Source organism: Lentzea kristufekii (genome assembly GCF_033949925.1).
Lineage (GTDB): Bacteria > Actinomycetota > Actinomycetes > Mycobacteriales > Pseudonocardiaceae > Lentzea > Lentzea kristufekii.
Genome location: NZ_JAXAVV010000012.1, coordinates 1 through 111902 on the forward strand (window position 1 = coordinate 1; position 111902 = coordinate 111902).

At 69.3% G+C, this 111902-nt stretch carries 118 protein-coding genes, 1 tRNA gene and 1 pseudogene (1 of these 120 running past the window's edge); 58 read left to right on the forward strand and 62 right to left on the reverse strand.

The window, feature by feature from the left end:
• Nucleotides 1-300: pseudogene (locus SK571_RS23920) on the reverse strand (fasciclin domain-containing protein); the annotation flags it as partial.
• A gap of 243 nt (nt 301-543) precedes the next feature.
• On the opposite strand from SK571_RS23920, the gene sigK reads away from it, so the two are divergent.
• The 6 genes from sigK (at nt 544) to SK571_RS23950 (ending at nt 6049) form a co-directional block, all read left to right on the forward strand.
• Entirely contained in the window at nt 544-1143 is a 600-nt protein-coding gene (gene sigK / locus SK571_RS23925) for an ECF RNA polymerase sigma factor SigK (protein ID WP_319986330.1), read from the forward strand.
• Nucleotides 1140-1862 (forward strand): anti-sigma factor, encoded by a 723-nt coding sequence (locus SK571_RS23930; RefSeq protein ID WP_319986331.1) that lies wholly within the window; start codon nt 1140-1142, stop codon nt 1860-1862. The genes sigK and SK571_RS23930 overlap by 4 nt, the downstream gene beginning before the upstream one ends.
• Before the next feature lie 43 nt (nt 1863-1905).
• On the forward strand, nt 1906-2256 hold the full coding sequence (locus SK571_RS23935) for a VOC family protein (RefSeq protein ID WP_319986332.1): 351 nt from the start codon (nt 1906-1908) through the stop codon (nt 2254-2256).
• Between the two features lie 89 nt (nt 2257-2345).
• Nucleotides 2346-3329 (forward strand): fatty acid desaturase family protein, encoded by a 984-nt coding sequence (locus SK571_RS23940; RefSeq protein ID WP_319986333.1) that lies wholly within the window; start codon nt 2346-2348, stop codon nt 3327-3329.
• 101 nt (nt 3330-3430) lie between these two features.
• On the forward strand, nt 3431-5296 hold the full coding sequence (locus SK571_RS23945) for a hypothetical protein (RefSeq protein WP_319986334.1): 1866 nt from the start codon (nt 3431-3433) through the stop codon (nt 5294-5296).
• Nucleotides 5297-5347: 51 nt separating this feature from the next.
• Nucleotides 5348-6049: an SDR family NAD(P)-dependent oxidoreductase gene (locus SK571_RS23950; protein ID WP_319986335.1), complete on the forward strand. Its 702-nt coding sequence runs from the start codon at nt 5348-5350 to the stop codon at nt 6047-6049.
• A 7-nt stretch (nt 6050-6056) separates the two neighbouring features.
• Here the strand turns inward: SK571_RS23950 and SK571_RS23955 are convergent, their stop codons facing one another.
• The 5 genes from SK571_RS23955 to SK571_RS23975 all read right to left on the reverse strand — a co-directional run bounded on the left by SK571_RS23955 (nt 6057) and on the right by SK571_RS23975 (nt 10429).
• Nucleotides 6057-7253: a cytochrome P450 gene (locus SK571_RS23955; RefSeq protein WP_319986336.1), complete on the reverse strand. Its 1197-nt coding sequence runs from the start codon at nt 7251-7253 to the stop codon at nt 6057-6059.
• 14 nt (nt 7254-7267) lie between these two features.
• Nucleotides 7268-8050 carry an ABC transporter permease gene (locus tag SK571_RS23960; RefSeq protein ID WP_319986337.1) on the reverse strand — a complete coding sequence of 261 codons (783 nt, stop codon included), beginning with the start codon at nt 8048-8050 and terminating at the stop codon, nt 7268-7270.
• Entirely contained in the window at nt 8047-8982 is a 936-nt protein-coding gene (locus SK571_RS23965) for an ATP-binding cassette domain-containing protein (RefSeq protein WP_319986338.1), read from the reverse strand. Before SK571_RS23965 ends, SK571_RS23960 begins: the two co-directional genes overlap by 4 nt.
• Nucleotides 8983-8993: 11 nt before the next feature.
• Nucleotides 8994-9836: a DUF4097 family beta strand repeat-containing protein gene (locus tag SK571_RS23970; protein WP_319986339.1), complete on the reverse strand. Its 843-nt coding sequence runs from the start codon at nt 9834-9836 to the stop codon at nt 8994-8996.
• A 68-nt stretch (nt 9837-9904) separates the two neighbouring features.
• Nucleotides 9905-10429 (reverse strand): ribbon-helix-helix protein, CopG family, encoded by a 525-nt coding sequence (locus SK571_RS23975; RefSeq protein ID WP_319986340.1) that lies wholly within the window; start codon nt 10427-10429, stop codon nt 9905-9907.
• A gap of 54 nt (nt 10430-10483) precedes the next feature.
• Between SK571_RS23975 and SK571_RS23980 the strand changes: the two genes are divergently transcribed.
• Together SK571_RS23980 and SK571_RS23985 are read left to right on the forward strand one after the other, a co-directional pair.
• Entirely contained in the window at nt 10484-11110 is a 627-nt protein-coding gene (locus SK571_RS23980) for a SigE family RNA polymerase sigma factor (RefSeq protein ID WP_319986607.1), read from the forward strand.
• Entirely contained in the window at nt 11100-11879 is a 780-nt protein-coding gene (locus SK571_RS23985; RefSeq protein WP_319986341.1) for a hypothetical protein, read from the forward strand. Before SK571_RS23980 ends, SK571_RS23985 begins: the two co-directional genes overlap by 11 nt.
• On the opposite strand, the gene SK571_RS23990 is transcribed toward SK571_RS23985, so the two are convergent.
• From SK571_RS23990 to SK571_RS24015, 6 genes are read right to left on the reverse strand one after another with little or no spacing between them, the layout of a single operon-like run.
• Entirely contained in the window at nt 11863-12657 is a 795-nt protein-coding gene (locus SK571_RS23990) for a TIGR02452 family protein (protein WP_319986342.1), read from the reverse strand. The two genes, SK571_RS23985 and SK571_RS23990, sit on opposite strands and share 17 nt — an antisense overlap.
• A gap of 42 nt (nt 12658-12699) precedes the next feature.
• Nucleotides 12700-13677: a hypothetical protein gene (locus SK571_RS23995; protein ID WP_319986343.1), complete on the reverse strand. Its 978-nt coding sequence runs from the start codon at nt 13675-13677 to the stop codon at nt 12700-12702.
• A gap of 53 nt (nt 13678-13730) precedes the next feature.
• On the reverse strand, nt 13731-14165 hold the full coding sequence (locus SK571_RS24000) for a universal stress protein (protein ID WP_319986344.1): 435 nt from the start codon (nt 14163-14165) through the stop codon (nt 13731-13733).
• Between the two features lie 2 nt (nt 14166-14167).
• Entirely contained in the window at nt 14168-15409 is a 1242-nt protein-coding gene (locus tag SK571_RS24005; RefSeq protein WP_319986345.1) for an SLC13 family permease, read from the reverse strand.
• A 36-nt stretch (nt 15410-15445) separates the two neighbouring features.
• On the reverse strand, nt 15446-15901 hold the full coding sequence (locus SK571_RS24010) for a (2Fe-2S)-binding protein (RefSeq protein WP_319986346.1): 456 nt from the start codon (nt 15899-15901) through the stop codon (nt 15446-15448).
• A gap of 13 nt (nt 15902-15914) precedes the next feature.
• Nucleotides 15915-18128: a xanthine dehydrogenase family protein molybdopterin-binding subunit gene (locus SK571_RS24015; protein WP_319986347.1), complete on the reverse strand. Its 2214-nt coding sequence runs from the start codon at nt 18126-18128 to the stop codon at nt 15915-15917.
• A 111-nt stretch (nt 18129-18239) separates the two neighbouring features.
• Between SK571_RS24015 and SK571_RS24020 the strand changes: the two genes are divergently transcribed.
• The gene (locus SK571_RS24020; RefSeq protein WP_319986348.1) at nt 18240-19067 is read left to right on the forward strand and encodes a DUF4082 domain-containing protein; all 828 of its coding nucleotides are present in this window, start codon (nt 18240-18242) and stop codon (nt 19065-19067) included.
• Here the strand turns inward: SK571_RS24020 and SK571_RS24025 are convergent.
• Nucleotides 19064-19525 carry a MarR family winged helix-turn-helix transcriptional regulator gene (locus SK571_RS24025; RefSeq protein WP_319986349.1) on the reverse strand — a complete coding sequence of 154 codons (462 nt, stop codon included), beginning with the start codon at nt 19523-19525 and terminating at the stop codon, nt 19064-19066. The two genes, SK571_RS24020 and SK571_RS24025, sit on opposite strands and share 4 nt — an antisense overlap.
• Nucleotides 19526-19561: 36 nt before the next feature.
• Between SK571_RS24025 and SK571_RS24030 the strand changes: the two genes are divergently transcribed.
• Nucleotides 19562-19933 carry a nuclear transport factor 2 family protein gene (locus tag SK571_RS24030; RefSeq protein ID WP_319986350.1) on the forward strand — a complete coding sequence of 124 codons (372 nt, stop codon included), beginning with the start codon at nt 19562-19564 and terminating at the stop codon, nt 19931-19933.
• On the opposite strand, the gene SK571_RS24035 is transcribed toward SK571_RS24030, so the two are convergent.
• Entirely contained in the window at nt 19893-21425 is a 1533-nt protein-coding gene (locus SK571_RS24035; protein WP_319986351.1) for an ABC-F family ATP-binding cassette domain-containing protein, read from the reverse strand. The two genes, SK571_RS24030 and SK571_RS24035, sit on opposite strands and share 41 nt — an antisense overlap.
• A gap of 157 nt (nt 21426-21582) precedes the next feature.
• Here SK571_RS24035 and SK571_RS24040 point away from each other — a divergent pair, with 157 nt between their 5' ends.
• The 3 genes from SK571_RS24040 (at nt 21583) to SK571_RS24050 (ending at nt 24168) form a co-directional block, all read left to right on the forward strand.
• Complete coding sequence (locus tag SK571_RS24040) at nt 21583-22539, forward strand: glycoside hydrolase family protein (RefSeq protein WP_319986352.1); 957 nt, start codon at nt 21583-21585, stop codon at nt 22537-22539.
• A gap of 58 nt (nt 22540-22597) precedes the next feature.
• Nucleotides 22598-23275, forward strand: coding sequence for a class I SAM-dependent methyltransferase (locus SK571_RS24045; protein ID WP_319986353.1), 678 nt, complete (start codon nt 22598-22600; stop codon nt 23273-23275).
• Nucleotides 23276-23391: 116 nt separating this feature from the next.
• Complete coding sequence (locus SK571_RS24050) at nt 23392-24168, forward strand: sensor histidine kinase (protein ID WP_319986354.1); 777 nt, start codon at nt 23392-23394, stop codon at nt 24166-24168.
• Nucleotides 24169-24171: 3 nt separating this feature from the next.
• On the opposite strand, the gene SK571_RS24055 is transcribed toward SK571_RS24050, so the two are convergent.
• The 6 genes from SK571_RS24055 to SK571_RS24080 all read right to left on the reverse strand — a co-directional run bounded on the left by SK571_RS24055 (nt 24172) and on the right by SK571_RS24080 (nt 30583).
• The gene (locus SK571_RS24055) at nt 24172-25701 is read right to left on the reverse strand and encodes a helix-turn-helix domain-containing protein (protein WP_319986355.1); all 1530 of its coding nucleotides are present in this window, start codon (nt 25699-25701) and stop codon (nt 24172-24174) included.
• Nucleotides 25698-26759 carry a DUF917 domain-containing protein gene (locus tag SK571_RS24060; protein ID WP_319986356.1) on the reverse strand — a complete coding sequence of 354 codons (1062 nt, stop codon included), beginning with the start codon at nt 26757-26759 and terminating at the stop codon, nt 25698-25700. Before SK571_RS24060 ends, SK571_RS24055 begins: the two co-directional genes overlap by 4 nt.
• A 10-nt stretch (nt 26760-26769) precedes the next feature.
• Nucleotides 26770-28311, reverse strand: a complete 1542-nt coding sequence (locus SK571_RS24065; protein WP_319986357.1) for a hydantoinase/oxoprolinase family protein — start codon at nt 28309-28311, stop codon at nt 26770-26772.
• A gap of 9 nt (nt 28312-28320) precedes the next feature.
• Nucleotides 28321-29640, reverse strand: coding sequence for a purine-cytosine permease family protein (locus SK571_RS24070; protein WP_319986358.1), 1320 nt, complete (start codon nt 29638-29640; stop codon nt 28321-28323).
• 113 nt (nt 29641-29753) lie between these two features.
• Entirely contained in the window at nt 29754-30365 is a 612-nt protein-coding gene (locus SK571_RS24075) for a hypothetical protein (protein WP_319986359.1), read from the reverse strand.
• 83 nt (nt 30366-30448) lie between these two features.
• A complete protein-coding gene (locus tag SK571_RS24080; RefSeq protein ID WP_319986360.1) occupies nt 30449-30583 on the reverse strand; it encodes a hypothetical protein in 135 nt (44 codons plus the stop codon).
• Between the two features lie 338 nt (nt 30584-30921).
• Here SK571_RS24080 and SK571_RS24085 point away from each other — a divergent pair, with 338 nt between their 5' ends.
• The 5 genes from SK571_RS24085 to SK571_RS24105 all read left to right on the forward strand — a co-directional run bounded on the left by SK571_RS24085 (nt 30922) and on the right by SK571_RS24105 (nt 40955).
• Entirely contained in the window at nt 30922-34254 is a 3333-nt protein-coding gene (locus SK571_RS24085; RefSeq protein WP_319986361.1) for a type ISP restriction/modification enzyme, read from the forward strand.
• Nucleotides 34255-34480: 226 nt separating this feature from the next.
• Nucleotides 34481-34663 (forward strand): DUF2399 domain-containing protein, encoded by a 183-nt coding sequence (locus SK571_RS24090; RefSeq protein WP_319986362.1) that lies wholly within the window; start codon nt 34481-34483, stop codon nt 34661-34663.
• A gap of 55 nt (nt 34664-34718) precedes the next feature.
• The gene (locus SK571_RS24095) at nt 34719-36119 is read left to right on the forward strand and encodes a TIGR02677 family protein (RefSeq protein WP_319986363.1); all 1401 of its coding nucleotides are present in this window, start codon (nt 34719-34721) and stop codon (nt 36117-36119) included.
• Nucleotides 36116-37189 carry a TIGR02678 family protein gene (locus SK571_RS24100; protein ID WP_319986364.1) on the forward strand — a complete coding sequence of 358 codons (1074 nt, stop codon included), beginning with the start codon at nt 36116-36118 and terminating at the stop codon, nt 37187-37189. The genes SK571_RS24095 and SK571_RS24100 overlap by 4 nt, the downstream gene beginning before the upstream one ends.
• Nucleotides 37182-40955 carry an SbcC/MukB-like Walker B domain-containing protein gene (locus SK571_RS24105; RefSeq protein WP_319986365.1) on the forward strand — a complete coding sequence of 1258 codons (3774 nt, stop codon included), beginning with the start codon at nt 37182-37184 and terminating at the stop codon, nt 40953-40955. The genes SK571_RS24100 and SK571_RS24105 overlap by 8 nt, the downstream gene beginning before the upstream one ends.
• On the opposite strand, the gene SK571_RS24110 is transcribed toward SK571_RS24105, so the two are convergent.
• Genes SK571_RS24110 through SK571_RS24120 form a run of 3 tightly spaced genes read right to left on the reverse strand, consistent with a single transcriptional unit; the run spans nt 40952 to nt 42833 of the window.
• Entirely contained in the window at nt 40952-41458 is a 507-nt protein-coding gene (locus SK571_RS24110; RefSeq protein WP_319986366.1) for a hypothetical protein, read from the reverse strand. The genes SK571_RS24105 and SK571_RS24110 overlap by 4 nt on opposite strands.
• Entirely contained in the window at nt 41455-42603 is a 1149-nt protein-coding gene (locus tag SK571_RS24115) for an exonuclease domain-containing protein (RefSeq protein ID WP_319986367.1), read from the reverse strand. Before SK571_RS24115 ends, SK571_RS24110 begins: the two co-directional genes overlap by 4 nt.
• A 32-nt stretch (nt 42604-42635) precedes the next feature.
• The gene (locus SK571_RS24120) at nt 42636-42833 is read right to left on the reverse strand and encodes a helix-turn-helix domain-containing protein (protein WP_319986368.1); all 198 of its coding nucleotides are present in this window, start codon (nt 42831-42833) and stop codon (nt 42636-42638) included.
• 75 nt (nt 42834-42908) lie between these two features.
• Between SK571_RS24120 and SK571_RS24125 the strand changes: the two genes are divergently transcribed.
• Both SK571_RS24125 and SK571_RS46420 read left to right on the forward strand, forming a co-directional pair.
• Nucleotides 42909-43307: a cytochrome P450 family protein gene (locus SK571_RS24125; RefSeq protein ID WP_319986369.1), complete on the forward strand. Its 399-nt coding sequence runs from the start codon at nt 42909-42911 to the stop codon at nt 43305-43307.
• Nucleotides 43307-43717: a cytochrome P450 gene (locus SK571_RS46420; RefSeq protein WP_406602024.1), complete on the forward strand. Its 411-nt coding sequence runs from the start codon at nt 43307-43309 to the stop codon at nt 43715-43717. Before SK571_RS24125 ends, SK571_RS46420 begins: the two co-directional genes overlap by 1 nt.
• Here SK571_RS46420 and SK571_RS24130 read toward each other — a convergent pair.
• The 3 genes from SK571_RS24130 to folP are packed head-to-tail and all read right to left on the reverse strand — an operon-like array spanning nt 43674 to nt 45784.
• Nucleotides 43674-43958: a hypothetical protein gene (locus SK571_RS24130; protein WP_266037982.1), complete on the reverse strand. Its 285-nt coding sequence runs from the start codon at nt 43956-43958 to the stop codon at nt 43674-43676. The two genes, SK571_RS46420 and SK571_RS24130, sit on opposite strands and share 44 nt — an antisense overlap.
• A 48-nt stretch (nt 43959-44006) precedes the next feature.
• Complete coding sequence (locus SK571_RS24135) at nt 44007-44945, reverse strand: hypothetical protein (protein WP_319986370.1); 939 nt, start codon at nt 44943-44945, stop codon at nt 44007-44009.
• Nucleotides 44946-44959: 14 nt separating this feature from the next.
• Nucleotides 44960-45784, reverse strand: a complete 825-nt coding sequence (gene folP, locus SK571_RS24140) for a dihydropteroate synthase (protein ID WP_319986371.1) — start codon at nt 45782-45784, stop codon at nt 44960-44962.
• Nucleotides 45785-45846: 62 nt separating this feature from the next.
• Between folP and SK571_RS24145 the strand changes: the two genes are divergently transcribed.
• The 3 genes from SK571_RS24145 to SK571_RS24155 all read left to right on the forward strand — a co-directional run bounded on the left by SK571_RS24145 (nt 45847) and on the right by SK571_RS24155 (nt 47825).
• Complete coding sequence (locus SK571_RS24145; protein ID WP_319986372.1) at nt 45847-46911, forward strand: DUF2786 domain-containing protein; 1065 nt, start codon at nt 45847-45849, stop codon at nt 46909-46911.
• A 94-nt stretch (nt 46912-47005) separates the two neighbouring features.
• The gene (locus SK571_RS24150; protein ID WP_319986373.1) at nt 47006-47488 is read left to right on the forward strand and encodes a hypothetical protein; all 483 of its coding nucleotides are present in this window, start codon (nt 47006-47008) and stop codon (nt 47486-47488) included.
• Nucleotides 47489-47552: 64 nt separating this feature from the next.
• Entirely contained in the window at nt 47553-47825 is a 273-nt protein-coding gene (locus SK571_RS24155) for a GlsB/YeaQ/YmgE family stress response membrane protein (protein WP_319986374.1), read from the forward strand.
• 358 nt (nt 47826-48183) lie between these two features.
• Here the strand turns inward: SK571_RS24155 and SK571_RS24160 are convergent, their stop codons facing one another.
• Nucleotides 48184-49011, reverse strand: coding sequence for an SWIM zinc finger family protein (locus SK571_RS24160; protein WP_319986375.1), 828 nt, complete (start codon nt 49009-49011; stop codon nt 48184-48186).
• Entirely contained in the window at nt 49004-51979 is a 2976-nt protein-coding gene (locus SK571_RS24165) for a DEAD/DEAH box helicase (protein WP_319986376.1), read from the reverse strand. Before SK571_RS24165 ends, SK571_RS24160 begins: the two co-directional genes overlap by 8 nt.
• Before the next feature lie 30 nt (nt 51980-52009).
• Here SK571_RS24165 and SK571_RS24170 point away from each other — a divergent pair, with 30 nt between their 5' ends.
• Complete coding sequence (locus tag SK571_RS24170) at nt 52010-53476, forward strand: aromatic amino acid ammonia-lyase (RefSeq protein ID WP_319986377.1); 1467 nt, start codon at nt 52010-52012, stop codon at nt 53474-53476.
• Nucleotides 53477-53556: 80 nt separating this feature from the next.
• Nucleotides 53557-54516, forward strand: a complete 960-nt coding sequence (locus SK571_RS24175) for a zinc-binding dehydrogenase (RefSeq protein ID WP_319986378.1) — start codon at nt 53557-53559, stop codon at nt 54514-54516.
• Nucleotides 54517-55253: 737 nt separating this feature from the next.
• Here the strand turns inward: SK571_RS24175 and SK571_RS24180 are convergent.
• Both SK571_RS24180 and SK571_RS24185 read right to left on the reverse strand, forming a co-directional pair.
• Nucleotides 55254-55538, reverse strand: a complete 285-nt coding sequence (locus SK571_RS24180; RefSeq protein ID WP_258948935.1) for a MoaD/ThiS family protein — start codon at nt 55536-55538, stop codon at nt 55254-55256.
• Nucleotides 55535-56614 (reverse strand): WD40/YVTN/BNR-like repeat-containing protein, encoded by a 1080-nt coding sequence (locus tag SK571_RS24185; RefSeq protein ID WP_319986379.1) that lies wholly within the window; start codon nt 56612-56614, stop codon nt 55535-55537. Before SK571_RS24185 ends, SK571_RS24180 begins: the two co-directional genes overlap by 4 nt.
• Nucleotides 56615-56759: 145 nt before the next feature.
• Here SK571_RS24185 and SK571_RS24190 point away from each other — a divergent pair, with 145 nt between their 5' ends.
• Complete coding sequence (locus SK571_RS24190) at nt 56760-58448, forward strand: acyl-CoA dehydrogenase family protein (protein WP_319986380.1); 1689 nt, start codon at nt 56760-56762, stop codon at nt 58446-58448.
• Here SK571_RS24190 and SK571_RS24195 read toward each other — a convergent pair.
• Complete coding sequence (locus SK571_RS24195) at nt 58445-59089, reverse strand: TetR/AcrR family transcriptional regulator C-terminal domain-containing protein (protein ID WP_319986381.1); 645 nt, start codon at nt 59087-59089, stop codon at nt 58445-58447. The genes SK571_RS24190 and SK571_RS24195 overlap by 4 nt on opposite strands.
• A 53-nt stretch (nt 59090-59142) precedes the next feature.
• Here SK571_RS24195 and SK571_RS24200 point away from each other — a divergent pair, with 53 nt between their 5' ends.
• Nucleotides 59143-59583: an ester cyclase gene (locus SK571_RS24200; RefSeq protein ID WP_319986382.1), complete on the forward strand. Its 441-nt coding sequence runs from the start codon at nt 59143-59145 to the stop codon at nt 59581-59583.
• On the opposite strand, the gene SK571_RS24205 is transcribed toward SK571_RS24200, so the two are convergent.
• From SK571_RS24205 to SK571_RS24225, 5 genes are all read right to left on the reverse strand, one after another.
• Nucleotides 59580-60479: an asparaginase gene (locus SK571_RS24205; protein WP_319986383.1), complete on the reverse strand. Its 900-nt coding sequence runs from the start codon at nt 60477-60479 to the stop codon at nt 59580-59582. The genes SK571_RS24200 and SK571_RS24205 overlap by 4 nt on opposite strands.
• Complete coding sequence (locus SK571_RS24210) at nt 60460-61227, reverse strand: amino acid ABC transporter permease (RefSeq protein ID WP_319986384.1); 768 nt, start codon at nt 61225-61227, stop codon at nt 60460-60462. Before SK571_RS24210 ends, SK571_RS24205 begins: the two co-directional genes overlap by 20 nt.
• Nucleotides 61227-61841, reverse strand: coding sequence for an amino acid ABC transporter permease (locus SK571_RS24215; protein WP_319986385.1), 615 nt, complete (start codon nt 61839-61841; stop codon nt 61227-61229). The genes SK571_RS24210 and SK571_RS24215 overlap by 1 nt, the downstream gene beginning before the upstream one ends.
• Complete coding sequence (locus tag SK571_RS24220) at nt 61838-62716, reverse strand: glutamate ABC transporter substrate-binding protein (RefSeq protein WP_319986386.1); 879 nt, start codon at nt 62714-62716, stop codon at nt 61838-61840. The genes SK571_RS24215 and SK571_RS24220 overlap by 4 nt, the downstream gene beginning before the upstream one ends.
• Nucleotides 62717-62823: 107 nt before the next feature.
• Entirely contained in the window at nt 62824-63030 is a 207-nt protein-coding gene (locus SK571_RS24225; RefSeq protein WP_030468404.1) for a cold-shock protein, read from the reverse strand.
• Between the two features lie 210 nt (nt 63031-63240).
• Here SK571_RS24225 and SK571_RS24230 point away from each other — a divergent pair, with 210 nt between their 5' ends.
• Both SK571_RS24230 and SK571_RS24235 read left to right on the forward strand, forming a co-directional pair.
• Nucleotides 63241-63495, forward strand: a complete 255-nt coding sequence (locus SK571_RS24230; RefSeq protein WP_319986387.1) for a hypothetical protein — start codon at nt 63241-63243, stop codon at nt 63493-63495.
• A 74-nt stretch (nt 63496-63569) separates the two neighbouring features.
• Nucleotides 63570-64274 carry a hypothetical protein gene (locus SK571_RS24235; protein WP_319986388.1) on the forward strand — a complete coding sequence of 235 codons (705 nt, stop codon included), beginning with the start codon at nt 63570-63572 and terminating at the stop codon, nt 64272-64274.
• Between the two features lie 52 nt (nt 64275-64326).
• Here SK571_RS24235 and SK571_RS24240 read toward each other — a convergent pair whose 3' ends face one another.
• On the reverse strand, nt 64327-65439 hold the full coding sequence (locus SK571_RS24240) for a sugar ABC transporter substrate-binding protein (protein WP_319986389.1): 1113 nt from the start codon (nt 65437-65439) through the stop codon (nt 64327-64329).
• A 214-nt stretch (nt 65440-65653) separates the two neighbouring features.
• Here SK571_RS24240 and SK571_RS24245 point away from each other — a divergent pair, with 214 nt between their 5' ends.
• The 5 genes from SK571_RS24245 to SK571_RS24265 all read left to right on the forward strand — a co-directional run bounded on the left by SK571_RS24245 (nt 65654) and on the right by SK571_RS24265 (nt 71684).
• On the forward strand, nt 65654-67354 hold the full coding sequence (locus SK571_RS24245; RefSeq protein WP_319986608.1) for a S8 family serine peptidase: 1701 nt from the start codon (nt 65654-65656) through the stop codon (nt 67352-67354).
• Between the two features lie 168 nt (nt 67355-67522).
• Complete coding sequence (locus SK571_RS24250; protein ID WP_319986390.1) at nt 67523-68239, forward strand: MerR family transcriptional regulator; 717 nt, start codon at nt 67523-67525, stop codon at nt 68237-68239.
• A gap of 64 nt (nt 68240-68303) precedes the next feature.
• Nucleotides 68304-69752, forward strand: a complete 1449-nt coding sequence (locus SK571_RS24255) for an alpha/beta hydrolase (RefSeq protein ID WP_319986391.1) — start codon at nt 68304-68306, stop codon at nt 69750-69752.
• Between the two features lie 209 nt (nt 69753-69961).
• Nucleotides 69962-70750 carry a chitosanase gene (locus tag SK571_RS24260; RefSeq protein ID WP_319986392.1) on the forward strand — a complete coding sequence of 263 codons (789 nt, stop codon included), beginning with the start codon at nt 69962-69964 and terminating at the stop codon, nt 70748-70750.
• 145 nt (nt 70751-70895) lie between these two features.
• Nucleotides 70896-71684 (forward strand): chitosanase, encoded by a 789-nt coding sequence (locus SK571_RS24265; RefSeq protein WP_319986393.1) that lies wholly within the window; start codon nt 70896-70898, stop codon nt 71682-71684.
• Nucleotides 71685-71744: 60 nt separating this feature from the next.
• Here SK571_RS24265 and SK571_RS24270 read toward each other — a convergent pair whose 3' ends face one another.
• Nucleotides 71745-74675, reverse strand: a complete 2931-nt coding sequence (locus SK571_RS24270; protein WP_319986609.1) for a glycine--tRNA ligase — start codon at nt 74673-74675, stop codon at nt 71745-71747.
• A gap of 152 nt (nt 74676-74827) precedes the next feature.
• On the opposite strand from SK571_RS24270, the gene SK571_RS24275 reads away from it, so the two are divergent.
• From SK571_RS24275 to SK571_RS24290, 4 genes are all read left to right on the forward strand, one after another.
• Complete coding sequence (locus SK571_RS24275; protein WP_319986394.1) at nt 74828-76786, forward strand: LCP family protein; 1959 nt, start codon at nt 74828-74830, stop codon at nt 76784-76786.
• 136 nt (nt 76787-76922) lie between these two features.
• Nucleotides 76923-77387 carry a helix-turn-helix domain-containing protein gene (locus tag SK571_RS24280; RefSeq protein WP_319986610.1) on the forward strand — a complete coding sequence of 155 codons (465 nt, stop codon included), beginning with the start codon at nt 76923-76925 and terminating at the stop codon, nt 77385-77387.
• A 76-nt stretch (nt 77388-77463) separates the two neighbouring features.
• Nucleotides 77464-78711, forward strand: coding sequence for a MurT ligase domain-containing protein (locus tag SK571_RS24285; RefSeq protein WP_319986395.1), 1248 nt, complete (start codon nt 77464-77466; stop codon nt 78709-78711).
• On the forward strand, nt 78704-79411 hold the full coding sequence (locus SK571_RS24290) for a type 1 glutamine amidotransferase (protein ID WP_266039781.1): 708 nt from the start codon (nt 78704-78706) through the stop codon (nt 79409-79411). Before SK571_RS24285 ends, SK571_RS24290 begins: the two co-directional genes overlap by 8 nt.
• Here SK571_RS24290 and SK571_RS24295 read toward each other — a convergent pair.
• Entirely contained in the window at nt 79377-79970 is a 594-nt protein-coding gene (locus tag SK571_RS24295; protein WP_319986611.1) for a TetR/AcrR family transcriptional regulator, read from the reverse strand. The two genes, SK571_RS24290 and SK571_RS24295, sit on opposite strands and share 35 nt — an antisense overlap.
• A 115-nt stretch (nt 79971-80085) precedes the next feature.
• Here SK571_RS24295 and SK571_RS24300 point away from each other — a divergent pair, with 115 nt between their 5' ends.
• On the forward strand, nt 80086-81558 hold the full coding sequence (locus SK571_RS24300) for a flavin-containing monooxygenase (RefSeq protein ID WP_319986396.1): 1473 nt from the start codon (nt 80086-80088) through the stop codon (nt 81556-81558).
• Here SK571_RS24300 and SK571_RS24305 read toward each other — a convergent pair.
• The gene (locus SK571_RS24305) at nt 81539-82576 is read right to left on the reverse strand and encodes a zinc-dependent alcohol dehydrogenase family protein (protein ID WP_319986397.1); all 1038 of its coding nucleotides are present in this window, start codon (nt 82574-82576) and stop codon (nt 81539-81541) included. The two genes, SK571_RS24300 and SK571_RS24305, sit on opposite strands and share 20 nt — an antisense overlap.
• Before the next feature lie 109 nt (nt 82577-82685).
• Here SK571_RS24305 and SK571_RS24310 point away from each other — a divergent pair, with 109 nt between their 5' ends.
• Nucleotides 82686-83822, forward strand: a complete 1137-nt coding sequence (locus tag SK571_RS24310) for a carboxylesterase family protein (RefSeq protein WP_319986398.1) — start codon at nt 82686-82688, stop codon at nt 83820-83822.
• Complete coding sequence (locus SK571_RS24315) at nt 83819-84574, forward strand: class I SAM-dependent methyltransferase (protein WP_319986399.1); 756 nt, start codon at nt 83819-83821, stop codon at nt 84572-84574. The genes SK571_RS24310 and SK571_RS24315 overlap by 4 nt, the downstream gene beginning before the upstream one ends.
• Here SK571_RS24315 and SK571_RS24320 read toward each other — a convergent pair.
• Nucleotides 84546-85208, reverse strand: a complete 663-nt coding sequence (locus SK571_RS24320) for a hypothetical protein (protein ID WP_319986400.1) — start codon at nt 85206-85208, stop codon at nt 84546-84548. The genes SK571_RS24315 and SK571_RS24320 overlap by 29 nt on opposite strands.
• Nucleotides 85209-85293: 85 nt before the next feature.
• Nucleotides 85294-86490 (reverse strand): glycoside hydrolase family 27 protein, encoded by a 1197-nt coding sequence (locus tag SK571_RS24325; protein WP_319986401.1) that lies wholly within the window; start codon nt 86488-86490, stop codon nt 85294-85296.
• A gap of 461 nt (nt 86491-86951) precedes the next feature.
• On the opposite strand from SK571_RS24325, the gene SK571_RS24330 reads away from it, so the two are divergent.
• Complete coding sequence (locus SK571_RS24330; RefSeq protein ID WP_245816491.1) at nt 86952-87566, forward strand: TetR/AcrR family transcriptional regulator; 615 nt, start codon at nt 86952-86954, stop codon at nt 87564-87566.
• Here the strand turns inward: SK571_RS24330 and SK571_RS24335 are convergent.
• The gene (locus SK571_RS24335) at nt 87563-87784 is read right to left on the reverse strand and encodes a DUF3618 domain-containing protein (RefSeq protein WP_030469566.1); all 222 of its coding nucleotides are present in this window, start codon (nt 87782-87784) and stop codon (nt 87563-87565) included. The genes SK571_RS24330 and SK571_RS24335 overlap by 4 nt on opposite strands.
• A gap of 109 nt (nt 87785-87893) precedes the next feature.
• Here SK571_RS24335 and SK571_RS24340 point away from each other — a divergent pair.
• A tRNA-Leu gene (locus SK571_RS24340) sits at nt 87894-87970 on the forward strand.
• 91 nt (nt 87971-88061) lie between these two features.
• Here SK571_RS24340 and SK571_RS24345 read toward each other — a convergent pair.
• Nucleotides 88062-89171: an ATP-binding protein gene (locus SK571_RS24345; protein ID WP_319986402.1), complete on the reverse strand. Its 1110-nt coding sequence runs from the start codon at nt 89169-89171 to the stop codon at nt 88062-88064.
• A 341-nt stretch (nt 89172-89512) separates the two neighbouring features.
• On the opposite strand from SK571_RS24345, the gene SK571_RS24350 reads away from it, so the two are divergent.
• On the forward strand, nt 89513-90127 hold the full coding sequence (locus tag SK571_RS24350; protein ID WP_319986403.1) for a DedA family protein: 615 nt from the start codon (nt 89513-89515) through the stop codon (nt 90125-90127).
• Here SK571_RS24350 and SK571_RS24355 read toward each other — a convergent pair.
• Nucleotides 90111-91157 (reverse strand): NAD(P)-binding domain-containing protein, encoded by a 1047-nt coding sequence (locus tag SK571_RS24355; protein ID WP_319986404.1) that lies wholly within the window; start codon nt 91155-91157, stop codon nt 90111-90113. The two genes, SK571_RS24350 and SK571_RS24355, sit on opposite strands and share 17 nt — an antisense overlap.
• A gap of 94 nt (nt 91158-91251) precedes the next feature.
• Between SK571_RS24355 and SK571_RS24360 the strand changes: the two genes are divergently transcribed.
• The 5 genes from SK571_RS24360 to SK571_RS24380 all read left to right on the forward strand — a co-directional run bounded on the left by SK571_RS24360 (nt 91252) and on the right by SK571_RS24380 (nt 95008).
• Nucleotides 91252-92004: a hypothetical protein gene (locus SK571_RS24360; protein WP_319986405.1), complete on the forward strand. Its 753-nt coding sequence runs from the start codon at nt 91252-91254 to the stop codon at nt 92002-92004.
• A 7-nt stretch (nt 92005-92011) separates the two neighbouring features.
• Entirely contained in the window at nt 92012-93040 is a 1029-nt protein-coding gene (locus SK571_RS24365; RefSeq protein ID WP_319986406.1) for an LLM class flavin-dependent oxidoreductase, read from the forward strand.
• A gap of 337 nt (nt 93041-93377) precedes the next feature.
• Entirely contained in the window at nt 93378-93905 is a 528-nt protein-coding gene (locus tag SK571_RS24370) for a hypothetical protein (protein ID WP_319986407.1), read from the forward strand.
• Nucleotides 93906-93915: 10 nt separating this feature from the next.
• On the forward strand, nt 93916-94383 hold the full coding sequence (bcp, locus tag SK571_RS24375; protein WP_319986408.1) for a thioredoxin-dependent thiol peroxidase: 468 nt from the start codon (nt 93916-93918) through the stop codon (nt 94381-94383).
• A 283-nt stretch (nt 94384-94666) separates the two neighbouring features.
• Nucleotides 94667-95008: a DMT family transporter gene (locus SK571_RS24380; RefSeq protein WP_319986409.1), complete on the forward strand. Its 342-nt coding sequence runs from the start codon at nt 94667-94669 to the stop codon at nt 95006-95008.
• A 14-nt stretch (nt 95009-95022) separates the two neighbouring features.
• Here SK571_RS24380 and rdgB read toward each other — a convergent pair whose 3' ends face one another.
• Together rdgB and rph are read right to left on the reverse strand one after the other, a co-directional pair.
• Nucleotides 95023-95622, reverse strand: coding sequence for an RdgB/HAM1 family non-canonical purine NTP pyrophosphatase (rdgB, locus tag SK571_RS24385; RefSeq protein WP_319986410.1), 600 nt, complete (start codon nt 95620-95622; stop codon nt 95023-95025).
• On the reverse strand, nt 95619-96383 hold the full coding sequence (gene rph / locus SK571_RS24390; RefSeq protein ID WP_319986411.1) for a ribonuclease PH: 765 nt from the start codon (nt 96381-96383) through the stop codon (nt 95619-95621). Before rph ends, rdgB begins: the two co-directional genes overlap by 4 nt.
• Before the next feature lie 49 nt (nt 96384-96432).
• Between rph and SK571_RS24395 the strand changes: the two genes are divergently transcribed.
• Nucleotides 96433-96927, forward strand: a complete 495-nt coding sequence (locus SK571_RS24395) for a DUF2231 domain-containing protein (protein WP_319986412.1) — start codon at nt 96433-96435, stop codon at nt 96925-96927.
• Here SK571_RS24395 and SK571_RS24400 read toward each other — a convergent pair.
• From SK571_RS24400 to SK571_RS24415, 4 genes are read right to left on the reverse strand one after another with little or no spacing between them, the layout of a single operon-like run.
• Nucleotides 96885-97301 (reverse strand): OsmC family protein, encoded by a 417-nt coding sequence (locus SK571_RS24400; protein ID WP_090068409.1) that lies wholly within the window; start codon nt 97299-97301, stop codon nt 96885-96887. The two genes, SK571_RS24395 and SK571_RS24400, sit on opposite strands and share 43 nt — an antisense overlap.
• Nucleotides 97298-98065 carry an MBL fold metallo-hydrolase gene (locus SK571_RS24405; protein ID WP_319986413.1) on the reverse strand — a complete coding sequence of 256 codons (768 nt, stop codon included), beginning with the start codon at nt 98063-98065 and terminating at the stop codon, nt 97298-97300. Before SK571_RS24405 ends, SK571_RS24400 begins: the two co-directional genes overlap by 4 nt.
• Before the next feature lies 1 nt (nt 98066).
• Complete coding sequence (murI, locus tag SK571_RS24410) at nt 98067-98819, reverse strand: glutamate racemase (protein ID WP_319986612.1); 753 nt, start codon at nt 98817-98819, stop codon at nt 98067-98069.
• Between the two features lie 11 nt (nt 98820-98830).
• On the reverse strand, nt 98831-99442 hold the full coding sequence (locus tag SK571_RS24415) for a rhomboid family intramembrane serine protease (RefSeq protein ID WP_319986414.1): 612 nt from the start codon (nt 99440-99442) through the stop codon (nt 98831-98833).
• 33 nt (nt 99443-99475) lie between these two features.
• Between SK571_RS24415 and SK571_RS24420 the strand changes: the two genes are divergently transcribed.
• Complete coding sequence (locus SK571_RS24420; RefSeq protein WP_319986415.1) at nt 99476-100336, forward strand: SMP-30/gluconolactonase/LRE family protein; 861 nt, start codon at nt 99476-99478, stop codon at nt 100334-100336.
• 84 nt (nt 100337-100420) lie between these two features.
• Here SK571_RS24420 and SK571_RS24425 read toward each other — a convergent pair whose 3' ends face one another.
• Genes SK571_RS24425 through SK571_RS24435 form a run of 3 tightly spaced genes read right to left on the reverse strand, consistent with a single transcriptional unit; the run spans nt 100421 to nt 102094 of the window.
• Nucleotides 100421-101371 carry a PLP-dependent cysteine synthase family protein gene (locus SK571_RS24425; protein WP_319986416.1) on the reverse strand — a complete coding sequence of 317 codons (951 nt, stop codon included), beginning with the start codon at nt 101369-101371 and terminating at the stop codon, nt 100421-100423.
• Nucleotides 101372-101379: 8 nt separating this feature from the next.
• Nucleotides 101380-101652, reverse strand: coding sequence for a MoaD/ThiS family protein (locus SK571_RS24430; protein ID WP_030479225.1), 273 nt, complete (start codon nt 101650-101652; stop codon nt 101380-101382).
• A gap of 31 nt (nt 101653-101683) precedes the next feature.
• The gene (locus tag SK571_RS24435; protein ID WP_319986417.1) at nt 101684-102094 is read right to left on the reverse strand and encodes a M67 family metallopeptidase; all 411 of its coding nucleotides are present in this window, start codon (nt 102092-102094) and stop codon (nt 101684-101686) included.
• Between the two features lie 110 nt (nt 102095-102204).
• On the opposite strand from SK571_RS24435, the gene SK571_RS24440 reads away from it, so the two are divergent.
• From SK571_RS24440 to SK571_RS24450, 3 genes are read left to right on the forward strand one after another with little or no spacing between them, the layout of a single operon-like run.
• Nucleotides 102205-102549 (forward strand): ArsR/SmtB family transcription factor, encoded by a 345-nt coding sequence (locus SK571_RS24440; protein ID WP_266039736.1) that lies wholly within the window; start codon nt 102205-102207, stop codon nt 102547-102549.
• Entirely contained in the window at nt 102542-103063 is a 522-nt protein-coding gene (locus tag SK571_RS24445; RefSeq protein WP_319986418.1) for an SRPBCC family protein, read from the forward strand. The genes SK571_RS24440 and SK571_RS24445 overlap by 8 nt, the downstream gene beginning before the upstream one ends.
• Nucleotides 103060-103479 (forward strand): SRPBCC family protein, encoded by a 420-nt coding sequence (locus SK571_RS24450; protein ID WP_319986419.1) that lies wholly within the window; start codon nt 103060-103062, stop codon nt 103477-103479. Before SK571_RS24445 ends, SK571_RS24450 begins: the two co-directional genes overlap by 4 nt.
• Here the strand turns inward: SK571_RS24450 and SK571_RS24455 are convergent.
• The 4 genes from SK571_RS24455 to clpS are packed head-to-tail and all read right to left on the reverse strand — an operon-like array spanning nt 103463 to nt 105539.
• Nucleotides 103463-103759 (reverse strand): hypothetical protein, encoded by a 297-nt coding sequence (locus tag SK571_RS24455; RefSeq protein WP_319986420.1) that lies wholly within the window; start codon nt 103757-103759, stop codon nt 103463-103465. The two genes, SK571_RS24450 and SK571_RS24455, sit on opposite strands and share 17 nt — an antisense overlap.
• A gap of 18 nt (nt 103760-103777) precedes the next feature.
• Nucleotides 103778-104689, reverse strand: coding sequence for a P1 family peptidase (locus tag SK571_RS24460; RefSeq protein ID WP_319986421.1), 912 nt, complete (start codon nt 104687-104689; stop codon nt 103778-103780).
• Nucleotides 104686-105243 carry a DUF2017 domain-containing protein gene (locus tag SK571_RS24465; RefSeq protein WP_319986422.1) on the reverse strand — a complete coding sequence of 186 codons (558 nt, stop codon included), beginning with the start codon at nt 105241-105243 and terminating at the stop codon, nt 104686-104688. The genes SK571_RS24460 and SK571_RS24465 overlap by 4 nt, the downstream gene beginning before the upstream one ends.
• Nucleotides 105240-105539 carry an ATP-dependent Clp protease adapter ClpS gene (clpS, locus tag SK571_RS24470; RefSeq protein ID WP_030479230.1) on the reverse strand — a complete coding sequence of 100 codons (300 nt, stop codon included), beginning with the start codon at nt 105537-105539 and terminating at the stop codon, nt 105240-105242. The genes SK571_RS24465 and clpS overlap by 4 nt, the downstream gene beginning before the upstream one ends.
• 79 nt (nt 105540-105618) lie before the next feature.
• On the opposite strand from clpS, the gene SK571_RS24475 reads away from it, so the two are divergent.
• Nucleotides 105619-106902, forward strand: a complete 1284-nt coding sequence (locus SK571_RS24475) for a nicotinate phosphoribosyltransferase (protein ID WP_319986613.1) — start codon at nt 105619-105621, stop codon at nt 106900-106902.
• Between the two features lies 1 nt (nt 106903).
• A complete protein-coding gene (locus SK571_RS24480; RefSeq protein ID WP_319986423.1) occupies nt 106904-107443 on the forward strand; it encodes an isochorismatase family protein in 540 nt (179 codons plus the stop codon).
• On the opposite strand, the gene SK571_RS24485 is transcribed toward SK571_RS24480, so the two are convergent.
• The 4 genes from SK571_RS24485 to SK571_RS24500 form a co-directional block, all read right to left on the reverse strand.
• Nucleotides 107440-108108: a hypothetical protein gene (locus SK571_RS24485; RefSeq protein WP_319986424.1), complete on the reverse strand. Its 669-nt coding sequence runs from the start codon at nt 108106-108108 to the stop codon at nt 107440-107442. The genes SK571_RS24480 and SK571_RS24485 overlap by 4 nt on opposite strands.
• A 125-nt stretch (nt 108109-108233) precedes the next feature.
• On the reverse strand, nt 108234-109406 hold the full coding sequence (gene wecB / locus SK571_RS24490) for a non-hydrolyzing UDP-N-acetylglucosamine 2-epimerase (protein WP_319986425.1): 1173 nt from the start codon (nt 109404-109406) through the stop codon (nt 108234-108236).
• Nucleotides 109407-109475: 69 nt separating this feature from the next.
• Nucleotides 109476-109667: an LPXTG cell wall anchor domain-containing protein gene (locus SK571_RS24495; RefSeq protein ID WP_319986426.1), complete on the reverse strand. Its 192-nt coding sequence runs from the start codon at nt 109665-109667 to the stop codon at nt 109476-109478.
• Nucleotides 109668-109681: 14 nt separating this feature from the next.
• Nucleotides 109682-110446, reverse strand: coding sequence for a choice-of-anchor P family protein (locus SK571_RS24500; RefSeq protein ID WP_319986427.1), 765 nt, complete (start codon nt 110444-110446; stop codon nt 109682-109684).
• Nucleotides 110447-110741: 295 nt separating this feature from the next.
• Here SK571_RS24500 and xrtP point away from each other — a divergent pair, with 295 nt between their 5' ends.
• Together xrtP and SK571_RS24510 are read left to right on the forward strand one after the other, a co-directional pair.
• On the forward strand, nt 110742-111260 hold the full coding sequence (gene xrtP / locus SK571_RS24505; protein ID WP_319986428.1) for an exosortase P: 519 nt from the start codon (nt 110742-110744) through the stop codon (nt 111258-111260).
• A gap of 44 nt (nt 111261-111304) precedes the next feature.
• On the forward strand, nt 111305-111902 hold the start of the coding sequence (locus SK571_RS24510) for a glycosyltransferase (RefSeq protein ID WP_319986614.1). Its footprint extends 725 nt past the window's final position; the window shows 598 of its 1323 coding nt (coding positions 1-598); it begins with the start codon at nt 111305-111307; its stop codon lies beyond the right edge, outside the window.

A 111902-nucleotide genomic window follows, 5' to 3' on the forward strand; every position in this document is an offset into this window, starting at 1 on the left:
CGCGCTGACGAGCGTGGTCAGCAGCGGGTTGTTGCTGGCGGCGACGGCGACCGGGTCAGCGGCCATGCCCGAAACCGAACCGGCACCGGACGGCACCTGCTTCGCGTAGTCGGCACAACCAGGACCGACGAGGTCCTTCGCCGGGTCGGCCATCGCAGCCGAGGACTGGGTGGTCGTGGTGGGCGCGGCACTCGAAGTGCCACCGCTGCTGGCCATGTCACCCGAGCCGCACGCCGCGCCGAACAAGGCGAGCGAGACGGCGCCGACGGCCAGGACGGTGTTGCGGACGGTCATGTTCATGACGAGACATCTCCAAAGGGTGATCGAGCAGTTGCTGCTCGTGATTCGCCGCCCCTCGGGAAGCGGATGGGTGTGGTTATGAATCCGTTACCAACCGCAGTGTCCACAACGGACTGACATGCGGCTTTCCACGGCAGCTGGAAGACGATCGACCGCGCTCCGACGTGATGACGCATTCCGGACCGATCCATCGGCGCCTCTGCTGCGAACAACAGAGGACAACAGCCGAGGAGAGGACCAGGGATGCCAGAGCGTGAGCGGGCGCTGCAAAGCCTGCAGAGCACCCCTCGTGACGTCGGCCCGACCGCCGACGACCTGCTCGCGCTGGTCGCACGGGGCGACGAGGCGGCGTTCGAACGGCTCTACGACGTCGTGGCCGGCTCGGTGTTCGGGCTGATCAGGCGCGTCGTGCGGGACCAGGCGCAGTCGGAGGAGGTGTTCCAGGAGGTGATGCTCGAAGTGTGGCGGACCGCGACCAGGTTCGACCCGGACCGGGGCAGCGCCAACACCTGGATCCTCACGCTGACGCACCGCCGGGCCGTCGACCGCGTCCGGTCCGCCCAGGCCGCCACGCACCGCGAGGACCGCGCCGCCCGCCTCGACCCGGCCAGGCCGTTCGACGAGGTGAGCGAGCAGGTCGACGGCCGGCTCGAGCAACGCCAGGTGCGGCGCTGCCTGAGCTTCCTGACCGAGCTGCAGCGCGAGTCCGTGCTGCTGGCCTACTACCAGGGCTATTCGTATCCGGAGGTCTCGAGCCTGCTGGGCATTCCGCTCGGCACGGTCAAGACCCGCATGCGCGACGGCCTGATCCGACTGCGGGACTGCATGGGGGTGACCGGATGAGGACCACATCCGCTGATCTGCACACGCTCACCGGCGCCTACGCCGTGAACGCGCTGTCGGAAATCGAACGAGCCGCCTTCGAGGCGCATCTGACCCGTTGCGAGAGCTGCGCGGTCGAGGTCACCGAACTCGCGGCCACGGCCGCGCGGCTGGGCGGCGCGGTCGAGTACCCGCCACCTCCCCAGCTCCGTGCCCGCGTGCTCGCGGCGGCGGCCGAGACCCGCCAGCTGTCCCCCCACACGGCACGCGTGCCGGACCCGCGCCGCAAGCGCTGGGCGGGAGGACTGCTCGCGGCCGCCTGCCTCGTCGCCGCGGTGTTCGTGACGGTGCAGTACTCGCAGTCCGGCCAGGAACGGCAGCTGGCGCAGCTCTCCAGCGAGTACAGCCGGTTCTCCGACTTCCTGTCCACGCCGGACGCGAAGCTGATCAACGGCAAGGCACCGAACGGCGCCACCGGCACCGCTGTCGTGTCGGCCAGCCGCGACGAGGCGCTGTTCCTCGCCAAGGACCTGCCGCAGGCACCCGACGGTCACACCTACCAGCTCTGGCTGATCGGCGCCGACGGTGACCCGCACTCGGCCGGGCTGCTCGACTCGCGGTCGTCACCGGTCGTCGTCAGCGGGCTGGCCGGAGCGCAGGAGGTCGCGCTGACCGTGGAACCGACGGGCGGTTCGCCGGCGCCGACCACACCGGCGGTGATGGCGATGCCGCTCGTGTGATTCAGGGCGATGGTCGTCCTGGATCCGTGTCAGCATCCCGCGCATGATCGGACGCTGGCACGGCCTGGTGGTGGACTGCCCTGATCCGCAGGGCCTCGCGGAGTTCTACGAGAAGCTGCTCGGGATGGTCCGGGTGCAGGACGACGGGAAGTTCGTCGTCATCGGTGACGCCCCGGATCGGCCCGGCGTGGCGTTCGCACGGGTCGAGGGCTGGCAACCGCCGAAGTGGCCGGACGAGACCGCGCACATGCACTTCGACGTGCGGGTGGACGATCTCGCGGCGGCGGGCGAGAAGGTGCTGGCCCTCGGTGCGCGCAGGCTCGAAGGCGGTGGCGAGCGGTTCCACGTCTACGCGGATCCCGCCGGCCACCCCTTCTGCCTCGTGAGCTGGTAGGTCTGCCGACGCCGGTGTGACCCACGTGGTTGGTAACGACTTCATGGGCCGTGCATGACTTAGTCGCCGCGATCAGGCATTCTGCGCGAATGGCACTCCGGCAGGCGAGCGACTTCGCCCAGTTGTCCACCGAGATAAAGCAGGCTGGCCTGCTTGCTCGGCGGCGCGGTTACTACTTCACCCGGATCGGCGTGAACCTCGTGGTCTACGCGGCGGCCTGGGTGGCGTTCGCGCTGCTGGGCGACTCGTGGTGGCAGCTCGCGGTAGCGGTCGTGCTGGCCGTGATGTCCACGCAGCTCGCGTTCATCGGGCACGACGCGGGCCACAAGCAGATCTTCGCTTCGAAGAAGTGGAACGAGATCACCGGCTACGCCCACAGCGGACTGGTCGGCGTCAGCTACGAGTGGTGGGTGGGCAAGCACAGCCGCCACCACGCCAACCCGAACCACGAGGACGAGGACCCGGACGTCGACATCTCGGTGCTGGCGTTCACGCAACGGCAGGGAGCGGCGAAGCGCGGCCCGCTGCGGTGGATCGCCTCGCACCAGGCGGTGTTGTTCTTCCCGTTGCTGTTGCTGGAAGGCTTCGCACTGCACTGGCACTCGATCCGGTACGCGGGCCGCGAGCGGACCGTGATGATCGCGAACGTCGTGGTGTACCTCGCGGTCGTGTTCTGGGTCCTCTCCCCCGTGTACGCGGTCACGTTCATCCTGGTGCACCAGGCCTTGTGGGGCCTCTACATGGGATGTTCGTTCGCCCCCAACCACAAGGGCATGCCGGTGCTGTCGGCCGGGCACTCGCTCGACTTCCTGCGCAAGCAGGTGCTGACCTCGCGCAACATCCGCGGCGGCTGGTTCGTGGACATCCTGCTCGGCGGGTTGAACTACCAGATCGAGCACCACCTGTTCCCGAGCATGCCGCGGCCGAACCTGAAGCACGCGCAGGCGATCGTGCACAAGTTCTGCGAGCAGCACGGGATCTCCTACGCCCAGTGCGGCCTGTTCCGTTCCTACGGATACGTGCTGCAGCACCTGCACGAGGTCGCGCAGCCGATGCGCAAGGCCACGGTCTGATCCACGAATGTCCTGAAGTGGACAAAGGCTGACCAAAACGCTCGTCCCGCCCGCACGGCGCTGGTTTCCTCGGTGAAAGGACCGAACTGGGGGAACTGACCATGCGAAAGCATCTGTTCGGCGTGCTCACAGCAGGTATGGCACTGGCTCTGGTCGCCGGCGGGCAGTCGGCGGCCGAGCCCGCGGCACCGCTCTTCCAGCCCGACCCGATGCTGGCGTTCCTGCCGGCGGAGGCGAAGGTCGACTGGGCCGCGGTGCAGCGGAACCGCGAGGCCCGCAAGCAGTCGCGCGTGGCCGCGAAGAGCGCGGGCCAGCCGCTGACGTACACCGAGAAGGAGACCGGGCAGGGCGCCAACGACGCGCCCTCGAAGGCCGAGCACGTGGCCGGGTTCGGGACCGGCCGGGGCAAGAACCCGAAGCTCACGCTCACCGGTGACCTCGCGGGTGACCCCACGATCCCGGTGGTGGCGCCGTTCGCCGAGACCAACGACGCCATCCCGCTCGCGAGCGACCCCGGCGTGCCCGCCCGCGACAGGGCAGTGCGCACCAGCGGCAAGATCGGCGACGGCCCGTACGGCAGCGGCGGCGACGGCACCGGCGACCACGACTTCTACAAGCTGTCCGGCGGCGCCGAGGCGCGCATCGTCCTCGTCGAGACGGACACGCCGGCCGGCGACCTGGACACCTTGCTCGCCACGTTCGACGCGACCGGGCAGCTCCTGGACCAGCACGACAACCTCGCGGGCAGCACGGACAGCAGGCTGCGGGTTCCCGTGGCCGCCGGACAGGACGTCTACTTGATGGTCGCAGCGGCCGGACCCGGCGGGATCCCGGCCGACCCGATGACACCCGGCACCGGCAAGCGCGTCCTCACCGAGGGCGCGTACGACCTGACCATCGCGACGGGCGGCGGCCCCGCGGACAGGGACTACTTCTCGGTGGACCTGAAGGCGGGCGACGTGCTGGGCGCGTCGGCGGCGGGCAAGGCGACCAGGGTCGTCGTCCACGACCCCGCCGGCCGCGAGGTCTTCGGTTCGTCGCAGGACTTCAGCTTCCTGTACGCCGAGAACTCCCCGATGCCCGCCGGTGGCAACGCCGTCGCGGACTTCGTGGCACCGAAGGACGGCCGCTACACCGTCGGCGCCGAGAACGGTGACGGCCGCTACGACGTCACGGTCGAGGCCTACCGCCCCGGATCGGAGCTCAACCAGCGGCCCGAGGTGCTGACGGTCTTCCTCGACTTCGACGGAGCGCGGGTCAACACCCGGATCTTCGGCGCCGACCCCTCGGCCGGCAACAAGGACCTCTCGCCGTTGAGGAAGTTCCTGCCCGGCTGGGGTCTCACCGACGCCGACGAGAACGCCGTGATCGACGGCGTGGTCGCGACCGTGCGCGAGAACATCGAGCACGACCTGGCCGCGAAGGGCACCAACAGGCGGTTCGCCGTGCGGATCCTGAACAGCCGCGACCACGCCGACCCGTGGGGCCAGAAGAACGTCAGCCGAGTGGTCGTCGGCGGCTCGATCGCCGAGTCCGGCATCCAGACCGTCGGCATCGCGCAGTCGATCGACGCGGGCAACTTCGGCAAGGAGGAGACCTCGCTGGTGCTGCTCGACATCCTCAGCGCGCCGGCCGCCCAGACGCGCACGTCGCTGAACGGCTACATCACGCCGGCCAGTGACAAGATCGCGTTCATCGGCCGGGCGATCGGCAACATCACCGCGCACGAGGCAGGGCACATGTCGGGTAGCTGGCACCAGGACCAGTTCAACGCGCTCGACGCGATCATGGACCAGGGCGGCAACCCGAAGGGCATGTTCGGCGTGGGCCCGGACGGCATCGGTGGCACGGCGGACGACGTCGACGTCGACTTCCACGAGGACGTGCTCAACCCCAACGAGGGCTTCACGGGGATCGAGGACTCCCTCAACCGCACCGCGTGGGCGTACACCCGAGGCGCCAACTGACGGTCCGATTCCCGCCAGAATCCTGACCGCGGTTCCAGCAGGCTGATCGACATGGGATCACTTGAGGGGAAAGCGGCTCTCGTCACCGGCGGGAGCCGCGGCATCGGGGCCGCGGTGGCCGAGAAGCTCACCGCGCTCGGCGCGCGCGTCGCGGTCACGTACCAGAACACCAAGCCGGACAACGGTTTCGCGATCCGGGCGGACAGCGCCGACCCGGACGCCGTCGTGGCCGCGGTCGAGGAGACCGCGGTCCACTTCGGACGGCTCGACGTGCTCGTGAACAACGCGGCGGTCTTCCAGGTCGGACCGCTGGAGGAGCTCGGCCGGGAGGAGTTCGACCACACGATGGCCGTGAACGTGCGCGCGCCGTACCTGGCGGCGCGTGCGGCGGCACGGCACATGCGTGAAGGTGGCCGGATCATCAGCATCGGCAGCAATGTCGCCGTGTACGCGCCGTTTCCGGGCTTCGCCCTGTACTCGGCCAGCAAGACCGCGCTGATCGGGATGACGAAGGGCCTGGCGCGCGAACTGGGTCCGTCGGGCATCACGGCGAACGTCGTGAATCCCGGCCCCACGAACACCGACATGAACCCGGCGGACGGGCCGATGGCGGACACGATCCGCGGTCTGACCGCGTTGGGGCGCTACGGAGAACCAGCGGAGATCGCCGCTGTCGTCGCGGCTCTGGCTGGTGAGGCCGGTGCGTACGTCACCGGCGCCAGCATCAACGCAGACGGTGGTTTCACCGTCTGACGGGCGGTCATGCCCAGGTGACCGGCAGGGCGTGCACGCCGTAGATGTTCATGTCGGTCCTGAGTTTGACCTCACGGGCCGGCACGGCGAGTTCCAGTGACGGGAAGCGGCGCAGCAGTCCCTCGAACCCGGCGCGCATCTCGATGCGGGCCAGCTGCTGACCGAGGCACTGGTGCACACCGTGCCCGAACGAGAGGTGGCCACGGGCGTTGCGGTGCACGTCGAGCGTGTCGGCGTGCTCGTAGCGCTCCGGGTCGTGGTTTCCCGCCAGCAGCGACAGGATGACCGACGAACCCTTGGGGATCGTCTCCCCGAAGAACTCGATGTCCTCGGTGGCGTACCGGAAGAAGACGTCGGCGACGGCGAGGTAGCGCAGCAGCTCCTCGACGGCGTCGGGGATCAGCGCCGGGTCCGACCGCAGCGCGGCCAGCTGGTCCGGGTGCTCCAGCAACGCGAAAGTGCCCAGCGCCAGCATGTTCGCGGTCGTCTCGTGGCCCGCGAGCAGCAGCAGGAACGACATCCCGCAGAGTTCCTCGATGCTGAGGTCCTCGTCCCGGGCGAGGTCGGACAGCAGGTCGTCACCCGGTTCGGCGCGCTTGCTGGTGACCAGTTCCGCCAGGTACGTGTTCATCGCCATGTACGCGGCCATCTTGTCTTCGAGGTCGACCTCCCGCTCCATGAACTTGGAGGAGTTGGTCTGGAACGTGTCGCGGTCCGCGTAGGGAACGCCGAGGATCTCGCAGATCACCAGTGACGGCACCGGAAGCGCGAACTCCTTGACGAGGTCGACCGGCGGCGTGAGCTGTGCCAGCTCGTCCAGCTGCCGTTCGGTGATCTCGATGATGCCCTCTTCGAGAGCCTTCATCCGCTTGACGGTGAACGCTCCGGTGAGCTTGCGCCGCAACCGGGTGTGGTCCGGCGGGTCCATGCTGATGAACAGGCCGGGCGTCTGCGGGGACGGCTCGGTCTGCTCCGGCATGCCGGGCGTCGGGAACGGCACGTGGATGATGCCGAGGTCCTGGCGGTTGCTGAACCTGGTGTCCGCCAGCGCTTGCCGGACGGCTTCGTAGCCGGTGATGAACCAGCCCTCGTGGCCGTCGGGGAAGAGCATCGGGCTGACCGGGCGGGTCTCGCGCACCAGGGAGATCTGGCTGGGCGGGACGAACGGACTGACGTCGCGGTCCATGGGAAGGCCGTGCAGCATGATCGGTGTCTCCTTCAGCGGGTGGATTCGCGGTTGAAGAGCTTCTTGGACCAGAGGTAGCCGCCGATCCCGATGACGGCGCACCAGGTGAAGGCGATGTAGCCGCTGTTGCCGATCGGTGTACCCGTCAGCAGACCACGCAGGGCGCTGATGAACGGGGTGAACGGCTGGTACTCGGCGAACCAGCGCAACACGGTCGGCATCGAATCGGTGGGCACGAAACCGTTGCCGAAGAACGGGAGCAGGATCAGCGGCAGGCCGACGTTGCTCGACGACTCGACGGACTTGCTGGCGAGTCCCAGCGCGGCGGACAGCCAGATCATCGCGAACGACATGGCGATCAGCAGACCGGCCACGGTGAGCCAGCCGAGAGCGCTCGCCTGCGGCCGGAACCCGATCGCGACCGCGACGCCGAAGACGACCGACATGGCGAGGACCGTCTGGACCAGGCTGCCGACGACGTGTCCGGTGAGGACGGACACCCTGGCGATCTTCATGGTGCGGAACCGGTCCACGATTCCCTCGGTCATGTCCATCGCGATCGAGATGCTGGTGCCCTGCACCGCGGCCGTGATCGACATCAGGATGATCGTCGGCGTGACGTAGTCGAGGTACTCCGCACGGCCACCGGAAGGTCCGCCGAGCCCGGCGCCCAGCGTGCCGCCGAAGACGTAGACGAACAGCAGCAGGAACACGACCGGCATGATCAGGAGCTGGAACGTCAGCGACGGGTAGCGGATCATCCGCGTGAGGTTGCGGCGCACCATCGTCGCCGAGTCGGTCAGGACGTAGCTCATGACTGGACCACCTTGTCGGGGCTGCCGGTGAGGGCGAGGAAGACGTCGTCGAGGTCGGGCGTGTGGGTGCTGAGCGAGTCGACCAGGACCGCGTTGTCGTCGAGCCGGTCGAGCAATGCCTTGAGCGAGCGGACGCTGCCGTCGCTGGGCACGCGCAGGGCGAGCGCCTCACCGTCGCGGGAGGAGTCGCCCACGATCCGGATGGCGGCTTCGAGGTGCCGGGGATCGGTGAACTGCAACAGGACGTGGCCGCCGGGGATGCGGCGCTTGAGCTCGTCCGCGGTCCCCTCGGCGACGATCTTCCCGTGGTCCAGCACCGCGATCCGGTCGGCGAGCTCGTCGGCCTCCTCCAGGTACTGGGTGGTGAGGAAGATCGTGACGCCGCTCGCCACCAGCTCCCGCACGATCTGCCACATCGTGCGGCGGCTGCGCGGGTCGAGGCCCGTGGTGGGCTCGTCCAGGAAGATCACCTGCGGTGACCCGACCAGCGTCATCGCGAGGTCGAGCCGGCGCCGCATGCCGCCGGAGTAGGTCGACGCGGACTTGTCGGCCGCGTCCACCAGGTCGAACTGCTCCAGCAACTGCTCGGTCCTGTGCTTGCCGTCCACCTTGCCGAGGTGGTGCAGGTCGGCCATGAGCTTCAGGTTCTCGCGGCCGGTCATGAGGTTGTCGACGGCGGAGAACTGGCCGGTGACACCGATGGCGCCGCGGACGGCGTCGGGGTCGCTCGCCACGTCGTGGCCGGCGACGGACGCGCTGCCGCCGTCCGCGCGGATGAGCGTCGAGAGGATCTTGACGGTGGTGGTCTTGCCGGCGCCGTTCGCGCCGAGCAGCGAGAAGACGGTGCCGCGCTGGACGTTCAGGTCGACGCCCTTGAGCACCTCGTTGTCGCCGTAGGAGCGGCGCAGGCCGGTTGCCTTGATCGCGTTCATGGTGTTCCCCCTCAGCTGCGGCGGACGGTGATGTCGCCGAAGGACGTGTGGGCGGTGACCCTGACGGTCTCCGCGGAGTTGCCGGGGCCGTCGCTGCCCTCGAGCGCGTTGGTGACGCGGCCGAACGAGGTCTTGGCGTCGATCCACGCCGCGGTGCCCGGGGCGATCCCGATCTCGATGCCGCCCATCGCGGTGTTGAGCGTGACGGTGTCGCGGACGACCTCGCCGACGTTGATGGATCCCATGGCGGTCCGGGCCTCCGCGGGGCCACCGGCGCGTTCGACGGTGATGTCGCCGTTGGCGGAACGCGCCTTCAGCTCGCCCTCGACCGTGCCGGCGTCGATGTGGCCGTTGGAGTTCTTGGCGATCAGCGCGCCGTGGACCGTGCCGATGCGGATGTGGCCGCTGCCGGTCTTGACGTCGGCGTTGCCCTCGACCGCGCCGATGTTGACCACCCCGGCGCCGGTGTCGGCCTTCAGCGGCCCGGTCCGGTCGAGGTGGATGTTGCCCGCGGACATGTCGACCTCGGTCACGCCGAGCACCCCGGAGGTGCGGACGCTGCCCGCCGACACGTCGGCGTCCACTTTGGACCCGGTCGGCAGCTCGATCACGACGTCGACCGCCCTGGTCTTCTTGGAGAAGTCGAACGTCCGCTTCGGCCCGCGCACCGTCAGCGTGCCGTCGGCGTAGTCGACCTTGGTCTTCTGCGCGGCCTCGACGTCCGAGGAGTCGGACGGGTCGGAGGGCCGCACCTCGACGGTCGTGTCGGTGCGGTCGCTCGCGACGATCTGGACGTACCCCGCGTAGACGTCCAGCAGTACGGAAATCGGTTCTGGCGTTTCGTAAGAAGGCATGGCTGTCCCCTCAGAAGGTGTCGGTGGAACATCCCCGCAGGTCGGGGCGAAGTGGAGAAAGTGCTGGGCTAGCGGACCCAGCCGACGAAACGCTGGGTGGCGGGGATGCCGCCCGTCAGCGTTTCGGCAGTGGTGTCGCGCTTCGGGTTCAGCTGCGCCGACGCGGCACGCACGAGCCACGCGTTGACCGAGCGGCCCTCCTTGGCCGCGGCCTCGTCGATAGCGGCCTTGAGCGGTTCGGGCAGCCGGACGTTGATGCGCACGGTGGTGCCGTCGTCGAAGCCCGCTGCCACGTCCTCGGCGGGCGCGGCGGCGACCGGTTCGGGAGTGACGGCGGCGGGCTGCTCCGGCGTCCGGCGCGTCACGACGAACTTCGGGTCACGGCCTCGCAGCAGCACCTGCACCGAGTCCGGTGCCAGGTCCGCGGTGATCTCGTCGGCGGCAGCGGACAGCGCCTCCAGCAGCGCCAGCCGGATCGCCGACTCCATCGTCACGGTCAACCGCTCGACCAGCGCGCTCGCTTCGTCGCCGCCTGTTTCGACGGCGGTCAGCAGCTCGCGGCCGAGGGAAGCCACATACGGGGTCAGATCCATGGCGCCACTATGGCACACGATGGTGCCACCCACAAGCATTTCTGGCTCAGAGTGATGCCATTTTGGCTCACTGCAGGTCGGAGGCTTGATCACGCACGCAACGGTCTCCGCGAGGGATGCCTCACCCATGTCAACCGAGGCCGGGAGATCGTCGTCTACCTCTGCGTGCAACTTGAATCGAGCGCAGACTTCGAACGGTTCGTGTTGGACCGTTCGACCGCGCTGCTGCGCACAGCCGTGCTTCTGGTGGGGGACGTCGGTCATGCCGAGGACATCCTGCAGACAGCGCTGATGCGGCTGGCCACGCGCTGGACGTCGGTCCACACGGCACCGGAGGCGTTCATCCGCCAGGTGCTGGTCAACCTGGCGCGAGACCGGTGGCGCCGCGCCCGCAGGCGGGTGCCCGAACAGGAGCTGACCAACGCCGGCCACGTGTCGTCGGGCCGGGACCCCGCCGACACGGTGGTCGACCGCGACGTGTTGCGGCGGGCGCTGGCCAAGCTGCCGGCACGACAGCGTGAGGCGGTGGTGCTGCGCTACTTCGCCGGGATGTCGGTGGCGGAGACGGCGGAGGCGCTGCGCACGTCCGAGGGAACCGTCAAAGCACACACGAGCCGGGCCGTCGCACGACTGCGTGAGCTGCTCGGGGAACAGATCACGGAGAACGCTCATGGTGTCTGACAACGAACTGCTCGACGACGTGCGCACCGTGCTGCGTGCCGAGGTCGCCGGCGTGACCGCGAACCCCGCCGCACTGCTGGCCTCGGTGCGCCGCGGGCGGTCCCGCAGGCGCTGGACGTGGCTCGCGGTTCCGCTGATCACCGCCGCCGCCGCGGCCGCCGCCGTCGTGCTGGTGCCGGCTCCGCAACCGGCGGTGCCGGTCGAGGTCGCACTGGAACGCACCAACAGCGCGCTGGAAGGCGTGCGGGGCATGGTGATCCACGAACAGGCTCCGGCGGACGACCGCGAGAAGTACTTCGGGCCAGGCGAGAAGGGGCTGGTGGAACGGTGGCACGCCGCGGACGGCAGTGCGTTCCGGTACCGGGCGTCCGTGGACGGCAGGACGATCGTGGACCTGAGCCGCTCGGCCGCCGGGAACGTCTTCACCGACCACCGGGCCCGCACCTTCCGCGACGAACCCGGTGAGAGCCCGGACGACGAGGTGTGGACGCCGGAGAAGATCCAGCAGGCGATCCGGGACGGCCGCATCACCGTCGCCGGACCCGGTGAGCCGATCGGCGGGGTTCAGACGGTGCGCCTGACCATCGCCGGGCACAAGGCGGAGCCCACCACGCAGATGTGGGTGGACGCCTCCACCTACCTGCCGATGCGCTGGCTTTGGGAGCAGGACGGGGCGACGGCGTTCGACGTCACGTGGCTGCCGCCCACACCGGAGAACCTCGCGCAGCTCAAGACCTCGATCCCCGACGGGTTCACCGAGCACGAGTGAGGGCGTCGGCGAACGCGGCGAACGTCGGCGTCCCCTTCTGCCGGTCCAGCACCGCGAAGACGACGTGGTCGAAGAAGCGGTTGTCCCGCAACGCGATCCGGAAGACCTGGGCGACGGTGGCGGAGTCGTTGCCGAAGACCCCGCACCCCCAGGCGCCGAGCACGAGCCGGCGGTGCCCGTGCGCCGCCGCGACGTGCAGCACGCGGATGGCCCGCCGCAGCAACGCGAGCGGGATGTCGTCGGCGCGTTCGGGCTGGTTGCGCACGATCGCCGACCGGTTCGGCGCGGCGGCGGTGAGGAACGAGACCTCGTACGGCTGGGGCAGCAGGGTTCCCTTGTCGTCCTTGAACACCGGTACGCGCGGCGAGTAGATCACGCGGTCGCTGTAGGTGAGGTCGTCGTGGGCGCGGTGGTACGCGTAGAACTCACCCGCGGCACGCAGGCACGGGTAGATCGCTGAGGCACGGGCAATGCTCTCTTCCTGAGCCTGCGCGCCGTTGAGGAACCCGCCTCCGGCGTTGCGCGCGGAGGCGAAGTTCAGCGCCGCGACGTCACCGCCGAGGCGTCGTGTCGCCTCCAAAGTGGACTCGTTGGTGACGTCGATCCGGATGCCGCCGGTCTCCGGGGGCAGCGACAGCACCTCGTCCGGCAGGTGGAGCCGGGTTCCCGCGACGGCGGGAGCGACGGCGATCGGGACCTCGCCCGCGGCGGTGGAGTAGGAGCCCCGCTCAGAGATCTCGACTGTGTCGTGGGCGATCGCTCGCAATCTGCTGCTCATGGTGCCCCGAGTCTGGCTGGCGGCACCGCGCGCGCCAAACGGTTAAATCCGGGCGTAGACCTCGGCGACCGCACCGAACGCGGCCTTGGGCTCCCAGGACAGGTCCTCGAAGACCTTCACGATGCCGGGGCTCGCCATGTCGAGGTCACGGCTCGGATCGTCCGGCCGGTGCGTGTAGTTGCTGAGCGCGAACATGTAGACGAACGCACCGTCGACCCCCTCGGCCTCGAAGGTCTCCAGCACCTCGCGCAGGTACGTGGCCTGCTCGGCCTCGTCGCGGACGTAGCCGTCCTTCACCCTCACCGGCACCCCGGCCTCGTCGTGCTCGACGATCTCCATGCTGCGCGGTGCCACGGCGCCGGAACCGCGCCAGGCCGCCGTGCCGAAGCCCGTGATGGCGACCGGCTTTCCCTGCGCCACCACGTTCCTGATGCTCTCGGCGTACACGTCGGCGGACCGGATCAGCTCGAACGACTTGACGTCGAACAGGTCCCAGTCGGGGTTCTCGAACGGGATGCAGGCGTAGGTGAGCCTGCCCCCGAAGTGTCGCCGCACCAGCGCGACGGCCTCGGCGAGGAACCCGTTGAGCCTCGCACCCGCCTCCTGCATCCGTTGCGGTTGCCCCAAAAGCCGGCTCAGGCGCTGCATCACGTCGTCGCCGGGCAGGAAGCCGGAGTTCATGATGCTGAGCTCGACGCCGGTCACGAACACGACCTCGGCACCCGTGAGCCGGACCTTCTCGGCCCGCCGCGCGCAGTCCGCGAACAGGTCGAGGATCTCGGCCGGCGTCAGCTCCAGCGGGTAGGGCGAGAACCAGATCTCCAGGCCCAGCCCGGCGGCGATCTCCGCGGCTCGTTCGAGCCGTTCCGGATCACCGCCGACCAGGTGGACGGCGTTGCAGTGCAGGTCGTCCCTGATGACGGTCAGGTCCCGCCTGACCGCGTCCAGGTCGAACTTCTCCTGCGAGATCTCTCCGTGGCGCACGAAACCGGTGTCGTACGCGATGCCTTTGGCGCGCATGTCAGTGAGACTAGGCGCCAAAAGTGCGTGCGCGCAAGTTTGCGTCTACGAAGTTATGACGGCCAGACGAGCAGCACCGGACAGGGCGCGTGGTCGACGACGAACCGGGTGGCCGGACCGAGGCTGCGCGGACCCGCGTGGCTCACGTCGCCGTCGCGGCAGAGGATCAGCAGGGAAGCTTGCTGAGCGGCCGCAACGACTTCGTGCTCAACGCGACCGATGCGCGCTTCCTTCGCACAGGGAAGCCCCAGCCGTTCCGCGGCTGCTTCGAGGAGCTGCGAGGCGTGGTCCGCGGCGAGGTCGTCGAGGCGGGTACCGGGGTCGCGTGAGGGATGACCGCGGCCGAACAGCCCGGCGAACGCGCCGTGTGCCGCGCCGGGCACGTCGTGGTCGCTGACGTGCAGCAACAGGAAGTCCCCCGAGTAGGCGCGGGCCGCGTCGACGCAGTCCTGCCAGGTGTCGTCGGCGATCCACACGACCACCGTCATGGTCATCCTCCGATCACGTGCAGGGACGCCCACAGTGCCACGACGGCGCCGATCAGGGTGGCAGGCACGGCGAGCAGGCCGAGCTTCGTGAACTCCGGCAGGTTCACCTCGGTGTCGTGGTCGTGCACGATCCGCCGCCACAGCAACGTGGCGAGCGACCCGGCGTAGGTGAGGTTCGGGCCGAGGTTCACGCCCAGCAGCACCGCCAGCACCACCCCCGGCCCCATCGGCGCGACCAGGGGCAGCAGCACCAGCACCGCGGGCAGGTTGTTGATCACGTTGGCGAGCACGGCGGCGACCGCGGCCACTCCGAGCAGCGCGAGCAGGCCGGTACCACCCGGGATCGCGAGCCGCAGGACGTCGTCCAGCCCGTTGTCGACCACCGCCCGCACGACGACGCCGAGGCCCAGCACGAAGGCGAGGAACGGCAGCGACGCCGCCCGTACGACCTTGGCCACCGTGGTGCGGCGCCGGACCAACGCGCGCACCGCCATGACGAGCGCACCCGCGAAGGCCGCCCACGCCGGGTCGACGCCGGTCGCCGACGCAACCACGAACCCCGCCAGCGTGAGGCCGACCGTGGCCAGCGCGAACACCGGCAGCTCCTGTTGCGGCTGTTCCCTGGGCGCGTGCACGGGCGCGTCGAGATCGGTGCGGAAGAACCGCCGGAACACCACGTACTCGGCCACGATCGCCACCACCCACGGCAACGCCATCAGCGCCGCGAACCGCGTGAAGCTCAGCCCGCTCGACGCGAACGCCAGCAGGTTCGTCAGGTTCGACACGGGCAGCAGCAACGACGCGCTGTTGGACAGGTGCGTGCACGCGTAGACGTGCGGCTTCGGCCGGACGCCGAGCTGCGCGGCCGTCACGAACACCACCGGCGTCAGCAGCACGACCGTCGCATCGAGACTCAGCACGGCCGTCGTCACCGAGGCCGTGACGAACACCCCGCCCAGCAACGTCTTCGGCCTGCCGCCGGACGCTCGGGCCATCCAGGCGCCACAGGCGTGGAAGAGTCCCTCGTCGTCGCAGAGCTGCGCGAGCACGAGGATCGCGGCCAGGAACCCGATCACGGGCCCCAGCCGCACCGCCTCGTCCACCACGTGGTCGAGGGGCAACGCCCCGGCCAGCACGACGATCACCGCCGCCGGTACCGCGACCGCCGCCTCGGGCCAGCCCCACGGCCTGACGACCGCGCACACCAACACGGCGACCAGCAGCAAAACGGACAGCGCCAGCACGGGATCCTCCTGCGCCGGCACCCATCCGGCTGACTTCTACATCTTGGCCGCCGCCGACTTTATGGCCTGCCGGATGCGGAAGTAGGTACCGCAACGGCAGACGTTCGCGATCCGGTCGACGTCCTCGTCCGAAATCTCCTTCTTCGTCCGGAGCAACGCCGCCGCGGCCATGATCTGCCCCGGCTGGCAGTAGCCGCACTGCGCGACGTCCTGCTCCAGCCACGCCTCCTGGACCGGGTGCAGGTCGTCACCCGATGCCAGTCCCTCGATCGTGGTCACCGACTGCCCGGCGCACTCGGCCACCGGCGTCACGCACGGCTGGATCTCCGCACCGTTCAGGTGGGACGTGCAGGCGCGGCACACGCCGATGCCGCACCCGAACTTCGGGCCGCGCACGCCGAGCTTGTCGCGCAGCACCCAGAGCAGCGCCAGGTTCGCGGGAGCGTCGACGGTGACCGGCTTCCCGTTGACGACGAACGTGTAGGTAGGCACAGGGGACGCTCCTTCAGCGCGGGAACGGCTCGAAGTCGACCGGGAAGATGATCGGGAAGCTGCGCGGCACCACGCCGGTCGCCCGCGCGTAGGCGTTGGCGATCGCGCCGACCGCGGCCGGCACGCCCAGTTCGCCCGCGCCACCCGGTTCACCCGTCGCCGGCATCACGAAGATCCGCACGTCCTTCGGGGTGTCCTTCTGGCGCGCGTAGTGGAACTGCGAGTACGAGCCCTCCAGCGGCAGGCCCCTGTCGATGTGCAGACCGGCGCGCAACGTGGTGGAGATGGCGTCGGTCAGGCCGCCGAGCATCTGCGCCTCGAGGCCGCGCGGGTTGATCGGGCGGCCGACGTCGACCGCGATCACCGCCTTGACCACGCGCGGGTTCCGCGGGTCGCGGGCGTCGATCTCGACCAGGCACGCCGTGCACGACTTGTACTCGTCGTGGAAAGCGATGCCCTGCGCGAAGCCCTTGGGCATCGCACGGCCCCAATCGCCCTCCGCCACGACCTTGTTGAGCACGGCGCGTTGCCGGGCGGTCTTGAGGTGCTCGCGGCGGAACGCGACGGGGTCCTTGCCCATCTTCGCCGCGAGCTGGTCGACGAGGACCTCTTCCGCACCACGGGTGTTCGCCGAGTAGACCGACCGCCACGACCCGGTGTGCATGCGCAGCGGCACCTCGTTGAGCAGCGAGGTCACCACGCCGAAGTTGTACGGCACCTTGCACGTCGTGAGGAACACCGTCTGCGCGAACGACAGGTTGCCCGCGACCGACAGCGACGCGGCGGTGGCGGTGAGCACTTCGCCCAGGCCGTGCCGGAAGTCGGTCTCGACGGACGCGACGCGGTGCTCGAACGTCAGCACGTTGCCGAGCGCGAACGTCGCGCGCAGCTTGTGGTGGCTGGCGGCGCGAGCCCGGCCGTGCCGCATGTCGTCGGTGCGGCTCCACATGAGTTTCACCGGTCGCCGCAAGGTTTTGGAGATCTGCGCGGCCTCGATCGCGGCGTCGAAGAAGAGCCTGCGTCCGAACGAACCGCCGCCCTGCGTCACGTGCACGGTCACCGCGGACTCGGGCAGGCCGATGGCCGCCGCGATGGTCTGCCGCGCCACGATCGGCGACTTCAACCCGGCCCAGATCTCGGCCCGGTCGTCACGAACGTCCGCGATCGCCGAGTTCGTCTCCATCGGCGCGTGGCTGACGAACGCGAAGTCGAACTCCATGTCCAGGTGCTGGGTCAGCAGCGGCGGCACCGCGAACGGCAGTGTGGCGGCGCGCAGCTCGGCGCGGATCTCCTTGTCCGACAACGCGTCGATCGTGCCGGGGTTCCAGGTGACCTTCAGCGCGTCCCGGGCGGCCATGGCCTGCCCGAACGTCTCCGCGACGACCGCGACGCCCGTCGGCACGACCCCGATCGCGAGCACACCGGGCATGGCCCTGGCCGCCGCCGAGTCGACCGACCTCACCGAGCCGTTGATCGTCGGCGGCCTGCGCACGACCGTCGGCATCGCGCCCGGCACGTCGCGGTCGAGCGTGTACTGGAACTGACCGGTGACCATCGCACGGGCGTCGATGCGCGACTGCGGCGTGCCGACGAGCCGGTGTTCCGAGGCCGGTTTCGGTTGCGCCGCAAAAACTCCGGTGAGCTGCGCGGCGGCGGACGTCAGCAGTCCGTACAGGACGGGGCGTCCGTCCGGGAGGATCACCGCGCCGTCGCGGGTGGACAGGCCGGAGACGTCCGCGCCGTACTGCTCCGCCGCCGCCGCGAGCAGCCTGGCCCGCGCGGCCGCCGCCGCCTGCCGGATCGGTCCGTACACCGACCGCATCGTGTTGGAACCACCCGTGAGCTGGTTCATCAGCAACTCGGGCCGCGCGTCGGCGAGCGTGACGCGGACCTGGCCGAGGGGCAGGTCGAGCTCCTCCGCGACGAGCATCGCGCAGGCCGTGGTGATGCCCTGACCGACCTCGGCGCGGGGCAGGTCGAGGGTCACGACGCCGTCCTCACCGACGCTGAGCACGGCGAGCGCGCCCGCGGTCGGAGTACCGGCGAGAATCAGGATGTCGCCGAGATCGAGGATCTCGGCCGGTTGCGGCAGCGTCGGGATGACGGCCTCGGCCGTGCCGGGAACCGCGACGGTGAGCACCGGCGCGGCCACGAGGAACGTGAGGAACTGCCGACGACGAACCGGGGCCCCGGCTGCGGGGACCGGGACTTCGTTGTCACAGGTCATGTACTCGTCAACGACATCTGGTGGACACGGGTACGACCGTCAGCCGAACGGGTGCACGACCGAACAGCGGGCCGCCGTAACTGCGCCTGTACCGGGGACGATTCGCCGTACATGAGACGAATAGCAGTACTGCTGCTGGCACTTGTCCTGGTCTCTCCCACTCCCGCCCTCGCGGCGGACAACCCGGTGGCGATGATCTTCTCGCCCACCGCCGAGGTCTCCGTTCCGGTGAACCAGCCGCTGCTCGTGATCGGCGGCGCCGTCAACGGCGAGTCGGGCGGCATCACCGGGGTCGACTTCTCCACCGACCACGGCACCAACTGGACCCCCGCCGACACGCGCGGCGAGCGGTGGACGGTCCTGCTGTTCCCGTCCGTCTCCGGCCCGATGACGATCCACGCGCGCGCCCGCACCGCGTCCACGACCGGCCCGACCACCGTGTCCCGCACCATCCACGTCGGCGGCACGACGGTTCCCGCGCTCGCGCACGAGACCTCGCTCTTCCTGCACGACACGCACAACCCGACGATCAACGACCCCGACGAGCAGGCCGTCGAGATCGGCATGCGCGTCGCGGTCGACCGTCCTGGCTCGATCACGGCCCTGATCATCAGGCGCGGCGACTACACCGGGCCCGTGACCGCGCGGGTCTGGTCGAACGGCACGCTGCTGGCCGAGCAGGAGGCTCCCGGCGCGGCGCACAGCCAGCGGATCACCTTCGGCACACCGGTTCCCGTGGTCGCGGGCACCGAGTACGTCGTCTCGTACTACACGCCCGCAGGTGGCTACAAGGCGACGGAGAACTACTTCGTCGGCAACCTCGCGCAGACGCCGTTCAAGATCCCGGTGAACGCCGGTGTGCACAGCTACAGCGGTGGTTTCCCGGCCGACACCTGGTTCGGCAGCAACTACGGGATCGAGCCGGTCTTCCGCCCTTAAGCGTCGGGCACGACCTGGCGCTTCAGCACCTTCTCGGCGCCGCCCGTCGCGACCAGGAGTCTGATCAACGCGCGCTTGACCTCGTCATCGCCGTGCACGTCCAGCTCACGCCGGAGCCGGCGGCTGTCCTCGACCAGCCGCCGGCCCCGGTCGGTCAGCTGAGCGCGCCGGATCCGGCCGTCCACGCGGTCCGGCACGCGCCGGACGTAGCCGAGGCGTTCCAGCTCCAGCAACTGCTTCGAGGCGGCCTGCTGCGTGACGCCGAGCAGCTCGCCCAGCTCACCCACCTTCGGCTCGTTCTCGACGAGGTGCTGGATCAGGTACCCGTGCGACACGCGGACACCCTCGTGCCCGATCTCGCGCAGTCTCTTGAGGATCGCGTCGTTCGCGGAGCTGCCGGTGAGGTAGGCGAGAGTCGCCAGGTCGATGTCCATCAGGTCCACGACACGAATCCTCACATTGACAACCAAGGTTGTACAACTATGGTTGTGAGTATGGATCCAATCGGTCTCGCCACCTCGCTGCACCGCGCGCTCGAAGCCGGGGAGTCCGGTCCCGCGCTGCGCCGGTACTTCACCGCCGACGCGATCACCGTCGAGCGCCCGAACCTGATCAAGCCCCACGGAGCCCGGTCGTCCCTCGAAGAGATGATCGCGAACTCGGAGAAGGGCGCCGGGCTGCTGTCGAGCCAGAAGTACGACCTCCACTCGGCGTTGGTGTCCGGCAACACCGCGATCCTGCGCCTGACCTGGACCGGTGTGCTCCGCGACGGCAAGCAGCTCGTCGCGCACATCGCACAGTTCGTGGACACGCGCGACGGGCTGATCAGCTCCATCGAGACGTTCGACTGCTACGAGCCATTCTGAGTTCCTCTCCCTTCCACCGTTGCCGCAGCAACCGGTCGTGCGACGCCACTACGACCGCGCCGGGGTAGTCGGCGAGCGCTGCTTCCAGTTCCTCCACCAGCGCGAGCGACAGGTGGTTCGTGGGCTCGTCCAGCAGCAGCACGTCGGATTCCCTGCTGAGCAACCGGGCGAGCGCGAGCCGCCGCCGTTGCCCGATCGACAACGCGCCCACCGGGATCGCGAAGTCGGCCCTGTGCAACAAACCCAGCGCTTCGAGCTGGTCAGCACTCCCGCCGAAGGCTTGCAGGACCGTCTGCTTCGGCTCGCGCACAACGGTTTCCTGCGGCAGGTAGCCGATGACACCGTTCCGGACGACGGTGCCGCGGCCCGGTTCGAGCACACCCGCCAGCACGTCGAGCAACGTCGACTTGCCGGCGCCGTTCGGTCCGGTCACCAGCAACCGCTGCCCCGCCTCGACTTTCACCTCCCCGAACCCGAGAAGCGTGCCCTCGCGCACCGCCCCGTCGAGCGGGGCGTTGAGGCGCAACGGTTCCAGCGGTTTCGGCACCGGATCGGCGCGCAGCCGTTCCAGCCGTTCGGACGCGCTGCGCACCCGCGTCCTGATCGACGCCTGCACGCGGCGGCCGTCGCCGTTGTACTTGCACTTGTTGTGGTCGGGGATCGGGCGTCCGGGCGCCACGCGCTGCGCCGTCGTGCCGCGCCACTGCGTCCAGTGCCCGATCTCGCCGGCCCATTCCGCGTAGGCCTGCTCCCACCGCCGCCGCGCCGCCCACTTCTCGGCGATGTAGCCGGCGTAACCGTTGCCGTAGCGCGTGATCGTCTGGTTCTCGACCTCGACGACCGCCGTCGTCACCCTCTCCAGGAGCAGCCGGTCGTGCGTCACCACGACCAGAGTGCCCCGATGCCCGCGCAACCTGGTCTCCAGCCACGACAGCGCCTCGTCGTCCAGGTGGTTGGTGGGTTCGTCGAGCAGCAGCAGTTCCGGTTCGGCCGACAGCACGCCGGCGAGCGCGAGCCTGGCCCGTTCCCCGCCCGACAAAGTGCCGAGCGCGCGTTCGCGGCCGGCGCTCACACCGAGTGCGGACATCGCGGCCTCGACCCGCGCGTCGGCCGAGTAGCCGTCGCGCAACTCGAAAGCCGTCAACAACTCCCCGAGCTCGTCGAGCCTCTCCTGCCGCGCCGCGACCGCGATCTGCTGCTCCAGCAAGCGGATCTCGACGAGAGCGGCGTCGATCGCGTCGCCGACGGTCGCGTCGGCCGGCAGGCCGAGCACCTGCCCGAGATGGCCGATGCCCTGCGCCACCACGGTGATCTCACCGTCGTCCGGCACGTCCTGCCCGGCGATCAGCCGCAGCAGCGTCGACTTGCCCGAGCCGTTCTCGCCGACCACACCGAGCTTCTCGCCCGGCCGGACCGTCAGGGACACGTCGTCGAGCACGCGCTTGAACGCGAAGTTCCTGGTGACTTTCTTGATCGTCAACTGAGCTGACACGAGCGACCCCTACCGCCGAAGGAACGGATGCCGGAAGCGGGGTCAGAAGATCACCTAACCGATGTTGCCATACACCGTACGAGGGCGCAACCGCATACCGCCCGCATACCCGTCCCCGTTTGCATCTCCCCTGATCACCGACGAAGGGAGACCGGAGATGTCCGGCGAAAGGCAGTACAGCCGCCGCGCGATCGGCAAGCTGGCGGCAGGCGCCGTCGCGGCGGCGGGCATGGCGTCGTTGCCGGGCCGGGCGTCGGCCGCGCCGCACTACCGCGCGCACGGCCCGTTGCTCACCGACGGCTACCAGACGTGGATCGACGCGATCAACAACCAGGGCGCGAACCTCGCCAAGGTCGTGACGGGCTGGGGCATGCCGGGCTCCGGCCCGTGGCAGAACTTCCCCGACCACATCTGGACCGCGGCGGGCGCCACGAACTTCCTCATCGTCCGCACCGTCACCGGCGACACCGACCGGATGATCGACCCCAACCAGGCCGTGGCCGAGATCCGCGACTCGCGCTTCTTCGAGTTCAAGAGGATCCGTTCGGGCGCCGACAAGTGCATCATCGAACTCGGCAACGAGCCGAACATCCGCGTCGCCGACCCGTGGGCGTACGGCTACAACCTGAGCGTGACGATCGACCGGATCCGGGAGACGTTCCCCGGAGCCAAGATCTGCGGCACCGCGCTCTCGCCGAACAAGACCACGAACCCGGACACCTGGTACGCCAACCCGAACTTCGTCGACGCCATCAAGAAGTGCGACTTCGTGGGCGTCCACTTCTACAGCAACGCCGACGACGGCGACTTCGGCGCGCAGGGCGGCTGGAACGAGCTCACCTACTCGGAGACCCTGTCGCGGTGCGCGCAGAAGTGGCCCGGCAAGCCCGTGATCGCGACCGAGTACTCGATGCGGACGACCAAGCTCACCCCGTACCAGAAGGGCTACAAGTACGGGAACTTCCTGCACTTCGACGACTCGGTCGCGTCGAGCCTGTGGGGCGCCTGCTACTACCACGTGCAGACCAACCCCGGCGGCATCGACTTCCACGAGAACGTCGGCTCCGAAGGTGCCCGCGGGTACCGCAAGAGGTTGAGCGAAGGCGGCCTGTGAACCCCTCCCCCAGGTAGACTTGCAGGGCGTCTACCTGGGGGTTTGAGTGCATCGCACCGTGCGCACGATCGAGGACGTCATGGCGTTGCTGGACGAGTTGTCCGCACCCTGCGGCGGTGACTGGTGGGACCGCTTCTACGCGGACCGCTCGCGCGAGGTCCCGTTCTTCGTGACCAAGCCGGACGAGAACCTCGCCGGCCACGTGGAGCGCGGCACGCTCACGCCGGGCCGTGTGCTCGACGTCGGCTGCGGCCCCGGTCGCAACGCCGTCTTCCTGGCGCGCAACGGGTTCCAGGTCGACGCCGTGGACATCTCGGCCACCGCCATCAGGTGGGCCGGGGAACGCGCCGAAGGCCTGGACGTCCGCTTCCGGCACGGCGACGCGTTCGCGACCGAGGGCTCGTACGACCTGATCTACGACTCCGGCTGCTTCCACCACCTGCCACCGCACCGCCGCGTCGGCTATCTCGCCCTGCTCGACCGCGCCCTCGTCCCCGGCGGCCACTTCGCGCTCACCTGCTTCACCGCCGAGGAAGGTACCTTCACACCGGACGCGGACCTGTACCAGCGGTCCGGGCTGTCCGGCGGCGTCGGCTACACCCCGGACGAGTTGCGGTGGATCTTCCAGGACCTCACGGAGATCGACCTGCGCCGGATGACGGAGGAGCCCCCGGACTCCCCGCGGTTCGGCAAGTCGTTCCTGTGGACGGCCCTGTTCCGCAAGGACGTGCAGTGAACGGACGCACGTGTCCGGCAGGCGGAACAGTCGGGTGTCGCCACCTGCGAAAGTAGGGACAACCCCCTGCTCCAGTAGGTGATCCAAGGCACAAAACCGGCAGTATCGTCACCGGCGTGACGCCGGCCTACGCGTCGATGGCGTCCGTCGGCGTCATCGGTCCCAGCGTGATCGTGATCGTCGTGCTCGCGCGCCTCTACGTCGGCACGCGGCGCAGGCTCGCGCGGGCATCGGCCGAGCTCGCCGAGCGGGAACGCGAACTGCTGGCCGAGCAGGCCCGCGCCGACGAACGCACCAGGCTCGCCGCCGAGATGCGCGACGTCGTGACGCACCGGCTGAACCTGATGGTGCTGCACGCCGGCGCGTTGCGGATGGCCGCGAGGGACGACGGCGTGCGCCAGGCGGCCGAGGAACTGCGCACCGCCGGCTGCGAGTCGCTGGCCGAACTGCGCGACCTCGTCGGCGTGCTGCGCTCCGGCCGCGGCGCCCTCATCCCGGACGTGCTGCCGGACCGGCTCTCCCGGCTCGTCGCCGACTCCGCCGCCTCCGGCCTGGAGATCACCCTGACCGAGCACGGCGACGCGGACACCATCTCCCCCGCCGTGCGCCGCACGATGTACCGGGTCGTCCAGGAGTCGCTGACGAACGTGCACAAGCACGCGCCGGGCGCCCTCACCGAGATCACCATCCACTGTGGACCGAGCAGTGTTCGTGCGGTCATCCGCAACACCAGGCCGCCGGCCGCACCGGGTCTCGTGCTGTCAGGTTCCGGCGGCGGCCTGCTGGGCCTGCGCGGCCGCGTCGAGATGGTCGGCGGCACCCTCACGGCGGGCCCGACGGACGACGGCGGGTTCGAGGTGGACGCCGTGCTGCCCGCGTTCGTGCCGACCTGACGCTCACTCGTCGGAGGCGCGGACCGCCCGGCAGGCCAGGTGAACCGCGAGCCGCTCGTCCGGGTTCAGCAGGCTGACCCCGAGCAGCTGCTCGACCCGGTTGATCCGCTGCGACACCGTGTTCCGGTGCACCTTCAGCCGCACGGCCGCGGACGAGGTCACCGACTCCTCGTCCAGGTAGACGGCGAGGGTGCGCAGCAGCTGCCCGTCCTCCACGCCCGCCAGCGGTGCCAGCAGCCGCGCGGCCTGGTCGACCAGCGCCGGGGTCTCGGCCGCCATCGACAGCAGCCGCCGCACGCCCAGTTCGTCGACGTGCACGACCTTCGCCGATCCGGTCATCGCGGCCGCCTCGCGGGCCTCGGCCAGCGTCCGGCCCACGCCGGTGACGCCGGGGTGGGGCCGTCCGATGCCGGCGACGAGCGTGCAGCCGCCGAGCACCTGGGCGATCTTCGCGGTCAGCTCGCGGTGCTGCGACTGCGGTGGCTCGGAGTCGTTGGTGAGCCAGAACGACCAGCCCTCCGCGCCCTCGACCAGCTGGCCGTGCAGGCCGCGCCGGGACAGCTCGACGCGCAGCCGTTCGGTGCCCGCGGTGTCGAGCACGCCCGGTGCGGCAGGCATGACGTAGACGCCCGTGTGCCAGCCGTCGAGGCGCCATCCGGCCAGCACGGCCTGCTGCACCAGCTGTGGCGGCACGTCGTCGCCGGAGGCGAGCAGTTCGGACAGCAGCGAGCCGCGCGAACGGGCCTGGCGCTCGGCTTCCAGCCGTTCGGCGGCGACCCAGCTGCCCAGCGCCCACGACGCGACCTGGCTGATCTGCAGGACCGTCTCGGCCCATCGCTTGTTGCGGCCGCGGGCGTGCGAGACGAGCCACAGGTGCACGTGCCCGGTCCGGTCGGTCTCCACCGGCACGGCCACGGCGAAGCCCTCGGGCATCTCGGCGGTGGCGGCGACGGAGCCGGCCAGCAGCTCCGGTGGCAGGCCGGGCGGCGACACCCCCTCGATCGCGGTGCCGTCCGCGCTGATCACGGCGCACGTCACGTGCAGCTCGCCGGACAGGATCGTGATCACCGAACGCGGGTCGGGCCTGCTGCGTCCCAGCCGCGCGGTGACGGCGTTGAGCAGCCGGGCCGCCGCGACCTCGGGACGCCGCACGGCCGTGCGCAACGCGTCCGCGACCAGCAGCGGGTCGTCCGCGTCGGCCTGCAGCAGGGGTACGCCAAGCCGGTTCGCGAACGAGATCGTCGCGGCGGAGGGAGCCTGGTACGCGCCGGTCGACGGCCGCACCAGCACGACGGCCCGCACGTCCGCGCTGTACGCCCGGCGCAGCGCCACCTCGACGAGGTACGGCTGGTGCCCGGTCAGGATCACGAGATCTCCGGCCGAGCACGCCTCGACGGCCGTCATGTCCGCCGCCAGCCGCACGTCCGCGACCTCGGTGCCGACACCGCGTTCACCCGCCAGCAGGGTCGCGTCGCCGAAGACGCCGATCTCCAGCAGATCGCGCACGGTCAGGGAGTCGGCGTCGTCGATCACTCGGCGTCCCGGAACGGCACGTAGCCGAGGTCGTAGCCGAACGCCCGCGGGTCGACCCTGCCGAGCATCTCCGCGGGCAGCCACTGGGCCGGCGCTGGGAGCGCTACCACGTCCACGACCGCGCCGAACCCGAGCCGTTCGGCCGACAGCGGGTGGCCGGTCTCGGCGTCCAGGCAGCACAGCAGATCAGGCGTCGTCACGAGCGCCTCGCCGTCCGCGAGCGCGACCAGGTACTCCCCTTGCATCTCCAGGCGCACGTACGCATCGTCGGCGTCCAGCCGTCGCAGCGCCACCGTTCCGCGCGGAAAGTCGCCGACCGACTCGCGCCACACCTCGACGACTTTTCCCCGCGCCACAAGGAAACCACCGGAGGCCTTGGCCCGTTCGCCCACGGAGTCCGAGTGCCGCGACCAGATCTCGCCCAGTTCCAGGGCACGGGCGAGCGAGCCCGTTATGCCCGCTGCGACCGCGTCCGAGAGCTTCAACGGCTTCGCGACCATCATCGCCCAGCCGCCGAAGTCGACCATCACCGTGCGGGCGAGCTTCTCGATGCCGGTCGAGTCGAGCACCGCCCGGTTGCCGCTGGGTTCGGTGATGGCCAGCGGGGTCGTGGGCAGCCCGGCCGCGTCGTAGGTCGTCTGGTCGATCCGCGGGAACGCTCGTCCCATCCCGTCGACGTCGACGTACGGCAGGCCCAGCCGTGCGGCCAGGAGCAGCGGCAACAGGCCGTTGCACCCGCCGATCTCCCACCCGATGACGGCCGTCGCGGCCGTGGAGTCGTGCGCCTGCAACGCCTTCAGGGCTTCCTCTGCCTCCAGGCCGGAGGGCAGCTTCTCGATCATCACGGTCGGTGCGCCGAGCAGCCCGACCCGCGCGCCGTAGCCGTCCGGGTCGGCCTCTCCCGGCTCGAGGATCGTGACCGGTCCGCTCTGCCGCATCTCGTGCCGCATCATCGCCGCGAACGCGTGGGTCTCCTGCTCGCCGCCCCCGCCACCGCTGCCGAGCATGACCACACCCAGGGCGAGCCGGTCCACCTCGTCGGGCTGCAGCAGGTGCATGGGCGGGACTTTAGTGGCCGAGCAGCAGATCACCCACCGCACGCGCGCGCACGCGGCTCGCGTTTCCCGGCAGGTACGCGAGCGGGATCTCCTCGATCTCGACGATCCGCACGGTGCCGGCGTCCGCACCCGCCGCCACCGCCCTGTCCACGGCCTCCTGCCGGGCCGCGTCGAGCACCTCGTCCCGCCGTGCCGGCTCCATCGTGAACACCCGGTCGACCTCGCCGCCGACCTGCGCGATCGCGGCCCCGATGGCGTTGGCGAACGCGTGGTGCTCCGGCCTGACGATGCTGCTGACACCCTCGATCCCGTCCCGCACGAGCACGCTGCCACCGCCGACCAGCACGACGGGCAACGGCGCCGGGCTCGTGCGCATGCGGTCGACCTGCGCGGCGATCCGGTCGCCGACGTGGTCGAGCACCGATCGCACGAGCGTGCGGTCGAGGTGCCGCACCAGGCTCGCGTCGCCGATGTCGGCGAGGCCCGCCGCGACCGCGACGTCCGTCGCCGTCAGCGTGTCGCCGCCGAACACCAGGGCCTGCCGGGACAACCGGAACCCGACGCTGTCCGGGCCCACCTCGACCTTCGGCCGCTGCCGCACGACGCTGCCGCCCCCGAGGCCGACCGAGCGGACGTCGGGCATCCGGAAGTTCGTGCGCACACCGCTGATGAGCACCTCGGACGACGCCTCGCGAGGGAAACCGTTGTGCAGCATGCCGATGTCGGTCGTGGTGCCGCCGACGTCGATCACCGCGCAGTCGTCCGTCCCGGACAGGAAAGCGCCACCGCGCATGGAGTTCGTCGGCCCCGAGGAGAACGTGGCGACCGGGTAGCAGCGCGCGTACTCCAGGTCCATCAGCGTGCCGTCGTTCTGGCTGAGGTAGAGCGGGGCGTCGATGCCCTGTGCCGTCAGGGATTCCACGAGGCCGTCGGCGATCTGCTCGGCGAGCACGCGCAGTGCGGCGTTGATGATCGTCGCGTTCTCCCGCTCCAGCAGGCCGAGCCGCCCGATCTCGTGCGAGAAGCTCACCAGCAGCCCCGGCACCTCGGCCGTGAGGATCTCCGCGGCCCGGCGTTCGAACTCGCTGCTGACCAAGGAGAACACCGAGGTGATGGCGACCGACCGCACACCCTTGTCCGCGATGTCGGCGGCGACTGCGCGCAGTTCGTCCTCTTTGAGCGGCGAGATGACCCGGCCGTCGTACTCGTGGCCACCGTGACAGAGGTACGCGTGCCCGCCGATGGCCTGCCGCAGCTGCTCCGGCCAGTCCACGAACGGCGGAAGTGCCGTGGTAGCGGGAAGTCCGAGCCGGATGGCCGCCGTCCGCGCCAGACCCCGGCCTTCCACGACGGCGTTGACGAAGTGCGTCGTGCCGATCATGACCGCGGTGATCGCCGCCGGTTCGAACGCGTGCCGCAGCCCGCCGACCGCCTCGATGATCCCGGTCGTCACGTCGGCCGTCGTCGTCGCCTTGCACACGGCCAGGACGTGCCGGCCCTCGACGAGAACGGCATCGGTGTTCGTGCCGCCGACGTCGATACCGATGTGCATGTCCACCCCTCAGGCGGCCGACGCTTCCTCGACCACCTTACGGTTGGTGGCCCGGCGCGTCCTCATGCGCAGCAGGTCAAGCCGTCCGGCGCAGACGTACAGCGCGAACGCGAACACGAGCGAGTTCACACTGGACTGTCCGACCGACAGCAGCTCGCCGGCGACCGCCGAAGCCGGCCAGATGACCACCGTGGCGGGCACCCACGAGGGCGCCGACCGCGGCACGTACGGCCGCGTGGAGATGATCTCGTTGCGCCACCGCCGCACGACGAAGTACTCGGCGATCATGATCCCGGCGACGGGCGGGAACACCACGCCCAGCAGCACCAGGAAGTGGCTGAACTGGTGCACGATGCCCGCCGCCGCGAGAACGCTGCCCGCACACCCGACGATGACGGTCACCTGCGCCCGGCTGATCCGCAGCGCGAACACGGCGTCGAAGAAGTTCACGAGCCCGAGCGAGGCCGAGTAGAGGTTCCAGTCGTTGATCTTCAGCACGGCCGTGACCACGATCAGCGCCCCGATCCAGCCGCCGGACGCGCTGATGACGCCCATGACGTCCGTCGTGCCGAGCCCGTGCGCGAGGATCACCCCGGCCAGGCTGATGACCCACTCGCCGAGCGTGATCCCCAGAACCGTCTGCTTGACGACGTCCCACTCGTTGCGGTTGAAGCGCGTCATGTCCGGCGCGATCGCCGCCCCGACGATGAAGCTGCCGGTGACCAGCGTGATCGCCGTCAGCATCCCGATCGAGGGCCCCGGCGCCGGACCGCTGAGCGCGGCGCCGACGTCGTCGACGTGGGTCAGCACGAGCCAGCCGAGCAACAGCAGGAACGCGGGCACCGCCACATAAGCCGTCCACGCCATCCACCGCACGCCATAGGCGGCGATGACCGTGACGACGATCCCGAAGAGCAACGACCACACCGGCGCCGGCAACACCCCCGCGACGCCTGCGAGCGTCACCCCGGCCAGCCCGGTCTGCACCCCGAACCACCCGGTGCACGACAGGGCGATGATCAGCCCGAGCACGGCAGACCCGGCGTGCCCGAACCCGGTCCACCGGCTCAGGATCGCCGTCGAGAGGCCCTCCCGCTGCCCGATCACCCCGACCGTGATCGCCACGGCGTTGAGCAGCACAGCCCCGATCGTGAGCGCGAGGAACGCGTCCCAGAACGTCATCCCAAAGCCGAGCGTCGCGCCCAGCAGCAACTGGCTCAGCGCGGTCGTCTGCCCGAAGCGCTGGGTCGCGACTGACAACCACGGGTGCCGCGCCTGGTCAGGGACACGGCTGAGGGCCTGATCATCACGCCCGAGAAGAACGGCCACGATCATCCCTCCCCCTGTGATCGACAACCCGGACAGTAATAGCCCTCCCACGATCGAGCTACAGACAATGTGCACAGTCGGATGAATCACCACGTTGCGATTCGCACAGGCACCTAATTCATCGCGAGAGCGATTCGCCTTCGAGCGACCAACCGGGTCTGGTGCACGTCCATGCTCACGCCGAGCCCAGGCCGCCGCTCGAACCGGTCGTAGCTGCGGCTGAGCAGCCAGTGAGCAGCAACGGGAGTGATCAGCTCCAACCGCATCTCATCCCGCAGCCGAGCCAGCGCCTCTCCCACCTGCCGCGTCAGAAACGCGTGCCGCGTGAGGCTGCCACTGATTTCATCGATCATGAAAACCATCGCATGAGGCGCATCGCCGTACGAATAGCTGCACAACAGTGCCAGATATCCCGCGTCGATCGATCGGTCACCGATCCAGCACTCCCCGAATGTGAGCGCTCCCAGATCCCACTTCGGTTCAGCTTGACGCCGCGCGGCCTCCTGAGCCCACACCCCGGGCCGCCCGGGCAGCAGATGCGCCAGCGCCGTCAGCAACGCCGCACTGCGCCGGCTCGGCACCTCTCCCAGGTGCCGGACGACGACCTCCCACAACTCCTCGTTGTCCGCGAACGGCCCCACGAAGGCACTGACCTGGAGCTCGACCTCCAGCGGATCGGTGAGCTGCGGCAACGGGCGCCCGGCATCCACCACCGCCTGCTGCATGGGGGTCAACCTCGTCCGCATGGCGGGAGATTAGGCCGATCGGCGCAACACAGCCCGTTCGTGGATCAACGCCACCACGCGGATCACCCCATCGTGATCACCGCGCGCAGCCCGTCCACGAGCAGGTCGCCCGGTATCTCGAACTGAACCCCGCCCTGCGCGGTCACCAGCATCGTGACCGGCTGCTCCAGCGCGTCCACGACGACGGCCAGCTCCACTCCGCAAAACCGGTGCCAATGCGGCGGCCAGTCCCGTGGCCGCGCTCGTTCCCATCCGACTACGCGCAGCGGTGCACCTAGTTGAGTCCTAGCACTGCGTCACCGTCACTTCCTGTCCCCGCTCCCGCAGTCATAATAAATCCGCATGCCACTGAACGAGTGAGCGCACAACTCGTTCAGCCGATCGACCTCAATGATCCACATTGTCGATTAAGCCACGTGAGTTAATAAGTTTGCGGCATTCGCGTGACGCTGCAATCTACATCATCTATTGCTTGACTTACACGCAGCACCGGAACGAATCTCGAAAGGATGTCGAATTAAGCCGAGGAGGCGTCATGGGGCGACCGGCACGACGTAGGTCCCCCCTCGACGCCGACGAGTTCGCAGCCGCCGTGTCCGAGTACGGCTCGGCACTCCTGCCGCGGATGCGCGGCGACGGCCGCAACGAAGATCGCCTCCGCCTGCCCATGAGCAAACTGTTCGAACGCCTTGGGGACATCGTGGGACTGCGCGTCCACGTGCACGACGAGGTCACCATCACCGAACTGAGCTCCCGGCCTGACATCGCCGTTGACGTGCCGAGCGGCCGCGTGGGCTACGTCGAGCTCAAAGCGCCGGGCAAGGGAACACCGGAGACGAGCGCATGGCGACCGCACAAGCACGACCGCGAGCAGTGGGAGAAGCTGAAGGCGTTACCGAATCTGATCTACACGGACGGCAGCTCGTTCGCTCGGTATGAGAAAGGCTCGCTCGTCGGCAGCGTTGCGAAGCTGGATGGCGATCTCTCACGGGCCGGAAGCCGGCTCACCGCATCCGATGGCTTCGAACGCCTGATACGAGATTTCCTATTCTGGCGACCACCCGAACCCAGAAGCCTCCGCACGATCGTCACCGAGGTCGCTCCGTTGTGCAGACTGCTCCGCGACCAGGTTCTGGAGACCCTGCAGAAGGAAAAGAGCACGCCTGGCCGCAAACCGTTCACGGGCCTGGCAAGCGAGTGGCGGGACGTTCTCTTCCCCAATCCTGACGGACGCGACAACGACACCAACTTCGCCGATTCCTACGCACAGGCCGTCACGTTCGCCCTGTTGCTGGCACGCGTGGACGGGATAAATTTCGAAGGTCGCACACCGTGGGCGATCGCGGAACAGCTGGCGAAGAAGCACTCGTTGCTCGGCGCAGCGCTGGCCATGCTCGCGAACCCGAAGTGGGTGGGACACCTCAACGTTGTGGACTCGCTGGTGCGAGTGATCGGCAACGTCGACTGGACGCACATCCAACTCGGCGACGCCGACACCTACGCGAGGCTGTATGAGACCTTCCTCGACGACTACGACCCTGCACTGCGACGCCAGAGCGGCACCTACTACACGCCCGCACCTGTCGCCAGGTCGATGGTCGCGTTCGTCGACCAGATCTTGAAGAAGCGACTGGGGAAGAAGCAGGGATTCGCAGCTCGTGATGTGACTGCGCTGGACCCGGCCATGGGAGCGGGCACCTTCCTGGCAGAGGTACTCGAAAGCGCGGCGAGCACGTTGAGGCGCATACGCAACTCCGACGCCGTTCCGGCAGCCCACCTCCGTGAGCTCTTCGCGAACCGACTCGTCGGCTTCGAACTGCAGGCCGCTCCGTTCGCCGTCGCCGAACTGCGCCTGCACGCCACGCTCAAGAGCCGGTACCAAGTCGAGCTGCCGAAGGACGAGCCGCGATTCCTCACCAATGCCTTGGACAACCCGTACGACCAGCCGTTTCCCTTGGGGCAGCTGTACGAGGTGCTGATGGAGTCAAGAGAGAAGGCGAACCACCACAAACGAAACACACCGGTCATGGTGGTGATTGGGAACCCGCCGTGGCGGGAGAAGGCTCACGGCGCCGCACCGTGGTTGGAGCAACGCCGTGATCCGAGGAAACCCATCGACACGTCGAACCGGCCCTCGCTCGACGAGTTCCGGGTTCCGGGTGCTGGTCGCCACGAGTTCAATCTCAGCAACATGTGGACGTACTTCTGGCGCTGGTCCGTCTGGAAGGCATTCGAGGCCAATGATCCAGCCGGCGTGGTCGCCTTGATCACTCCAAGCGCCTACCTCACATCGAAGGCATACGCAGGAATGCGTCAATACCTACGCAGGACAGCCGACGAAGGCTGGATCATTGACCTGTCGCCAGAAGAACACCGCGCCGATACGAGTACGCGGATCTTTCCCGTGACCCAGCACAAGATCTGCATCGGAATTTTCGTCCGAGCAGGCGATCCACAGCCGGAGACACCTGCAACGGTGCACTACCAAGCCTTGCCTGGAACACAAGCGGAGAAGTTCGCTGCGCTGGCGGAGCTCAGCCTCGACTCCGGTTGGTCCGACTGCTCCACCGGCTGGCAAGCGGCACTTCGACCGAGCGACGACGCATGGGAGACCTATCCCGCGCTTGGAGACCTGATGCCATGGCAACAGCCGGGTATCACGCCCAACCGCAATTGGGTTCATGCTCCTGATGCCGACACGCTGTTCGAGAGGTGGGCTCGCCTGGTCCACGCTGACAAGGCCGAGAAGCCTGCGCTTTTCAAGGAGACGCAAGACCGAACCGTCTCGGACAACGTTCGCGCACAACCAGGCCTGCCTGCGGGAGGAGGTCCCGTTGCCGCCGAGAAAGACCTCCGACCACCGCTCGTCCGGCTTGCCTATCGCAGCTTCGACCGCCAAGTCTTGATCCACGATCGGCGGTTGATCGACCGCCCCAGACCTCATCTCTGGCAAGTCAGTGGCCCACGTCAGGTCTACGTGACCGAGCAGCACGCACACTCGATCAGTGAGGGAATCGCTCTTCACTTCGCTGCGGACATCCCCGATGCGCACTGCTTCAACGGCCGCGGAGGTCGGGTGCTGCCGCTGTATCGGGACCCGCACGGCACAATCCCGAACGTCGTTCCGCAGTTACTGACGGCGTTACGCCGGTTTGCTGGGACGCCTGTCGGCGCCGAGGACCTATTGGCTTACATCGCCGCAATCACTGCACATCCGGGCTATACGAGACGGTTCCGCGAGCAGTTGAAGACTCCAGGAATCCGAGTGCCGATCACGTTGGACACCCACCTGTGGCGGCGCGGGGTCGAGGCCGGCCGCAAGGTCATCTGGCTGCATACGTTCGGTGAGCGGATGGTCGATCCGGCAGCTGGACGGCCGCAGGGAATCCCTGACGACGCAAAGCCGAGCCCCGTCTCCCCGGTGCCGTCAGGCGACGGGCAGATCCCTTGTTCGGCACGGCTGGATGAAGCGACCGAAACCCTGGTACTCGGTGAGGACACTCTGTTCCAGGAGGCTGGCTGCATCCGTCCGGTCAGCCGCGCGGTGTGGAATTACTCCACAGGCGGAATGTCGGTCGTGCGCAAGTGGCTCAGCTACCGGCAGAGCAATCCCAAGCATCGCAAGCGCACCTCGGAACTGGACGACATCAATCCGCAACGATGGACGGCCCAGTTCGACGAAGAACTGCTGGAGTTGCTGGCCGTGCTCGACATGTGCGTCCGTCTTGAGCCTGAGCAGGACGAGTTGCTCGATGAGGTGATCAAAGGTCCGCTCGTCACCGTGACAGATCTCGAACAAGAAGGAGTCTTACCGACCCCCGCGGTGTATCGGAAGCCCCCGAAGGAAGGCGCGCCTCCTCTGCTGTGACCTGCGAACAAGCGTTTGGTGCAAGAACTGTCGGACCCTCCTGGTGTACCGGGCCGCATGCCGGACTTTCAGCCGTTCGCGCACCAGACGGCACCAACGTCGACCTGTGCGCCAACTCGTTCGGGGATCCGCCAGGCCCGACCGCACTGGACGTGGCGACCACGGCCAACCACCTCGGGACGTCCTGCCCACCGCTGGTCGATCTCCGCACGCCCGATCACATGCCTTGACGCCGCGGCGCTTCGACACCACGTCCTACCTAACTGCCGGTGATGTGAGCCGTCCGCTGACCGGTACCCCGGTCAAAGCACGCAGGGATCTCGCCCTGGCTCCGGCGATGAGTCACACGGGCCGTCGCATCGAGGAGGAACTCGCACTGGACGACTTCCTGAGCGATTCGGAGGCCTGATGGCCTCGCACCCTGTCACCCGAAAGCCCTACTGCGACAAGCTACGGTGGCACAGGTGACGACGTTTCCACCGGTGCCCGCGGACCTGTTCCGCTTCACCACGACCGACCAGGCGGAGCTGCACACTGCAGTGATGCGCGTGTTCGGGGTGGCGAACGAGTGCCTGCAGACCGTCCTCACCGCCGATGACGTGCAGCAACGGTTGCGCAGCGTCGGCTGGTCCGAGCAGGTGACGGACGACGAGCTCACCGCGTCCCTCACTGCTCTGCGTCAATGGGGCCTGCTCGACGCGTCGCAGCACCGGTACGGCCTCACCCGGTTCGGCGAGGCCGCGTACGCCGGCGTCCGGCACGCCGTCCACACCTTCACGACCGAGGGCGCACTGCAGACCGCCGTGCTCGACGCCATCGCGGCCCACCTCGACGAGCTCCAAAAGCCACTGGACGATCGCCGGACTTTCACCACGCTCACCCAGCTCGAAGGCCACCTGGAAGCGTTCAAGACCGGCACGACGCGGTTCAACGCGGATCTGCAGAGGCTGCTGAGGGACGACCAGGCCGACCTGTCCACGTTCCAGGACGTCAAGCGCACGACGGTGACGTATCTGCGCGACTTCATCGCGGAGCTGGACGCGCGCAAGCTGAAGATCCGCGAGGCCGTCCAAGCCATCGACTCCGCCGAGCTGCTCGAACGCGCGCGCAACGGTGCCGGGCTCGTCCCGGACCAGTGGCTGCAGCAGCGCAAAGAGCACTGGAACGAACTGAAAGCGTGGTTCTGCGACAACCCGCCGCGCGTCGAGGAGCTGCAGGACGTCTCGCGCAAGGCGATCGTGCAGTTGCTGCGGGTGCTCGACCGGATCAGCGAGCAGCGCAAGAAGCCCACGAACACCGCGGCCGACTTCAGGGCGCTCGCCCGGTGGTTCGCGCGGACCGAGACCGAGGACGAGGCGCACGAGCTGTTCAACGCCGCGTTCGGGCTGTGGCCGGCCAGGCACGCGCACCTCGCGCACGCCGACGGGGAACTGCTGCCGAGCGGCGAGGCGTGGCACAACACGCCGCCTGTGCCCGTGTCGCCGCAGCTGCGCGCAACCGGGAAGCAGGAGCACATCGGTGCCACCGGCAAGGTCCGCAACGTCGACGAGGTGCGCCGCAACCGCCGCGAGCAGGCGGAGAAGGAACGTGCCGAGCTCGAGTACGCGTGGTCGCAGATCCAGACCGACGGCGCGATCCGGATCTCCACGCTCACCAACCTCGACCACGACACGTTCCACCGGCTGATCGACCTGGTCGGCAGGGCACTGGGCAGCGATCCGGACAGCACCGGCACGCGCACGGCCGGCACCAGCGACGGGCGGATGCAGATCAACCTGCGCAACGCGCGCGGCTGGGCGACCATGACCACCCAGAAGGGCACGCTGAGCGGGCCCGACTACGTGATCGACGTGCAGAGCCGATGAGCCGCACGGGGAACCAGCTCGCACGGCTGGAGAGCGAAGAGGTGGCGCGTGGCGTTCGTCTGCTGCTCGCGCGTCCGTTGCTGACCGCGACGCAGGACCACGACGGCTTCGACCTCATCAGAAGGCGCCGCGAACCGATCACGAAGTGGTTCGACTACTACTGCGGCTGGCGTGTGATCGTCGAACCGCGCGCCGGCTACGCGCGCCTTTTCAAGGTGACGCAACGGCCCGACCGCACGCGTCCGGCGTTCGACCGGCGGCGCTACACGCTGCTGTGCCTCGTGTGCGCGGAACTGCTGGCGGCGCCGGTGAGCACGCTCGACGAGCTGACGACCCGCACGAAGCAGGCCGCCGCCGAAGACGGCATCCAGTTCGACCCGGCCAGGCGCAGCGACCGCAACGCGTTCAACGACGTCCTGACGTTCCTCGAAGAGCAGGGCGGTGTCGAGACCGGCGAGCACGTCCGAGCCGACCCGACGCTCCTCACCCGCCTGCTGGCCGCACCGGTGCCGCCCTCCACAGTGGACACGATCGCCGGACTGACTCGCGAGACCCGCTACGACACCGCGCACCGCAGCCTGTGGCAACGCCACTCCGTGATGCGCAGGCTCATCGACGATCCGGTGCTGTACAAGGAAGATCTGAACGCGAGCCAGCTCGCTTTCCTGACGTCACCCGCCGGGCGCAAGGTCGTCCAGACAGGCATCCGGCTCGCCGGCTGCACGCTGGAGGAACGCGCCGAGGGCTATCTCGTGGTCGACGCCGACGCGATCGCCACGGACACGAGGTTCCCGGACGACGACAACCACGCGAAGGTCGCCGCGTTGTTGTTGCTCGACCGGTTGGCACAGGGTCCGGCCACCACGGAGGACCTGGTCGAAGAAGTACGCGAGCTGCTCACGAAGTTCCGCACCTGGGCCAAGGCCTACCAGTCGGACGGTGGCGCGGGCAGGCTCACGGCGGACGCGCTCGAACTGCTGGAGGCGTTCGGGCTCGCACGCACGGAGAACGGCACCGTTCGCAGGCTGCCCGCCGCAGCCAGGTACGCGGTCGAGGAGCTCAATGACTGACCGGTGGCAACCGAGCCGCGCCGGCATCATCAACGTCTGGCGCTACTACGACGAGATCTTCTCGTTCTACCAGGGCAGACTGCTGCTCAGGGGTCCCAACGGCACCGGCAAGTCGAAAGCGCTCGAGCTGCTGCTGCCGTACCTGTTCGACGCGAACCTGCGTCCGCACCGTCTGTCGACGTTCGGCAGTGCGGACCGCACGATGCACTGGAACCTCATGGGCGAGGGAAACCAGGGCAGCACGCGCGTCGGGTACGTGTGGCTGGAGTTCCAGCACGGCGAGCAGTGGTTCACGTGCGGTGCGCGGCTCCAGGCCACCACGAACACGACGAACGTCATCGCCACGTACTTCACGACGTCGCTCAGGATCGGTGATCTGGCGCTGGTGAACGAGGCCGGGCGCCCGTTGACCAAGACCGATCTCATCGCCGCGATCGGTGACCACGGCGTCGTGCACGCCTCACCGGCTGATTACCGCCACACGGTGCGGACGACGTTGTTCCCCGGCGTGAGCGAGCAACGGTACGACTCGCTGATCACGGCGCTGTTGCAGCTGCGCACGCCGAAGCTGTCCGAGCGGCTCGACCCGAGCGTGCTGTCCTCGTTGCTGTCCAAGGCACTTCCGCCGCTGGACCAGTCCGATCTGACCGAGATCGCCGAGGGGTTCGAACGGCTCGACCGCCAGCGCGAGGAACTGCGGCGGCTCGACGAGGAGATCTTCACCGCTGAACGCCTCGCGGACGTGCAGCGGGTCTACGCCCAGCGCGTTCTCGGCGTGGCCGCACGGGCGCTGGAGTCGTCGACCGAGCAGCTCGAGGACCTGACGCGGGCCGCGCGGATGAGCGAACACCGCTACCAGCGGCAGATCACGCTGACCGATGAGGCGTTCGAGCAGCTCGCGGCGCTGGGACGCGAGGCGAGCGCGGTCGACGCGGAGATCTCCGGCATCTCCGACCTGCCCGCGTACCAGGAGGGCAAGCAGCTCGACCTGTTGCGGCAGCAGCTTTCCGCCGCGAGCCTGCGCGCTTCGGAGGCCTCCGCGCACGCCGTGAAACTCCGCGCGCGTGCCGTTGCCGACGAGGAACGGGCGGAGCAGGCCAAGTCCGATGCGGCCGCACGCGCCGATGAGCTGCGACGGTCCGCCGTGATCGCACGGGAAGCCGCCGAGCACGCGGGCATGCCGTCGGTGTTCGAGGAGATCGAGTCGCACGCCGACGCGCGGTCGGGCCGTCAGCTGCTCACCGCCGCCATCGAGTCCCGGTCCACCGAGATCAACGCGATCAGTCGTGCCGTCGCCGCGCACGAGAGAGCCGTTGACGCACGGAATGCCGCACGCCAACGGCTTGAGGAAACGCGTGACGAGCTCGACCTCGCCACGGAAGCGGAAGCCGCGGCGCAGCGGACGTTCGAGCAAGCGTTTGCGAAGTTCCGCGCGGACTTCGACACGTGGGCGCACGGCTGTGCTGAGCTGAACGTGTCCGAGCACGGCGAGGTCGTCGAGGCCGCCGCACGCGCTCGCGAGGAGTTCAGCCGCATCGAAGCGCGTCTGGAGGAGACGCGCACGGCGTTGAACGGCCAACTCTCGCAGTACAACTCCATCCGCGAGAAGCTCGCCAATCAGGTCGATGTACCGCCGCCCGCGCCGTACACGCGTGGCGACGAGTACCGCCATCACGCCGTGGGCGCCCCTCTGTGGCGTCTGGTCGACTTCCGCCCCGGCACACCACTGCCCGTGCGTGGTGCGGTCGAGGCGGCGCTGGAGGCGTCGGGTCTGCTCGACGCGTGGCTCACGCCGGACAACTCGTTCGGCCTGCTCCACCAGGACCGTTTCGCGGAACCGTCGCTGGCACCTCCCGCTCCCGGTTACACGCTGCTGGAGGTGCTCGTCACCGAGGACGAGCGCTGCCGCCGGTTCCTGGAGAGCGTCGCGTTCGGTGACACGGCCACGGGTCACGCCGTCGCGATCGGCGCGGACGGGACGTGGCGCCTGGCCAACGCGCACGGCCGCTGGACCAAGGACTTTCCCACCTACATCGGCGCGGACGCCCGCAAACGGGCCCGCGCGGGCCGGATCGCCGAGCTGACCGGCCTGATCGAGCAGCTCGCCACCGATCTGTCCGGTGTGGACGCCGCGCTGAACCAGATCGCCGTGCGCCGCGCCACGCTGGCCGGCGAGCTGGCCAGGCAACCCTCGACCGATCCGATCGAGATCGCCGAAGAGCAGCGGACGAAGGCACAGTTGCGTTGTGCGGCGCGGAAAGACGCCGTCGCGGCCGCAGCTCAGCGGGTGGCCGAGGCCGAGGCCGTCGTCGCCCAGCACACCGACACCACCGACATCCCGGACGCGGACGCGTTGTCGGCGTTCGCCACCGCGGCCCACCGCTGGCTGGACGACCGCCACGACGCGTTCACCACCGAGGCGGTGTCGGTCGAGGCAGGCAGCCGTGCCTCGACGAGCAGCGCGCTGGCCGACGAGGCCGAGGAGACGACGGCCGCCCGTCAGCAGGAGGCCGCCGACCTCGCCATCACGCTGGAGACCGTCGAACGTGCCGCAGGCTCCGAGTTCCAGGCCTTGGACCAGCAGCTCATCTCATTGCGCGCCAAGGCTCTCGCGCTCGCCGAGGAACGCGAACTGCTGCAGGACAAGCAGACGGGCCTGGCGCGCACACTCGGCACGTTGGAGGAGAAGCGCAAGGTCGACACCGCACGCGCCGCGGAAGCCGCAGTCGTGCACGAGGCGGCCGAAGCGCGCTATCGGCACCTGACCAGCGGCCACCTGCCCGCCGACGCCGGTGAGGTGCCCGACGAACCGGTGGACCCGCGCCTGATCCGCGACTCCGAGTCCCGTCTCGGTGCCGCCGTGCACCAGGCACAGCACCAGCTGGCCGGCCGCATCGACCTGTCGCTCGACCCCGACGACGACGTCACCGTGCTCACCGCGACGCTGGACGGCGCGCGCATGGGTGCGCACGCCCTGCTTCAAGCGCTGCAAGCCGAACGTGACCGCGTGCGCACCCACATCACGGACGGCGAACGCGACCTCTTCGACCAGACCCTCACCGGCGACACCCGAAGGCACATCGCCCAGCGCATCCAGGGCGCGTCCGAGCTCGTCGTCACCATGAACCAGCACTTGGAGCGCGTCCAGACCGCCTCCGGCATCCGCGTGCAACTCGACTGGCAGGTCGACCCCCAGCTGCCGCCCGGCACCCGAGAGGCCCGCGACCTCCTGCTGCGTTCAGACCTCAACGACGACGAACGCGCGTTGCTGCACCAGTTCTTCCGCGAGCGCGTGCAAGAAGCACGCGCGCACGACTCCGCCACGGGCTGGGAACAACAACTCGCCCAGGTGCTCGACTACACGACGTGGCACCAGTTCGTCGTGAAGGTCGACCGAGGCGAAGGCTGGGTGCCTGTCACCAAGCGCGTGCACGGCGCGTTGTCCGGCGGCGAGAAGGCCATCGTGCTGCACCTCCCGCTGTTCGCCGCGGCGGCCGCGCACTACCACGCCACCCCGACCGCACCCCGCCTGATCCTGCTGGACGAGGTCTTCGTCGGCGTCGACGCCACCAACCGCGGCCAGCTGCTGGAACTGCTGGTCAACTTCGACCTCGACCTGGTGCTCACGTCGGACCACGAGTGGTGCGACTACCGGGAGCTGACCGGCATCGCCATCCACCAGCTCACGACCGGCACGGACGGGGACGACGCCGTGACGACCGTGCGCTTCACGTGGGACGGACACAGCCTCACGGCCGACGACTAACTCCCGAACAACGCCAGCAGTTCGCGCTGCACGGCGGTGAGGGAGAACGACAGGTTGTGCCGCGGATAGATCTCCGCGGCCTCCCACAGTTCCGTGCGCACGCTGGACGCGGTGCCGATTCTGCGTCCACGCGCGCGTAGCTCAGCCACGATGGCGGCGGCGTCGAACAGGTACACGGCGTCGATGACCAACGGTCTCGTCGTGCCGCGAGAGCTGGCAGGAGGAACCTTGGGCCCGGCCAGCACCAGGTAGAGGTCCGGGCCCTCCTCCTTCAGGTCCAGCAGTCCTTCCCTCTTCGGGTACCACTTCACGTCCACCGTCCGGCCGTTGCGGAACCTGCCGTTGATGCCCTTGGACGTCTCCAGCTCGATGCCGAAGACCTGCGCGGCGATCCACTCGCCGAGGTGCCCGATCAACGCCGGCCGTCCGATGCACGACGACAGCTCGGCGTCGATGCGGTTGCGGTCCCGGATGAGCTCGGCCACCCGTTCCACGGCGCTCACGCCGACCCGCTCAACTGCCCGAGCAACCCGGCGAACAGGTCCTCGGACACGATCGGAATCCCGTACGAGCGTGCCTTGTCCGCCTTGCCCGACATGGAATCCGGGTCCGCCGCGATCACCACCGCGGTCTTCTTCGTCACGCCCGCCTTCACCGTGAGCCCGGCGGACAGCGCCCGGCTCTCCCACACGTCACGGCCTTCGCGCATCTCCCCGGTGAACACGACGGGATCACCCTGCGAGAGCCGGACCGGCCGGCGCAGCGCACCGGCGACCTCCACGCCGAGCAACGACGCGACCAGACGCAGGTCGGCCTCCTCGTCCGCGGTCACCCGGCCGTCCTCCCAGGCGGCGTCGGCCAGGGCGGCGAGATAGCCGCGGTGCAGCTCCATCACCTGCGGCAGGCCCAGGTCGAGCGCCCGAGCCACCTCGACCAGCTCTTCCTGTTCCTCGTGCGACAGGTGCCGGTCGACCAGCGCCCGGTCGAGCACGTCGAGGTACTCGTCGCCCGACGCCGTCTCCACGCGGGGCAGCAACCGCACGAGCTTGGCCAGGAAGTGCTGTTCGGCTCCGTGCGCGTGGCTGCGTTGCACGGCGAACGCGTTCACGGTCCGTGGCACCGTCAGCCGCACCGGCTCCACGTGCCCGATGCGGTCCAGGCACCGTGCCAGCAGCCCGGCGGACGCCCGCGCGTCGTGCAGTGCGGAGTGCGCGGTGCCCATCGGCACACCGGCCACCTCGCAGCACGCTGCGAGCGACCGTGACGACGCGCCGAGGTAGCGGCTCGCGAGGTTCATCGTGCACAGCCCGGCCGGGGCGGCGAGCTCGTGGCCGAGCCGCGCGAACTCGGCCTGCAGGAACCGCAGGTCGAACGACAGGTTGTGCGCGGCGAGCACCCGTCCCGACAGCCTCGCGGCGAGCTCACCGGCGACACCGGCGAACTCGGGCGCGCGACGGGCGTCCGCGGCGCTGATGCCGTGCACGTGCTGGGCGCCGAGGTCACGGCGCGGGTTCACCAGCGTGCACCACTCGTCGGTCCGGCGGCCGGACGCGTCGAGGTGCACGACCGCGACCTCGATCACCCGGTGGTGCTGACCAGGCGAAAGCCCGGTGGTCTCGACGTCGACGACCGCGTACCCGTTGCTCATGCCGGACCTGTCGTTCGGACCCGTGCCGGGCGTTATCCCCGGCCGCCGAGGTCATCCGTAAGGACCAACGCGAGTTCGCCGCGGGTCGTGATCCCGGGCTTCGAGTACGTGTTGGACAGGTGGTTGTCGACGGTCCGCACGGAGATCACCAGTGATTCGGCGATCTCCTTGTTCGTGAGTCCTCGTGCGGCCAGCACCGCGACCTCGCGCTCCCGCTTGGTGAGAGGCACCAACACCATCCTTGCCAGCGCGGTCGTTCGCGCGCCCTCGCACAGGCCCATCAACCGCACGGCCACACCCGACGGATGGAAGCCCTCCGGCCACGCATCGAGGAGATCGCCAACGAGTTGCTCGACGTGTGGCAGGGCGCGGAGGAGGTGGACGTCATCGAGACGTTCGCCCATCCCCTGCCGTGCACCGTCATCTGTGAACTCCTAGGTGTGCCCAAAGAGGACAGAGATGAGGTCCGGAAGCTCACCGCGGAGTTGCTCGCACCGGCCACCATGGCCGAGGCGTACGGCAGGTTCACCGCGTACGCCGAACGCCTGGTGGCCACCAAGGAGCCCGGCGACGACGTCATCACCGAGCTCCGCGACCAGCCGAACCTCGCGAGCACCCTTGTGCTGCTCATCACAGCAGGCCACGAGACGACCGTGCAGCTATCGGCAGCGGCCTGCTCGCCCTGCTGCGCGATCCCGCGCTGATGCGGTCGCTGGCCGACAGTCCGATCCTGATTCCGGAGGCCGTCGAGGAGCTCCTGCGCCACGACGGTCCGTTCGCGCTGGGGGTGAGTCGCGTCGCCACTTCCGACGTGGTGATCGGAGGGGTCACGATTCCGGAATCTTCGCAGGTCACCGTCTCACCAGGGGCGGCGAACCGGGATCCGTCCCGGTATTCCGACCCGGACGTGTTGCAGCTGGGCCGAGACCCACACGTCGCGTTCGGTCACGGGGTCCACTACTGCGTGGGGGCGCGCCTGGCTCGTATCGAGGGTGAGATCGCGTTCGGAACGCTCCTTCGGCGTTTCCCGGAACTCGCGCTCGCCGCTGAGCCCGAGTGGCGGGAGTCATTCATCCGAGGCTTGGGATCATTTCGCGTGCGACCGAAGCCTTGACGGCCGCACGGGCGGCCGACAGGTCGTCGACCGCGTAAATCTCGGGACAGGACGCGATGACGAGGTCCTTGTCCGACGCGACGGTCAGCAAAGAAACTTTCTCCGTCAACGACTTGGCTTGCCGGACAACTCCCTTGGCATCGACGCGGATCAACGTGACCCACGTCTCTGACCAGGGAAAGTCCGCTACGGCACTGGATTTCCGCAGGCCTTCCACATCGAACTCGGCAAATCTGGGCATGACACCAAGATAACGAGTCGAGGTTGCGGAAAGTCAAAGATCACCCTTTCACCGCAATGCAGCCAGCAGATGGGACAGGTTGACACCAACGGCGTCCGCCAACCGGCGCACGACTTCTGGAGCGGGTGCCAACGGGTGTGTCTCACGGGTGAACGGCAGACCTTCACCGCCTGAAAACTTCGATTGCGGCGTAACGGGCGCGAGCATCGGGTAGACGCGCCAGCGCGGCACCTTCGAGTCCGCCATGGCGAGCGTGTTCTCGTGCCACAACATCACAGCCGATGACCGGATGTTGCGCGCGAGGACGCAGCCGTGGCCCGTGAGCGTGATCGCGCGCGCAGCGGCCCGCACCGCGTTGCGGAACTCGCCCTCCACCACCCACACGCCGTTCATGAACTCCGCGGTGAAGCCTTCGGTCTCCAGTGCGGCGATCGTTTCGGCGTGCTGGTCGTCCGCTGCGGCCGTGGCGAGCTCGATGACCTCCTGCACCTCCGAGGCCGTCACCACGCGCGCACCGGCCTCTGTGGAGGCGTGCAGGAGCCGTTCCACGTGACGGTCCTCCGCGTAGGCAGCCCACTCCTGGGCCTTCTCCCACGCCGACCGTGCGATGACGTCGGCCTCGGAGCCGCCACGCAGGCGTGCGTCCTGCAGCAGCTGTGCGAGCACCACGGCGATGACCGAACTCAGCAGTGCGTCGTCACGTGACTCGTCGTCCGCGGGCACGAGAGAGACGACCAGGTCGCGCAGATCGGCGCGCCAGCTCTCGTCGCCCGCCCACACTCCGATGGCGAGCAGGTTCAAGTAGTGGTCCGCGAGGGCCATCCGCACGAGCAACGGCTGAGTGCCCGCTTCTCGTGCGTCGCGGCGTGCGGTGACCTTCATCTGCTGTCGTTCCGCGGGATCCACCACGCTCACGCGGATCTTGTCGAGTTCGTCGAGGAAGTCGTCCCACCGGTCATCCGAAAACCGGGCGAAGACGTCGTCCACCTGATACCTCCAGCTCAGAGTCGAGCGACGGACTCGAGTACTCGTCTGGTGCGCGCCACCTCGTGCGCGCGAAAGACCGCGGCGCCCGCCAACGCCGCGATCGCGGTCGCGACGAGGGTGCCCTCGACGCGCTCGTGCAGTTCCACGCCGAGGGTCTCCCCGACGAAGTCCTTGTTGGACAGAGCCATCAGCACCGGCCACCCGGTCGCCACCAGAGCGTCCGTGTGCCGCACCAGCGCGAGGCTGTGCCATGTGTTCTTGCCGAAGTCGTGTGTGGGGTCGATCAGCACGCTCTTGCGAGGCACACCGAGTGCGACCACCCTCTCCGCGCGCGCCGTCGTCTCCGCGATGACGTCCGCGACGAGGTTCGGGTAACTAACCCTATGCGGACGCGTGCGGGGCACCGCACCGCCCGTGTGCGAGCAGACGTAGCCGGCGCCGTACTCCGCGGCGACCTCGGCCAGCTGCGGGTCCGCGCCCGCCCACGTGTCGTTGAGCAAATCGGCTCCGGCCTCGCAGACGAGCCGGCCGACGTCCGCGCGCCAGGTGTCGCTGCTGATGATCAGATCCGGGTAGGCGGCACGCACGCGGGCGATGAACGGCACGACGCGGCGCACTTCCTCGCCGGAGTCGACCAGATCACCCGGTCCGGCCTTCACGCCGCCGATGTCCACGATGTCCGCGCCCTCGTCCACGACGCGGTGCACGGCCTCCATGGCCACGTCCTCGGCGTAGGTGGCGCCCTTGTCGTAGAACGAGTCCGGAGTGCGGTTGATGATCGCCATCACCAGCGCGTGGTCGCGGACGACGGTCCGGCCGCGGAACTGGAGTTCGATCACATCCCGTGTCTACCAGGTGGTCCCCGACCTGTGCACATGGCGGACGTCTCATACTGCGTGGCGTGGAACTGGTGAAAGCGGTCGATGCGCTCTGGCAGCGCGGCTGGCTGCCGTACGACGTGCGCGAGATGGTGTCGCGTTCGCTCGATGAGTCGGCCGCCTCTCTCGTGGTGGACGTGATCGCTTTGTCCTGTTCGCCGCATCCTGCGGCGACGGTGCATCCGCGGTGGCAGCGTCAGCTGGACGAGATCGGCGCCTCGGTGTGGTGGGAGGGACCGCTGCTGGAGGCGTGGGCGACGCGTCACATCGAGACGATGTCGTACGCGAACCGCACGGCCGCGGAACTGCTGAAGTTCCTCGGGCGGTTGCCCTCGTTGCCGCAGATCCTGCCGTTGCCGGGCGACGTGCTGATGTCGGCCGTGCGCGCGGGGCTGGACCCGAAGGTGCTCAACCGGGTGCGCGGCCTGCTGGCAAAGGCCGAGTCGACGGCGTTCCCCGAGGAGGCGGAGGCGCTGTCGGCCAAGGCGCAGGAGCTGATGAACCGGCACGCGCTGGAGCGGGCGATGCTCGACGCGGACCTGCCTGCGGAGGCGACGTCGCGGCGGATGTGGCTGGACAAGAGCTACTTCAAGGAGAAGGCGCAGCTCGTGCACGTGGTGTCGGAGGCCTTCCGGTCGCGTGCGGTGGCATACGACGGGTTCGGGTTCATCGCTCTCGTCGGTGACGAGGTCGACCTGGAGAGCGTGGAGCTGCTGTCCACGTCTCTGCTCGTGCAGGCGACACGGGCGATGGTCGCCGTTGGCGGGCGGGCCGGTAAGGGCAGTGAGGCGCGCTCGCGGCCGTTCCGGAAGTCGTTCCTGGTGTCGTACGCCTCGCGGATCGGCGAACGGCTGGAGGCGATGGCGGCCGCGCCCGCTGCTCCGGACGACCCGATCGCCTCGGACGAGCGGTTGCTGCCGGTGCTCGCGGACCGCAAGCAGGCCGTGGACACGCTGTACGAGCAGATGTTCACGCGGACGCGCACCTCGCGCGTGACCGTGCGGTCGGCCGCCGGGTGGGGCGCGGGGCGTGCCGCCGCGGACCGCGCCGACATCGGGACCGGCCGGAACGCCGTGACATCGGGTTAGCCCTCCACCCCTTCGGGTGAACTCCCCGCATCACAACGGCCTCCAGGGCCCAACCCCGGAAAAACCGTCAGACCCCCTCCCTAACGTCGACCCCATGACATCCACCTTCCACAACGAGATCAAGTTCGGCGAGGTCCACTACCGGCTGAGCGCGACGACCGACTCCGACGATTCGATGGTGCTCGACCTGCTCGGCTCACTCGACTCGGGCGAGGTGATCGCGGACGGCCGCCTGCGCCTGCCGGTAGAGGGCGGCGTCACGGTCGGCAAGCTCCTCGCGCGGGTGCTGAGCGCCCACACGCGCCTGCGCACCCGCCCGTCCCGCCACGCGAACGCCAACCAGCCCTGGACCGAAGCCCTCGACACCGACCTGCGCGCAGCCTGGCTCACCCCGTCCGAGACCGACTCCCCGAAACTGATCAGGTCCCTGGCCGACGCCATGGAGCGCTCCCCCACGGCCATCCGGGCCCGCCTCGCCAGGGTGGGCTGCGACCCGGACGTGCCGGGCCGCGAACTCTCCGCCACAGCCGCCGTGCTCCTAGGGGCGAACTCAGGGAGCAGTCAGGGAAAGACCTGATTCGCGAGACCCTGTGCCCGGCGGATCCTGGAGCGACAGGCATCAGAGTCCCAGGGGGTACACAGTGGAAATCGGCGGCTTGTTCACCGCACTGCTCTTCGGAGCCATCATCGGCGGCATGGGCCGCCTGGTGGTCCCGGGCAGGCAGCACGTGTCGCTGCTCGCGACCATCCTCGTAGGCATCGTCGCCGCCCTGCTGGGCACCGCCGCCGCCACGGTCCTGGGCGTGGCCGACACCCCGGGAATCGACTGGATCGAACTGGCTCTCCAGGTAGGCCTCGCCGGCGCCGGCGTGACCCTGTGGGCCAACCGCTCCAGGCAGAAACTCCCCCGCTGACCCCAGGGCGAGGGCGGCCCAGCCGCCCACTCACCCCTCCGCCGACAGACCCGAGCCGCTCGCCCTCCGCGCGCCCACAAGCCACCGCGCCCGGACCGCACAGCGCCCAACGGGTCCGCCGGCTCCCCCCACTCGCGGCTGCCCTCATCCCGCGCAGCACTGCCGTCCCGCGCCTGAACGCGCTGAACTCCAGTGCTCCCAACGGGTCCGCAGCCTCGGTACCCGGCTGACCGCTGCCGCCGAGCGGCCATCGCGTGACGGCAGAACCCGTCACCGGTGCAGGCCACCGAATCCAGCGGATCTCACGACATCGGCATGCAGTGCCATCTCGAGCGGCCGCATCCCCGACTCACTCCCGCTACTCCTCCGGTTTCAGCGAAAGGTAGGCCGGGCGCAACAGGTCGGCCAGCGACGACCGGCCCACGGTGATCGGCACACCGTCGAGCTGATCGAGCACCGCGTCCGTGCGCACCACCGCCGTCGGGTCGCCGAAGTGGAGGTTCGACGTGGTCTGCCGCTGCCAGAACGTGTCCAGGCACCTCGTCAGCGGCGGCGCCTCCTCACGGGTCACGGTGGAACGCACCGTGCCGCGCAAGGCACGCAAGCGGTCGAGCAGGTCCTCGCGGCTGCGGCCGCGCCAGGCGAGGATCTCGAACGGGTCGTTGTCGAACGACTCGGCGAGCAGGTAACAGGTGGCGGCGAGGTGCTTGCACGGCACCTCCCAGTCCGGACAGCTGCAGTCCATCGTCATCTCGCGCTGCGTCGCGGGGAAGAGCCGCAGCCCCAGCGAGGCGAACAGCGTCTCGATGTCCGCTGGCATCTCGCCGGCCAGCAGTTTCGCGGCGTACAGGGCTTTGCCGGCCAGCGCGTGCTCGATGCGCTGCCATTCCTGGCCCGTGAACGACTTGATCGCGATCCGCGCCTTGTACGGCGTGGGCCGCGAGCCCTGCACCAGGGCGATGACCATGCTCGTGGACAGCGACAACGACAGCACCTGGCCCTGCCGCGCGTAGGTGCGGCCACGGGTCAGCCGGCCACCCATGCCGAACGACTCCAGCACCTCGATGAACCGGCGCGACCACCAGGTGGCGCCGATGTCACCGCGCTTGCTCTTGGCCTTGAGACCGTTGTCCACCTTGATGGTCTTGCCGTACCGGGGACGTTCGCCGGACCAGTGCTCACTCACCGATGGCCTCCCCGGAGAGCGTCAGCAGGTCGCGCAACTGCGAGGTGGACAGGTCGGTGAGCCAGTTCTCGCCGGCGCCGACCACCAGCTGGGCCAGCGCGCGCTTCTCCTCGATCATGGCGTCGATGCGCTCCTCCAGCGTGCCGATGCACACGAACTTGCGCACCTGCACGTTGCGGCGCTGGCCGATCCGGAACGCGCGGTCGGTCGCCTGGTCCTCGACCGCCGGGTTCCACCAGCGGTCCAGGTGGATCACGTGGTTCGCGGCGGTGAGGTTGAGGCCGGTGCCGCCCGCCTTGAGCGACAACAGGAACAGCGACGGCCCCGAGCTGCCCTGGAAGCGCTCGACCATGCGGTCGCGGGCCGCCTTGTTCGTGCCGCCGTGCAGGAACAACACCTCGGTGTCGAAGCGCGCGGCCAGGTACGGGACGAGCATGCTGCCGAACTCGGTGAACTGCGTGAAGCACAACGCTTTGTCGCCCTCGGCGAGCACTTCTTCGAGCACTTCCTCCAGGCGCGCGAGCTTGCCGGAGCGGCCGGCGACGCGGGAGCCGTCGCCGAGGAAGTGGGCGGGGTGGTTGCAGACCTGCTTGAGCTTCGACATGGTCGCGAGCACCAGTCCCTTGCGGCCGATGCCCTCCGCTTCCTCGATCTTCTCCAGCATGTCGTTGACGACGGCCTGGTAGAGCGAGGCCTGCTCGGTGGTGAGGTTGCAGAGCTGGCGCATCTCGACCTTGTCCGGCAGGTCGCTGATGATGCGCGGATCGGTCTTCACCCGGCGCAGCACGAACGGATTCGTGATCTTGCGCAGGCGGGCGGCGGCGTCCTGGTCGTTGTGGCGCTCCACCGGGACGGCGTAGCGGGCGCGGAACGTGTTGACCGTGCCGAGCACACCGGGGTTGGCGAAGTCCATGATCGACCAGAGCTCGGCCAGGCGGTTCTCGACGGGCGTGCCCGTGAGCGCGACGCGGTGACGTGCCTTGAGCTGGCGCACCGCCTGGGACTGACGGGTCGCGCTGTTCTTGATGTTCTGCGCCTCGTCGAGCACCACGCGGTCGAAGGTGAGCTCGCTCAGCGCGTCGGCGTCGCGCGCGGCCAGCGCGTAGGTGGTGAGGATCAGGTCGTGGCTCTCCACGGCTTCGCGCAGCGCGTCGCCGTCCAGCCGGTCCGCGCCGTGGTGCACGTGCACCGAGAGTTCCGGGGTGAACCGCGCTGCCTCGCGTTGCCAGTTGCCGACGACCGACATCGGGCAGATCAGCAACGTCGGCGGCCTCTTGCCGTCGGCGCGGTTCAACGCCTCCAGCGCCAGCAGCTGAACGGTCTTCCCGAGGCCCATGTCGTCGGCCAGGCACGCACCGAGACCGATCTTGTCCAGGAACGCGAGCCACGCCAGGCCGCGCTGCTGGTACGGGCGCAGCCGCGCGAGGAAGTTCTCCGGCGGCTCGACGGGTTCGAGCTGCTCGTCGGCCTTGCCGGACAACAGGTCGCCGAGCCAGCCGTCCGCCTCGACGGACATCAGCGGGAGCGGCAGGCTCTCGTCCTCCTCTGTAAGTCCACTGTGGAGCATGACCTCGGCGGCGGTCATCTGCCCGCCGCCGCGCCTGAGGAACGCGAGCCCGGCGGCGAGCCGCTTCTGGTCGACCTGCACCCACTGGCCGCGCACCTTGACCAGCGGCACCTTCGCCCTGGCCAGTTCGGCGAGCTCGGCGTCGGTCAGCGTGTCCTCACCGAGGGCGAGCTCCCACTTGTAGTCCACGATGGACTTCAAGCCGATCTCGCTCTCCTTGGCGACGGTGCCGGCGGTGCCGCGGCTCTTCGTGGTGAGCTTCAGGCCCAGCTTGGTCGTCTGCTGCCACCACGACGGCAGCAGCACGCCGAAGCCGGCCTGCGCCAGCACCGGGGCGGCGGTCAGGAACCGGTACGCGCCCTCCGCGCTGACCTCCATCTCGGCGGGGTGCGAGCCGCGCAACGCCTCGTCCAGGTCGGGGTGCAGCTTGCTCGCGCGGCCGAGGTCGGCCAGCAGGTGCTCCTGCGGTGCCGGGATCCAGCGCCGCAGGACGCTGTCGTCCGCGAACCAGACCTGCTGCGCGGGAACGAGAACGCTCGGCTCGTCGACGGCCTGCAGCAGGAACTCGACGGCCCACTCCTCGTCGTCGCGCTGCTCCGGCGAGCGCAGCCGGAAGCAGGTGCGCACGGGGCTCTCGTTGCCCGCGCTGTCGCGCCAGCGGTCCAGTTGCTCGCGCAGTTCGTAGAGCTCGACGGGGTCCGCGTCGAACGCGGGCTCGCCGGTGAGTGCGTCGAGCCAGGACTCCGCCGTCGTCGCGCGCCCACGTCGCGCCGGGGCGAGAGCGGTGCCGCTCAGCCGGCTCCGCACCTGCTCGTCGACTGTGGTCGTCAGTGCCGCGCGCACGAGCTCCGCCGGGTCGCTGACGATCTGCTCGCACCGGCAGGCGGGCGGCATCGCGGCCTGCAACGCCGCGAACCGCGCCGAATCCGTTCCCGAGAGCACCGGCACCCACTGCGCGACGGGCCGGTCCGGCGCGACCGACGGCAGCACGCGGCCGCGGTCGACCAGGTCGGTGGCGAACCCGGCCACGTCGAACACGAACCGCGCGGAGTCGCTCAGCCGCACCTCGGCGCCGCGTTCGGGGGCACCGTCGAGACGGATCGTGGGCACGCCCCACTGCCGCAGCTGCACCTTGCCGCGCTGCGCTCGTCCCGCCGCCAGCGGGTCGCGCACCAGTTCGGGCGACGCCATCGGCCCCGACGAGAACGACGGCAGCAGCAACGCCCGTGTGGTCGTTTTGCGCGGTTCCTGCCCGAGCGCGGCGGCCAGCGACTCGGCCGACGCCGCGAACGGATGTGGCGCGTCGCGACGCGTGCTCTCGCTGCGTGCGGGCAGCCCGGAGTCTTCGGCCCACAGTGCGAGAACACCGTCGGTCGTGCACAGGCCATGCAGTACGAGCACCTCTGAAGCCTATGTGCTCACATTGGCGCCATGGTCGAAGACTCCCCTGTCGTGCTGGACGGTCAGTCCCTCAGCGCCGACGAGGTGGTGCGCGTCGCGCGGTACCACTCGCCGGTGGCCCTGCACGCTGATGGCCTCGCACGCCTCGAAGCGTCGTGGGGTGCCAGCCAGCGCCTTGTGGTGCGACGACAGGTGTACGGCCGCACGACCGGCGTCGGCGCGAACCGCGACCAGATCATCAGCACGGAGGGCTGGGCCGAGCACGGCCTGCGCCTGCTGCGCAGCCACGCGGGCGGGCTCGGCGGCATGCTCCCCGAGGAGCAGGTGCGCGCCATGATGGTCGTGCGACTCAACCAACTCCTCGCGGGCGGCGCCGGCGTGCGCAGAGCCGTGGCCGACGCACTCCTCGCCGCGCTGAACAGCAGCTGCTACCCCGGCGTCCACGAGTACGGCGCCATCGGCACGGGCGACCTCACCGCACTCGCCGAAACCGGCCTGACCCTGCTCGGCGAGCGCTACTGGCTCGGCTCCACGCAGACCCCGGACCCGATCGAACTCGACTCGGGCGACGCGCTGGCGTTGATCAGCAGCAACGCCCTCACCATCGGCATGGCGGGCCTGGCCTGGCAGGACGCGCACCAGCTCCTCAAGGCCACGCACGTCGTCGCGGCGCTGTCGTTCCTCGCCGTGGACGGAGCCGTCGAGGCCTACGACGAACGCGTCCACCTGGGCCGCCCGCACCCGGGACAGGTGGCCGTGGCCGCCGAGATGCGCCGCCTGATCGGCGAACCACCACGCCCGCCGGCGCGCATCCAGGACCCGTTCGGCTACCGCTGCTTCCCGCAGATCCACGGCCCGGCCGTCGACGCCGCCACCGACCTGGCCCGCGTGCTCGACGTCGAGTTCAACGCCGCCGCCGAGAACCCGCTGATCGTCTCCGACCACTTCGGACCGGAGGACGACGCCGCCTACCACCACGGCGCCTTCCACAGCGCGTACCTGGGCCAGGCACTCGACCGGCTCCGGCTCTCGATGCTGCACACCGGCCACATCTCGACCGCCCGCCTCGCCACGCTCGTCGAGCCGAGCTTCACCGGCCTGCGCCCGTTCCTCGCCGAGGGCGTGCCCGGCAGTTCGGGCGTGATGATCCTCGAGTACAGCGCCAACTCCGCGCTGGCCGAGGTCCGCACCCTCGCCGAACCCGCGAGCATCGGCAACGCCGTCGTGTCGCGCGGCCAGGAGGAGAACTCGAGCTTCGCCTTCCAGTCCGCCTCCCAGGCCCTGCGCTCGCTGAGCGCGTTCCGCCTCGTCCTCGCGTGCGAAGTCGTGGCCGCCGTCCGCGCCCTGCGGCTACGCGGCATCACGCCTCAGACCGCGTCGCTGCGCGCCGCCTTCGAGACCGCCGAGTCGAAGCTCAACCCGGACATGTCCGACCGCCAGCTCAGCCCGGACGTCGAGGTCGCCTCGGCACTGCTGGACGACTTCGCCTCCTGCTGAGATGCGGGCTTGATCTCCACCGAACTGGAGCTTTTACGGTGGGACGCGACCGGTTGATCCAGGTGGGGGATGTGGTGGCGGTGCGTGCTGTCCGTGTGCACGAGTTCGGTGGTCCCGAGGTGCTCCGCGTGGAAGAGGTTCCCGCGCCGGTGGCAGGTCCGGGACAGGTGGTGGTGGGCGTGGAGGTCGCCGACGTGATCTTCCTCGACACGCTGCTGCGCAACGGCTGGGGCGGCGAGTTCTTCCCGCTGACCCTTCCCTACGTGCCAGGCGGAGGCGGCGCGGGCCACGTGCTCTCGGTCGGCGAAGGCGTGGACCCGGCGTGGCTGGGCCGGCACGTCATCAGCCGCGGATCGGGCGGCTACGCGGAGCAGATGGTCTTCCCCGCAGAGGAGATCGTCGCAGTACCCGACGGCCTGACCTCGGCCGAGGCTGCGGCCCTGGTGCACGACGGCGTCACCGCACTCATGCTCGCCCGCCGCGTGGAGATCAAGAAGGACGAGTGGGTCCTGGTGGCCGCCGCGACGGGCGGCGCGGGTTCGCTGCTCGTACAACTCCTGCGCGACGCAGGCGCACGAGTCGTCGCCGCGGCCCGCGGTGAACGCAAGCTCGCGCTGAGCCGTGAACTGGGCGCGGACCTGGCCGTCGACTACTCGCTGGACGGCTGGCAGGACCAGGTCCGCGAGGCAACGGGCGGCGTCGGCGTGGCCTTCGACGGCGCGGGAGGACCACTCGGCAGGGCCGTGTTCGAGACGGTGGCCGACGGCGGCCGCTTCGTCACCTACGGCACCTCGGACGGCTTCGCCGACATCGATCCGGACCTGGCGGCCCGCCGGCAGGTGCACGTGGACAACGTGCTGTCGGCCGGGCCACCCGACCCGGCGACCGTGCGTGAACTCCTCACGGACGCGCTCGCCCTCACCGCGCAGGGCCGGCTCCGGCCGGTGATCGGCGCGACTTACCCGTTGGCGGAGGCCGAGAAGGCTCACCGCTCGCTCGAGGAACGCGCCACCCTCGGCAAGTCACTGCTGTTGGTCTGACCACTCAAGCGGCCAGGGTTGGGCTCGGTCGTGGGCGGCTGGTCTGGGGTAGGCGGATGCGTGGCGGCGGCAGCCGGGAGAGCCGGCGGTCGCCGAGAAAGGGGTGGCGGCTGCAGCCGAGGTGGCGGTGCGGCCGCAGCCGGCGGTGGGATGGCGACAGCAGCAGTGGCGAGGTAACCGGTGGCGGGGTGGCAGGCCGGTGGCGGGGTGGCAGGCCAGTGGCGGGGTGGCAGGCCAGTGGCGGGGTGGCAGGCCAGTGGCGGGGTGGCAGGCCAGTGGCGGGGTGGCAGGCCAGTGGCGGGGGCACCGGCAACCGCAACGGCTGGCAAGCCGGTGGCGAGGTGGCTGCAGCCCTTCAGGGGTGACGGGGTGCGGCCAACCGCAGTGGTGGGTGGCGGGTTGCGGTTGCGGTTGGCGGTGGCGGGGTGGCGCGAGCCGTCCGGTGACAGGGTGGCGATGGCAGAGACGGTAGAGCGGCGGCAGGAGTGACGTCGGCAAGTAGGCAGTCGGTGGCGGCGGTACCTGGAGTGGCAGCAGGCCGTGAGTGGCACCACCACCCGCGCAGCCACCACCAGGCAGCCACCACCGGGCAGTTGCCGCCACCGGGCAGTTGCCGCCACCGGGCAGTTGCCGCCACCGGGCAGTTGCCGCCACCGGGCAGTTGCCGCCACCGGGCAGTCGCCGGTGCCGGGTTGCGCCGCCGTCCCTGGTGCGGCGCGACCCGGCGGGGAGCGGCGTCAGCCTCCTGCCACCGACGGCAGGATCTGGATCTCGGCGCCTGACGGGAGTGGGGTGGCCGGGCCTGCCAGGCGGCGGCACTCCTCGCCGTTGACGTAGAAGTTCACGTAGCGGCGCAGGGCGGCGCGTTCGTCGCGCAGGCGGCGGTCCAGTTGCGGGTAGGTGTCGGCCAGGACGTCCAGGGCTGCTCCCAGGGTGGCCGGGTCCGGGACTTCCACGTCCAGGTGGGCGGCGCCGTCGGTGGCGGCGCGGAGGACGCCTGGGATCAGGACCTTCACCTTCACGTCGGGACCACCGCCGCTCGGACCGACATCACGTCCGGGAGGTGGGCTGCCACGCGGTGCCAGGTCTCGCCCTCGTCCGGGCTGGCGTAGACCTCGCCCGAGCGGGAGCCGAAGTAGACGCCGGGGACTTCGGCGTCGTCGGTGCACATGGCGTCGCGCATCACCGCTGTCCAGAAGTCGTCGGGCAGGCCTTCGCCCAGGGCCTGCCAGGTGGCGCCGGCGTCTTGGGAGCGGTAGACGCGGCACTTGCCTTCCGGTGGGAAGCGGCGGCCGTCCGCCTCGATCGGGAACGTGAAGATCGTGTCCGGGTCGTGGGGGTGGACGACCATGGCGAAGCCGAAGTCGGTGGGCAGGCCGTCGGCGATCGACTGCCAGGTGTCGCCTCCGTCGTCGCTGCGGTAGACGCCGTGGTGGTTCTGGGCGTAGAAGCGCGAAGGCACCGCGGGGTGCTGGGCCACCTTGTGGACGCACTGGCCGAACTCCGGCCACGGGTCCGGGAAGAAGTACGCCTTGATGCCCTTGTTGCGGGCTTCCCAGGACTTGCCGCCGTCGGCGGTGCGGTAGACGCCGCCGGTCGACATCGCCACCAGCAGCCGGTCCGGGTCCACCGGGTCGGGCACGATCGTGTGGACGGCCTGGCCGCCGAAGCCCGCCTCCCACTCCGGGCGGTGCGGGTGGTTCCAGAGGCCCTCGACGAACTCGAACGAGCGGCCTCCGTCGGAGGACTTGAACAGCGCCGACGGCTGGGTACCCGCCCAGACCACGCCCGGCTGCGCGGCCGGTGCGGGCTGGAGCTGCCAGACGCGTTCGAGGGCCGCGTCGTCCACCGGGAACGCGATCGGCGGCGTGGACGACTCCTCCCAGGTGGCGCCCAGGTCGTCCGAGATGGACACTCCCGGGCCGAAGTGCGGTGAGGACACACCCGCCATCAGACGAAGGCCCGAACGCGAGTCGAACGCGACCGCGTACACCTCCTGCATCGCGTGGTGCGGCCCGTCGACCTGCCACGAGATCCGATCCTCACTGCGGGCGAGCCACAGCCCCTTGCGCGTACCGATCGCCACAACCACCGTCATCGCAACGCAGCCTCCCAGCCTGGAGATGTGATGCGGAGCACGTTACGCCGGGGGTCTGACAATTTCTGAGGGCGAGGGAAACCCCACGTAGACCCACAAGTTACTCACTGGTAGCGTCCGAAAGAAGAGACGCAAGGAGGCGCCAGTGCTGCTCGACCCGAACCACTACGACCCCGCCCACCTCGACGACGAGACGCGGCGCCTGCTCAGGGCGACCGTCGACTGGTTCGAGGCCCGCGGCAAGCGGCAGCTCATCGCGGACGCGCAGGACAAGGTCTGGTACACCGAGTTCCTCGACTTCGTGAAGCGCGAGAAGCTCTTCGCCACCTTCTGCACGCCCGCGAGCGTCGACGGCACCAAGCGTTGGGACGCCGCCCGCAACGCCGCGTTCAGCGAGGTGCTCGGCTTCTACGGCCTGCAGTACTGGTACGCCTGGCAGGTCACGGTCCTCGGACTCGGTCCGATCTGGATGAGCGGCAACGAGAAGGCCAAGCAGAAGGCGGCGGCCCTCCTCGACAGCGGCGCGGTCTTCGCGTTCGGCCTCTCCGAGAAGGAGCACGGCGCCGACGTCTACAGCACCGACATGATCGTCACGAAGACGGAGACCGGCTACACCGCCACCGGCAGCAAGTACTACATCGGCAACGGCAACGTCGCCGGCATGGTCAGCGTCTTCGGCAAGCTCGCGGGCTCCGACGAGTACGTCTTCTTCGCCGTCGACAGCCAGCACGAGAACTTCGAGCTGGTCAAGAACGTCGTCGACAGCCAGATGTTCGTGAGCGAGTTCCGCCTCAACGCCTACCCCCTCACCGACGCCGACGTCCTGCACCGCGGCCCCGACGCGTTCTCCGCCGCGCTCAACACCGTCAACGTCGGCAAGTTCAACCTCTGCACGGCCAGCATCGGCATCTGCGAGCACTCGTTCTACGAGGCGATCACCCACGCCCACAACCGGATCCTCTACGGCAACCCGGTCACGAACTTCCCGCACGTGCGCCAGAACTTCGTCGACGCCTACGCACGCCTCACCGCCATGAAGCTCTTCGCGGACCGCAGCGTCGACTACTTCCGCAGCGCCGGCGAGAACGACCGCCGCTACCTGCTCTTCAACCCCATCACCAAGATGAAGGTGACGAGCGAGGGCGAGAACGTCATCGACCTGCTCTGGGACGTCATCGCCGCCAAGGGTTTCGAGAAGGACACCTACTTCACCCGCGCCACGGCCGACATCCGCGCGCTGCCCAAGCTCGAAGGCACAGTGCACGTGAACCTGGCCCTGGTGCTCAAGTTCATGCCGAACTACCTCTTCAACCCCAAGGCCTACGACGAGGTCCCGACGCGTCACGACGCGACGGACGACGACTTCTTCTGGCACCAGGGTCCCGCGCGTGGCCTCGGCAAGATCCAGTTCCACGACTGGGAGCCGATCTACACCGAGCACGCTCACCTGCCCAACGTGGCGCTGTTCCACGAGCAGGCCAAGGCCATCAGGACGCTGCTGACCACGGCGGCGCCGGACGAGGCCCAGCAGAAGGACCTCGACTTCCTGCTCAACCTCGGCCACCTCTTCACCCTGGTCGTCTACGGCCAGCTGGTCCTCGAGCAGGCGAAGATCACGGGCACCGACCAGCACGTGCTCGACCAGATCTTCGACGTCCTGGTCCGCGACTTCGCCGGCTACGCGACCGCCCTGCACGGCAAGGCCAGCAGCACCGAGGCCCAGCAGCAGTGGGCGGTGCAGCAGATCCGCAAGCCGCACGTCGACCAGGCCCGTTTCGACGCCGTCTGGCAGCAGGTGGAAGCGCTCTCCGGCCGCTACGAGATGCGCCCCTAGGTCTGGTAGCGCTCCAACGCCGCGATCATGAGTTCGAGGCCGAACTCGAACTCGTGATCGTGGTCGTAGGTCCCGAGCTCACCGATCACCTCGGCGGACAACGGGAACGCCGACACGTCGACGTCCGCATAGGACGACAGCGCGATCCCGCCGAGCTCCGGCGAGGTCGCGACCTCCCTCATCAGGGTGCCCAGCAGGTACGACACCATCGCCCGCATCATCCCGACGGCGATCTTGCCCCGGAACCCCGCGCGGTCGAAGTTCATCAGCGCCGCCTCGATCGTCCGGAACCCCGCCTCGCTGCTCAGCCGGCGCGTCGCCAGCATCACGAACGCGCGGGGGTGCCGGCGCGCCAGCTCCCGCACGGCACGGGCGTGCGCCCGGATGTGATCACGCCAGTCGTCGCTGTCGACGTGGTACGGCCGCGCGTCCGCCATGATCCGTTCAGCGGCCAGGTCCACCAGCACGGCCTTGTTCGGCACGTGGTTGTACAGCGACATCGTGCCCGCGCCCAGCTCGGCGGCCAGCCGCCGCATCGAGACGGCCTCGACGCCCTCGCATTCGATCAACCGCACGGCCGCATCCACGATGCGGTCGCGGGTCAGCGGTTCACGTGACGACGACACTGGCGGAGACCGCACGACGTGGAGTAGCTTCCCTGCGACGTACGGCGTACGTAGGAGGGTCGGCCGGTATGACCGAGTCCAAGGCGCTCAGAGCGCTGCGTGAAGCGATCGTCTTGGAGCACATGGAGTCGCAGAACGACCACGACTTCGACACCTCTCTGAACACGTTTCCGCACCCCCGGTACGAGATCATGGCGTCCGGCCAGGTCTTCGAAGGCGTGGACGCGGTTCGCGGCTACTGGCAACGCACCCGCGCGGCGTTCCCCGACCAGCGGAACAAGATCATCGACGTCCACCACGCCGACGACGCCGTGATCGTGGAGTTCGAACTGCAGGGCACGCACCTGGGCAGCCTCATCGGCGAAGAAGTTACCGGACGGTCGTTCAAGGTCAGGATGGCCGGTTTCTTCCTGTTCGACAAGGACGTCCTCGTCTGCGAGCGGATCTACGGCGACACGGCGACCGTCATGGGCCAGCTCGGCATGCTCGACGTCCCCGAGAAGTTCTAGAACACGACACGAACCTCCCCGACGACCTGCCCGCCGCCGAGCACCGGCACGGACAGGGACTCCTTCGCGGTCGACACGTCGAACCCCATGGCCGCCAGCGCGGTGAGCCCGATCGCCGTCGTGGCACGGGGATTGCCGTCGAGCACCTTCACCGCGACCGCGTGCCCGGCGGCGGTCGCCAGCACCAGCACACCCTCCGCGCCGCCCTTGGCCACCACGCCCGTCAGCTGCTGCATGACCACGGTGTTCACGTGCCCGGTCCCGCCGACGTACTCGGGAAACCCGCGCATGGCATCGGCGACGGGTGTGCGCACCAACCCCTGCATCGCCTGCGCCAAGCCGTGCAACGACAACGCGTACACGGGCGCACCACAGCCATCGATCGCCGTGTGCACAACGGACTCTCCGGACAACTCCTCCACCGTCCGCATCACCAGCCGCTGCAACGGATGCGAAGGTTCCAGGTAGGTCTGCGTCGGCCACCTCGCCGCCACGCACGCCGCGAGCATCGCCGCGTGCTTGCCGGAACAGTTCATCCGCACCCGAGAAGGTTCCGTCAGCCGTTGGCGCGTCTCCTCGTCCTCCGGCCAGGACGGCGGGCAGCGCAGCAACCCGATCGGCAGCCCGCCGAGCAGCTGCATCACCAGCTCGACGTGCCGGTTCTCCCCCGTGTGCGACCCTGCCGCGATCGCCAGCGCGGGCCCGGCCAGCGGCGCTCCGGCGGACAGGCACGCCAGCGCCTGGAACGGCTTCATGCACGACCGCGGCAGCACCGGGTCCTCCACCGCGCCAACGGAAACACCCACGGCTCCGGACGGCAGCAGGCCGACGACGCTGCCGTGGTGCAGGCTCTCCACGAACCCCGACCGGGTCACCTCAGCGAGCAGTGCGGGCACGAGCAGCCTCCAGCCGGTGGGCCAGCCTGGACAGCGCCAGGTTGACCACGAGGTAGACGAACGCGACGACGATGAAGGTCTGGATCAGCAGGCCGTTGTAGTTCGCGAGCACCCGTCCGTTGAACAACAACTCCGTGTAGGACACGACATATCCCAGCGAGGTGTCCTTCAACAGGCTGACGGCCTGGGTCACGAGCAACGGCGTCATGTGCCGCACGGCCTGTGGCAGCACCACGAACCGCGTCACCACACCGTCCGGCATGCCCAGCGACAACCCCGCCTCGCGCTGACCGGGATCGACCGCCGAGACCCCTGCCCGGAAGATCACCGCGTAGGACGCCGCGTGCGACAACGCGAGCGGCACCACGAGCTTCCAGAACAGCGGCAGGTTCATCCCGAACGACGGCAGCACGAACAGCATCACGTACACGAGCAGCAGCACTGGAACCGTGCGCATGACCTCGGCGTAGCCGCGAGTGAACCGGTTGGGCCGCAACGCGAGCAGCAACCCACCCGCCATCGCCAGCACCCCCGTCGCGCACGCCGCCACCACCGTCGACCACAGGCCCCCGAGCAGATAACGCCACACGGGCCAGGTCAGATACGGCCTCCACCGAACCGGCTCCAGCTGCCCACCGGCCGCGAACTGCCGCAACCCCAGCGCGACGAGCCCGACGAGCACCAGCCCGGACACCACGGAGACCCAGAAGACCCGGCGGCGGAACCGGGGACCAGGAACGTCGAACATCAGGCCAGCCGCCGTTCCAGCACGCGCGCCCCGAACCCGATTCCGGCGGCCATCACCAGATAACAGAGCCCGACGCCGGTGAAGACCAGCAACGGCTGCGCGAGCTCCAGGTTGATCCGTTGCGCCGCACGGGTCATGTCCACTACTCCGACCACACCAGCGAGAGCCGTCGCCATCGTCAGCGCGATCGCGATGTTCGCCAACGGCTGCACGACGTTCTTCAAGGCCTGCGGCAGGATCACGTGCCGCAACGACTGCCGGAACGACAGCCCCAGCGCCCGCGCGGCCTCCCCCTGCCCGGACGCCACCGAGTTCACGCCCGACCGCAACGCCTCCGCCACGAAGGCCGCCTCGTAGAGCGCGATCGCCGTGAACGCCGTCCAGAACAACGGCATCTTCACGCCCACCTCCGGCAGCCCGAACACGAACAGCACCAGCCAGGCGAGCAGCGGGACGTTCCGCCACACCTCCACGTAGACCGCGCCGGCCGCGCGCAACAGCGGTACCGGCACGATCCTCGTGACGGCCACCAGCACCCCGGCGAGCAGCGCGCCGGCGAACGACAGCAGGGTCAGGGCGACGGTGTTCAGAAAGCCTTCGAGGACCAGGCTCATGAGGCGATCGCGGGTGGCGCCGGCGCGTCGCCGGTGACCACGGTGCCGATCGTCTGCTTCCAGACCTCCTGCCACAGCCCCGACTTGCCGAGCTCGCGCAGCCAGTCGTTCACGAACGCCGTGAACTCGGCGTCCCCGTGCTTGATGCCGATGCCGTACGGGTCCTCGGTGAACGGCTCGCCGACGAGCTGCAGCTCGCTGTCCTTGGAGGCGTCGGCGACCAGAATCGCCTGGTCCTGCACGTAGGCCTCGCCGCGGCCCTGCTTCAGCGCCGTCAGGCACTCGGGATCGGAGCCGAACTCGACGATCTTCGCGGTGGGCGCCGCGTCCTGGACTGCCTTCACGCCGGGCGTGTTCGCGCCGACGATGACGGTCCTGCCGGCCAGGTCGGCGGGTGCGGAGATGCCGGACGTGCCCTTGCGCACCGCGATCGACTGCCCCGACTGGTAGTACGGCCCGGCGAACGAGACGCGCTCCTCACGCGCGGGCGTGATCGTGTAGGTCTGGATGATCACGTCGACGGTGCCGTTGGCCAGCAACGGTTCGCGCGTCTCCGACGTCGCGGAGAGCAGCTCCGTCGAGGGTTTGCCGACGATGTAGTGGGCGAGCAGCTTGCCCAGGTAGGCGTCGAAACCCGTGAGCTCGCCGCTGATCGGGTCGAGCTGGGACAGCAGCGGTGCGTCCTGGGAGCCGCCGATCAGCAGCTCGCCCCGCTTCCTGATGCGGTCTACCGCCGAGCCAGGTGTCACCTGACCTGCGTAAACGGGTGCCTTGGCGAGCAGGGCGTCGATCTTGCCACCGCCTGGCACCGCCTCCGAGCCACCGGAGCACCCGGCCACGAAGAGCAACAGAGCGGCTACGAACAGTCTCCCCATGCGGCGAAGCTACTGAGCGCGGTGAATCGGGCACAAGATACGACAAAGCCGCTTGTCCAATAGTGGACAGGCGGCTTGTCTAGATCAGATGTGCTGACCAGTCAGACTCAGACGGCGCGAACGCCCTGGGCCTGCGGGCCCTTCTGGCCCTGACCGATCTCGAACTCGACCCGCTGGTTCTCCTCGAGAGCCTTGTAGCCGTTCATCTGGATCTCGGAGTAGTGGACGAACACGTCGGCGCCACCGTTGTCGGGGGAGATGAAGCCGAAGCCCTTCTCCGCGTTGAACCACTTGACGGTGCCCTGTACTGCCATCTTGCTACTTCTCCTCTAACAGGTGCCGGATCGCGCTCGCGACCACCGGGTCAAGTCACGGCGGCGTCTTCTCCGGAACCTGGAGAACCCGCTCGCTCGCAACCTCGTTCCGCGAGCGGGGCGATCCACGAACACGAAACGTACGACCGCAGACAGTCAACCACGGCTCCCCGCCCTCAGTCGAGACATCGATTTCGCTGCTACCGTGAGATGCCAAATGAGTTCGCGGAGGTGCTCGTGTCGGAGCAGACGGCGATGTCGATCAAGGTCACCGTCGCACCCCACATCTCCGGCGGACTCGCCGCGCTGGCCGGAAAACACCTCCGCGCCGCGCCTGCCGAGGCCGCTCCGAAGGACCGCGGCAGGGGCCGCACGACGATCTCCAACAAGCTGGTCGGAGACGTCCACGGCACTGTGTTCCAGATCGGCACCGTGAAGAACATGAACATGCCCGAGGGCCGGTAACCTGGAGGGTCGTTGACCCAGGGGGCCGTGGCTTGACCGGCAGCGAACGACTGCTCTTCTTCTTCATCGGTTTGGTGACCACATTCGTGTTCATCCGCATCAGCGTGCGCATGATCAGGGCGAAGGTCCGCTGGTGGCCGGGAAACATCGTGCACGGCGACACGCACGTGCATCACGTCGTGTTCGGCACCGTGCTGCTGCTCCTGTCCAGCGTCACGGGCCTCGTGATCCCCGACGACCTGCACGGCGCCAGACTGGCCGCGGCGGCCGGTCTCGGGGTGGGCGCGGCGCTGGTGCTGGACGAGTTCGCGCTGATTCTTCACCTGAGGGACGTGTACTGGACGAAGGCGGGCCGGCTGTCCGTGGACGCGGTGTTCCTCGCCGTCGGTCTCACCGGGACGTTCCTGCTCGGCGCACGCCCGTTCGGCTACGACGAGGTGCTGCAGCTCAACCCGGAGACGACGCCCGCGTCCACGTTCACGCTCCGGCTGATCATCATCTCCGTGAACCTGTGCTTCGCGATCGTGGCGCTGCTCAAGGGCAAGATCTGGACCGGCCTGCTCGGCCTGCTCGTACCGGTGGTGCCCGCTGTGGGCGCCGTGCGGCTCGCACGGCCCGGCTCACCGTGGGCACGCTGGCGCTACCTGGAGGGCTCGCGCAAGCTGACCCGCGCGTACCGCCGGGAAGCCAGGATCCGGCAGCCGATCATCAAGGCGAAGATCGCCGTGCAGGAGTTCATCTCGGGACGTCACGACCTGCCTGATCAAGACAGGCCGTGACGCGTCTCCAGTGGTGTGGCCGGGCCTCCAGTGGTGTGGCCGGGTCGCGCCACTAGCCTCCGAGGATGTCCTGCTGGGCGCAGGCCTGGGCGAGCGCACCGGCGCACAGCTCCGCCGGCTTGACGATGCCCTCCGTGACGAGCGTCCGGACGGTGTCCTTCTTGATCAGCGTCGCACCGAGCAGCACCGACTTGATGTCGCGCCGGGCGACGGGATCCCGCAGGTTGCCGGTGGCGAGGTCATCGGCACCCTCCAGGTCACCTCGGGCGATGGCGATCGCCAGCCTGGCGGCGGCCTCGGCCTCGTCGCGCACCGGCTTGTAGACGGTGACGCACTGGTCGCCCCCGAGCACGGCCCGCAGACCGTCCACAGTGGCGTCCTGGCCGGTGACCGGGACCCTGAGGTTCTTCTTCTTGAGCACGGCGATGACCGCGCCGGCCAGGCCGTCGTTGGCCGCGACCACGCCGTCGACCTTGCCGCCGTTCTCGTTCAGGATCTGCTCGAACAGCTGCCCGCCGAGGTCGTTGTTCCAGTCGGCGACCGGTTGCGACTTCACGAGCTTGAGCGCGCCGCTGTCGTACTTCGAGGACAGCCGTGACTTCTGACCCTGCGTGAACAACGTCGCGTTGTGGTCGGTCGGAGCGCCTTCGATCTCGATGATCTGGGCGCCCGGCTTGTCACCGAGGCAGGCCAGCAGGCCGTCCGCCTGCAGCTGGCCGACGTTCACGCTGTCGAAGCCCACGTGGTACTCCGCCTGGCCGCCGAGCGTGACCCGGTCGTAGTCGATGACCGGGATGTTCGCGGCCTTCGCCTTCTTCTGGACCGCGAGTCCTCCCGCCGCCGACAACGGCGTGATCATGAGGACCTTCACCTTGCGGCGGATCATCTCGTCGGCGATCTGCGCGAACTTCGCCTCGTCGCCCTCGGCGTTCTCCATGAACGGCTCGATGTCCGCATAGTTGAACGCCTGTGTGAGCAGAGGGCGATCCTGCTCTTCCCAACGCGTGGATGTCGTTCGGTCGGGAAGGATTACCCCGACGATTGGTTTGGGACCACGCGTAGGCAGCGTCGGAGACCCCTGACCTGCGTCACCACAGGCTGAGAGGAGAAAGAGCAGGCACGCCGACGATGCCATTACCCGTCTTCGCATAATCGCGAAGTCCATCCCTTGAATCTTGTTAAGTCAAGATTTCTTCTCATAACATCACGCTCCGCTTCCGATCGGCTACAGTTCGATTCCGTACGAAAGGCGCTGATGCGCAGCGCATTTTCGTGTCAGTGTGTCCAACTTGGGCGGCAATCGGGGGCCGCACCATGTTGTTGGATCCAGCCCTGACCGGGTGTGAGGAGACAGCTAGGTGAGAACGCGCAGAACCGTGATGGCGGTGGCGGCAACGGTGTCGCTGATCGCCGCGGGCACTTCGGCGGCGGGGGCCGCTCCGGCCACCACAGGGCCGACCACGGAGTACACCGTCCTTCTGGAAGAACCCGGAAACCGCGACTTCGCGATCGACGCCGTGGAAGCGGCGGGCGGCGAGGTCGTGCGGAGCAACGACGCCGTCGGCCTGCTGACGGTCAAGGCGCCCGCGAACGGCTTCGCGGAGAAGGTTTCCGCTTCGAGCGCGATCGTCGGTGCCGCTCGGACCAAGCCGATCGGGCACGCGCCCGCGGCGAAGGCCGAGAAGACCAAGCGGGACAACGTCGAGAAGGAGAACAAGGGCGAGAAGCCGAACAAGGCTCCCGCCCAGCAGGGAACGACGGCCGGCATGGACCCGCTCGACGGGGACCTGTGGGGCCTGAACCTCGTTCGCTCGAACATCGCGCGGGCCAAGCAGGCCGGCGACAAGCGCGTGTACGTCGGTGTCCTCGACACCGGTGTGGACGGTTCCCACCCGGACATCGCGCCGAACTTCAACAACGAGCTCTCGCGCAACTTCACGATCGACATCCCCAACGACTCCGACGGTGGCGTCTTCGACGGCCCGTGTGAGTTCCGCGGTTGTGTCGACCCGGCGAACTGGGACGACGGCGGCCACGGCACGCACGTCGCCGGCACCATCGGTGCCGCTGCCAACGGTTTCGGCATCTCCGGTGTCGCACCGGGCGTGTCGCTCGTCAACATCCGCGGCGGCCAGGACGCGGGCTCGTTCTTCCTGCAGCCCGTCGTCGACGCCATCACCTACGGCGCCGACATCGGCCTGGACGTCATCAACATGTCGTTCTACGTCGACCCGTGGTACATGAACTGCGCCAACGACCCCACGGCCTCGGCCGAGGAGCAGCTGGAGCAGCGCACGATCATCGCGACCGTGCAGCGCGCGCTGAACTACGCGCACCGCAAGGGCGTGACGCTGATCGGCGCCGGTGGCAACAACCACGAGGACCTGGGCAAGCCGCGCCAGGACACCGTGAGCCCGAACTACCCGCCGGGCCACAACCGCCCGCGTCCGGTCGACAACGCGACGTGCCTCAACCTCCCGACCGAGGGCAACCACGTCATCTCGGTGTCGGCTCTCGGCCCGTCGACGAACAAGGCCGACTACTCGAACTACGGCGTTGAGCAGACGGCGGTCTCGGCTCCCGGTGGTTACTTCCGCGACGGCCTCGGCACGCCGTGGTACCGCACCAACGAGAACCTGATCCTGTCGACCTACCCGCGCAACGTCGCTCTCGCCGAAGGCGCGATCGACGAGGCCGGCAACATCACCGAGGCCGGTCTGGCCGCGGGCGTGAAGAAGGCCGTGCAGGGCGACAAGGTCGGCTACTACCAGTACCTGCAGGGCACCTCGATGGCCGCCCCGCACGCCGCTGGTGTCGCCGCGCTGATCGTCAGCCAGTACGGCAAGAAGGACAAGAAGAACCCCGGCCTGACCCTCGACCCCGACAAGGTCGAGAAGGTGCTCTACAAGACCGCGACGCAGCGCGCCTGCCCGAACCCGCGCACCGTGTCGTACGTCAACGTGGGGCGCTCGCCCGAGTTCGACGCCACCTGTGAGGGTGACGCGAAGTTCAACGGCTTCTACGGTCACGGCATCGTGGACGCCTACGGCGCTGTCACCCGTGGTGGTCAGTTCCTGTAAGTCGTTGTAACGCAACAAAAGGCCCCCGGTGTCTTGCCGGGGGCCTCTTGCGTGCGACGAAAGTGGACTCTCTCCCCAACCTTCGTCTGAACGTTCCGGTCCGCCTTGACCGTGCCGTAGCGGCATGGTTTCAACTGGGTCCTGTCAGCAACCGGGGAGGAGGACGTCGTGGCGTGGAGCACCAGTCAATTGGCCGATCTCGCCGGCACGACGTTGCGCACGATCCGGCACTACCACGACGTGGGCCTGCTCGCAGAGCCGGAACGCCGCGCCAACGGCTACAAGAGCTACGGCGTGCCCCATCTCGTGCGGGTGCTGAGGATCAAGCGCCTCACCGATCTCGGGTTGTCGCTCACGCAGATCGCGGAACTGGGTGACGGGGACGAGCATCCGCGCGAGGCGTTGCGGGAGCTCGACACCGAACTGGCCGCGCAGATCGAACGCCTGCAACGGATCAGGGCCGAGCTGGCACTGGTCCGGCGCCAGGAGGTGCCGACCGACCTGCCGCCGGACGTCGCGGCGATGATCGAGAACGCGAACCTGTCACCGCAGGACCGCTCGTTCACCGTCGTGCTGGCCCAGCTGCTCTCGCCGGAGACGCTGGCCAGGTACGCCGAGACGCTGAAGGGCTACTCGCGGGATCCGGCGGTGGTGGCGTTCGACAACCTGCCGGAGGACGCGGACGAGGAAACCCGGCAGCGGGTGGCGGACGCCATGCGCGAGATGCCGTACATGGCTCAGATCCGCGCCGTGTTCCCGGATCCGGCTGGTCTGTGGAGCGACGCCCCGCGAGGTGTGGAGCACGCGCGGCGGACTGTCGTGAAGGTCTTGGTCGAGCTCTACAACAAGGCGCAGCTGGACGTTCTCGTCCGCATGAACGACTGACGTTCCATTGGTTCGACGCGCCGGGAGCGCGTCGTCGGGGAGGTATTTGCTAATGCGAAAAACGATGTCACTGGCAGCGGTCGTGACCGCTGCCGCGGCACTGGTGGCGGTACCGGGGGTGGCGTCCGCCGCCACGCCGAAGCCCGAGGTGCAGTGGGTCGCCTGTCCCACCGACGTGGCGCTGCCCGGTCTGGAGTGCGGAAAGCTCCGGCTGCCGCTCGACTACCGCAAGCCGGAGGGCCGCAGGACCGAGGTGATGATCACCCGGCTGGCCAGCAAGAACCCCGCGCAGCGCAAGGGGATCCTGCTGACCAACCCCGGCGGGCCGAGCGAGGGCCTGACGTTCCCGGCCGTGCTGAAGGCGGTCGGACTGCCGCAGGACGTGCAGGACGCGTACGACATCATCGGCATGGACCCGCGTGGTATCGGCTACAGCTCACCGTCCACATGCGACCTCACCGAGGAGCAGATGGCCGACGGCAGCGTGCCTCCGTACGCCAACAACTCCGCCGAGGTGCGCCAGCGCGCCGACGAGGTCAAGAAGATCGCCGAGCAGTGCCTCAAGTCGTCCTCGGCCGGCGAACTGCCGTACAACACGACCGCGAACATCGCGCGTGACCTGGACTCGGTCCGCGCGGCGCTGGGCGAGAAGAAGGCGTCGTTCCTCGGGTACTCGTACGGCTCGTACCTGGGTTCGGTGTACGCCACGCTGTTCCCGAAGACCGCCGAGCGCGTCGTGATCGACAGCAACCTGCCGAAGACAGGCTGGGACGTCGAGGGCGGCAGGCTGATGGGCCGCGGCGTCGAGGACACGTTCCCGGACTTCGCGAAGTGGGCGGCGGCGCACCCCGAGTACAACCTGGGCACGACGCCGCAACAGGTGCGAGCCAAGTTCTTCGACCTGGCCGCGCGGCTCGACGAGAAGCCCTCGGTGGAGGGCGTCGACGGCAGGCTGTTCCGCTTCGGCAACTTCACGGCCCTCTACTCCACCGGTGACGAGGCCTTCTCCAAGCTCGCCGCCTCCTGGAAGGCGTTCGACACCGGCCAGCCGCAGCCGCCGCAGGAGTACCCGGAGGTCCCGCGCGTCCAGGCCCTGCTGGCAGGCCGCCTGAACGTGATCTGCGGTGACTCCACCTGGCCGTCGTCGGTCTCCACGTACGAGCGCAACGTGGCGATCGACCGCGTCCGCAACCCGATGTTCGGCGCGGCCGCGGCGAACATCCAGCCGTGCGCCTTCTTCCCGAAGCCGGTGGAGAAGCAGGTTCTGCCGTCCGACCGAGGGCCGCGCAACGTGCTGCTGGTGCAGAACGAGCGCGATCCCGCGACGCCGCTGGCCGGCGCCCAGTCGACGCGCCGCGCGTTCGGCGACAGGGCCGCGATGATCGCGATCGACCAGGGCGGGCACGGCGCCTACCTCTTCGGCAAGAACAAGTGCGCCAACGACAAGGTCACCGAGTACCTGCTCGGCGGTCAGCGTCCGAACGACCAGAAGTGCGCCGCTGAGAACGGCTGATGACAGGTGGGGGCCCGGCTCGCGAGCCGGGCCCTTGCCGGTTCCTCAACGAAACGTCTGCGCGCCAGGCGTTTCCGCCGGAATGCCTCGACTGGCGAGGTATGCCCGTTTCGCGAATTAGTAAAGACTCTTGCCAATAAAGGTATGGACCCCTTACCGTTGCCTCCACGCCGCCCGGGACCCACCATCCCTGCCCCGGAGGGAACTTCGTGAAAACCACTGGTCGCATCGCGGCCGCACTGCTGACGTGCGCCGCTCTCTTCACCACCACCGTCGGCACCGCATCGGCGGCCAACCTCGACGAACCGCGCCTCAAGGACATCGCGATGCAGATCGTTTCCAGCGCGGAGAACTCGTCCACGAACTGGCGCGCCCAGTTCGGCTACATCGAGGACATCGACGACGGCCGCGGCTACACCGCAGGCATCATCGGTTTCTGCAGCGGTACGGGTGACATGCTCGACCTGGTCGAGCTCTACAAGGCCAAGAAGCCCGGCAACGTGCTGGAGAAGTACCTCCCCGCACTGCGCAGGGTGAACGGCACCGACTCGCACTCGGGCCTCGACCCCAACTACACCAGGGACTGGAAGACCGCGGCCAAGGACTCCGTCTTCAAGGCAGCGCAGGAGTCCGAACGCGACCGCGTGTACTTCAACCCGGCGGTGAAGCAGGGCAAGGCAGACGGCGTGCGCGCCCTGGGCCAGTTCGCTTACTACGACGCGATCGTCGTGCACGGTGACGGCGGCGACAAGACCAGCTTCAGCAACATCCGCAAGCGTGCGCTCGGCAAGGCGAAGCCGCCGTCGCAGGGTGGCAACGAGACCACGTGGCTCAACGCCTTCATGGACGCCCGCGTGTGGGCCATGAAGCAGGAAGCGGCGCACGAGGACGTGTCGCGCATCGAGACCGCGCAACGTGTGTGGCTCAAGGCAGGCAACTTCGACCTGAAGTCGCCGCTGAAGTGGAAGGTCTACGGCGACAGCTTCACGATCAGCTAGAGCCGCCGTTTCACACATGAGAAGTGGAGGACGCCCTGACCAGGGGCGTCCTCCACCTTCGTAAATTTGTAAACATTCTTGCCGATGAAGGTCCGGACCCCTTACCGTTGCTGCACCGCCGCCCGGGACACCCCGGGAGGAACGCGTGAAGATCTCAGGCCGCATCGCGGCCGCAGTTCTGACCTGCGTCGCGCTCGCCACCGCGACAACGGGCACCGCTCAGGCCGCTGACCTGAACGACCCGCGCATGAAGGACATCGCGATGCAGATCGTGTCCAGCGCGGAGAACTCGTCCACGAACTGGCGCGCCCAGTTCGGCTACATCGAGGACATCAACGACGGCCGCGGCTACACCGCAGGCATCATCGGCTTCTGCAGCGGCACGGGAGACATGCTCGACCTCGTCGAGCTGTACAAGCAGCGCAAACCCGGCAACGTGCTGGAGAAGTACCTCCCCGCACTGCGCAGGGTGAACGGCACGGACTCGCACGCCGGTCTGGATCCCAACTACACCAGGGACTGGAAGACCGCGGCCAAGGACTCCGTCTTCAAGGCGGCACAGGAGTCCGAACGCGACCGCGTGTACTTCAACCCGGCACTGCGCCAAGCGAAAGCCGACGGCGTGCGCGCCCTGGGCCAGTTCGCCTACTACGACGCGATCGTCATGCACGGCGACGGCTGGGGCAGCCTGGACTTCTCCGGCATCCGCAAACGCGCGCTGGCCAAGGCGAAGCCCCCGTCGCAGGGTGGCAACGAGACCACGTGGCTCAACGCCTTCATGGACGCCCGCGTGTGGACCATGAAGCAGGAGCCCGCGCACGAGGACACCACCCGCGTCGACACCGCACAGCGCGTGTGGCTCAGGGCCGGCAACCTCGACCTGAACACACCGCTGAAGTGGAAGGTCTACGGCCAAAGCTTCGAGATCAAGTAACCACTCGAACGAAGGAAGGGGCGTCCCCTCAACGGGGGGCGCCCCTTCCTCCTCATCGTCCTACAGCTGGGTCCAGTCCAGCACCGGCGCCGCGAAGTCCCGGATCGATGCCAGCAGCCCGAGCCGTGCGGCCTTCACCTTCTCGTCCTCGGCCATCACGAGCACCTCGTCGAAGAACGTGTTGATCGGCCCGGTCAGCCCCTCCGCGGCAGCGAAGAACGCCGCCAGCCCCACGACGTCCCGCGGCACCCCGTCGAACGCCTTGTGCAGCGCCACCTCGGCGGGTTCCGACAGCACCGAAGCGTCGTACGAGCCCTCGACGGCGGCGGGCACGATCCGCCGCACCCGCTGCAAAGCCGCGGCCAGCGCGTCGAACGACTCGTTGCCCGCCAACGACTCCAGCTGGGCCAGCGTCTCGTCGGCCAGCACCGGCGAGTCGGCCAGCGGCAGCACCGCCTGCACGAAACGGTGCTCGTGGCCCGCGTCGAGCAGCGCCTGTTCGTACCGGCGCACCGCGAACTCGCGCGCGGTCTCCAGAGCCTCCGCGGAAACGTCGAGTCCTTCAGCGGCAAGGGAAAGCGCCACCGGCAGTGTGATCGCCCGCAGGTCTGGGAACGCCCGCAGGACGGTCACCGCGCCGAGGGCCGCTCGGCGCAGGCCGAACGGGTCGGACGAACCGGTCGGCTGCGCGCCGATGCCGAACAGGCCCGCCAGCAGGTCGAAGCGGTCCGCCAGCGACAGCAGCGCACCCGGCACCGACGACGGCAGCGCGTCACCTGCCGAGCGCGGGAGTTCCATCTCCCACAGCGCCAGGGCGACCTCGGGCGTCTCCCCCGCCCGCGCCGCGTACTCCCGCGCCATCACGCCGGCCAGCGACGACAGCTCGATCACCATCTGCGAGCCGAGGTCGAACTTGGCCAGCGCGCCCGCGCGGTCCAGCGTCTCGCGGTCGACGTCGACCACCGCAGCGAACCGGCCGGCCAGCGCGGCGATCCGCGAGGCGCGGTCGGCCATCGAGCCGAGCTTGTCCGCGAACGTCAGCTTCGCGAGGCCGGACTTCATCTCGTCCAGCGGCGTCTTGAGGTCCGCCCGCCAGAAGAACGCCGCGTCCTCGTACCGCGCGCGCAGCACGGCCTCGTTGCCCGCCCGCACCAGGTCCGCGTCCACGGCACCGTTCGCCACGGCCACGAAGTGCGGCAGCAGCGTGCCGTCGGCCGACCGCACCGGCAGGTAGCGCTGGTGCTTGCGCATCACGGTGGTGAGGATCTGCCCGGGCAGTTCCAGGTACCGCTCCTCGAACGAGCCGAGGATCGGCGTCGGCCACTCGACGAGGTTCGTCACCTCGTCCAGCAGGCCGTCGACCTCGACGACACCGCCGACCGACGCCGCCAGCTCCTGCGCTGCGGCGACGATCGAGGCGGAGCGCACCGACGAGTCGGCCTGGATGCCGTGCGACTCCAGGAACTCCAGGTAACCGTCCGCCGTGGACACCTCGACGACCGGGGTGTCGGCCGTCCGGTGCACGCGCGTCGAGGTACCCGAGGCGAGCGACGACACCGCGACCGGCACCGGGGTCTCCCCCAGCAACGCGAGCAGCCAGCGGATCGGCCTGGTGAACGACAGCTTCGGGTCGTTCCACTTCATGTTCTTCTCGGCACGCAGGTCCGACACGACCTCGGCCAGCAGCCCGCTCAGCACCTCGACGGCGCCGCGGCCGGCATCGGACTTGGTCAGCGCCACGAACTCGACGCCGTTCTCGACCACGCGCCCCAACGCCGACACCTCGACGCCCTGGCCGCGCGCGAAGCCCTGCACGGCCTTCGTCGGGTTGCCCTCGCCGTCGAAGGCCGCGGAGACACGAGGACCGCGCACGGTGCGTTCGGCGTCCGGCTCGCGCGGCGACACCGCGGGCACCAGCACGACGATCCGGCGCGGCGTGCCGTGCACGGTCACCTCGCCGCAGGACAACCTGGTCGCTGCGAGCTTCGTCGTCACCGCGGCGCGCACCGCGTCAACGGTCCGGAGCACCTCGTGCGGCGGCAGTTCCTCGGTGCCGATCTCGAACAGCAGCGTGGCCGGCGCGACGACGTCCGCGAAGGACGAGGGCTTCTCGGCGGCGGCCGGGAGCTCGGCCACACCGAGCGGATGCCCGAGCTCGGACCGGCGCTCGGCCCACAGGGCGGCGACCTCGCGCGCCAGCCCGCGCATCCGGCCGAACGCACGGGCGCGCTCGGTCGTGGAGATCGAGCCCCGCGCGTCCAGCACGTTGAAGATGTGGGAGCACTTCAGCACGAAGCTGTGCGCCGGCACGGGCAGGCGGGCGTCGAGCATGCGCCGGGCCTCGGCCGCGAACTCCTCGAAGAGGCGCTTGTTCGCCTCCACGTCCGCGTCGTCGAGGTAGTACCGCGACATCTCGTACTCGGCCTGGCCGAACGCCTCGCCGTAGGAGATGCCGGGCGCGTAGGCGATCTTCTTGAAGTGGTCGACGCCCTGCAGCGCCATCATGATCCGCTCGATGCCGTAGGTGATCTCCACCGACACCGGGTCCAGCGTCATGCCGCCGGCCTGCTGGAAGTACGTGAACTGGGTGATCTCCAGGCCGTCGAGCCAGACCTCCCAGCCGAGGCCCCAGGCGCCCAGGGCGGGCGAGGCCCAGTTGTCCTCGACGAACCGGACGTCGTGCCCGCGCACGTCGATGCCCAGCGCCTCCAGCGAGCCGAGGTAGAGCTCCTGCGGGTCGCCCGGATCGGGCTTGAGGATCACCTGGAACTGGGTGTGCGTCTGCAGCCGGTTCGGGTTCTCGCCGTAGCGGGCGTCGTCGGGCCGCACGGACGGCTCCACGTAGGCGACGCGCCACGGCTCGGGACCCAGCACCCGCAGCACGGTGGCCGGGTTCAGCGTTCCCGCCCCGACCTCGGTGTTGAACGGCTGCACCACGATGCAGCCTCGGTCGGTCCAGTACTTGGTCAGCGCGAGCAGCGCGTCCTGCATCGTCAACACGGCGACGAGTCTACGAAACAGACAAAACCCCTGGTCAAGGGGCCTTGATCGGGTGGTCTCCGCCACTGTGTCACCCTGTGCACAACCGAGTGGCGCCCCCGCACGTCTACTTGGTGTACCCGAATGTGCTGAGAGGAGTGGGTGTGGACAACCGGCCGCCGCGGCCGGGAGACCCGAACGGGAATCCCAGGCGACCTTCCGCCACCCCGCGTCCCCAGACGGGCCAGCCCCGCCGTCCGCAGGTGCCGCCCCGCTCCGCCGAGCCGCCGCGCAGGCAGCCCGGAGGAGCCGAACCCCCACGCCGGGAGCCTCCGAAGCGTGCCGAGCCGCCTCGTCGCGAGCCGCCGGGCCGTGCCGAGCCTCCCCGTCGTGAGCCGGCCGGCCGCGGTGAACCGCCCCGCCGCGAGACCCCCAGCCGGGAGATCCCGCGCCGCGAGACGGCAAGCCGCAGCGAACCCCCGCGCCGGGAGCCCGCGCGCGGCCGCGAACCGGACCGCGCCTCGTCGTCCGCGCCGCGCCCGCGTCCGATCGCCGACCGACCCACGGTCCGCACCACGCCCGCCAAAGCGGAGGCCGCCGCACCCGCGCCCCGGCCCCGGCCGAGGCCCAGGCCCGCACCGGCTCGCCGGCCGAGCAAGGCCGAGCGCGGCGCGTCCACCGGCGCCAAGATCTTCATCAGCATGGTGTCCGCGACGATCCTGCTGGTCACCGGCATCGCGTGGCAGAACCTGACGTCGCTGACGGACGGCCTGACCAAGCAGGACCTGAACCTGGCCGACGCGGGCGAGAAGCCCGCCGACGGCGCGATCGACATCCTGCTGGTCGGCATGGACAGCCGCACCGACTCCAAGGGCAACCCGCTGCCGCAGAACATCCTCAACGAACTGCAGGCGGGCGGCAGCGACGACGGCGGCTTCAACACCGACACGCTGATCCTGCTGCACATCCCGAACGACAGCGGCAAGGCCTACGCCGTGTCGTTCCCGCGCGACTCCTACGTGAAGATCGCGGGCGGGTTCGGGCGACACAAGATCAACTCCGCCTACGGCTTCGCCAAGAACCAGGCCGCCGAGAAGCTGCAGGGCAGCGGCAAGCCCGCGCCCGAGGTCGAGATGGAGTCGCGCAAGGCGGGCGCGAAGAACCTCATCGAGACCATCCAGACCCTGACCGGCGTGACGATCGACCACTACGCCGAGGTCAACCTGGTCGGCTTCTACGACATCACCAAGGCCATCGGCGGCATCGACGTCTGCCTCAACAACAAGGTGCGCGACAGCTTCTCCGGCGCGAACTTCCCCGCGGGCCCGCAGACCATCGAGGGCAAGAACGCGCTCGCGTTCGTCCGCCAGCGCCACGGCCTGCCGATGGGCGACCTCGACCGCGTCGTGCGCCAGCAGGTCTTCATGGCGGGCCTCGCCAAGAAGATGCTGTCGGCCGGCGTGCTCACCGACAGCACCAAGCGCAGCGAGATGATCAAGGCCGTCAGCGGCGCGATCGTGCTCGACGAAGGCTGGGACATCACCAAGTTCGCCCTGCAGATGAAGGACATGACGGGCGGCAACATGACGTTCCAGACGATCCCGACGGGCAACCCCGACCTGCAGACGCCGGAGGACGGCTCCGCGGTCGAGGTGATCGAGTCCGAGGTGCGGACGTTCGTCAAGAACCTCGGCAAGGCCCCGGCGTCGTCGAGCCCGGCGGACCCGAAGTTCGACAAGGCCTCGGTGACCGTCGACGTCCGCAACGCCTCCGGTCAGCCCGGCCTCGCGGGCGAGGTGCTCCAGTCGCTCGTCGCGAAGGGCTTCACGGGCGGCCAGGCGGGCAACGCCGAGGCCATGGCGAAGTCGGTCGTCCGCTACGGCAAGGGTGGCGAGGCGGGCGCGAACGCGGTCCAGGAGGCCCTCGGCGGGCTGAAGGTCGAACAGGACGTGAACGTGCCGGCCGGCGCCGTCCGCGTCTTCCTCGGATCGGACTACTCGGGTCCCGGCGCGCAGGGTTTCGCCGGTTCCGGAGTACTCGCCCTGGACGGTGCGCGTCAGCAACCGGCTGACCCCGCGGCCCCTCCGCCCATCTCCGCAGACGGCGTGCGCTGCGTGAACTGATACTCAGAGTAGAGATGTATCCCCCATTCGGGGGTTCTCCTAGCAAGTTGCGTAAGCGGCGAAGCACTGGCGCCTTCCATCACCGTGAGACCCGCTCACGGGGTGGAGGACCAGGGTGCAAACTGCGAACGGCCAAATCGACACAGTGGCGTACCAGCGCGTGCTCGGTGATGAGATCCGCAGCCTTCGCAAGCAGCGCGGATGGACCCGCAAGGAGCTGAACAAGCGGCTGCAGACCGAGATCTCGCTGCAGACGCTGGCGACCTACGAGCTCGGCACCCGGCAGTGCTCCGTCGTGCGTCTCGTGGAGATTTGTCACGCCCTCGACGTCCCGGCGCACGAAGTCCTCGCCCGCGTGCACGAGCGCTTCTTCGGCGACACCCCCGCCGGACATCTGACGCTGAGCCTCACCGCGATCGCCGCGACCGACAACCCGCGGGTGCTGCCGCTCAAACGGTGGGCGGCCGGACGGCTGCACGCGCTGCCGCCAGGTGCCTCACCCGACGTGCACCTCGACCTGCCCGCGCTCGAGAACATGGCGCAGCTGTGTCAGTTGCCGACGGTGGAACTCATCCGCATCCTGCGTGCGCTGAGTCGCTAGTTGTACCGAACCTCGTTCACACCAACGCAACGACCGTCCGAAAGGGCCGAACAGCTTCGCCGGTAGCATCGCCGGGGTGAACGATTCCCCCGCCCGCCTCCCCCTGCGCACCGCAGCCGCCGTGAAGCTGGGCAACCTGAGCTCCACGCTGTCCCAGAAGATGGGTCTCGGCGCCGGCGGCATGATCGGCGGCCGGGTTGCGCTGAAGCTCGACCCGCAGGCGCTCAACCGCCTCACCCAGGGCCGCAGGGTCGCCGTCGTGACGGGCACCAACGGCAAGACCACCAGCACGATGATGCTGGCGCGGGCCGTGGGCGCGCTCGGCGAGGTCGCCACGAACCACAGCGGCGCGAACATGCCCGACGGCCACGTCACGGCACTCTCGAAGCAGCCGGACGCGCCGTACGCCGTGCTGGAGTGCGACGAGGCCTACTTCCCGGCCGTCGCGGGCGCCAGCAACCCGTCCGTCGCGGTGATCCTGAACCTCTCGCGCGACCAGCTCGACCGGGTCGGCGAGGTCCGCACCATCGAGCGGTCGCTGCGCGACGCCGTCAACAAGCTGCAGAACTGCACGATCATCGCGAACTGCGACGACGTGATGGTGACGAGCGCGGCCTGGAACGCGCCGAAGGTCGTCTGGGTCGCCACCGGCACCGGCTGGCACCACGACTCGGCGAGCTGCCCGCGCTGCGGCAACCCGATCCGCTGGCAGGGCGAGCACTGGCACTGCACGGGCTGCGACCTCGCACGGCCGCACCCGAACTGGATCACCGCCGACGAAGCGATGATCACGCCGGAGCACCAGAAGCTCGAGCTGCGCCTCACGCTGCCGGGCAAGTTCAACCAGGCCAACGCCGTCATGGCGTCCGCCGCCGCCCACGCGATGGGCGTCACCGCCGAGGAGGCGGTGCGTCGTCTGCGCGGCGTCTCCAACGTCAGCGGCCGCTACCGCACGATCCAGCGCAACGGCCGCAGCGCGCGCCTGTTGCTCAGCAAGAACCCGGCGGGCTGGAGCGAGACCCTCACGGTCGTCAAGGAGGCCAACCACCCGGCCGTCCTGGTGATCAACGCCCAGGAGGCCGACGGCCGCGACCTGAGCTGGCTGTGGGACGTCCCGTTCGAGCGCCTCCAGGGCCGCACGGTCATCGCGTCCGGCGAACGGGCGACCGATCTCGCCGTCCGCCTGACCTACGCCGAGGTCCAGCACACGATCGTGCCCGACCCGCTGAAGGCCATCGACCAGATGCCGCAGGGGGCGGTCGAGGTCATCGCCAACTACACCGCGTTCCGCGACTTGAATGCCAGGGCTGCCGCTGATGAGTGAGTCGACAATCCAGATCGCGCTCGTGCTGCCGGATCTCCTCGGCACGTACGGCGACTTCGGCAACGCCGTGGTCCTCGAGAAGCGCATGACGTGGCGCGGTATCAAAGCCGAGATCGTGCCGATCAACTACGGCCAGCCGGTGCCGGACTCGTGCGACATCTACGTCGTCGGCGGAGGTGAGGACACCGCGCAGACGCTGGCGGTCAAGCACCTGCGCGAGCACCCCGGCCTGCAGCGCGCCGTCACGAAGAACGCCGTGGTGCTGGGCGTCTGCGCCGGCATCCAGATCTTCGGCGAGAGCTTCACCCGTGCCGACAACGTCACGCACCCCGGCATGGGCCTGATCGACTCGACCTCGCACGCCGGCGGCAGCCGCGCGATCGGCGAGGTCATCGCCGAGCCCGCCGGTGGCCTCTTCGAGGGTGTGCTGACCGGGTTCGAGAACCACCAGGGCCGCACCGTGCTCGGCCCGGCCGCCCGTCCCCTGGCACACGTCAAGGTCGGCACCGGCAACGACGGCAGCGTCGAGGGCGCCGTCCAGGGCCGGATCCTCTGCACCTACCTGCACGGCCCCGTGCTGCCGCGCAACCCGCAGATCGCGGACCTGCTGATCGAGTGGGCGACGGGTGTGAAGCCCGCACCGCTGGACCTGCCCGCCGTCAGCGCTATGCGGGCTGAGCGGGTGAAGGCAGCGAGCTGACCGGCACCAGCCGGTCCGCGACACCCGGCCAGATCACGGCCATCACGTAGTCGGTTGCGAGCGCGGGCCCCACCGCGGGCCTGCGCTCCATCCACACCGCGAGGCGTTCCGTCGCGCCGACGACGATCTCGGCGAACGCCTCCGCCTCCAGCGGGTCGATCTCCGGCGTGAACGACGCCAGCACTGCCCCGATCATGTCCGTCTGCTGCTGACGGATGCCTTCCACCTCTTCCTGCGCCGACGGCACGGCCACGGCCGCCTCCTGCCGCAGCAACGCCCACGACCTGCGGTGCTCGTCGATGAACTCGAAGAACGCGAGCAGGCCGAGCCGCAGGAACTCCTCCGGGCTCCCGGCACCCGCGATCGCCGCCGCCGTCTTCTCCCGCAGCTCTGTGCGCGCACGGTGGATGCAGCCGATGAGCAGGCCTTCCTTCGAGCCGAAGTACTCGTAGAGCATCGGCTTCGAGACGCCCACGCGTTCGGCGATCTCGTCCATCGAGGTGGCGAGATAGCCCTGCTCGGCGAAGATCTCCTCAGCGACGGCGAGCATCTGGGCCATGCGCTGGGCCTTGGGCATGCGGCGCCGTGGAGCTGTCACAAATGGAGTCTACCGCTCGTAACTTACTCGGGGTAACCTACTGCGAAGTAGCTACCGCAAGCGGAGGGACTTCCCCATGCACCGAGAGACGAAAGTGCTCGTCATCGGCACCGGCTTCTCCGGCCTCGGCATGGCCATCGAGCTGAAGCGTCGCGGTGAGCACGACTTCGTGGTGCTGGAGAAGGCGGCCGACCTCGGCGGCACCTGGCGGGACAACTCCTACCCGGGCTGCGCGTGTGACGTGCCGTCGCACATGTACTCGTTCTCGTTCGAGATGAACCCGAAGTGGTCGCGGATGTTCGCGCGGCAGGGCGAGATCTTCGACTACCTGCAGCGCGTCGCCGAGAAGTACCGGCTGCGGCCGCACATCCGCTTCAACACCAAGGTCTCCGGCGCGCAGTGGGACGACGAGGCCAAGCGCTGGAACGTCACGACCGAGCAAGGCGACACTTACACGGCACAGGCACTGGTCGCGGGCGTCGGAGCGTTGCACATCCCGAACGTCCCGGAGCTGCCGGGCATCGAGAACTTCAGCGGCAAGGCGTTCCACTCGGCGCAGTGGGACCACGACTACGACCTGACGGGCAAGCGCGTCGCCGTCATCGGCACGGGCGCGTCCGCGATCCAGTTCGTGCCGAAGATCGCCGGCCAGGTCGCGTCGATGAAGATCTTCCAGCGCACGCCGCCGTGGATCATGCCCAAGGCAGACCGCGAGATCAACGGCTGGGAGCAGAAGCTGTTCCGCGCCCTGCCCTTCACGCAACGGGCCTACCGCAACTTCGTGTACTGGACGCGCGAGTCGTCGGCGCTGGGCTTCGCGGTCAACCCGAAGATCATGCAGTTCGCGCAGGGCATCGCGTTGCGGCACATGAAGAAGCAGGTGCCGGACCCGGCGTTGCGCAAGAAGCTGAAGCCCGACTACACCATGGGCTGCAAGCGCGTGCTGATCTCCAACGACTTCTACCCCGCGCTGGGCAACCCGAACGTCGACCTGGTGACGGACAAGGTCTCCGAGGTCCGCGAGAAGTCCATCGTGGACAGTTCGGGCGTCGAGCACGAGGTCGACGTCATCATCTACGGCACCGGGTTCCACGTCGTCGACTCGTTCGACTACCTGGACATCCAGGGCAAGGGCGGCGTCGACCTCGCGAAGCAGTGGCGCCAGGAGGGCATCGAGACCTACTACGGCATCACGGTCTCGGGCTTCCCCAACCTGTTCTTCCTGCTGGGCCCCAACACCGGACTCGGGCACAACTCGGTCGTGTTCATGATCGAGTCGCAGATCCGGTACATCTCGCAGTGCCTCCAGCTCCTCGAAAAACACCGCGCAGAGGAGCTGGACGTGCGAGTGGAGGCCCAGCAGGAGTTCAATGAGGAACTCCAGCAGAAGCTCACCAAGGGTGTGTGGACCCAGGGCGGCTGCAAGAGCTGGTACCTCGACGCGCAGGGCGTGAACCGCACCGTGTGGCCGGGATTCACCTGGCGGTACTGGATGCGGACCAAGCGCGTGCGCGCCGAGGACTACGTGCTCACGACGGCTGCACGATGACCTTGAGGGCGGTCCGCTCGTCCATCGCCTGGTAGCCCAGCGCGACGTCGTCGAGCGTGACCGTCCGGTCGAAGACGGGACCGGGGTCGATTCGCCCGGCGAGCACGTCGGCCAGCAGCTCCGGCAGGTACGCCCGCACGGGCGCGACGCCGCCGCCGATGGCGATGTTGCGGCCGAACAGCTTGCCCAGCGGAAGCCCCGGCATCTCGTGCGGCACACCGACGTAGCCGATCCGGCCGCCGTCGCGCACGATGCCCATCGCGGTCTCCCACGACTGCTCGGTGCCGACGCACTCCAGCACCGCGGACGCGCCGAGCCCGCCGGTCATCTCCTTGATCCGCTCGACCGCGGCCTCACCGCGTTCGGCGACCTGGTCCGTGGCACCGAAGAGCCTCGCGATCTTGGCTCGGTCCTCGTGGCGGCCCATCGCGATGATCCGCTCGGCGCCGAGCCGCTTGGCCGCGAGCACACCGCACAGCCCGACCGCGCCGTCACCGACGACCGCGACCGTGCTGCCGGGACCGACACCCGCGCCGATGGCGGCGTGGTGACCGGTGCCCATGACGTCGCTCAGGCTGAGGAACGCGGGCAGCAACGCCGCCGGCGCGTCCGCGGGCACCCGGACCAGCGTGCCGTCGGCCTGCGGCACGCGCACGGCCTCGCCCTGCCCGCCGTCGCTGCCCTTGCTGCCCCAGAAACCGCCGCTGCGGCAGGACGTCTGCAGCCCGGCCTGGCAGTACGCGCACGTGCCGTCGCTCCACACGAACGGCGCGATGACGCGGTCGCCGACCTGGACGCTGCGGACCTCGCTGCCGACCTCCTCGACGATGCCGAGGAACTCGTGCCCGATCCGCTGCCCGTCGGCGCGCTTGGCCACGCCCCGGTACGCCCACAGGTCGCTGCCGCAGATGCACGCGAGCTCGACCCGGACGACGACGTCGGTGGCCTCCTGGACGGCCGCGTCCGGCACCTCCTCGACTCGGATGTCTCGGGTGCCGTAGATCGTCGTAGCCCGCACCGGGCGCCTCCTCTGCCTCGTTGCCCAACCGTTACATCGTGCTCCTGTCCCCGCGTTTCCGCCGAATCGAGACGCTGTGGAATTGCTTACTCGTGCTTAGTATCGGGCGGTGATCACTGCCGAAGGCCTCGTACGGGCGCGCGGAATCCGTTACGCGACAGCCGACCGCTTCGCCGCGCCGTCCCCGGTCGCCTGGGACGGGGTGATCGACGACTCACGGCGCGGCCCCGCCTGCCCGCAGCCCCCGTCGGCGCTGGCGTCGGTGGTCGGCAGCTCGGTCGAGGGCCTGTCGTTCGACGAGCACTGCCAGGTGCTCTCGGTGACCGCTCCGGCCGGCGCGTCCGGTCTGCCGGTGATGGTCTGGTTCCACGGCGGCGCGTACGTGACGGGCAGCGGCGAGTCCACGAAGTACGAGGCCGGGCTGCTGGCCTCGGAAGGCGTCGTGGTCGTCAACGTCAGCTACCGCCTCGGCGTCTTCGGTTACCTGCGTGACAACCTCGGCCTGCTCGACCAGTTCGTGGCGCTGCGGTGGGTGCGGGACAACGTCGCGGCGTTCGGCGGTGATCCCGCGAACGTCACGGTCTTCGGGCAGTCCGCGGGCGGCGACTCGGTGTACGCGCTGATGCTCACCGACACGGAGGGCCTGTTCCACCGCGCGATCATGCAGAGCGCGCCGATGGGCACCCGCAGCCCCGAACGCGAGGAGATGACGGCGGCCTTGCGCGCGGCGATCTCCGTCGACGCCTCCACCTCGGTGGACGACGTGCTGGCGGCCCAGGTCGCGGCCGTCGCCGCCGTCGGTCCCCGGTTCGTCCCGTCGGGCGGTATGCCGTTCGCACCGGAGGTCGGCGCCGATCTCACCGCGGCCGCGTCGCGCGTCGAACTGCTCGTCGGGCACACGGCCGACGACGGCAGCCCGTACGTGCCGGACCCGGCGCACTGGGAGGCCGTGACCGAGCTGATCTTCGCCGGCGGTGCGCGTCAGCTGGTGCAGGACTGGACGGCGGCGGGCGGCCGGGTCGCCACCTACCTGTTCGGGTGGGCGCCGGCCGGAGCCCCGCTGGGCTCGTGCCACTGCATGGAACTGCCGTTCCTGTTCGACCCGGAGGGCTGGCTCGGTGCGGGCATGCTCGCCGGGCAGGAACCGGATCCCGTGCTGGCCAAGACGATGCGGGGCGTCTGGACGGCGTTCGCGCGAAACGGGCTGGACGCGCTGCCGTCCCGGTCGCTTGAATTCGGCGGGTGACCGACCGCGAGCGTTTGCGCACCACCTTCGGCGAAGACGCGGCCCGGTACCACCGGGCACGTCCCACCTATCCCCAGCAGCTGTTCGAACGCCTGTCCGGCCCGCGCATCCTGGAGATCGGCCCCGGCACCGGCCAGGCGACGCTGCCGCTGACGGCGCTGGGCGAGGTGACGGCGGTCGAGCTGAGCCCCGATCTGGCGGCCGTCGCCCGTGCCCACGCTCCCGCCGCCCAGGTGGTCGTGGCGGACTTCGACGTCTGGCCGCTGCCGGACCCGTTCGACCTGGTGGTGTCGGCCACGGCGTTCCACTGGCTCGACCCCGCCACCCGGATGGCCCGCTGTGCCGCGGCTCTGCGGCCGGGCGGTTCGCTGGCCGTGATCTCGACGCACCACGTCGCGGGCGGTACCGAGCAGTTCTTCGTGGACGTGCAGGAGTGCTACGAGCGCTGGGATTCCAGCACGCCACCGGGCCTGCGGCTCTCTCCCGCGTCGGCGATCCCCTGCGAGTTCGACGACAGCGCGTACTTCGGCGAGCCCGAGTTCCACCGGTACGAGTGGGAGCAGGGCTACGACACCGAGGCGTACGCAGACCTGCTTCTCACGTACTCGAACCACATCGCGCTGCCGGACCGCGACCCGTTGCTCGCGGACGTCCGTCAGCTGATCGACACGCGCTACGACGGCCGGATCGTGAAGCGGTACCTGACCCAGCTCGCTCTCGCGGTCAGGGTTTCCGGGCCCGGCCGGCCATGACCACCGCCGCGCCACCGCCACCCACGAGCACGAGCCCGGCCAGGCCCAGCGGCAGCAGGTCGAAGCCGGTGAACGCCAGTTCCTCCGCGACCTCGCGAGCCGGAGCCGCCTGAGGTGCCGGCGGGGCTCCGCCCTGCTGGACCGCCGGCGGGACCGCGGTGGTGGTCGGCGGGGTGGTCACCGGGGTGGTGGTCACCGGAGGCGTTTCCGCGGGTGTGCAGCCCGTGTGGGCCGGGTTGCCGCGGCCCACGCCGTGGTTCGAGTCGCACTCGTAGCCGGAGTTGGCGTCCGAGCCACCCGGCTGCTGGCCACGGGGGTTCTTGTTGTCGGCCTTGCCGACGCAGCCGGCGCACGGCTTGCCGTTCGCCTCGCCCGTGCCGTTCCCGTTCTGCGACGGCGAGCCGTCACGGGTCGAGTCGTACGGACCGGAGACGTTCGCGCCGTTGCCGCTGAAGTCCGCGTTCGACGGCGGTTGCGGCACGGAGGTGTCCTGCGCGGACTGTCCAGGCGGGACGTTCGGGTTGTTCGTGATCCCGCTGCCCTTGCCGTTGCCGGGGTCGGCGAGCGCCAGACCCGGCGCCAGCGCCAGCGCGGCGGCCACCGCGAGGGCAGGGAGTAGACGCGTTGCCTTCATGCACGGGATATCAGACGGCCTGTGACCGTCGTTACACCAGGTCACAGGCCATCCTCATCGGACTACGCACAGGTGGCGCGAGGCGTCACCCGGTGGTGCCGGCGGGCGGGACCGGGCCGTCCTTCGAGACGCGGTAGATCACCGTGGCGTGCGACGGGACCGAGGCCGAGATCGCATCGGACGTGGTGTGCGCCGACTTCGTCCAGAGGTCCTTCAGGACCGCCGGACCGGACGTGCCGATCTCCGCCAGCGAGGTCGAGATGGTCTGCGTGGACTCGGACTTGTTGAACAGTGCCACGGCCTTGTCGCCGTTCGCCAGCGGCTTCACGATCACGTCGACGCCGGACCTGCCGGTGGTGCGGATCCGCTTGCCCTGCACGCCCAGCCGGTCCTGGTCGACCGCGATGACGTCCTTGTTCTCCAGGATCGTGAACGTGTCGGCGGAGGCCTTGCGCAGGTCCGAGCCGATGAGCAGCGGCGCGGCCATGATCGCCCACAGCGAGAAGTGGCTGCGGTACTGCACGGCGCTCATCTTGCCGTTGCCGACTTCGAGCATGTCCGGGTCGTTCCAGTGGCCGGGCCCCGCGTAGGAGTCCAGCACCACGTTCTCCTCGTAGATCTCCATCGTGCGCGGCCAGGTTTCCACGATGTCGCCGGTGGTGCGCCAGAGGTGCCCGGTGTCGGAGGCCCACTCCCACGGCTTGCTCTGGCCCCACTCGCACAACGAGAACACGATCGGACGGCCGGTCTTCTTCAGCGCGTCGCGCATCTTGCGGTAACGCTGTTTCGCGTCGACGCCCTGGTTGTTGCAGTTGTCGTACTTCAGGTAGTCGACACCCCAGGACGCGAACTGCTCCGCGTCGGACTCCTCGTGCCCGAGGCCGCCGGGGAAGCCGTTGTCCTTCTCGCAGGTCGCGGTGCCGGCCGAGGTGTAGATGCCGAACTTGAGGCCCTTGGAGTGCACGTAGTCCGCGACGGCCTTGATGCCGTTGGGGAACCGGGTGCGGTTCGGGACGAGCTTGCCGGCGGCGTCACGGGTCTTCTCGGCCCAGCAGTCGTCGATGTTGACGTACTCGTAGCCCGCGTCCTTCAGGCCCTTCGACGCGAAGATGTCGGCGATGCCCTTGACCATCGCCTCGTTGAACTCGGTGCCGCAGGCGGTGGTGTTCCAGTTGTTGAAGCCCATCGGCGGGGTCAGGGCGAGGCCGTCCGGCAGCGCCCTGGCTGCGGGGGCGACCAGGACCGCACCGGCCATTGTGGACAGCACGGCCAGCGAGACCACCCGCTTGACACCTCCCGGGGTCCGTCCGGACCGGTCGCGATCTTCAGGTTTCCGACAGGAAGTCCGCGGATCTCGGACCGGGAACTCCTCCCGGACACGTTCCGGCGTGCCGTCACAGGCCAAGACACCCGATGTCCTGGCCTCTTTGCAGATCGCCGCACTTGGCCGACCCGGCGACATCGCAGCCGTGAACTTCCCGAGAAGACGTGTTTTGCCGAAGAACATTGCCAGCTCCTCCCACGCGCATGCCAACTGCTCGAGGTCAGCCGCGCGGCGAGGTAGCCTGGTCCAGACCTTCGAAAGGTAGGAGTTCTGGGCCACATCGCGCTGGACCGACCAACCTCAACACGATGCAACAACCGGGTGCTGCTCGCCCTGCGAGCCGGGCAGGACGCCTAGGATGTGCCGCCAAAGGGGCGGGGAGGACACGCATCAGCCGTGGCCTTGTACGAGGAGGTGGCATGGCTGTGTCGACAGCGGCGTTCAACGAGGGCAGGGTCCCCCAGCGGGGCCGTCCTCGCGATGCCAGCAGGGACGACGCGTTACGTCAGGCAGCGCTCGAGGTGATGGCCGAGGTCGGGTACCGGGCCCTCACGATGGACGCGGTGGCGGCCCGCGCGCGAGCGGGCAAGGCGACGATCTACCGGCGGTGGGAGTCGAAGCTCGATCTCGTGATCGACACGTGCACCCAGCTCGCCACGCAGAACCTCGCGGCACCGGACACCGGCTCGCTGGCCGGAGACCTGCGCGAGTTCCTCTCGTCGTTCGCCGCGTTCCTCTCCGGACCGATCGGCAAGGCCGCTCAGGCACTCGTGGGCGAACTGCCGCACGAGCCCGAGCTGGCTGCGGCGTTCCGGGAGACGTTCCTGATCTCGCAGCGCGACGTGCTGCGCGGCATCCTGGACCGGGCCGCCGAACGGGGCGAGCTCAAGGCCGACGCACCGCGCGGCATGGCGGTCGAGATCGCGGGCGCCGCCCTGATCTACCGGCTGATGCTGACCGGGGACCCGCTCGACGAGCCGTTCGTGGAGAAGGTCGTCGAGCAGGTGCTCCTGCCGTTGGTGCGGGTTTCCTAGCGGAAGAGCTTGCGTACCAGCGCGAAGCCGACCACGGCGCCGACCGCGATCAGGGTGTACTTGACCTTGGGCTGGCTCAGCACGTCGAGCACGGACGACTTGCCCTGCTCGACGAGCTTCTGCGGGTTGGCGCGCTCGCTGAGCTCGTCCAGGGTGGCGGCCAGCGCGGTACGAGCCTGCTCGATCTCGCGCTGGATGGTGTCGGGATCGCGAGCCACATGTCCTCCTAGCAGCGGTTCTGCCCGCAACCGTAGTGGACGGCCAGGAGTGCGGCTTCGCGCGACCCGGGAGAGCGTGTACATGGAATGCCTATAGGCTTCCACCCGAGGGGTCGTAGCCCAATTGGCAGAGGCACTGGGTTTAGGTCCCAGCCAGTGGGGGTTCGAGTCCCCCCGACCTCACCATCTTCCTGGGTCAAGTGTGCTCACGGAGCACGTTCGCCCAGGTCAGATCGCGTGTCCTGCGGGGGCGCCCCGCACCCCGGGTCAGCACTTTTCAGTGGTTCGCCGCAGGGGCTGCCCCGCGGCGGACCACCTTCGGATTAGGCCCGGACGCCTCCCCGGCGAACTGCTCCGCGAGCCGTTCCCTGCCGTAGAGCCGGACCGACTCGAACTGCTCGAACCGGCCGGCCCCGCTGAACGTGAGCAGCGACTTGGCCACGAGCGCGGACAGCAGCACCAGCACTCGGTCCGAGGGCAGGTCGCAGGCCTGGACCGCGACGTCGAGCCCGAAGCCGCCTGGCCGCTGCGAGATGCACCGGAACACGTGCTGCTCGTCGGCGCTCAGGCGGTCGTAGCTCCACCCGATCGCGGCGCGCAGGCTCTGGTGGCGTTCCGCGGCGGTGCGGTTGCCCCGGTTGAGCAGCTCCAGCCGGTCGTCGAGCCGCGCCAGGACCTCCCTGACGGGCAACAGGGTCACCAGCCTGGCCGCGAGCTCGATCGCCAGCGGGAGGCGGTCCAGGCGCGCGCACAGAGCCGCCAGCGCGTCCCCGTCGCCGAGCCGCAGGCCCACCTGGTTCGCGCGGGCGCGGTCGGCGAACAGCTCCACCGCGTCCGTGATCGACAACGGCTGCACCGCGAAGAGGACCTCGCCCGGCACCCGCAACGGTTCGCGGCTGGTCGCGATGACAGTGAGGCCGGGGCAGCCGAGCAGCAACGGTTCCAGCAGCGCGGCGCACTCCGCCGCGACGCGTTCGCAGTTGTCCAGCACCAGCAGCGTCTCGCGGCCCGCCAGCGCGCGCACCAGCGTGCTCAGCACGGGCTCGCCGACCGGCTCACCGAGCGCCGCCGCACAGGCGCGCGCCACGTCGTTCGCCGGGGCGAGCTCGACCCACGTCGCCCGGCTTCCAGCGAACTCCTTGACCAGCCTGCTCTTCCCGACGCCCGCCGGTCCGACGAGCGTGAGCACGCGCGTGCCGGCGAACCCGCCGAGCCGGACCAGTTCGGCGTCGCGACCGACGAAACTGTCCAGTGCCGTAACGGGTTCGTGCACGCGCTGCCGGTATGCCCGCTGACGGCACGCGTTCGAGCAGTACCGGGCGTGTCTGCGCCGGGAAGTGGCGGTCGAGGTGCCGCAGAACGCACACGTCCCCACCTGGTCAGCCATCGAACCCGATCGTAGTCAAACGATTACACGCCAGAAAGGCCTTTCCGGAACGATGTGGACCAATGGCACACCGCGCGAGACGCCGGCGTTCCGCTTTGTCGCCCACCGCCCGCCGGATCCTCTGTGGATGACCTGGCACGGTCCGTGCTCGGCGTGAGGACTCTCACCCTGTGCGTTCCGGACGGTGGCGATGGCGCGCAGAACGACCGCGCTTCCCGCGCGGGCACAAGGATTCGGCACCCCTAGTGGTCATCCCCCAGATCGGGGGTGGGGTTTTCCCCACCCCGATCTTGCGGTTCACCCCAATGTCCCCGCGCCACGCCGTCCGTAGCTTGGATGACATGAACTTGGTCGACTGGGTCACCGACCTGATGCACACGGCCGGCGCACCCGGAGCGGCTTTGGCGATCGCGCTGGAGAACCTGTTCCCGCCGCTGCCGAGCGAGGTCTTCCTGCCCCTGGCCGGCTTCACCGCGGCCCAGGGCAAGATGTCGCTGCTCGACGCCATCCTCTGGACCACGCTCGGCTCGGTCGTCGGCGCGCTGTTGCTGTACTGGGTCGGCGCCGCGCTGGGCCGCGACCGGGTCCGCCGCATCGCCTCCCGCATGCCCCTGGTCCGAGTGTCCGATGTGGACAGGACAGAGGCCTGGTTCCTGCGCAACGGCTACCGGGCGGTCTTCTTCGGCCGCATGATCCCGGTCTTCCGCAGTCTGATCTCGATCCCGGCCGGCGTCGAACGCATGCGGTTGACACCGTTCCTCGCCTACACCGCCGCAGGCAGCCTCCTGTGGAACACGGCGCTGATCCTGGCGGGCTACCTGCTGGGCGACAACTGGCACCTCGTCGAGCAGTACGTGGGCATCGGCTCGAAGGTGGTCCTGGGCCTGGCGGTGGTGGCCGTGCTGGTCTTCGTGGTGACCCGCCTTTCGAAGAGGCGGGTCAGCTCGCGACCTTGAGGCTGTCCAGGTAGCCCATCAGCTCACGGACGGCGCTGCGCCCGGCCCGGTTCGCCCCGATCGTGCTGGCCGAGGGCCCGTACCCCACGAGGTGGATGCGCGGGTCGGACACCACACGGGTCCCGTCCACCTGGATCCCGCCGCCGGAGGCACGCAGGTGCAACGGCGCGAGGTGGTCCAGGTCGTGCCGGAAGCCGGTGGCCCACAGGATGATGTCGGCGTCGAAGCGTTCCCCGGACGCCCACTCGACGCCGGTCGGAGTGACGCGCTCGAACATCGGCTTGCGGTCCAGCACCCCGGAGGCGATGGCGGCGCGCGTCTGGTCGGTCAGCGCCAGGCCGGTGACGCTGACGACGCTGCGCGGGATCAGGCCGGCCCGGACGCGTTCCTCGACCATGCCGACCACCCAGCGGCCGTAGTCCTCGGTGAACGGGCCCTCCCGCCACACCGGTTCGTGGCGCGTGACCCAGCGGGTCTCCGCGGCGAAGGGAGCGAGTTCCATCAGCAGCTGCGTGGCCGACGCGCCGCCGCCCACGACCACGACGCGCTTGCCCGCGAAGTCGGCGGGGCCCTGGTAGTCGGCGGTGTGCAGCTGGCGGCCCTGGAACGTCTCCTGGCCCGGGTAGTACGGCCAGAACGGTCGGCGCCACGTGCCGGTCGCGTTGATCAGGCCGCGGGTGGTCCAGACGCCGCCGGTGGTCTCGACCTTGAGCAGCGCACCGTCGTTCACCACCCGGGTGACGTTCACCGGACGCACGACGGGCAGGTCGAAGAGCTGTTCGTAGCGGGCGAAGTAGGACGGGATGGCCTCGTTGGCGACCTCGTCGGGTGAGGGTTGCTCGAACGGCATGCCGGGCAGCTCGTGGATGCCGTGCACGGTCCGCATCCGCAGGCTCGGCCAGCGGTGCAGCCAGGCGCCGCCGGGAGCGTCGTTCGCGTCCAGCACCACGTGGCCGACTCCGCGGCGCCGCAGGAAGTACGAGGCGGACAGGCCCGCCTGTCCCGCGCCGATCACCACCACATCCGTCACATCTCGGTCAACGGCAGGAGGCAGTCGATTCTTCTCACCTGTGATCCACAAAACATCGCGCAAAAGGTCCGGGTGACCGCTAGCTTCCGGGAGCGTGCACATAACTCTGACGATGGCGTTGCTCGCGGCACCCGTTTCCGCTGCTGCGCCCGTGCCCGCGCCGACGGCCTCCTACGCGGTCTACGACCGGATCACGCACCAGGTGACCGGCCGGGACGTGCACAAACCGATCAGATCCGCCTCGCTGGTGAAGATCCTGATCGCGATCGAACAGCTGGAGACGCGGGGCGACGACCCGCGCATCGAACCCATGCTGCGGGTCAGCGACGACAACGCGGCGAGCGAGCTGTGGGTGGAGAACGGGTGGGAGCAGCTCGTCGTGCGCACGGCCGAGCGGTTGAAGCTCGAAGACACGCGGCCGCCGGAGAAGCGCGGCATGTGGGGTTACACGGCCGTGAGCGCCTCGGACGTCGTGAAGATCTACCGGTACGTGCTGGAGGAAGCGAAGCCGAAGGTGCGGCACACGATCATGGGGCACCTGCAGCGGGCCGAGAAGTGCGCGTCGGACGGGTTCGACCAGTCGTTCGGGCTGCCGTCCGCCACGTGGAAGCCCGCGTTCAAGCAGGGCTGGTCGGGGTTCGGCGACCCGACGAAGCCGTGCGTCGACAGGCCGCGTCCGCGCGTGCAGTGGGACCTCGACACGAAGTCCCCGGCCCTGCACACGTCCGGGACGTGCTGGTTCAGCATCGTCGCGGTGCTGACGCTGCATCCGGAGGGCACCACGTACGAGAAGGCCGCGAAACGAGTTACCCGGCTCACGGAAGAAGTCACGAAGTATCGGTGTTGATCGATGCATGAGCCGTCTCACTGAGATCCCGCTGTCCGTTCTCGACCTCGCCCCCATCACGTCGGGGTCGGACGCGACGACCGCGCTGCGGAACTCGCGGGAGCTCGCTCAGCAGGCCGAACGCCTCGGCTACCACCGCTACTGGTTCGCCGAGCACCACAACATGCCGGGCATCGCCTCGTCGGCGCCCGCCGTGCTGATCGGGCACATCGCGGACGCGACCGAGACGATCCGCGTCGGTTCGGGCGGCGTCATGCTGCCCAACCACGCGCCGCTGGTGGTGGCCGAGCAGTTCGGCATGCTCGAGGCGCTGCACCCCGGCCGCATCGACCTCGGCATCGGCCGCGCGCCCGGCACCGACCAGAAGACGGCGCGGGCGTTGCGGCGCACCGAGGCAGGTCTGTCCGCGGAGAACTTCCCGCAGGAGCTGACCGAGCTGATCAAGTACTTCGAGGGCACCGCCGAGCTCAACGCCGTGCCCGCCGCGGGCAACAAGCCGCCGATCTGGCTGCTCGGCTCGTCCGGCTACAGCGCGCAGGCAGCGGGCATGCTGGGCCTGCCGTTCGCGTTCGCCCACCACTTCAGCGCGCAGAACACGCTGCCCGCGCTGGATCTGTACCGGCGGCACTTCCGGCCGTCCGAGGTGCTCGACGAGCCCTACGCGATGGTGTGCGCCTCGGTGGTCGTCGCCGACACCGACGAGCACGCCCGCTACATCGCGGGCCCGGGAGCGCTCTCCTTCGTGCGGCTGCGCCAGGGCCGCCCGGCTCCGCTGGCCACCCCGCAGGAGGCCGCGGACTACCCGTACACCGAGATCGACGAGCTGGTGATCGAGGACCGCATGTCCAGCCAGATCATCGGGTCCCCCTCAACGGTCCGCTCCGGGCTGGACGAGTTGATGGAGTCGACGGCGGCCGACGAACTGATGGTGACGACCATCGTGCACGGGCACGATGACCGTCTGCGTTCGTTCGAACTCCTCAGCGAGGTGGCCGAACGGACGCCGTCGCTGGGCCGTTCAGCCGCACATACGTGAGTCGGTCAGGCGTGACCTTCACGTTTTGTACGACTAACACTGGTCTGAACGGGTGATAAACGGCTCCGCTTGTAGCGCGTGGCACACAGTCGGCGATGATCGGTGTGAGCGCGCACGCCCCCCGACGCGCTCCCTAGCGTGACCCGCGGCCTCGGCCGCAAGGACGGCGTGGGGCCGGCGCACTCTGTGGCGCCGCCCACGCCGCCCATTACGAGTCGGCCACGTCCCGGCACCAGGTCCGCTTCAGAGGCCTCTTTCGTTCGCACTTCCCTCTTCGGCACCGTCACAGTTGACGTGAGTCGCTCACACCCACCGCCGGGGTGGGAAAGGGGAGTTCGTGAAGTTCGCCAAATCGGCCGCGGGCCTGTGCCTGATGCTGGCCGTGGCGGGATGTGCGGGCCCCAGTGTCGCCGTCACCCCCGACGAGAACCTGACGGTCGAGCAGCGAGCCGAGACGCCGAGCGCGTCCGGCGCCGCCGGGTACGGCACGCAGCGCGTGTGGGCCTCGGGCCTGTCCGTCGTGGTCTCCGCCCCCCGCTCCCTCGCACCGTCCGAGACGGCGATCCCGAAGGCCAGGCGCACCGCCGTCTTCACGATCACCGTCTACAACGGCTCCAAGGCCCCCTACCTGCCCTCTCAGCTCTCCGTGCGCGCAACGGCGGACGGTGAGCCCGCCGCCGAGCTCGTCGACTCCGTGCAGGGCCTCAACGGCCTCGCCGCCGCCGTCGCCGAACTCCCGCCGGGCCGCGACACCCAGCTCCAGCTGGCGTTCGCGGTGCCCGAGGCGCCGGTGCGCATGCAGCTGACCATCCAGCCGGGCGGGCAGGGCCAGGACGCGCCCACCGTCTTCGAGGGCCAGGCCTAGTCTTTCGGGCATGACCAGTCGTCTCGAACCTGGTGACACCGCGCCCGCGTTCACGCTGCCCGACAGCGAGGGCAAGCCGGTGTCCCTGTCCGACTACCTCGGCAAGTCCGTGGTCGTGTACTTCTACCCGGCCGCGAGCACTCCGGGCTGCACCAAGCAGGCCTGCGACTTCCGCGACAACCTCGGCGCCCTCGCCGACTCCGGCTACGAGGTCGTCGGCATCTCGCCCGACAAGCAGGAGAAGCTCGCGAAGTTCCGCGACGCCGAGGGCCTGACGTTCCCGCTCCTCGGCGACCCGGACAAGAAGGTCCTGACCGAGTGGGGTGCCTTCGGCGAGAAGCAGAACTACGGTCGCACCGTCCAGGGCGTCATCCGCTCGACGTTCCTCGTCGGTCCCGACGGCAAGATCGTCAAGGCCATGTACAACGTCCGCGCCACCGGCCACGTGGCCAAGCTCCTGCGCGAACTCCCCGCCTGATTCCCACTCCGAACGTGAGGCCGTCGTCGCTTCCACTGCGACGGCGGCCCTTTTTCAGGTATGTTGGGTCTGAGGGCGTGCAACAAAGCCGCCCCTGTTTCGGTGAGGGTGATACACCGTGTGTCGTTTGACGGCACCTAACGGCCCCGACATCCCGTCTGATTTCATCTTGCGAGTCCACTTCCCCACGCGCGGCGGCTGACCAGGGCTTTTCGCCCACTGTCAACCGTTGTCTTCAACACGCATGCCTAGCGCTGCGTGCATTTCGTGCTGGGAAAATTCAATGCTCAAGTGGATGTTGCTCGCCCTCGCCGTGGGCGCGGAGGTTTTCGCGACCCTGTGCCTCAAATACTCGGACGGCTTCACCAAACCGTGGCCCACGGCGGGCCTCGGCGCCGGCTTCCTGACCGCCCTCTACCTCGAATCGCTCGTGATCAGAATGGGCGTGCCGGTGGCCATCACCTACGCGATCTGGGCAGGCGCCGGCATCGCCCTGGTGGCGATCACGAGCCGGGTCCTGTTCGCCGACCCGCTGAACCTCGCCATGCTCGCCGGCATGGCGCTGATCGCCGCGGGCGTCTGCGTCGTGTCGGTGGCGGCCCACGCGCAGGCCGCCACGGTGTGACCGTGGCGGCGGAGCTAGGCCAGCTTGCGCAGGTACGGGACCAGGAGCTTCAGGGCGCGGCCCCGGTGGGACTCCGCGTCCTTCTCCTCCGCCGTCATCTCGGCTGAGGTGATCTCGTACCCCTCGGGCACGAAGATCGGGTCGTAGCCGAAGCCGTTGGTGCCACGACGGGCCCGCAGCAACGTGCCGCGCCACTCGCCGCGCACGACGACCTCTTCGCCGCCGGGCACCACGAGGGCGACCACCGAGACGAAGGCCGCGCCGCGGCGCTCGTCCGGCACGTCGCCGAGCTGGGCCAGCAGCAGGTCCAGGTTGGCGTCGTCGTCGCCGTGGCGGCCCGACCAGCGGGCGGACAGCACGCCGGGCATGCCGTTCAGCTCGTCCACGGCGAGGCCCGAGTCGTCCGCGATGGAGACCAGGCCGGTGGCCAAGGCGGCGTCGCGGGCCTTGGCCACGGCGTTGCCCTCGAAGTCGGGTGCGGTCTCGGGGGCCTCCGGGAACTCCGGCACGTCCGACAGGGACAGCACCTCGATGCCGGACAGGTCCTCGGCGACGACGATGCGCTGGAGTTCGCGGAGCTTCTTCGCGTTGCGGGAAGCCAGGAGGAGCTTCATCGCTTGCTCGCCTTGGGCTCCGGCAGGATGCCGGGGTACGGCTGGGCGAGAGCGGCGGCCTGGAGGCGGTTCAGCTCGGCGCAGCCCTGCAGGGCGATGTCGAGCATGCGGTCCAAAGTGGACCGGGCGAACGTCGCGCCCTCGCCGGTGCCCTGGACCTCGATCAGCGTGCCCGCATCGGTGGCGACGACGTTCATGTCGACCTCCGCGCGCGAGTCCTCCTCGTACGGCAGGTCGAGACGCACGCGGCCGTCGACGACGCCGACCGACACCGCGGACACCGCGCACGACAGCGGTGACGGGTCGGCCAGGCGGCCTGCCGCGCCCAGGTACGTCACCGCGTCGGCCAGCGCGACGTACGCGCCGGTGATCGCGGCCGTGCGGGTGCCGCCGTCGGCCTGGATGACGTCGCAGTCGATGACGATGGTGTTCTCACCCAACGCCGCCAGGTCGATGCAGGCACGCAGGGAACGGCCGATGAGGCGCGAGATCTCGTGCGTGCGGCCGCCGATGCGGCCCTTCACGGACTCGCGGTCGCTGCGGCTGTGCGTGGCCGACGGGAGCATCGCGTACTCGGCGGTCACCCAGCCGAGGCCGGAGCCCTGGCGCCACCGGGGGACACCTTCGGTGACACTCGCGGCGCACAGCACGCGGGTGTTCCCGAACTCGATCAGGACCGAGCCCGCGGGCCAGGTCTGATATCCACGCGTGATCCGGATGTCACGCAACACGTCGTCGTTTCGGCCATCGCTTCGCACCACGGCGCATACCCTAATGAACCCTGCGGAACGCCATGGCGTAGGGAGAGACATGCTGACGATCGACGGTATTCCGCTTCACCCCTTGCTGGTGCACGCGGTGGTCGTGCTGTTGCCTCTCGCGGCGCTCAGTTCGGTCGCGATCGCGCTGGTCCCGGCGTGGCGGCGCCGGTACGCGTGGCCAGTTCTCGGGGTCACGCTGGCAGGCGTCGCGGCGGTCCCGATGGCCAAGCAGGCCGGCGAGGACCTGCAGACGGCGCTGCAGAACAACGGGGTGCAGAACCCCGTCATCCAGACGCACGCGGACCTCGGCACCACGCTGCTGCCCATCGCGCTCGGGTTCGGCGTCGCGGTCATCGCGCTGCTGGTCGCGGGCCGGCTCGCGGACCGCGAACGCCAGGCGGAGGCACCCACCACGAAGACGTGGCGGGTGCTCTCAGTCGTGGTGTCCGTGCTGGTCGTGCTGCTCGCGATCGGAACGACGGTGCAGACCGTGCGCGCCGGTCACAGCGGTTCGGAAGCCGTCTGGAGCGGCGTCGGGAGCTGAAGCGGCGACGTCGCCGACTGCTTCAACGTCCGCGTGACCGTGCAGAACTGCTCCACGGCGCGCCGGACGACGGTTTCCAGCGCCTCCGGGTCGTCCACTGCGGACAGGTCGTACGAGAGCGTCACCGGGATGGAGATCACCTCGTTGCCGCTCTCCGACTGGACCGCGTCCGCCTCCGCTGTCAGCTCCTCGCCGCCGGTTCTGCGCAGGATCAACGTCTCCGACGTCACCATGGCGCAGCCGGCGGCGGCCGCGACCAGCAGTTCGACCGGGCTGAACGAGCCCTCCTGACCCTTGCGGCCGATCCGCACCGACGCACCACGCCCGTTGGAAGCGACGAACTCGTGCTCGCCGACGCGCTCCAGGTTGATCATGTCCGCTCCCCCACCTCGTACCGGCCGCCCTGCACGACCAGCTCACCGGGCCCGCCGAACGCCGACCGGGCCTCCTCCAGCACGTCCTCACGCGACGTCCACGGCGGTACGTGCGTGATCAGCAGCCGCCCGGCCCCCGCCCGCGCGGCCAGCTCCCCCGCCTCGCGCCCGGACAGGTGCAGATCCGGCTGCCGGTCGGGGGCGTGCGTCCAGCTCGCCTCGCTCAGCAGCACGTCGGCGCCGGACGCCAGCGAGTCCAGCGCGGCACAGGGCCCGCTGTCCCCGGTGTACGCCAGCGTCACCCCGCCGCACGAGATCCGGAACCCGTAGGCCTCGCAAGGATGTGCGACCACGGCGGAGTCCACGGTGAACGGTCCGATCTCCACCCGCGAACCCAGGCCGTGGAAGGAGAAGACGTCGCTCATGTCCAGCGACGACCGCTCGGCCTCGTTGGGCGCGTAGGCGGCGGCGAACCGCGAGTGCGCGTCGGCGGGCGCGTGGACGGGCAACGTCCCGGAGGGCGGAACGGGGTGGTATTTCCTTGCCACGTACAGGGAAGACACGTCGATGCAGTGGTCCGGGTGCAGGTGCGAGAGCACCAGCGCGTCCATCGAGAACAGCGGCCGCTCCTCCTGGAACCGCGACAGCACCCCGTTGCCGAACTCCAGCGCCAGCGTGAACCCGTCGGCCTCCAGCAGATATCCCGACGCCGCCGCGCCAGGTCCGGGAATGCTGCCGGAGCAGCCGAGGACGGTCAGCAGCACATCAGCCCCACTGTTCGAAGGTCGGCAGGAAGCGGGCCGCGAGCTTCGCGAACCGCTCGGGCGGGCCGGTGCACGTCACCCGGTGCAGGGCCGGCCCGGAGGTGGCGAACTCGTCGCGCTCGGTCAGCAGCCGCACGACGTCCTTCACCGTCTCCTCGGCGCTCGACACCAGCGTCACGTGCTGACCCATGACGATCTGGATCACGCCCGTCAGCAACGGGTAGTGCGTGCAGCCCAGCACGACCGTGTCGACCTCGGCGCGCTGCAACGGTTCCAGGTAGGCCTGCGCCAGCCCGAGCACCTGCCGGCCGGAGGTGATGCCGCGCTCCACGAAGTCGACGAACCGCGGGCACGCCGCCGCCGTCACCGTCACGTCGCGGGCGGCCTGGAACGAGTCCTGGTAGGCGTGCGAGTTGATCGTGCCGACCGTCGCGATCACGCCGACGCGGCCGCTGCGGGTCGTCGTCACCGCGCGCCGCACCGCTGGGAGGATCACCTCGACCACCGGCACGTCGTAGCGCTCACGAGCGTCGCGGAAGCAGGCGGCGGACGCGGTGTTGCACGCGATCACCAGCATCTTCGCGCCCTCGTCCACGAGCCGGTCGCAGATCTCCAGGGCGTGCTTGCGCGCCTGCGCGATCGGTAGCGGCCCGTAGGGACCATGAGCCGTGTCGCCGATGTAGTGGATCGACTCGCCCGGCAACTGGTCCATGATCGCGCGGGCGACGGTGAGGCCGCCGACGCCCGAGTCCATGATCCCGATCGTCACGCCGTGAATGTAGCCGGTGTTGTAGTGCGCCGATTGTCGCGAGAAACACCCCACGCAGCCAGAACGCCGCCGATTGCGCCGAACAGGTGGCCTTCCCACGACACGCCGGGCTGACCGGGCAGCACACCCCACAGCGCGGCGCCGTACAGCATGAACACGCCGACGGCGATCACCATCTGCAGCCACGAGCGCGCGAAGATCCCGCGCACCAGCAGGAACGCGAGGAAGCCGAACACCAGCCCGGACGCGCCGATGTGGCTGCCGGCACTGCCCAGCACCCACACGCCCAGCGCGGACGACAACCAGATGACCGCGGTGACCTGGAAGAACTGCTTGAGCCCTCCCGAGTTCGCGAGGAACCCCAGCAGCAGCAACGGAACCGCGTTGCCGGTGAGGTGGCTCCAGTCGCCGTGGATCAACGGCATCCACAGCAGGTTGTCCCACTCGCTGAAGTCACGCGGCCGCACGCCGTCGTCCTCCAGCGAGCCGCCGGTCGCCACGTCGAAGGCCTCGACGACGTAGAGGAAGCCGACGAACCCCGCGACGACGAGCAACGACAGCACTGGATGCGGCGGTATTACCCGTTTCGCGAGCGCGGTGCGGTCCACGTGTCCAGGGTACGTGGCAACTAGGGTGGTTGGGTGTCGATCGAAGTAGCGGTACGTGCCTCCGCCCAGCTGGGCGAGGGGCCGACGTGGGACCACAGCAGCTCCACGTTGCTGTGGGTGGACATCCTCGCCTCCGAGGTGCACCGGTACGCACCCGCGCGGGACGACGACGCGGTGCTCGTGGTGCCCCAGCACGTGGGCGCCGCCAAGCCCCGCGCGCAGGGCGGCATCGTCTGCAACCTGCGCGACGGCATCGCGCTGGTCGACCGCGACGGCTCCAAGAGCTGGCTCGTCTACTGGGCCCGCGAGGGTGTGCGCGGCAACGACGCGGGCATCGACCCGTCGGGCCGCCTGTGGGCCGGCACGATGCGCTACGACCAGGCCGCCGACGAGGGCTGGCTCGCCAGGATCACCGGCGACGGCTCCGCGAAGGTCATGGTGGACAAGGTGAACACGAGCAACGGCGTCGGCTGGAGCCCGGACGGCACGCTCATGTACTTCATCGACACGCCGACCCGCCGCATCGACGTCCTCGACTTCGACAACGCCACCGGCACCGTCGCGAACCGCCGTCCGCTCACCCACGTGGGCAACACCGAAGGCTGGCCGGACGGGCTCACCGTCGACGCCGACGGGTGCGTGTGGGTCGCGCTGTGGGGTGGCCACGCAGTGCGCCGCTACACGCCGGCAGGTGAGCTCGACCGCGAGATCGAGGTACCGGTCGACAACCCGACCGCGTGCTGCTTCGGCGGTGCCGACTTCACCGACCTCTACGTGACGTCCGCCCGCGTCGGGCTGTCCGACGAGGCGCTGATGGACCGGCAGCTCAACGGTTCCGTGCTGGTGCTGCCCGGCGTCGGCCAGGGCGTGCCGAGCGTGGCGTTCAACGGCTGAGGCGCGCTGCCGCAGGGGTCCCCCCGAGCTGGGAACCCCTGCGTCACAACCTACTCGGCACCACCGACAAGATCGGCGGATCGCTCACGCCCAGAGGTGGCCGTCGAGCTTGGCGGCCGCCTCGTCCAGGGTTCCGGCGTAGGCGCCGGTGGACAGGTACTTCCAGCCCGCGTCCGCGACCACGAACACGATGTCCGCCGGCTTCCCCGCGACCTGGGCCTTCTGCGCCACGGCCAGCGCGGCGTGCAGGATCGCCCCCGTCGAGATGCCGGCGAAGATGCCCTCGGTCTCCAGCAGCTGCCGGGTGCGGCGCAACGCGTCGTAGGACCCGACCGAGTACCGCCCGGTCAGCACCGACTCGTCGTACAGCTCCGGCACGAAGCCCTCGTCGAGGTTGCGCAGGCCGTAGACCAGCTCGCCGTACCGGGGTTCGGCGGCGATGATCTGCACGTCCGGCTTGGCCTCGCGCAGGTACCGCCCGACGCCGACGAGCGTGCCCGTCGTGCCGAGACCGGCGACGAAGTGCGTGATCTCCGGGAGGTCCTTCAGGATCTCCGGCCCCGTGCCGCGGAAGTGCGCCTCCGCGTTCGCCGGGTTCCCGTACTGGTAGAGCATGACCCAGTCCGGGTTCTGCTTGGCGATCTCCTTCGCCGTGGCGACGGCCTGGTTCGACCCGCCGGCGGCAGGCGAGAACACGATGCGCGCGCCGTACGCCTGCAGCAGCTGCTTGCGCTCGGTCGAGGTGTTCTCGGGCATCACGCACACCAGGCCGTAGCCCTTGAGCTTCGCGGCCATGGCGAGCGAGATGCCGGTGTTGCCGGACGTCGGCTCCAGGATCGTCGCGCCGGGACGCAGCACGCCGTCCCGCTCCGCCGCCTCGATCATGGCCAGCGCGGGCCGGTCCTTGATCGAGCCGGTCGGGTTGCGGTCCTCGAGCTTCGCCCAGATGCGCACGTCCTCGGACGGCGACAGGCGCGGCAGGCCCACCAGCGGCGTCCCGCCGAGCGCGTCCAGGAGCGAGTCGTAACGGGCCATGGGAAAGATCAGCCGCCCGCGACTGCCGGGAGGATGGTGACGTTGTCGCCGTCCTTCACCTCGGCCGCGAGGCCACCGGAGAAGCGCACGTCCTCGTCGTTGACGTAGACGTTGACGAACCGGTGCAGCGTGCCCTCCTTGACCAGGCGGGCCTTGAGGCCGCCGTGGTTGTTCTCCAGGTCGTCGATGACCTCGGCGAGCGTCGTACCGGCAGCGGACACCGACTTCTCGCCCCCGGTGTGGGTGCGCAGGATGGTCGGGATCGACACGGTGACTGCCATGGTGGTTCTACCTCCGGGAAACGGGTGCAACTCAGGATTCGACGATCTTGACCGGTTCCTCGGTCACGACACCGTCGACGATGCGGTACGACCGCAGCTCGTGCTCGATCGGGTCACGCGTGGAGACCAGCACGTAGTGCGCCTCCGGCTCGCCCGCGAACGAGATGTCGGTGCGGGACGGGTACGCCTCCGTCGCGGTGTGCGAGTGGTAGATGACCACCGGCACCTCGTCGTTAGCGTCCATCTCGCGCCACACCTTGAGCTGCTCGGCCGCGTCGAACCGGTAGAACGTGGGCGACCGCTCCGCGTTCTCCATCTCCATGAAGCGCTCAGGGCTGTCGGACCCGTACGGCCCGGCGATCACCCCGCACGCCTCGTCGGGATGGTCGCGGCGCGCGTGGGCCACCATCGCGTCCACCAGGTCACGGCGAATCACCAGCACGTGCTCAATCCTACGGGCTGGCAAAAGTTGTCTCGGTATGCGAGATACCCGCGCTCCGCTGGTTGCTTTAGCACTGGCTTATATTAGCCGTGGCTACTACAGTGACCGCCGTGCACGCGTTCGACGTACTCGCAGACCCGGTGCGCCGGCGGATCCTGGAGCTGCTCGCGAGTGGCGAGCGGGCGGCGGGAGACGTCGGCGAGGTGGTCCAGGCCGAGTTCGGGATCACCCAGTCCGCCGTGTCGCAGCACCTGAAGGTGTTGCGCTCGTCCGGGTTCGTCGAGGTCAGACCTGAGGGCACGCGACGGCTCTACGCCGTGGCGCCCGACCCGTTGCGGGAGGTCGACGCGTGGCTGGACCACTTCCGGCGGTTCTGGGAACCGCATCTCGACGCGCTGGCGACCGAGCTGGCACGCGGCAAGCGTGAGCGCAGGCTGGAGGCAGAAGATGACTGATCGCGCGTACGAGGACGGCAAGCTCGTCATCCGGCGGCACTACAAGGCAGAACGCGAGGACGTCTGGGACGCCATCACCACGCCGGAACGCCTGGTCAGGTGGTTCCTGCCGATCAGCGGCGACCTCCGCCCGGGCGGCCGCTACCAGCTGGAAGGCAACGCGGGCGGCGAGGTCGTCCGCTGCGAGAGGCCCAGTGAGATCGGCCTGACCTGGGAGATGGGCGGCGGCGTGACCGAGGTCGTCGTGCGGCTCGAACCGGACGGCGACTCGACGGTGCTCACGCTGTCGCACTCCCCCGTGCCAGGAGAGCTCATCCCGAACGCGTCACCGACGATGTGGGGGCTCGGCGCGGGCTGGGAGATGGGCCTGCACGCACTGGAGGAGTTCCTCTCGGGAGACCTGCCGGAAGGCGCCGCGAAGGACTGGATCGCGACGGCGTCGCAGGAGGACCTGATGGCCGCGGGAATGCGGGCGCAGCAGATCAGCGACGTGTGGACGGAGGTGCTCGGATGAGGTTCACCAAGGAGGTCGTGCTCGACAAGCCGATCGAGACCGTGCGGGTGATCACGTCCGACCCGGCCCACCTGCACAGGTGGCAGCCGGACCTGGTCAGCATCACCCAGCACAGCGAGACGCCGGGCGCGGCCGGTTCCACGGCGACGCTGAAGTACCGCAAGTTCACGCTGGAGGAGACGGTGCTGTCCGCGACCGCCGACGAGCGGATCTCCCGCTACCGGACGACCGGGATGGTGCACACGATCACCAACCGGTACTCGGCGATCGACGAGCAGCACACGCTCCTCGTGTGCGACAACGAGTTCGAACTGTCCGGGCTGCTCAAGCTCGGCCGCAGGGTGCTCGAGAAGTCGCTGCGCGAGCAGGTCGAACGCAACGTCGAGAACTTCAAGGCGTTCATCGACGCCGACTGAGCACCACCACGAGGTAGAGGGCCAGCAACGCCACCCCGCGCCGCCGTTGCCCCTGGTCGAGCCCGCGCCACGCGGCCAGCTCCGCCCAGGCGGCGAGCGGCGTGACGGCGACACCCAGCTTCATCAGCACTTTTCCCAGCCCCGGTGGCACCAGGAACGCTGCGGCGAACAGCCCCGCGGGCGCGACCACCGCCAGTTCCCTGCCGGGGATCTCGCGCGCCGCACCGGGCGGCGCGAGCTCGGACACGACACCTGCTGCCTGATCGATCACATCGGCCATGCCGGGTGGTTACCCAACTCAGAGGTCGCGGAACGCCGTCACGCCGTTCACAGAAGTCGCCTCGCGCACACCGGACACCACGGCCTCCGCGAACATCTCGGCCGCCGCCGTGCACAACGCGTCCAGCGCGAACGCGCGCGGCCCCGCGAGCGGCACGGCCCCCGTGGCCAGCGCGAACACCGTGTCACCGTCGAACATCGAGTGAGCGGGCCGCACGGCGCGGGCCAGGCCGTCCTGCGCGGCCATCGCGAGCCGCTGGCACTCCGCCTTGGACAGCTCGGCGTCCACCGCGACCACGCCGATCGTCGTGTTGAGGCCTTCGGGCTTGCGTTCGGGCAGCTCCACCGCCGCCGTGCCGAGCGAGGGCAGCCACGGCAGGCCGGACGCGCGGTCGACGACCTCACCGGACGCGTTGACCACGGCCAGGGCGCCGATGCGGTGCGCGCCGACCGTCGCCGAGGCGACGCCGACACCACCCTTGAGCGAACCGACCCGCGCACCGGCACCCGCGCCGACGCAGCCCAGTTCGAACTCAGGGGCAGCCGCCTCGCAGGCCGCGTAGCCGAACGTGGCGTCCGGCCTGTTACCCCACTCGGACATCGGCAGGTCGAAGATCACCGCGCCGGGCACGATCGGCACGACGTGGTGCGGCCGGGCGCCCACCTGGAAGCCGATCGACCGTTCCGAGAGCCAGCGCATGACGCCGTCCGCGGCCGCGAGCCCGTAGGCCGAGCCACCGGAAAGACAGATCGCGTGCACCTGCTGGACCAGGTTCGCCGGGTCCAGCAGATCGGTCTCGCGGGTGCCGGGCGCGCCACCGCGTCCGTCGACGGCTCCGACCGCTCCGGCCGGCACCAGCACGACGGTCGTGCCCGTCGCCCAGCCGGGTTCGAGGCGGTGGTGGTGGCCGACGAGGACGCCGGGGATCACGGCATCATCGCTTCGACGAGCGTGTCCTGCACCCAGGTGAGCCAGTGGTAGACACCGAGGTGCGGCGATCTCGGGTCCTCCGGCGGCAGTTCCTCCGGCATGTCCTCGGTGACGTCCAGCGCTGTCCCCAGGGCCAGACGCACGTCGTTGAGCGACGCCATCCAGGCCTCGGCCTCCGCGATGGTCAGCCGGATCTCACCGCCGTCGGGTGAGCAGGTGCGCAGCACGGTCTCGGCCGCACCTGTCTTGTGGTCCAGAAGCTCCGGCTCGTGCAACGAGCGCAGCGCCGCCGCCGAGTTGACCTCGTCCGGGTCGGGCGCGTCGTCGTCGAGGCGGTGGAAGTCGGGCAGCAGCCTGCCCAGGATGGGGTCGTCGGGAGCCTCCGACGAGCCAGTCCTGATGCCGGTCAGCTCCGCGAGCTCGTCCTGGGGCGCCTCCTCGGCGCGGGCCAGCAGCATGTCCTGGATCTGGCTGACCAGACCGCGCACGACCGCGGCCTCCTGCCGATCCAGCCTGCCGACGACGACGTCGCCGTCGCGGATCCACCTCTTCACGAGGCCCGCTGCATGGTCGCCCAGAGCCCTGCCGCGTGGAGTTTCGCCACGTCGGCCTCCACCTTGTCCTTGGTCCCCGATGTCACGATCGCCTTGCCCTTGTGGTGCACGTCGAGCATCAGCTTGGTCGCATGGTCCCTGCTGAACCCGAACAGCTTCTGGAACACGTACGTCACGTAGGACATGAGGTTTACCGGGTCGTTCCAGACCACGGTCTGCCAGGGTCGGTCCTCGGCGGCGACTTCCTCACCGACGGCCTCCGGCTGCGTCCGTTCCTGTTCGACGGGCGTGGTCATACCGCCAATGGTGTCATGTTCGGCGCAGTGACGGAGACCGCGTGCGGGTAAACCGGATGCGACCTTAGGGTTGGTGACCATGAACTCGACGGCGTTGCTCACCGACCATTACGAGCTCACGATGCTCGCGGCCGCGCTGCGTGACGGCACTGGTGACCGTCCGTGCGTGTTCGAGCTGTTCGCGCGGAGGCTCCCGAACGAACGGCGCTACGGCGTGGTCGCCGGCACGAACAGGCTCCTCGACGCGATCGCGGCCTTCCGCTTCGGCGAGGAGGAGATCGAGCAGCTGCGCCGCAACGCCGTGGTCGACGATTCCACCTTGGAATGGCTCGCGAACTACCGGTTCACCGGCGAGATCGACGGCTACCCCGAGGGCGAGCTGTACTTCCCCGGTTCGCCGGTGCTGACGGTGCGCGCGTCGTTCGCCGAGGGCGTCGTGCTGGAGACGCTCGCGCTCTCGATCCTCAACCACGACAGCGCCATCGCGTCCGCCGCCGCCCGCATGGTGACCGCCGCGAACGGCCGCAGGATGATCGAGATGGGCTCGCGCCGCACGCACGAGGAGGCCGCCGTGGCGTGCGCCCGCGCGGCGTACCTGGCGGGCTTCACCGCGACGTCCAACCTGGAGGCCGGGCGCCGGCACGGCATCCCGACTGCCGGCACGTGCGCGCACGCGTTCACGTTGCTGCACGACTCCGAGGAGGAGGCGTTTCGCAGCCAGGTCGAGGCGCTGGGCGCCGGGACGACGTTGCTGGTCGACACCTACGACATCACCGAGGGCATCAAGACCGCGGTCGCCGTCGCCGGGCCCGATCTCGGCGCGATCCGGATCGACTCGGGCGACCTGGGCGTGCTGGCCCGCCAGGCCCGCGACCAGCTCGACTCGCTGGGCGCCCGCAACACCCGCATCGTCGTGTCCGGTGACCTGGACGAGTACTCGATCGCCGCCCTGCGCGCCGAGCCCGTGGACGCGTACGGCGTCGGCACGTCGGTCGTGGTCGGGTCCGGCGCGCCGACCGCGGGCATGGTCTACAAGCTGGTCGAGGTCGACGGCAGGCACGTCGAGAAGCGCAGCACGTCCAAGACGTCGCGCGGCGGCTGGAAGAAGGCGTTGCGGCGGCACAAGGACACGGGCACGGCGCTGGAGGAGGTCGTGTTCCAGGCGTCCTCCGAGCCCGAGCTCGGCCCGCACGACCGGCTCGTGCAGATCCCGCTGATGCGGGCCGGCCAGGTCACCGACGAGGTGCCCACACTGGAGCAGAGCCGCGAACGCCTGCGCGCGGCTCTGGTGAGCGTGCCGTGGGAGGGCCTCAAGCTCTCGCGCGGCGAGCCCGCGATCCCGACGATCTACGTGGAGAACTGACATGACCAAGGCACTGATCGTCGTCGACGTGCAGAACGACTTCTGCGAGGGTGGCTCGCTGGCCGTCGCCGGTGGTGCGGCGGTGGCCGCGGCCATCTCGCAGCACATCGCGACCTCGGCGTACGACCACGTCGTGGCGACGCGGGACTACCACGTCGACCCCGGCGCCCACTTCTCCCTCACGCCGGACTTCATCGACTCGTGGCCGGTGCACTGCGTGGCGGGATCGCCCGGAGCGTCGTTCCACCCGGAACTCGACGTGTCGGGGATCGAGCAGGTCTTCTCGAAGGGCCGCTTCGCCGCCGCCTACTCGGGCTTCGAGGCGGAGAACGACCTCGCGGGCTGGCTGACGGACAGGGGCGTGACCGAGGTGGACGTCGTGGGCATCGCGACCGACCACTGCGTCCGCGCCACCGCCCTCGACGCCCACCGCAACGGCTTCCGCACGACGGTGCTCGTCGACCTGACGGCGGCGGTCGCCGCGACGACCCGCGACGCCGCCGTTGAGGAGCTGCTCGCCGCGGGTGTCGCTGTCTCCTAGGGGGTCGGCGAACAGGCCACCGTGCCGACGGTGATGCTGCCGGTGTAGCCGGACGACGGCTCGAACGTGATCTTCAGCAGGGTCATGCTGAGGCTGCCGTCGTTCGGCACCGGGAACACGGTGTCGGTGAACTTGGCCTTGGCGAGCACGGTTCCGTTGCTCGCCTTGACGTCGTGCACGTAGCCGGACGGGATCTCCTGCGGCAGGCCGGTCCAGCCGGACATGCCCTTGAGCTCCCAGCCCGCCGACGTGCCCTTATCGGTGGCGTCGCAGTTGACCGACCACTCGGCGATCTTGAGCCGTGGTCCCTTGTTCCCGCCGGACAGCCCGGCGAGGGCGGACAGGTCGAAGGCCACGCCCTTCGCCGCGGACTTGGTCCTGGTCAGGAACTCGTCCGGGTTCACCACCTCGGTCGTGCAGGTGGAGCTGGTCTCACCGATCTTGAGCCCGGTCCGGCTCACCGCCGGGCTGGAGCCGGTGACGGTGCCCGCCACGTCCGGGTTCACGTCGCACACCGCGAGCGGCGCCACCTTGAACGTCTGGCTCGCCTTCGCGAAGTCCGCGGATCCCGCCGACGCGGTGCCGGGCGGGTTGGCCGCGAGCGCGGTGCCCGCGGTCGCGAACGTCAACGCGACCACAGCGCCGGCGATCGAACTCTTGCGCATTTTTCGCATTGCCTTTGTTCCCACCGCCCGATAATGGTTGTGATGGGTGGCGCTGATAAATGCCCAGCCCTTCATGTCACCCATTCGTGTAGGCAATTACCTGGTCGAGCGACAGGCGTCGTTCGTCAGCGAACTCCGGCGAGCGTGGCGAACGGCTCGCGGCGCGGCAGTGCGGTCGGCAGGCCCGCAAGCCTTTCCAGCGCGGAACACACGCGCACGGCGGCACGGCCGTCTCCGAACGGGTTGCGCCCCAGGGGAAGCCGGAGCCGGGAGCCGAGCACCCAGCCCGCCTCGGCGAGGATGCGGGTGGTGTCGGTGCCGACGAGCCAGGCGCACCCGGCGTCGACGGCGAGCATGCGTTCGGTGGTCTCGCGCAGCACCAGGACGGGCACGCCGAACGTCGGCGCCTCCTCCTGGATGCCACCGGAGTCGGTCAGCACGAGGGACGCCCGCTTCAGCACGCGCACCATGTCCGGGTAGTCCAGCGGGTCGGTGATGACGACGCGCTCGTGGCCGCCCAGCAGTGACACGACCTGTTCGCGCACACCGGGGTTCGGGTGCGCGGGGATCAGCACGTGCAGGTCGGGGTGCCGGTCGGCGATGGAGCGCACGGCGTTGAGCACGCGCATGAGCGGGCGGCCCCACGACTCGCGGCGGTGCACGGTGACGAGCATGAGCCGGCCACCGGTGGCGTCCAGGGTGCGTTCCAGGGCGACGAGGTCCGGGCTGGACGCGGGCAGGTTCGCGGACGCGACGCGCTGCACGGCGTCCACGACGGTGTTGCCGGTGACGACGATGTGGCTGTCCGGCAACGACTCGGAGTTCAGCGCGTTCGCGGCGTCGTCGGTCGGCGCGAGGTGCAGCGAGGTGATGCGGGAGATCATCTGCCGATTCCCCTCCTCGGGGAACGGGCCGTACAGGTCACCGGTCCGCAGACCGGCTTCGAGGTGCGCCACGGGGATGCCGCGCCAGAACGAGGCCAGCGCCGCGGCCAGGGTGGTCGTGGTGTCGCCCTGCACGAGGGTGACCGCCGGGTCGCGCTCCTCCAGCACGGCGTCGAACTCGGGCAGCAGCCGGGAGACCAGCTCGGCCTGCGTTCCGGTGTCGCGGGGGACGTCCAGCCGCAGGTCCGGCACCAGGTCGAACGCCGCGAGCGCCTGCTCGACCATGCCGGCGTGCTGTCCGCTGTGGACGATCGTGGGGCGCAGGCCGGGGTGCCCCTTCAGGGCGATGGCGACCGGGGCGATCTTCAGGGCTTCCGGCCGCGTGCCGGCCACCAGCAGAACCTCTTTGCTCACCGTTGTCCTCTTCTCGGGGGAAGGCGGGGAGGTCCGTCCGGGAGCGGGGGCAACCCCGGACGGACCACTTCAGCCGGCTCGATTCGGTCTGGTCTGGACGGGGACCGCGCGACGCCTCCTCCGCGCCGAGTGCACGAGGAACGCACCCGCGACGAGGAGGACGATTCCCGCGACGATCCACCACGTCACGTCCGCGCCGGTGACCGCGAGGGCACCCACGCCCGTGCCGACGCCTATGCCGGTACCGGGGACCTTGTACATCTGCCGCTCCTCGATCAGGCCGTGCCGAGCGACGCGCGACGGCGCAGCGCCACGAAGGCGACCGGAGCGGAGACGACACCGAGCAGGCCGAGGCCGATCCACAGCCCCGCTCCCGACGCCATCGGGATGGGCAGGCCGGCGGGGCCGCACGTGGCGGACGAGATGATCACGTCGCCGGTGCCGATGGAGCCGAGCACGCCCTGCAGCAGCTTGATGTGGATCGCGTTCACGGTGAGGCTGCCGTCGTTGTTCCTGATCTGCTCGTTGAAGATCACTTCGGCGATCTTGATGCCCGCGAGCTGCACGTCGAGCTTGGTGTTGACCGCGGGGTCGGCGTTGACCTGGCCGAGCTTGCCGAGGTTCACGCCCGCGAGCTTGGCCTTGCCGGCGAGACCCTTCTGGGTCGCCGTGCACTCCGCCTCCACCAGCTCGGCGGAGATCTTGCCGGTGACCTTGGAGAGCAGGTCGACCCGGACGTCCGCGGTGCTCGCCCGCGAGTACACGCCGCCGGACTTCTCGTCCCGCGACGCGGAAGCGTTGATGACACCGGTCTTCAGAATCCCGGTGAGGTCGACGCCTGCGAACGTGTTCTGGGTGGGCCCGTTCGCATTGGCTGCGGCGAACGGCTCCGCGTTGACCGCGGGGTTGCCGAGCAGCGTCACGTTGAGCTTCGCGCCGTAGGCCGAGGCGTCCCCCGGAGCGGCGGAAGCGGGTGCGGCACCGACCAGGAGTGCGGCAATCGCGATGACTCCAGCCAGTCCCGTCATTCGGACACGCATGAATCTCCTTCCCTTGATTCCTCCGGCCCCAAGGCGCGTTGATACCGATGTGGTTTCACGCTTTCCGGGGGCAATTACCGGCATCGGCTTTCTTTCGAGGGAACTGAGGGTTACTCCCCGTATCGGGCGACGGGACCACTCGACTCGCCCAATCGGCGCCACCCATCGTGGCTTTTTTGATCAATTTCCGGTTACGGCGTCACCCGATCCGGGGGTGAGGGATGACGTTGCGTCTACCGATGGAACGTCAAGTAGCCCGTCTGGGCGCTCCCTCATCGGTTGAAAGGATCTTCGGGTGACGCTTGCCGTGCGCCGCACCGCATTCCCGAGCCGGGTGACGGTGGTCGTCCTGCTCGCCGTAGCGGCAGGACTCGTGTTCGCACATCGCCTGTACCGCACGGCGGAGATCTCGCTGTCCGGCGCGGTCCTGAGCGTCATCAGCTCCTACGGCGTGGACGTGGTCCCGGAGCGCCAGACCGTCTACTTCGGACTGGGCTCGGACACCCCGCTGGGCCTGCGGATGACGCCGGAGTGCACGTCCGCGTTCCTGGTGCTGCCGCTGATCGTCGTCGGCGCCGTGATGATCGCGTTGCGCCCGCGCATCCAGAGCCGCGTGCTGTTCGCGCTGGGCGTCGCCGCGCTCGCGGTCGTCGTCGTGAACCAGTTCCGCGTGCTGACGCTGGTGGGCCTCGTGGACTGGCTGGGCGTCGACACCGGGTACTACTGGGGTCACACCCTGCTCGGGTCGATGGTGAGCGTGTTCGGTGGCGCGGCGGCGTTGGTCGCGTTCGTCTGGCTGGCCACGCGGAAGTGAGCCTCGACCTCGTTCTCGGGTTCACGCAGGCGCTCGCCCTGACGATGAGCGTCGCCTTCGTGACGTACGTGTTCGTGATCGTGGTCCCGTACCTGCGGCGCAAACCCGCGCCCGTCGGCGAGCCGGGCTCGTTGGAGTGGCACTTCTTCGTGCCGTGCCGCGACGAGGAGGCCGTCATCGGCGACACGATCCGGTACCTGCGCGGGACTTTCCCCATCGCGCACGTGTGGGTCATCGACGACGACTCGGACGACCGCACCGCCGGAGTCGTCCGGATGTTGAAGCGCAACGGCGGTGTGCGGGACCCGCAGATCCACCTCGTGCAGCGCCAGCGCCCGTACGCCCGCACCGGCAAGGGCAACGCGCTGAACGACGCCTACCGCACGTTGAAGATGTGGATGGGCCGCCGCGCGGACGCCGATCGCGCGATCGTCGTGGTGGTCGACGCGGACGGGCGGCCGGCGCCGAACTGCCTCGAAGTCTGTGCGGCGCAACACCTCTTCGGCAACCCGCGGATCGGCGCCGTGCAGGTGGACGTGCGGATGATCAACGCGGGCCAGCGGCAGCCGGGGGTGTCGCGGTGGCGCCGGGCGTTCGGCGCCGGGCTCGTGCGGATGCAGGACCTGGAGTTCCGCACGGCCA

What these genes read in the sequence shown, in the direction of transcription:
- sigK (WP_319986330.1), top strand. Translation starts at nt 544, where the DNA reads ATGCCAGAGCGTGAGCGGGCGCTGCAAAGCCTGCAGAGCACCCCTCGT.
- SK571_RS23930 (WP_319986331.1), top strand. Translation starts at nt 1,140, where the DNA reads ATGAGGACCACATCCGCTGATCTGCACACGCTCACCGGCGCCTACGCC.
- SK571_RS23935 (WP_319986332.1), top strand. Translation starts at nt 1,906, where the DNA reads ATGATCGGACGCTGGCACGGCCTGGTGGTGGACTGCCCTGATCCGCAG.
- SK571_RS23940 (WP_319986333.1), top strand. Translation starts at nt 2,346, where the DNA reads ATGGCACTCCGGCAGGCGAGCGACTTCGCCCAGTTGTCCACCGAGATA.
- SK571_RS23945 (WP_319986334.1), top strand. Translation starts at nt 3,431, where the DNA reads ATGCGAAAGCATCTGTTCGGCGTGCTCACAGCAGGTATGGCACTGGCT.
- SK571_RS23950 (WP_319986335.1), top strand. Translation starts at nt 5,348, where the DNA reads ATGGGATCACTTGAGGGGAAAGCGGCTCTCGTCACCGGCGGGAGCCGC.
- SK571_RS23955 (WP_319986336.1), bottom strand. Translation starts at nt 7,253, where the DNA reads ATGCTGCACGGCCTTCCCATGGACCGCGACGTCAGTCCGTTCGTCCCG.
- SK571_RS23960 (WP_319986337.1), bottom strand. Translation starts at nt 8,050, where the DNA reads ATGAGCTACGTCCTGACCGACTCGGCGACGATGGTGCGCCGCAACCTC.
- SK571_RS23965 (WP_319986338.1), bottom strand. Translation starts at nt 8,982, where the DNA reads ATGAACGCGATCAAGGCAACCGGCCTGCGCCGCTCCTACGGCGACAAC.
- SK571_RS23970 (WP_319986339.1), bottom strand. Translation starts at nt 9,836, where the DNA reads ATGCCTTCTTACGAAACGCCAGAACCGATTTCCGTACTGCTGGACGTC.
- SK571_RS23975 (WP_319986340.1), bottom strand. Translation starts at nt 10,429, where the DNA reads ATGGATCTGACCCCGTATGTGGCTTCCCTCGGCCGCGAGCTGCTGACC.
- SK571_RS23980 (WP_319986607.1), top strand. Translation starts at nt 10,484, where the DNA reads ATGCCATTTTGGCTCACTGCAGGTCGGAGGCTTGATCACGCACGCAAC.
- SK571_RS23985 (WP_319986341.1), top strand. Translation starts at nt 11,100, where the DNA reads ATGGTGTCTGACAACGAACTGCTCGACGACGTGCGCACCGTGCTGCGT.
- SK571_RS23990 (WP_319986342.1), bottom strand. Translation starts at nt 12,657, where the DNA reads ATGAGCAGCAGATTGCGAGCGATCGCCCACGACACAGTCGAGATCTCT.
- SK571_RS23995 (WP_319986343.1), bottom strand. Translation starts at nt 13,677, where the DNA reads ATGCGCGCCAAAGGCATCGCGTACGACACCGGTTTCGTGCGCCACGGA.
- SK571_RS24000 (WP_319986344.1), bottom strand. Translation starts at nt 14,165, where the DNA reads ATGACGGTGGTCGTGTGGATCGCCGACGACACCTGGCAGGACTGCGTC.
- SK571_RS24015 (WP_319986347.1), bottom strand. Translation starts at nt 18,128, where the DNA reads ATGACCTGTGACAACGAAGTCCCGGTCCCCGCAGCCGGGGCCCCGGTT.
- SK571_RS24020 (WP_319986348.1), top strand. Translation starts at nt 18,240, where the DNA reads ATGAGACGAATAGCAGTACTGCTGCTGGCACTTGTCCTGGTCTCTCCC.
- SK571_RS24030 (WP_319986350.1), top strand. Translation starts at nt 19,562, where the DNA reads ATGGATCCAATCGGTCTCGCCACCTCGCTGCACCGCGCGCTCGAAGCC.
- SK571_RS24040 (WP_319986352.1), top strand. Translation starts at nt 21,583, where the DNA reads ATGTCCGGCGAAAGGCAGTACAGCCGCCGCGCGATCGGCAAGCTGGCG.
- SK571_RS24060 (WP_319986356.1), bottom strand. Translation starts at nt 26,759, where the DNA reads ATGCACCTGCTGCAGCCCGACGAGGTGGACCGGCTCGCCCTGGGTGTG.
- SK571_RS24065 (WP_319986357.1), bottom strand. Translation starts at nt 28,311, where the DNA reads ATGCACATCGGTATCGACGTCGGCGGCACGAACACCGATGCCGTTCTC.
- SK571_RS24075 (WP_319986359.1), bottom strand. Translation starts at nt 30,365, where the DNA reads ATGCAGCAGGCGGTGGTGGATGCCGGGCGCCCGTTGCCGCAGCTCACC.
- SK571_RS24085 (WP_319986361.1), top strand. Translation starts at nt 30,922, where the DNA reads ATGGGGCGACCGGCACGACGTAGGTCCCCCCTCGACGCCGACGAGTTC.
- SK571_RS24100 (WP_319986364.1), top strand. Translation starts at nt 36,116, where the DNA reads ATGAGCCGCACGGGGAACCAGCTCGCACGGCTGGAGAGCGAAGAGGTG.
- SK571_RS24105 (WP_319986365.1), top strand. Translation starts at nt 37,182, where the DNA reads ATGACTGACCGGTGGCAACCGAGCCGCGCCGGCATCATCAACGTCTGG.
- SK571_RS24115 (WP_319986367.1), bottom strand. Translation starts at nt 42,603, where the DNA reads ATGAGCAACGGGTACGCGGTCGTCGACGTCGAGACCACCGGGCTTTCG.
- SK571_RS24125 (WP_319986369.1), top strand. Translation starts at nt 42,909, where the DNA reads ATGGAAGCCCTCCGGCCACGCATCGAGGAGATCGCCAACGAGTTGCTC.
- SK571_RS46420 (WP_406602024.1), top strand. Translation starts at nt 43,307, where the DNA reads ATGCGGTCGCTGGCCGACAGTCCGATCCTGATTCCGGAGGCCGTCGAG.
- SK571_RS24130 (WP_266037982.1), bottom strand. Translation starts at nt 43,958, where the DNA reads ATGCCCAGATTTGCCGAGTTCGATGTGGAAGGCCTGCGGAAATCCAGT.
- SK571_RS24150 (WP_319986373.1), top strand. Translation starts at nt 47,006, where the DNA reads ATGACATCCACCTTCCACAACGAGATCAAGTTCGGCGAGGTCCACTAC.
- SK571_RS24170 (WP_319986377.1), top strand. Translation starts at nt 52,010, where the DNA reads ATGGTCGAAGACTCCCCTGTCGTGCTGGACGGTCAGTCCCTCAGCGCC.
- SK571_RS24185 (WP_319986379.1), bottom strand. Translation starts at nt 56,614, where the DNA reads ATGACGGTGGTTGTGGCGATCGGTACGCGCAAGGGGCTGTGGCTCGCC.
- SK571_RS24200 (WP_319986382.1), top strand. Translation starts at nt 59,143, where the DNA reads ATGACCGAGTCCAAGGCGCTCAGAGCGCTGCGTGAAGCGATCGTCTTG.
- SK571_RS24210 (WP_319986384.1), bottom strand. Translation starts at nt 61,227, where the DNA reads ATGTTCGACGTTCCTGGTCCCCGGTTCCGCCGCCGGGTCTTCTGGGTC.
- SK571_RS24215 (WP_319986385.1), bottom strand. Translation starts at nt 61,841, where the DNA reads ATGAGCCTGGTCCTCGAAGGCTTTCTGAACACCGTCGCCCTGACCCTG.
- SK571_RS24220 (WP_319986386.1), bottom strand. Translation starts at nt 62,716, where the DNA reads ATGGGGAGACTGTTCGTAGCCGCTCTGTTGCTCTTCGTGGCCGGGTGC.
- SK571_RS24225 (WP_030468404.1), bottom strand. Translation starts at nt 63,030, where the DNA reads ATGGCAGTACAGGGCACCGTCAAGTGGTTCAACGCGGAGAAGGGCTTC.
- SK571_RS24230 (WP_319986387.1), top strand. Translation starts at nt 63,241, where the DNA reads ATGCCAAATGAGTTCGCGGAGGTGCTCGTGTCGGAGCAGACGGCGATG.
- SK571_RS24240 (WP_319986389.1), bottom strand. Translation starts at nt 65,439, where the DNA reads ATGGACTTCGCGATTATGCGAAGACGGGTAATGGCATCGTCGGCGTGC.
- SK571_RS24245 (WP_319986608.1), top strand. Translation starts at nt 65,654, where the DNA reads ATGGCGGTGGCGGCAACGGTGTCGCTGATCGCCGCGGGCACTTCGGCG.
- SK571_RS24255 (WP_319986391.1), top strand. Translation starts at nt 68,304, where the DNA reads ATGTCACTGGCAGCGGTCGTGACCGCTGCCGCGGCACTGGTGGCGGTA.
- SK571_RS24270 (WP_319986609.1), bottom strand. Translation starts at nt 74,675, where the DNA reads ATGCAGGACGCGCTGCTCGCGCTGACCAAGTACTGGACCGACCGAGGC.
- SK571_RS24290 (WP_266039781.1), top strand. Translation starts at nt 78,704, where the DNA reads ATGAGTGAGTCGACAATCCAGATCGCGCTCGTGCTGCCGGATCTCCTC.
- SK571_RS24295 (WP_319986611.1), bottom strand. Translation starts at nt 79,970, where the DNA reads ATGGCCCAGATGCTCGCCGTCGCTGAGGAGATCTTCGCCGAGCAGGGC.
- SK571_RS24300 (WP_319986396.1), top strand. Translation starts at nt 80,086, where the DNA reads ATGCACCGAGAGACGAAAGTGCTCGTCATCGGCACCGGCTTCTCCGGC.
- SK571_RS24320 (WP_319986400.1), bottom strand. Translation starts at nt 85,208, where the DNA reads ATGAAGGCAACGCGTCTACTCCCTGCCCTCGCGGTGGCCGCCGCGCTG.
- SK571_RS24330 (WP_245816491.1), top strand. Translation starts at nt 86,952, where the DNA reads ATGGCTGTGTCGACAGCGGCGTTCAACGAGGGCAGGGTCCCCCAGCGG.
- SK571_RS24345 (WP_319986402.1), bottom strand. Translation starts at nt 89,171, where the DNA reads ATGGCTGACCAGGTGGGGACGTGTGCGTTCTGCGGCACCTCGACCGCC.
- SK571_RS24350 (WP_319986403.1), top strand. Translation starts at nt 89,513, where the DNA reads ATGAACTTGGTCGACTGGGTCACCGACCTGATGCACACGGCCGGCGCA.
- SK571_RS24365 (WP_319986406.1), top strand. Translation starts at nt 92,012, where the DNA reads ATGAGCCGTCTCACTGAGATCCCGCTGTCCGTTCTCGACCTCGCCCCC.
- bcp (WP_319986408.1), top strand. Translation starts at nt 93,916, where the DNA reads ATGACCAGTCGTCTCGAACCTGGTGACACCGCGCCCGCGTTCACGCTG.
- SK571_RS24380 (WP_319986409.1), top strand. Translation starts at nt 94,667, where the DNA reads ATGCTCAAGTGGATGTTGCTCGCCCTCGCCGTGGGCGCGGAGGTTTTC.
- rdgB (WP_319986410.1), bottom strand. Translation starts at nt 95,622, where the DNA reads ATGAAGCTCCTCCTGGCTTCCCGCAACGCGAAGAAGCTCCGCGAACTC.
- SK571_RS24395 (WP_319986412.1), top strand. Translation starts at nt 96,433, where the DNA reads ATGCTGACGATCGACGGTATTCCGCTTCACCCCTTGCTGGTGCACGCG.
- SK571_RS24400 (WP_090068409.1), bottom strand. Translation starts at nt 97,301, where the DNA reads ATGATCAACCTGGAGCGCGTCGGCGAGCACGAGTTCGTCGCTTCCAAC.
- murI (WP_319986612.1), bottom strand. Translation starts at nt 98,819, where the DNA reads ATGGACTCGGGCGTCGGCGGCCTCACCGTCGCCCGCGCGATCATGGAC.
- SK571_RS24425 (WP_319986416.1), bottom strand. Translation starts at nt 101,371, where the DNA reads ATGGCCCGTTACGACTCGCTCCTGGACGCGCTCGGCGGGACGCCGCTG.
- SK571_RS24430 (WP_030479225.1), bottom strand. Translation starts at nt 101,652, where the DNA reads ATGGCAGTCACCGTGTCGATCCCGACCATCCTGCGCACCCACACCGGG.
- SK571_RS24445 (WP_319986418.1), top strand. Translation starts at nt 102,542, where the DNA reads ATGACTGATCGCGCGTACGAGGACGGCAAGCTCGTCATCCGGCGGCAC.
- SK571_RS24450 (WP_319986419.1), top strand. Translation starts at nt 103,060, where the DNA reads ATGAGGTTCACCAAGGAGGTCGTGCTCGACAAGCCGATCGAGACCGTG.
- SK571_RS24455 (WP_319986420.1), bottom strand. Translation starts at nt 103,759, where the DNA reads ATGGCCGATGTGATCGATCAGGCAGCAGGTGTCGTGTCCGAGCTCGCG.
- clpS (WP_030479230.1), bottom strand. Translation starts at nt 105,539, where the DNA reads ATGACCACGCCCGTCGAACAGGAACGGACGCAGCCGGAGGCCGTCGGT.
- SK571_RS24475 (WP_319986613.1), top strand. Translation starts at nt 105,619, where the DNA reads ATGAACTCGACGGCGTTGCTCACCGACCATTACGAGCTCACGATGCTC.
- SK571_RS24480 (WP_319986423.1), top strand. Translation starts at nt 106,904, where the DNA reads ATGACCAAGGCACTGATCGTCGTCGACGTGCAGAACGACTTCTGCGAG.
- SK571_RS24485 (WP_319986424.1), bottom strand. Translation starts at nt 108,108, where the DNA reads ATGCGCAAGAGTTCGATCGCCGGCGCTGTGGTCGCGTTGACGTTCGCG.
- SK571_RS24495 (WP_319986426.1), bottom strand. Translation starts at nt 109,667, where the DNA reads ATGTACAAGGTCCCCGGTACCGGCATAGGCGTCGGCACGGGCGTGGGT.
- SK571_RS24500 (WP_319986427.1), bottom strand. Translation starts at nt 110,446, where the DNA reads ATGCGTGTCCGAATGACGGGACTGGCTGGAGTCATCGCGATTGCCGCA.